Genomic DNA, 113,165 nt, shown 5'->3' with positions numbered 1-113,165 from the left:
GGAGAAGCCCTGCTCCATGAAGCTCGCGGCCGCCGCCTCGAGGATGTCGGCATTGCCGGTGCCGTCGCTCCGGATCTCCAGCGTGCTCCCGCCCGCCATCACTTCGCCCGCCGTGCCGGCGCCCGTCTTGCCCGTGGCCGGCTTAGTCGTGGCCGTCTTAGTCGTGGCCGTCTTGCCCGAGACCGTCGTGCCCGAGACCGTCTTGGCTTTGCCAGCGTTGCCTTTTCCTGCCATGTCCTGCCCAGACCCTTGCTAAGTGCGCCTGCACGCTAGGCTGCCGCGCGCCCGCAGCCTAGCGAACGATTGCAAATCCTTCACCCGGATGAGGTGGCTGGACAAAGCCCCTCTCAAATGCATACTACCGAGTATGTTGTAAGCCAACGTCCCGCCCGTGCGCGATGCCGCCGCAGGACAAGCCGGAACAGGTCCCGATGTCCCTTCCCATCCCCTCCCCCGGCGCTCCGCCTCTCGTGAGCGGCTGGCTCGACGTGACCCAACCTCTCGTCGATCTGTTTGCGGACGCCATTTCCGACCATCAGTTCATCCATGTGGACCCCGAGCGCGCAGCGCGGGAGAGCGCCTTTGGCGGCACCATCGCCCACGGCTTCCTGGTGCTGTCCCTGCTGTCGAAGCTCGGCGCCGAGGTGATGGAGCTGCCCGGACCGGGCGAGGTGGGCATCAACTACGGCTTCGACAAGGTGCGCTTCCTCATGCCGGTGCCGGTGGGCCAGCGCATCCGCGGCGTGTTCCGCGTCGCGGCGCAGGAGCCCAAGGGCGGCGGCATCCTCAATCGCTTCGACGTGACCGTCGAGCTCGAACACGCCGCCAAGCCGGCCCTCGCGGCGGAATGGCTGGTTCTGATTCTCAAGGGAGACAAGGCATGAGCATCTCGTTCGAGGGGCGGGTGGCCATCGTCACGGGCGCCGGCGGCGGGCTCGGCCGCGCGCATGCGCTGGAGCTCGCCCGCCGCGGCGCCAAGGTGGTGGTGAACGATTTCGGCGGCGCCCGCGACGGCACCGGCGGCTCTACCGCCGCGGCGCAGGCAGTGGTGGACGAGATCCGCTCCGGCGGCGGCGAGGCACTTGCGGACGGCGGCAACGTCACCTCCGCTTCGGACATGGAAGCGATGGCAGCGGCGGCCCTGCAGGCGTTCGGCCGCATCGACATCCTCATCAACAACGCCGGCATCCTGCGCGACCGCACCTTCGCCAAGATGGATATGGCGGATTTCGCGGCCGTGGTCGCGGTGCATCTGCTGGGCTCGGCCAACGCCACCAAGGCGGTGTGGGAGACCATGCGCGCGCAGAAATACGGCCGCGTGCTGATGACCTCCTCCACCTCCGGCGTCTACGGCAATTTCGGCCAGTCCAACTACGGCGCCGCCAAGGCCGGGCTCATCGGCCTGATGAACGTGCTGCATTTCGAGGGCGAAAAGTACGGCATACGCGTCAACGCCGTTCTGCCCACGGCCGCCACCCGCATGACCGGCGACATGATGGACGAGCAAACCCTCGCCCATCTCGCCCCCGAGAATGTCACGCCCGCCGCCCTCTACCTCGTGAGCGAGGAGGCGCCGAGCCGCACCGCTTTGCTCGCCGGCGCGGGCACCGTGTCACGCATGGCGATCGTGGAGACGGAAGGCGTGTTCCTGCCGCAGAGCCAGCGCACCCCCGAAGCGGTGGCGGCCGCCTTTGCCGATCTCGCCCGGCTGGACAATGCGATCGAGACCGAGGCCGGCCTTGCCCATGTGGAGCGCATCATCGCGCGCGCCAAGGCCGCAGCCATCGCGGCGGCCTGAAGGGAGCTTCCATGAGCGAGCCTCGCCCCGCCCCCGAAGGGCGGACGGCGTTCCCGCGCCTCTATGCCATGCAGACGCGCTGGAACGACGTGGACCGCTACGGCCACATGAACAACGTGGTCTATCTCGAATATTTCGACAGCGCCCTCAACCGGGCGCTGATCGGGGCGGGTGCGCTCGACTTCGCCGGCACCGGGCCCATCGGCATCGTCGCCAAGGTCGGCTGCGACTACTTCTCCGAGGTGAGCTACCCGGACGAAGTGGAGGTTGGCGTGCGCATCGAGCGCATCGGCAGCTCCAGCCTCACCTGGGGCTTCGGCCTGTTCCGGTCCGGCGCTCCCCTCACAGCCGCGGTGGGGCGCACCATCCATGTCTATGTGGACCGCGCCAGCCGCCGCCCGCAGCCGCTCAGCCCGGAGCTGAGGGCCCTCGCAGCAACGCTCCACGTTCCCCGGAAGGATCCCGCATCATGAGGGAAGCCGTCGTCGTCTCCACCGCCCGCACGCCCATCGCCAAGGCCTATCGCGGTGCCTTCAACGACACCAGCGCCCCTCAGCTCGCCGGCCACGCCATTGCGAGCGCGATCGCCCGCGCCGGCATCGACGGCGGCGAGGTGGAGGATGTCATCATGGGTGCCGCCCTGCAGCAGGGCACGACGCACATGAACATCGGCCGTACCGCCGCGCTGCGCGCCGGCCTGCCCGTCCATGTGCCCGGCCAGAGCGTCGACCGCCAGTGCGCCTCGGGTCTCATGGCCATCTCCATCGCTGCCCGGCAGATTGTCGGCGAGGGCATGGAGATCGCGGTCGGCGGCGGTGTCGAGCAGGTCTCGCTGGTGCAGAACGAGCGCATGAACGTCTTTGGCTGGCACGACACCTGGCTGGATGCTCACGTGCCCTCGACCTACATGAGCATGATCGAGACCGCCGAGATCGTGGCCGCGCGCTACGGCGTCTCCCGCGCGGCGCAGGATGCCTATGCCCTCCAGTCCCAGCAGCGCACGGCGCAGGCGCAGGCCCGCGGCGCTTTCGACGACGAGATCGTGCCCCTCGACACCGTAAAGGTCGTCACCGACAAGGCCACGGGCGAGATCCGCCGCGAGGCGGTGCGCCTCACGCGGGACGAGGGGAACCGCGCCGACACGACCGCGGAAGGCCTCGCGGCGCTGAAGCCGGTGTTCAAGGGCGGCATCGAGGTGGCGGAAGGCCGATGCGTGACCGCGGGCAACGCCTCTCAGCTCTCTGACGGTGCCTCCGCCTGCGTGCTGATGGAGGCCAGGGCGGCCGAGCGGCGCGGACTTTCTCCGCTGGGCATCTACCGCGGCATGGCGGTGGCGGGCTGCGCGCCGGAAGAAATGGGGATCGGCCCGGTCTTCGCCGTGCCGAAGCTGCTGGCCCGTCACGGCCTGACGGTGGATGACATCGGCCTGTGGGAGCTGAACGAGGCCTTCGCTGCCCAGCTCCTCTATTGCCGCGACCGGCTCGGCATTCCCGACGAACGGCTGAATGTGAACGGCGGCGCCATCTCCATCGGCCATCCCTACGGCATGTCCGGCGCCCGCATGACAGGCCATGCCCTCATCGAGGGCCGCCGTCGGGGCGCACGCTACGTGGTGGTCACCATGTGCGTGGGCGGCGGCATGGGCGCGGCCGGCCTGTTCGAGGTGGCGTGAGTTTCTCCCGAGCAGCCTGAAGGCCCCGGAGCAATCCGGGGCCGGTTTTTGGCGTCCCAGGATCAGCCCCGTGCCGAAAGGCCGATGCGCCTGTCGAGCCAGGCCGGGCGCGGGAGGGGGGCGTGGGCCGCCGCATCGGCATCAAGGCGCATCTGCACGTGGGCAGGAAAGGGCGCGGCCCGTGGCGCGCCCGCGGCACGGGAGACATGCATCAGCACCTGTTCGCACAAGGCGAGCGCCACGCCCTCGGCATCGATGAGCCGCATGAGGATGTGCATGCGCTTGGCATCCGCCGCCAGCACCACCAGCTCGACCGAAAGTGCCGTGCCCTCATGGCATTCGTGAAGGTATCCGATCCGGCTGTCGAGCGTGTAGAGAGTTGCGGCCTGCGTGGTGCGATAGTCGGCGTCCAGCCCCAGGCGCTCCATGTAGGCCGTGGCGGCGTCGGAAAAGACGATGCCATAGGCGAAATCGCCCATATGGCCGTTGTAATCCACCCATTCCGGGCGGACGCGGTCAGCCAGAATGACGATGCCGGAAACGGCAGCCTTCTGCTGCGAATGGTCCACGACAGCTCCCTCCCTCACTGAAGACGGGGAGGCCGCGACGGCCTCCCCGGTCCTGCACGAAGCCCATTTCTCCTGCGCCGGCATCCAGGGGCTGCGGGCGCCCGACCCGTTCCGTCCGGAGAGCCCCTCAGCCCTTCACCAGCGGGCAGGCGCTCTCCTCGATGGGGCGGAACGCTTCCTTTCCGGGGATGGTGCGCAGAACCTTGTAATAGTCCCACGGCCCCTTGGAGTCCTTCGGAGCCTTCACCTCCACGAGGTACATGTCGTGCACGAGGCGACCGTCCTTGCGCAGATAGGCGTTGCGGGCGAAGAAATCGTTGATGGGGGCCTCGCGCAGCTTGGCCATCACCTGCGATCCGGAGACGGTGCCGGCCCCCTCGGCGGCCTTCAGGAAATTCGTCACCGCCGAATAGACGCCCGCATGCACCATGGTCGGCATCCGGCCGTTCATGCGCTGCGCATACCGCTTCGACCAGGCACGCGTCGCGTCGTCATAGTCCCAGTAGAAGCCGGTGGTCAGCGTCAGGCCCTTGGCGATGTCGAGCCCGACCGCATGCACGTCAGTGAGGAACAGCAGCATCCCGGCGATGCGCTGGCCACCCTGGGTGATGCCGAATTCCTGCGCCTGCTTCAGCGCCGTCATGGTGTCGCCGGAGGAGTTGGCCAGCGCCACCACCTTGGCGCCGGAGGCCTGCGCCTTCAGCAGGTAGGAGGAAAAATCCGAGGTCTCGCGCGGGTGCCGCACGCTGCCCACCACGGTGCCGCCCGCCGCCTTCACGGCCTCGCTCGTGTCCTTCTCCAGCGCGTGGCCGAAGGTGTAGTCCACGGTGATGAAGAACCAGCTCTTGCCGCCGTCCTGCGTCATGGCGCGGCCGGTGCCGTTGGCGAGGGCATAGGTGTCCCACGTCCAGTGGGCGGTGGAGGGCGAGCACGCCTTGCCCGTGAGTTCAGAGGAACCCGCGGTGGAGACGAGGAATGCGGTGTCGGTGTTGCGCGTCACCTCCTGCACCGCCATGGCGACCGAAGACGTCGGCACATCGATGATGGCCTTCACGTTCTGCTGGTCGATCCAGCCGCGCGCCAGGCTGGCGCCCACGTCCGGCTTGTTCTGGTGGTCGCCGACGATGACCTCTACGTCACGGCCGAGCAGCTTGCCGCCGAAATCCTCCACCGCCATCTTTGCCGCAGCGACGGAACCGGGACCGGCGAGGTCCGCGTTCATGCCGGACATGTCCGTGAGCACGCCGAGACGCCAGGTCTCCGCAGCCGCCGGACCGCCGGACAGGACGAGCGCCGCCAGAGCGGCGCGGCCGAAAAATCCGCGCGTCATCAGATATCCTCCCTTGGGTGCTTTTGGGGACGCGGCGGTTTGAGCCCGCCGTCGTTGCTTGACGGGACGACCCGTTAGCGGGTCGCCTCCGAAACCAGCCTGGACAGCAGGAACTGGTCGGCCTCGTAGGCCGCGGCCCAGTTGCCACCCGCCGAGCCATCAAGCGCGCGCTTGGTCATGGCGAGGGCGAGGGGTGGGCAGGCCGCGATCTCGCCGGCCCACGCCCGCGCGGCGTCGAGTGCGCCGCCCTGCGGTGCGCTCCTGTCGGCAAGTCCCATCGCCACCGCCTCGGCGGCGGAGACGGTCTCGTCGCAGAAGAGGAGCCGCTTGGCGCGGGCCGGCCCCACCAGAGCGGAGAGCAGCGGCAGGCCGCCCCAGCCGAGCGTCATGCCGAGGCGCACCTCCGGAAAACGGAAGAAGGCGCCGTCCGCCAGAACCCGGAAGTCGGCCGCCAGCGCCAGGATCGCGCCGCCGCCGATGGCCGGCCCCTCCACCGCGGCGATCACCGCCTGCGGCAGGCGGCGCCAGCGCTCGGACATGCGTCCGCCTGCGGCCATGGCATGATGGCGCGCTGAGATGTCGTCATCCGGCCGCCAAAGGGCCTCGTCCTTGAGGTCCACCCCGGCGGAGAACCGGGTGGACGTGCCGGCAAGCACCACGACCCGCACCGTGGTGTCCGCCTCCAGCTCCGCCGCGGCGGCCGTGAGCGCCTCGATGGCGGCAAGGCTCAGCGCATTGGCCTTGCCGCCGCGGTCGTAGCGCACGACGGCGATGGTGCCGGCCCGCTCGATCTCCACGATTTTCATGGCGCCGCAGGCCCTCCGAACAGCCCATCCTTTACATACTACTGAGTATGTTGCATAAGGAATGAGCCTTTGCAACAGGCTCCAAGGGCGTCACGAATACGCCGGCCAAGGGAGAGAACGAGGATGAGCGAGCGGGAAGCAGCGCTGTCGCGCGACCATGCGGTGCTGCGCGCCATGCTTGAGCGCCGCGCGGCGGAGCGGCCGCAGGCGCCCTTCGTGCAATTCTGGCCGGGGCCTGCCGAAACCTGCACCTGGAGCTATGCGGAGACGCTCGCCCGCGTGCGTCGGCGCGCGGCCACGCTCGTCCGCCATGGCGTCCGGCGGGGCGACCATGTGCTCTGCTTCATGGGCAACGGGCCCGAGCTGCTGGCCACCTGGTTCGCCATCAACTACCTCGGCGCCGTCTATGTGCCCCTCAATACTGCGAGCCGCGGCCGGCCACTGGAGCATATCCTGAACGATGCCGACGCCCCGCTGATGATCGCGGAGGCAAGTCTTCTGCCCCGCCTGCGGGAGGTGGCGCCGGGCAAGCTCTCCGTCGTCCTCACGGTGGCGGGCGCGCCTGAGCCGGTGCCGGGCCTCGATGTCGTGGCGCTGGAGGACCGGGACGATTTCGCGCCCGCCGATCTCGACCTCGACCGCCCCATCGAGCCGTGGGACACCCAGGCCATCATGTACACCTCGGGCACGACGGGGAGCCCCAAGGGCGTGATCTCGTCCTACACCCAGCTCTACACCATGGGCCCCGACGCGTTCGCCGTCGCGGACGACGAGCGCTGCCTGATCTGCGGCCCCATCTTCCACTGCGGATCGACGCTCTACGTCTACGCCCAGCTCGCGCGCGGCCTTTCGATCGGCATGATGCGGGAGTTCCGCACCCAGGACTTCTGGCCCGCCGTACGCGAGACCGGATCCACCTACGTGCTGCTGCTTGGCGTGATGGCGAGCTTCCTCCTGAAGGCGCCGCCGGCCGCGACCGACCGTGACCATCCCCTGCGCCGCGCCTTCATCACGCCCTTCGGCGAGGATGGTCCTGCCTTCGCCGAACGCTTCGGCGTCGAGGCCTGGACCATCTACAACATGACCGAGATCGCGAGCCCCCTTCACGCCGGCCCCGGCATCACCGAAAAGGGCATCGCCGGCCAGCCCCGCCCCTGGTTCGAACTGCGCATCGTCGACGAGCACGACCTTGAAGTGCCGGAGGGGGCGACCGGCGAGCTCGTCATCAGGGCCCACCGGCCGTGGGCCCTGATGAAGGGCTACTACAACAATCCCACGGCCACCGCCGAGGCGATGCGCAACGGCTGGTTCCACACCGGCGACGGCTTCCGCCGAACCGCCGACGGCAACTTCTTCTTCGTCGACCGGCTGAAGGACGTCATCCGCCGCCGCGGCGAGAACATCTCCTCCTTCGCGCTGGAAGCCGAGGTGCGCACCCATCCAGCCGTGAAGGAATGCGCCGCAGTGGCCGTGCCCAGCGCCCTCAGCGAGGACGAGGTTCTGGTGGTGGTGACGCCGGTGGACGGTGCGACTCTCGACGCCGAGGACCTCATCCGCTTCCTGGCCGCCGGCATCCCGCACTACATGGTGCCGCGCTATGTCAGGCAGGTGGAAGCGCTGCCCAAGACCGCAAGCGGCAAGGTGCAGAAGCACGAGTTGCGCGCCGCCGGCGTCACCTCCGACACCTTCGACCGGGAAGCCGCGGGCATCCGCATCGGTCGCGGCTCCTGACGGCGGAAAGGCAGACCATGGCAGGTTTCGTCTTCAACACCACGCGCTCCATCGTGCTCGAGCCCGGCGCCGCGCGCCGGATCGCAGATCTGGCCGGCCCGCTGCTCGGCCCGCGCGTCGTTCTCGTCACCGACAAGAGCCTGCGCACGGCCGGGCTTGTCGCTCCCGCCCTCGCCTCCCTCGCTGCCGCCGGGATCGCGGTCGCCATTTTCGACGACGTGGTGGCGGACCCGCCGGAGGCGATCGTCGCCGCCCTGACCAACCTCGTCGCAGCGCACCGGGCGAGCGGCCTCCTTGCCATCGGCGGCGGATCGCCGATGGACGTGGCGAAGGTGGCGGCACTGATCGCCGGCAGCGGCGAAGCGCTCGCGGACATCTATGGCGTCAACCGCGCCCGCGGGCCGCGCTTGCCGCTGGTGCTGGTGCCCACCACCGCCGGAACCGGCTCGGAAGTCACGCCCATTTCCATCATCACCACGGGCGCCGCCACGAAGATGGGCGTCGTGACGCCGCATCTGCTGCCCGACATGGCGATCCTCGACGCCGAGTTGACCCTGAGCCTGCCTCCGGCGGTGACGGCCGCCACCGGCATCGACGCCATGGTTCACGCCATCGAGGCCTACACTTCCGCCTCACCGAACAACAATCCGCTGTCGCGCACACTCGCCCGGCAGGCCTTGGGGCTGCTTGGCGGCGCCATCCGCACCGCCACCTTCGACGGCGCGAATATCGCGGCGCGCAGCGACATGCTGCTCGGCTCGCTTCTCGCCGGGCAGGCGTTCGCCAATTCCCCGGTCGCCGCGGTGCATGCGCTCGCCTATCCCATCGGCGGGCATTTCCATGTGCCGCATGGATTGTCCAATGCGCTGGTGCTGGCCCCGGTGCTGCGCTTCAACATGCCCGCCGCCGCCACGCTCTACGGCGAGATCGCCGCGGACGCCTTCCCCGAGCTGGCCGACGTGCCTGCGACGGAACGGGCCGCCGCGTTTGCCACGGCATTGGCAGAGCTGAGCCACGCCCTCGGCCTGCCCCCGGGGCTCGGCGCCGTCGGCATCACCCGCAACGACCTGCCGCTTCTGGCTGCGGAGGCGATGAAGCAGACGCGCTTGCTGGTCAACAACCCGCGCCCCGTCACCGAGGCGGACGCTCTCGCCATTTACGAAGCCGCCCTGTAGACGCGCGGACGGCGCGTTCGGCCCGCCCGACGAGATTAACGGCGCCTTCGATGTCGCTGTGGCCGTCGAGACGCCGCGCGAGCGCGCGACCGTGATCCGCGAAGCTCTCGACCGCGCCCCTTTAGACGCCGACCTCCTCAGTCTCGCACGGCATGAAGCGCTGCAATCGGGCGACACAGACCGCGTGCGCGGTGCTGCGTCAAAGCTCATGCGCCTGTGCCCTGACGACAAAGACCTCGCCCGCATTCAGAAACTCTGACGTGAGCCCGTTTTCTCCTCCGATTCAGGAGCGAGACCGCCGGTTGTTTTGTGGCCCGGGCGGGCACCCGCCCGGGCCAGCGTCGCGTCCTCGTCCCGTCAGGTTCACATCATGCATCCCATGCCGGTGAGCAGGTCGTTGGCCTTCTTCTTCTGGTCATCGCTGAGTGCGGCGTAGAGGTTGCTTAGCGGCTGCTTCATATCCTTGAGAGCAGCGGCGCGGGCTTCCATCACCGAAATGCGGGATTCAAGACGATCCATCGGCGTGTCCGCGTCAAAGCTGGCGCGCATGGCCTGGCGCAGGCCCTGCATGCTGATGAAATTGTTCTTCATCGCCGCCACATAGGCGTCCCACACCTTGGCCTGCGCATCGGTGACGCCGAGCTCGGCCTTCAGGAAGGCGACACGCCCCTCGATGAAGGCGGGCAACTGGCCGTCGGCATCACCCGTCATCCAGCCTCCGCAGCCACCCATCATGCTCCGAGCCGAGCGATGGAATCCGGGGCCCCACCCTCCCTGGCCGGGCCCCATATAGCCCTCACCCTGCCCCATCATGCCCGGACCATAGCCGGGCCCACCGCCCATCTGGGCGCTCGCCGGCACAGCAGACAATGCCGCGGCCAGCGCGAGCGCTGCGAACCGCGCAACGGAAACGGATTTGATCTTCATGACGCTCTCCCTGCCTTTGGGCGGACAGGTCCGCCCCTCCGGACTGCGCCGGGGGCGAGCCCGAACATCTTAGGCCGCGCCTGCGCCTTCCTGCCGGGTCGATCAGGCGTGGCACCACGCTCGCGATGCACGGCGAATGGCTTCCCCGTCCTCCCGCGCGAACCAGAGCGGCGAGCCGTCAGACCCGAAACGGTCGTCCTCGATGGCCGAAACCTCCGCGCCACCGACAATGATATTGTTTATGCGCTTGCGCGCATATGCGCATGAGCGTAAATTGAAGCCATGGACTCCACGCTCACCCTTCTGTCGGCCCTGGCCGAACCCACCCGCCTCGCGGCGGTCCGCCTCCTGTGGGACGGGCGCGAGCATTGCGTCTGCGAGCTTGTGCGCGTCCTGGGCGTCACCCAATCCCGCATGTCGCGCCATATGGCGGTGCTCAAGCAGGCCGGCATGGTGATCGACCGGCGGGATGCCCAATGGGTGCGCTACCGTCGCAACCCTGAACTACCGGCCGAGCAGGCCGCCATCGTCGATGCTGTTCTCAACAGCCTGAATGCTTCGTCCGATAGGAGAGCCGCATGAGCGCTGACCTGTCATTGACCGAGCGCAAGCCGCCGCGGGAGGCATCGCCTTTGGCCTGGGCGGCGGCAACGGTCGCGGCGATCGCCCTGTGGTTCGTGGTCTATGCCCAGCTCGCGCCGTTCTCCCAATGGCTGGTGGCCCGTCTGCCGGTTGAAACCGGCAGCCATCTGGCCGAAGCGGTCGCGTTCTTCATCTACGATACGCCCAAGGTGCTGATGCTGCTGACGCTGGTGGTGTTCGCCATGGGCGTGGTGCGCAGCTTCTTCTCCGCCGAGCGCACGCGTGCGCTGCTCGCCGGACGGCGCGAGGGGCTCGGCAATGTCGCCGCCGCCGGTCTCGGCATCGTCACGCCCTTCTGCTCCTGCTCGGCGGTGCCCCTCTTCGTCGGCTTCGTCTCCGCCGGCGTCCCCCTCGGTGTCACCTTTTCCTTCCTTATCGCCGCGCCCATGGTCAACGAAGTGGCACTCGGCCTGCTGTTCGCGCTCGTGGGCTGGAAGGTGGCGCTCACTTACCTGGCCTTCGGCCTTGGGGTGGCCATCGTTGCCGGCTGGGTCATCGGCCGGCTGCATCTGGAGGGTTGGCTGGAAGACTGGGTCCGCAACGTGCGCGCCGCTCCCGTCGATCTGCCGCCGAACGGCATGACGCTGGTGGATCGCATCAGGGCCGGCCTTGAGGCGGTGCGCGACATCGTCGGCAAGGTGTGGATGTGGATCATCGCCGGCATCGCGGCGGGCGCCTTCATCCACGGCTATGTCCCGGCGGACCTGCTCGCCTCCATCATGGGGCGGGATGCGTGGTGGTCGGTGCCGGCCGCGGTCCTGCTGGGCATTCCCATGTATTCCAATGCCGCGGGCATCATCCCGGTGGTGGAGGCCCTGCTGGCCAAGGGCGCTGCGCTGGGCACCGTGCTCGCCTTCATGATGGCGGTGATCGCCTTGTCCCTGCCGGAGATGATCATCCTGCGCAAAGTCCTGAGCCTGAAGCTGATCGCCGTGTTCATCGGCGTGGTCGCCACCGGCATCCTCGCCGTGGGTTTCCTGTTCAACGCGCTGTTTTCCTGAAACCGGAAAGGCTGAAGTCATGAAAGACGTGAAAGTGCTCGGCCCCGGCTGCTCCCGCTGTGAGGCGACGGCGCAGATGGTGCGGGACGCGGCGGCCAAACTCGGGCTCGATGTCACGGTGGAAAAGGTCACCGACTATGCGGCGATCGCCGGTTACGGCATCGCTTCGACCCCCGGCATCGTCATCGACGGCAAGGTGGTGCATGCCGGTGGCCTGCCGAAGCCGGACGACGTCGCCCGATGGCTCGCGACTTGAGCGCCCCATGCCGAAACACAAGATCCGCGCGACGCGGATCGACACACACGGCAGGCGCTCGATCTCCGCGAGGGCAGGCGCTGACTCGCGTGCATTCCAAGTCTGCCAGCGGACCGGACCAGGCCTCGGTCGGCACGCCTCCGGCGCACCCAAACAGTCTCAGGCGTCATGCCGAGGCTGACGCGTGCTCTTCCCAAAGAACAGGGCAGCCCGTCATGCGTCTTGTGGAAGTACCGTGCTGAGTGCTTCGGCCAGGTCCAGCAGCTGCATATCGCTGCCTGCGGGCCCCAGGATTGAAAGGCCGATGGGGCAGCCCGCGATCTTGGCAACGGGGAGCGAGACTTGTGGAAGGCCGGCATGGCCGGCGGGGCACAGCATTTCTAACGCCTTGCCCCGAAAAGCGTTCAATTCCGCCTCGGGCGTATTGAGAAGCGGCGCGGGGCCGGGCGCGCTCGGCAGTAGCAGGACCGAACCCGGAGCAACCAGCTCCCGCATCCGCACCCGTATCGCCTGCCGCCGCTCCTGCGCCGCTGCGCGATCCCGGGGATCCACGTGCGGCGCCGCGGCAAAGCGCTCGCGGATTCCGGGGCCGAAGGCCGGCTTTGTCCGCGATACCCAATCGCCATGTACGCTCCAGATTTCCGAGGCCTGGACCAGCTGGAAGACGCGCAGCCAATCGGCGCCCGCACCCTGCGTCACATCGACGTCCTCACAGGCCCCGAAATGGCGGGCGATAGCCGCGACCGCTGGCGCGAGCGCAGCCGCAACCTCGCTTCCAGCTTTGTCGAACAGGTCGCGCGCCAGCAGAAGGCGGTCCGGCCGCTTGCGCGGCCCGGCATCGATCAGCACCTCGCCCACCTTGCGGAAGATTGCCGGATCGCGCGCGAGCCATCCCAACGTGTCGTAGCTGGGCGCCAGCGGCACGGCCCCTTCGAGCGGGATCAGACCGTGGGTGGTGCGGATGCCATAGACGCCACAATAGGACGCGGGCAGGCGCACGGAGCCGCCGGTATCGGAACCGATGCCGAAATCCACCAGTCCGGCCGCAGCCGCGGCGGCGGAGCCGGAGGAGGAGCCGCCGGGAATGCGGCCCGGCGCGGCGACGTTGCGCGGTGTGCCATAATGGGCATTCTCGCCGTTCAAGCTCCAGGCCAGTTCGTCCGTGTGCGTCTTGCCCACGCACCGCGCGCCTGCGTCGAGGAGGCGTTCGATGGCCGGTGCCGTGCGCGTCGGAACCGGATGAGTCGCCAGCCACTCCGGCGAGCCCGCGCCGGTCGGTACACCGGCCAGATCGAAAAAATCCTTGAGGCCGAAGCTGAGACCGGCGAGCGGACCTTCCTCGCGTGTCTGACGCACGACGCGCCCGTGGGCGCAGAAGGCGCCGACCGTATCAACGATGCTCATGCGAAACTTCCCCTCACGGCGACGGATACGACGCGGCGTCCCGTCAGGTTCCGGTCTCTTGCGCGGCCCAGTATCCGGGCACGGGCGCATGGGACTCGTCGAGGCCGGAGAGTAGATCCTCCAGCCCGGCATTGTGGTGCAGCCGGATGATCGCCTCGGCGGCCGCCACATCCTGGCGTCGCATGGCGTCGATCAGGATCCTGCTTTCCTTGATCACCATCGGCAGCCGACCGCTTCGGTATCCGACCCACCGCCTAAGGCCGTCGATCAGATCCCATCCCCGCTGGAAGATCCGCATCGCCTCCGCATTGCCGCCGAATTCCATGATGGCGAGGTGGAAGCGGCGCGTCTGCACGAAGATCTGGTCCCGCTCATCCTCTGCGATGGCGCGTTCGAGGGACCCGATCAGCGCCTCGAGATGCTCGAGCTTCGCGAGCGTGAGCGTGCGGATGCAGCGTCGCACGGCCAGGAGCTGCAATTCGGACCGGACCTCATAGAGATCCGTCACGAACTTGCGGTCGATCTTGATCACCGTGGCGCCGCGGTTGGGCTCGATCTCCACCAGCCCTTCGCCTTCGAGTTTGCGGAGGGCTTCCCGGATGGGCATTGAGCCTAGGTCGAAGCGCTCGGCCACGTCGGCGACCTTGATGCGCTGTCCGGGGCCGAACTGGCCGGTCAGGATGGCCTGGCGGATGACCGAAGCCGCGTGCTCGACGGAATTGGTCCCGGTCCGGGACGCCGCATACGCCGCGACATCGACACCGTCCCGCACAATGCTCTCGCCCACTTGCCCCATCGTCCACTCCCAAACGGGCCGCATCGGCGGCCCCGGATCATCGCGCGTGCAGTTCAAGGGCTGCGCCTCGCAAAGCTCGAACCCTCAGCGCGTGTCAGGCCGCCGCTGGCCGCTTGATGACGAGTGTGGCGTGCTCGCCCTCGGTGACCACGACGCCATCCTGATTGATCAATTCGAGCAGTTCGATTGCTATACCATGTGGTCCGCTCTTGCTCTCGCGTTTCGACAGGAACTTCACCCGGGCATGGACCTTGTCCCCGGCGAAGACCGGAGCCCGAAACCGGACCTTGTCCCATCCCAGCGATGCGACGGACGTATTCTGGTAAAGCTCCAGCTCAGCCTTGAGGCCCTCCATCAGCGAAAGGCTGAACAGGCCATGGGCGATGATCCGGCCGAAGGGCGTCTTACGGCAATAGTCCTCGTCCGTATGCAGCGGGTGGCGGTCGCGCGTCACCTCGCCGAAGGCCCGGATATCCGCGATCGTCACCACGTGGGAGTCGGAGCGGATCTCGTCGCCGACGCGGACATCCTCGTAATAGAGATCCGTCTGGTACTCGGAACGCCTGTCTTCCATGACCTCTGCCTCTCAGGACTTGGGATGGCGGGGGAAGGCTTCGCCGGAGGCCTGCGCCGCGGCCGTCACCCGGCCAGTGATCTCGGGGGAGACCGACAGCAGGGGCGCCCGGGGCACCGCGCATGCGATGATGCCCAATTGATGGAGCGCCGCCTTGATCCGCGTGTGCATGTCGATGAGCGGCGGCGCCCCGTATATGGTTCGCACCACGGGATAGATGGTGTCGTTGAGCGCCCTCAGCGCCGGCAGGTCATCGCGCGCCTGCCACATGTCCGACAGCAGCCCCGGCACGAGGCTCGCCAGCCCGGACAGGATGCCGTCCGCGCCGGTCGCCAGCTGTGCCAGGAGCCAGTGGTAGTTCGAGGCGAGGATCTGCACGTGAGGGGCGTGTGCGCGGACCATGCGCACATTGTCCTCATACAGAGCCAGATCGCCGCTCCCCTCCTTGATGGCCACAAGACGGGGCCGTTGCGCCAGCTCCCGCAGAACCGGCGTGGTGAATCCCACACCCGCAGCGACGGACTGCTGGAAGAGCGAGATGGGCAAGCCCTGGCTCGCAAGCATGCTGTCAACGAAGTCGATCACATAGCGGCCGTCCGCCGAGGCGCCGCCCGCATACTGGGGGAACGGGAACAGCACGATAGCATCGGCCCCGGCCTGCTCAGCCTCCTGGGCCTGCCGGATCGCGTCGGCGGTGCCGTAGGCGATGATGCCGGAAACAAGTGGAACATCCTTGCCGATGAGGCGCCGGGTATGCTGGATGACCTGCGTCCGCTCCTCCGGCGAAAGCGTTGCGCCCTCGCCCGCGTGGCCATTCACGAAGACCGCGCGGATGTTCTTCGGAGCCGTACAGAATGCGACCAGGCGATCGTAGCTGTGCCAGTCGATGGAGAAATCGTCCCGGAACGGCAGGACGGTGGCGACGGTAACGCCCGAGAGGTCAATCACGCGAATTCTCCGATACGCTGGCCGCTGGCATGCTCCAGATCGGCGCCGATCCGCATGGGCCCGACGCGGAAGATGCGCTCGTCCATCAGCTTGAGATCTGGTGAAACCTGGAACGCGAAGTCGATCTGCGCCTTGATGTCATCATCGAGGGACACGCCGGGTGCGATCTCGGTGAGCACGAGCCCCTCTCGGCTGAGCTTGAACACCGCGCGCTCGGAAATGTAGCTGACGTCCTGTCCGCGCTGGCTGGCCAGATGGCCGTTGAAGCTGATCTGGCCCACCGCGGGGACGAACTTCCGGAACTGGCCCTCTTGGTGGATCGAGAGGCGACCGGCGCCGACCTCGGTCCGCAGTCCCCCGCCGGTCAGGGTGCCGTTGAAGACGAGCCGCTTCGCATTCTGGCTGATGTCGATAAAGCCGCCCGAGCCGTCGAAGCGGTCGCCGAAGCGGGTCACGTTGACGTTGCCGTGCCGGTCCACCTCGGCGAAGGACAGGAAGGCGCAGGTCAGGCCGCCGCCATCGTAGAAGTCAAACTGATAGGGCTGATCGACGATGGCGCGAGGATTGTAGGCCGTGCCGAACTCGCGCGCATAGCCGGGCACCCCGCCGATCACCCCGGACTCGACGGTGAGGGTCATGAGATCCTCGATGCCCTCCTCGGCGGCAACGTTGGGAATCATCGCCGAAATGCCGACGCCAAGATTGACCACGTCACCGCGGCGCAACTCCATCGCGGCCCGGCGGGCGATGACCCGCCGATCGGTCAGCGGATCGGGGCGCAGCGTCGAGATCGGAATACGGGTTTCGCCGCTCCGGCTCGGGTCATAGGCCGTGCTGTAGGTCTGCATCTGATCCGGCTGAAGCACGATGTGGTCGATGAGGAAGCCGGGAATCTTGACCATGTGCGGATTGAGGGAGCCGCGCTTGACGAGCCGCTTCACCTGGCAGATCACGATGCCGCCGGCATTGTGGACCGCCTGGGCGATGGACAGGTCCTCGCGCGTCGTCGCCTCGTGCTCCATGGACACGAAGCCGTCCTCGTCGGCGCTGGTGCCGCGCAGGAAGGCGATGGTGGGGACGGGCGCCTTGTAGAAGAGCCACTCGCGACCGCTCAGTTCCACCACCTCCACCATCTGCTCGGTGGTGCGGGCATTCATCCTGCCGCCTTCCAGGCGCGGATCCATGTAGGTCTCGAGCCCCACATGGGTGACAACACCGGGATGTTTCGCCGCCATCGCCCGGCACATCTGCGCCATGACGCCCTGGGGGAAATTGTAGGCCTCGATCCGGTTCTCCCGGATGAGCCGCATGAAGGGCAGCTGCAGGCCGAAATTGCCGCCGATGACACGCCCGATGAGCCCTTCGTGAGCCAGGTGGCACAGACCATGCTCGGTCACTGCGCCGATCCCCGTGGTGTGGAACAGGGTGAGGCCGCGGGGTGCCCCGGCCGTGACGAAGCGGTGCTCCAGCGCCTCGATGACCGGCTCGGCCACGCCCGTTCCGCCGTTCCCGCCGACGATGAGGCAATCGCCGTCGCGCACCAGCGCCGCAGCCGCCTCGGCCGTGATGAGACTGATCATGCGTTCACCGCCCTGGCTTCCTTCTCGATCTGGCGCGCGATGATCAGCCGCTGGATCTGGTTGGTGCCCTCGTAGATCTGCGACAGACGCACGTCGCGGTAGATGCGCTCCACCCGGTAGTGCTTCGAATAGCCGTTGCCGCCATGGATCTGCACCGCGCTCGATGCGGCACGATTGGCCATGTCGGTGGTGAACAGCTTGGCCTGCGCCGCTTCCTTCGCGATGGAATGGCCGGCGTCGAACAGCCGTCCGGCGTGGTGGATGAGGAGGCGGGCAGCGGAGATGTCGGTGGACATGTCCGCCAGCATGAACTGCACCGCCTGGAAGGAGTTGATGGGCGCACCGAACTGCTTGCGGGCTCCTGCGTAGGCCACCGCGTCGTCGAATGCCGCCTGGGCCATGCCGAGCGCCATGGAGGACACCATCAGGCGGGAGAAGTTGAAATTCCCCATCGCCATCTTGAAGGCCTCGTGCTCCGGCCCGATGCGGTTCGTGACCGGAACCCGCACCTCGTCGAACGCGAGCGCGCAATCCTCGAGGCCGTGCATGCCCATCAGGTCTTCATGCTTGCCGCGGTGCAGGCCGGGGCGATCTCCCTCCACCAGGATGCAACTGATGCCGCGATGGCCACCCTCGGGGCGCGTGCGGGCGAAGACCACGAAGACGTCGGCCACAGCGCCGAACGTGACCCAGGCCTTGGTGCCCGAGATCACATATTCGTCGCCGTCCCGCACGGCCATGGTGCGTAGGCCTGCCACGTCGGAGCCGTAGTCCGCTTCGGTGGCGGCGGTGGCGGAAACGATCTTTCCCGAGAGGATGTCGGGGATCAGCCGGCGGTGCACCTCGCCGCCGTGCTCCTGAAGGAAGGTGACCGCTTCCATAGGGATCGCATAGGCATTGCCCATGCTGCCCGAGGCGCGCGCGATCTCCTCCATCACCAGGCAGGCCGTGGGCGTATCGAGGCCGCTCCCACCCGCCTCCGGGGCCAGGCAGATGCCGAACAGGCCGAGCTCGGCGAGCTGGGTGTAAAGCGCGCGCGGGAAACGGTCGGAGCGATCGATCTCGGCCGCGCGGGGCTCGATCTCCGATCGTGCGAAGCGACGCACGACGTCAAGCAGCTCGCGCTGCTCCGCTGTCAGGAAGGAATCCATCTTATCTATCCGGCAGGAGGGAGGCTCTATTTTTGATCAAATTACGCACCGCCCTGAAGGGTGCCCCCATGGGAGACTTCATTCGGGTTTCGATCAAAAAAGTAGATGGCGACCTTGGATGCGGGCACCCCATAAAGGACTGAGACCTCCGTGGTCAGGCGCTGAGCCAGCTCTTTCCTGAGATCCCACCCGCGCGGGTAGGCATGAAGCTTTATGAAAATGCGCATTTTATCGGCATCTGCGGGAAATTTCCCCGCATGTCCGTATGAATTTTGATCAAATCCGATGAAGTAGACGGACACGATCTCCTCTGAAACGGCATATACGTCGCATACGGCCGCAGTTGCTTTCGCAACCACCCTGCTTCGTACGGATAGATCTTTGCTGAAGTCGTTGATTTCCAAGAACGGCATGTCGATCGCCTATGTCGTGTCTACTTTTTAATCAGAAACCAATCTCAGCTCAGTTGACCGTATATTTGATCATATGTCAATGTAAGTGGCGACGTTGTGATCTGATCTAAATCGACAGCTGCGGCCAGACAGAGCGTGCAAAGCGCCCTCCAGATCCGAGCACCATTCGGGGGACCGATGACCAAATCCCTTCAGTTGGCCGCACCGACCGTGCAGGCCTTCGTCGCCGAGATATTTGCCGCCGCGGGATCGTCTCCCCGCGAGGCCTCCCTGCTGGCGTCGCACCTCGTCGAGGCAAGTCTGGCCGGTCACGATTCCCACGGCATTGGCATGCTCCCCACCTATGTGGACAGCGCGCAGAACGGGGAGCTGAAGCTCAATCAGTCCCTCCGCACCGTCAGTGACCTGGGGGCCATCCTGATGACGGATGGCCAACGCGGTGTCGGACAGGTCATGGCCCACGACGCCATGTGCCTTGGCATCGAGCGGGCGAGGGTGGCAGGACTGGCCCTGGTGGGCCTGAGCGACGCCTTCCATATCGGGCGGATCGGGGCCTATGCCGAGCAGGCCGTCGCAGCCGGCCTGGTCTCGCTGCACTTCGTCAACGTGCTGAGCGAGCCACAGGTGGCCCCGTTCGGCGGCAAGGTCGCCCGTCTCGGCACCAATCCCATCGCAATCGGCATTCCCCGTGCCGGCGCCGAGCCCATCATCATCGACATGGCGACCAGCCGATGGGCCATCGGCAAGGTACGCGTGGCCCACAACAAGGGCGAAAAGCTCCCCCCCGGCATCCTGCTCGACAGCCAGGGCGAGACCAGCCTCGATCCCGGCGACATCTTCGGCGTACCGAAGGGCGCGCTGACCACCTTTGGCGAACACAAGGGGTGGTGCTTTGCCCTCGCGGCCGAGCTTCTGGGCGCGGCGCTGGTGGGCGGCATCACGCAGTCCCGCCCGAAGACGCGGCCGGAACTGATCAACTCGATGCTGACCATCCTGATCTCCCCCGAGCGCCTGGGCACCGTGGAGCATTTCGCGCGCGAGACCGACGCGCTGGTCGCCTGGGTGCAGTCGGACGAGAATGGCCAACCTTCGCGGGTGAAGCTGCCGGGCGACCCGGAGCGGAAATACCGGGAGGACCGCCGCGTTGCCGGCCTGCCCATCGATCGCGTCACATGGAACCAGATTCTTGCTGCGGCGCGGTCGGTCGGCCTGGAGCACGACCCCGCCCGTTGAGTCCATGACTGCTCGTCCCACAGGAGAAACGATAATGGACCTTCATCTTTCCAGACGCGGCGCCGCCTTGTTCGCACTGACGCTGCTGGCCATGCCAGTCTCCACGGGCATCGCGGCCCACGCCGCCGAGGCGCCCATCACTCTGCGCCTGTCTCACGGTGCCGCTCCGAGCGAGCCCTATCAGATCGGCTTGGAGAAGTTCCGCGACGAAATCGAGAAGAGCACCGACGGCGCCATCAAGGTGCAGATCTTCCCGAGCGGGCAGTTGGGTGATGAGGCCAGTTCGGTCAAGGGCGTGCAGGCCGGCACCATCTCGATGGCGGTCGTCGCCGGCGCGACCATTGCCGACTACGCCCCGGTGATCCGCATCTTCGACCTGCCGTTTCTCTTCGCGAGCCGCGAGCAGGCCTACAAGGTCGCCGATGGCCCCATCGGCAAGAGCGCGGACGAAAAGCTGGCCGAGAAGGGGTTGGTGCTCCTCGGCTATTTTGAGGCCGGCGTGCGCAACGTGCTCAACAATCAGCGCCCCATCACCACCCTGGCCGACTTCAAGGGCATGAAGGTCCGCGTCGTGCCGAGCCCGATGAACATCGACACCTTCCGCGCGCTGGGCGCCAATCCGGTGCCGCTGCCCTATGGCCAGCTCTACACCTCCCTGCAGACCCATGTGGTGGACGGCGCCGAGGCCGCGAACACCAACTATCTCGCATCCAAATTCTACGAAGTGGCGCCCTACTACGCGCTCGTCCGCTGGCAGGTGCTGATGTCGCCGGTGGTGATCTCGAAGAAGGTCTTCGACCGGCTGACGCCGGAGCAGCAGGCCAAGGTCCGCGCGGCCGCTGCGGCCGCCGTCACCGCCGAACGCAATGCCTACCAGGCCACGGACAATGCCGCTTTCTCGGACCTGACGTCGCGCGGCGTCAAGGTGACCGAGCCGCCTCTGGAGCCCTGGATCGCGGCCGTCAAGCCGGTCTGGGACAAGTGGGCGCCCGTGGTCGGCGAAGACAATCTCAAGGCGGCGCTCGCCGACAAGTAGCAGGCCGCGCGCCGGCCTGTCCCGCGCCGGCCGATCCAGCGGGCAGCGGCCATCGAAGCGAAGGATGAGACGCCATGACCGAAAATATCGCCTCGAATGCCGCTGCGGTCCCTGTTCCTGCGCACGCCATCGGCGCCTTGCTGGATCGGGGATGCTGCCTGCTGGGCCGGCTGTGCGACGCGGCCCTGGTGGCCGCGCTCGTCCTGCTGGGCGGCTGCATGGCGACCGGCGTCTTCTCACGCTATGCCATGGACGCCGCGCTGCCATGGACCGACGAGATCGCAAGCTATCTCTTCGCGGCGCTCACCTTCCTCGGCGCCGCCTCCGGCATCTGGCATGACAACCACGCGCGCATTGAGATGCTGCTGGACCGCGTCGGTCCGACGATGCGCTGGCGGCTGGGCGCCATCGGGCTCGGTGGCCTGCTGAGCATCTTTTTCATATTGCTGATCTATGGCTGGACCGCTGCGCAGAATTCTGCGGCGCTCGACATGACCTCCCTGCCGATCTCCCAGGGGTGGGCATATGCGACGATCCCGCTTTCCGCCGGCCTCATGATCATCTTCGCCCTGCGCAACTTCCTGGTCCGGCGGCCGCGGCTGCTGGATCTCGCCCTCGTCCTGCTCACCTGCGCGGTCTTCTACGGGCTGGCCTACCTGACGATGGATGGGCCGTTTGTGTACCTGGTGCTTGTCGTCGCCATGCTCGCCGCCATGGCCATCGGCGTGCCGATCGCCTTCTCGCTCGTCTTCACCTCGGTGCTCGTCCTCAATTCGACGGGGATCCCGCTGGATATCGTGCCTCAGCGCATCTTCGACGGCACCTCCAGCGTCGTCCTGGTGGCGATCCCCATGTTCATGCTGACCGGCGCCATCATGGTCTGGGGCGGCATGGCCGCGCGGCTGGCGACATTCGTGACGGCGATCTTCGGCCAGATGCGAGGCGGCCTCGGCATTGCCGATGTCGGCGCCAGCGTGATCTTCGCCGACATCTCCGGGTCGGCGGTGGCCGACAGCGCCGCCTTGGGCTCGATCATGATCCCGCAGATGACACGGCGCGGCTATTCGCTGGAGTTCGCATCGGCCCTGCAGGCCGCGGCCGGTTCGCTCGGCCTCATGTTCCCGCCCAGCTCCACCATGATCGTCTATGCGTGGGTCACCGGCATCTCGGTGGGAAGCCTGTTCCTGCACAGCTTCCTGCCAGGCCTGCTGGTGGCGGCCTCGTTCAGCCTCATCATCTACGTCACGGCGGTTCGGCGGGGCTATCCCAAGGAGGACTGGGTCGGCCGGCGCGCCTTCCTCGCTTCGCTCTGGGAGAGCCTGCCGGCCCTCGTCATTCCGGTCCTCATCCTCTCGACCATTCTCGGCGGCATCACGACGCCTTCGGAATCCGGCGTGATCGCCGTCATGTACACGCTGATCGTGTCTCTCTTTATCTATCGCAGCCTGCGCCCACGCGACGTTTACAAGGTGCTGCTGGAGGCCGCCCTAAGCGCCTCGCGGGTGACGCTGATCATTGCCGCCGCCACGCTCCTGAGCTGGGTCATCGCCATGTTCCAGGGGCCACAGCAGATCAGCGCGATCATCCTCGAATGGTCCCGCAACCCCTACGTCGTCCTGATCCTGATGAACATATTGATGACGGTGCTGCACATCATGCTCGAGGGCATCTCGACCATCCTCGTGGTGGTCCCCGTATTCCTGCCTGTGATGCAGCAGCTCCACATCGATCCGATCGTCTTCGGCATCATCCTGGCCCAGAATTCCGCGCTCGGCCTGCTGTTCCCTCCGCTGGGGTTCAACCTCTACGTGATCTCGTCCATCAGCGGCGTGTCCGTCGAGCGGGTGGCCATCGCCATCCTGCCGTTCATCGCCGTGCTCGTTTTCGATATCCTGCTGCTGATCTTCTTTCCCCAGATCGCGACGCTTCTGCCGTGGCTGTTGTCATAGGCCGCGATGCGGGGAGCATTGCACTCGGAAGGGTCCGCAGGCAGCCGAACCCGAAAAGCTTCAGGGGCCACGATCATCAAGCGCGCCGCGTCCTCTTCGCGTTGGTGGCCTTCGCCACTTTGATGTCTATGCCCCGCCAGCTCAGATTGATCCCATTGACCCCAATGTCCTGAACGCCAGGATCGTGGCCGGCCTGGAGCCGATCAGCCTCGGGGGAAAGCTGGGAAGACTGCACCGTGGCACGGGAACCACGGCGCCGGTCCGATCCGACCTGCGGGCAGGCCATGCGGGGGCGCTACGAGAACGTCGGCGCGTGGCGCTGGTTGGTTGTGCGATTAGAGATGGGCGCCTTGTTTCCAGGTCATCCGCTTGCGCGGCCCATCACCTCGGCTGCCAGGTCCCGCTCAAAGTCATACGCCGTCCACAGGTCGGCAGCATCCTCCCGGTTCAGGCAGTCCTTGATCCCGGCGCGAAGGCGGCCCTTCAGCAGCGCCGCCATTTCCCGGCCGAGTTCGACAGCAAGTGACAGAGCTGCCTCGGGGGTATCCGCGAGTTCCTGGACGAGGCCGATCTGATGGGCCCGCGCCCCGGTGAGCGGCCGCCCAGTATAGGTCAACAGGCGCGCCTCGCCCTGCGCCAGAACCTCACGCACGATCCTGTAGCCGCCGAATGCGCCTACCTTCACCTCTGGAAGCGCGAGGCGCGCATCCGCGGTTGCGATGCGGATGTCGCATCCGCAGGCGAGCATCAGCCCTGAGCCCATCGCCGCCCCATGGATGGCGGCGATGGCGGGAATCGACGATTCGCGCACCGCGCGAATGGCGTCGCGCACGGCTCCTGTACCTGAGAGCGTCTCCTCCGGCGTCAAGGTCGAGAATTCGCGGAAATCGTTGCCGCCACAGAAGTGGCGGCCTGGCAGGCCGGTGAAGACCATCGCGGCCACTTCCGCACGCTCCAACCCTCCCACAAGGCCCGGCAGTTCGCGCCACGCGGCAAAGCTCACGGCATTCACCGGCGGGTTCGCGAAACGGACAATGGCGACGTCGCCATCACGCTCGATCTCGAACATGTCGCTCAGCCCCTCATCGCATAGGACGGGGTCCGCTTCTCGAGAAAGGCAACTGCGCCTTCCTTGGCCTCGGGCGTGCGGCGCACTGCCGCCGTGAGGGTGCATTCGAATTCATAGCCTTCCTTCAGGGTCATGAACTCAGTGCGGTTGAGTCCCAGCTTGGCGAGGCGGATTGCCGGCGGGCTCTTGCTGGCGATCTCTTCGGCGAGCGCCATGGCGGTCGACATCAGGTCCTCGGGGGGCACCACTTGATCGACGATATGCGCTTGAAGCGCCTCGTCGGCCGAAACGCGCCGGCCAGTATACATCATCATACGCGTCATGCCCTGCCCGGCGAGGCGCATCACGTGGCGCGAACCGCCGAGGACGCCGACGTCGATCTCAGGCAATGCGAACTTCGCCTTCTCGGAGGCGATGCGCACGTCGCACAGCGAGGCGAGGACGATGCCCGTGCCGACGGCGCCGCCGTTGATGGCCCCGATGATCGGGACGGGGCAGTCGTACATGGCGTTGAAGGTCAAACGGACATGGGCGAGATACTCGGAGGCCTGGTCGAAGTCGAGGTCCACGAAGTCGTTCACGTCATTGCCGCCACAGAAGACCTTGCCGGCGCCGGTGAAGACGGCGACCCGCATGGTCGGATCTTCGCCGAGGCGGTGGAAGGTTCGGCGCAGTTCGTCATAGACCTCAAGGCTGACCGCGTTTGCCGAGGGGCGGTCGAGCGTCACGCGCGCCAGACCACGATCGACCTCCACTTTCACGAACTTGTTCTCGTATGGCATGGCTCAGTTTCCCCTTCTGCCCAGATAGCTGTCCTGGATCGCGCTGGACGACATGATTTGGTCGGCCGGGCCCTCGGCGACGCACCGTCCGTTCTCCAGCACAACGGCATGGCGGGCGATCATCTGCGCGAGGGCGAGATTCTGTTCGACAAGAAGGATGGCGACGCCCGTGCGCGCGATGGCATTGACCGCAAGTCCCACCTGCTCCACTGCCTTCGGGGCGAGGCCCTGGCTCGGCTCGTCGAGCAGCAGCATGCGCGGGCGCGACATCAGCGCGCGCGCCAACGCCAGCATCTGCTGTTCGCCACCGGACATCAGGCCCGCGCGCTGGTTCTCCCGCTCCTGCAGGATGGGGAACAGGCCAAACACCGTTTCGTAGTCCGCAGGGCGGGGCTCGCCATGGATGTAGGCGCCCAGTCGAAGATTTTCCCGCACCGTCATCTCGCCGAACACCTGCCGGCCCTCGGGCACCAGAGCGACGCCCCGGCGCACGCGCTCGGCGCAGCCGAGGCGGGTGATGTCCTCGCCATCGAAGCCGACGACGCCGCCGCGCGCGGGGATGAGGCCGGTGATCGTGCGGCATAAGGTGGTCTTGCCGGCCGCATTGGCCCCCATGACCACCGTGGGGATACCGAGAGGCACGGCGAGGCTCACGTCGTGTAGCACCTCGAGACGGCCATAGCCGGCGGTGAGGCCTTCAATCCTCAGCATGGCCGCTCCTGCGTCCGAGATAGACGTCGATCACCCGGCTTTCTCGCTGGCACGCCTCCGGCGAGCCCTCGAACAGCACGCGGCCGCGGTCGAGCACTGCGACGTGATCAGACACGTCCATGAGGAAGCGCACGTTGTGCTCGACCAGCAGGATGGTGATCCCCGCCGCGTTCCAGCGCCGGACCAGCTCGCCAAGGCGGTCCACCTCCCCGGGCGTGAGGCCGACCGCCGGCTCGTCGAGCAGAAGCAGGCGCGGCCTCAGCGACAGCGCGAGCGCGATGCCGAGATGGCGCAGCGTGGCGTACGGAAGGTCTCGCGCGGTACGGTCCAGCACGTCGCCGAGGCCGCATGCCTCAACCAGTTCGTCGATATGCATCGTGTCCGGGGCGTGGACGCTGGAGATGCGCAGATTCTCACGGACTGTCAGGCCCAGAAAAGCCCGTGTCTGCTGGAACGTCCGCACGATGCCGCGTCGCACGGCCTGGGCGATTGGCCAGGGTCCGTGCGCGCCGTCGAAGACGATGTCGCCGCTCGTGGGGGCGATGAGGCCGGATACCATGTTGATGAGCGTGGTCTTGCCGGCGCCGTTCGGGCCAATCAGGCCGTAGACGAGGCCTTGCGGTACGTCGAGCGTTACCCCGCCCAGGGCGACCACACCGCCGAAGCGGGCTTCGATGTTGCGGATCTGAAGCAGGCTCATGGCGTGCTCCCCGGGCGGCGCATGGCGGCCACGAGGCGGGTCGCGATACTGGCGATGCCCTTCGGGGCGAAGATGATGAAGCCGAGCAGCAGCAGCCCGTAGGCGAGCAAGCTCATGGTGGCGGCGACGCGCAGGGCCTCGGGCAGCGCGGTTAACAGAACCGCCCCGAGGATCGGCCCCCACAGCGTGCCCATTCCGCCCACCACCACCAGCGCGACAAGCTGGAAGCCGGTGCCCAGAACCGTGAAGCTCTCCGGCGCGACGAACGAGGAGATGGCGGCGAAAAGTGCGCCTGCGAACCCCGCAAACACCGCGCTGAAGGTGAAGGCTGCAAGCCGCGCCGCGCCGACGCGGATGCCCAGCGCCTGGGCCAGGGTGAGATCCTCGCGGACCGCCAGGCACTCTGCCCCGAGACGCGAGCGCACGAAAAACTGGGCGCACACGAAGGTGACCAGCAGCAGCAGGAGGGCCAGCAGCGCAAAATAGCTGGTGCTGCGCACCGCCAGCCATGCCGGCTGCTCCGGTCCGGGAATGCCCACGAAGCCGCCGATGCCTCCCGTCCAGGGGGACAGCACCAGAAACAGCTGATGACCGATGAGGCCGATGCCCAGCGTGAGGACCGCGAAGTACAGTCCCTTGGTGCGGAAGGCGACGAGAGCGATGAGGGCGCCGGCCGCCCCGGCGACGATTCCGCAGAGCGGCAGCGCCACCCAGAACGGCAGTCCGTAGCGGGCGGTCAACAGCGCGCAGGTATAGGCCCCGAGCCCATAAAGTGCACCGTGCGCAAGGGACAGATAGCCGGTGAAGCCGAGCAGCACATCGAAGGCAACGGCGAGCGACGCGAATATCGCGCCGATGGTGACGACATACAGCAGGTAGTCATCGAGGACGAGGCAGGCGGCAGCCGCGGCGGCGAAGACGATGGAAGCGACGGCGAGCACGAGAGGAAGTTTGTGTCCGGTCATATCAGCGCTCCATCTGCGCGCGGCCGAACAGGCCCTGCGGGCGCAGCATCAACACCAGGACCAGGATCGCGAAGGCACCGATGTCCTGCAGCTCGCTCGACACGTAGCCCGCCACCAAAACTTCGGCGACGCCGAGGAAGAGCCCGCCCGCGACCGCTCCCCAAAGGCTGCCGATGCCGCCGATGACGAGCACCACGAAGGCCTTGAGAACCGGATTGACCCCCATGGTGGGATAGATCGGGAACGTGGCGCCGAGCAGTGCACCGGCGATCGCGCCGAGCGCGGCACCCATCGCAAATGTGGCGTATCGAACCTGCCACATGCTTATACCCATAAGCAGCGCCGCATCCCGGTTCTGAGCGGTGGCACGGATCGCCAGGCCGAGGCGCGAGCGATGCAGCACCAGCCAGACCGCGGCGAAGGCTGATGCGACGCCACCCAGCACGACGAGCTGCATGTGGGTGATGGAAAACAGAGGGGTGCGGACGACGCCGGCGAGCGGAGCGGGAATGGTGCGGGCTTCGGTGCCCCACACCAGCGTCGCGATCTGCTGGAGGATGATGGAGGCGGCGAGCGCAGAAATCATCAAGGACAGCGCCGGCGCATCCTCGATCGGCCGGAACACCAGCCGATCGACCAGGCAGCCGAGCGCCATGACGCAGATCACCGACGTCGCCATGGCGAGCCAGAAATTGAAGCCCGCCGCAACGAGAGAATAGGTGATGAAGGCGCCCAGCATATAGAATTCGCCGTGGGCAAAGTTCGGGATCAAAAGCACCCCGAAGATCAGCGTCAGCCCGAGCGCGACCAACGCGTAGGTCGAGCCTAGCGCGATTCCGTTCACGAGCTGCTGCGGCAGCAGTTCAAGCATGACAGGCGCCTCCGTTGAATCAGCCGGTCACTGCGAGGCCTTGAGGAGTGGCTGCCACCCGTTGCCCTTCCAAACGCTGACCACGCCGCGCAGGTCGACCTGTCCCTTGTCGTCGAACAGGCGCCCGTCAGGCTGGGGGGTGTAGCGGGTCACGAGAGCGGGAATGTCCGCCACCTTGAGCTTGCGCAGGGCGGCGTTGACAGCGGCATTGTCTATCGAACCGGCCTTCTCGAACGCCGCCTTCAGGATGTGAACGGCGTCATAGCTGAGGATGGTGAGTTCGCCCGGTGCGTCGCCAAACTTGGCCTTGTAGGCTGCAGCGAGCGCGATTGCCTTGGGGTCTTCAAGCTTGATGTAGTCTTCCGTGGTAGGTGGGATGGCATTGAACACGCCTTCCATCTCCGCAGCCGGAATGTTCTTCAGCACCGTCGATGGTGGCGAGACCATCTCCCAGATGATCTGGCCGCTGAAGCCCAGCTGGCGGGCCTGCTTGGTGATGAGCGCACCTTCCGCAGGGTAGCCGCGGATCAGCAGCACCGCCGGGTTCTTGCCCTTGAGGTTGGTGAGCGCGGCCGAGAAGTCGGTGTCGCCGAGCTTGTAAAACTCTTCGCCCAGCACGTTGGCGCCCAGCGCCTTGAGGTCAGCCGTGAGCTTGGGCTGCGAACCCATGAAGCCGGCGTGGAAGCGGTCGGTCATCACCGCCAGGGAGGGAAACTTCCGATCCTTGAACAACTCGGTGACGGCAAAATTGTAGCCGCTCACCGTGGCCTGGTTCCGGAAGATATTCTTGCCGTTGGTCAAATCGTCGGCAATCGAGCCGTCGATGAGCTGCGTGACATTCTCATTGCGCTCAATGATGGGCTTGAGCGCAGGAGCGACGCCGCTCGCGAGCGGACCGATGATGTAGCGGACATCGGCGGAGATCAGCTTGCGCAGCGCGGCAACGCCGACGGTCGGGCTGGCCTGATCGTCTTCCGTGACGACCTTCAGCTTGTAGGCCTTGTCGCCGACCTTCACGCCGCCGGCGGCGTTAATCTGTTCCGCGGCGAGCTGGATGGCACGGCTTTCCGGAAGGCCGTAGAAGGTGGCCGGCCCGGTGATCGGGTGGAGATCGCCAATGGCGATTTCCTGTGCGAAGGCAGGGGCGGACGCCAAGGCGCACAACGATAGCGTGGCGATTATCTTTCGCATGATTTCCTCCCGGTTATTATGGAAAGCTCTTTCGGGTAGCGGTCAGGCCGCGACTTCCGAGAGCTTCTTCTTGATTTCGTGCTTCTTTATTTTTCCAGCTGGCGTCTTCGGCAGCTCCGCCATGAACACAACCTGCCGGGGCGCCTTGAAGCCCGCGATGCGGGCCCGCACAAAGTCGATAAGCTCCTGCGCGGTCAGCTCCTCACCCGCATCGGCCACGATGGCGGCAACGACGCGCTCGCCATAATCGTCGTCCGGAAGACCGAATACGGCGCAGTCCCGGACCCGCGGATGGGAGATGAGAGTCAGTTCCACTTCCTTGGCGAAGACGTTCTCGCCGCCCGAACGGATCATGTCCTTCTTGCGATCCACGAGATGGATGAGCCCTTCAGCATCCGCCCGCCCCAGGTCGCCGGTGTGAAGCCATCCGCCGGCGAAGGCCTCCGCTGTCGCTTCGGGGCGATTGAGATAGCCGCTCATGAGCGCGGGCGAGCGGATGCAGATTTCACCCAACTCCCCCGAAGGCACCTCGTTCATCGCCTCATCGAGCAACGCGACCTGCGCGCCCGGAACGGGGCGGCCGATGGAAAGGGGCTGCCGCAGCGCCTCTTCCGGACGGTTGATGCAAATGTAGGGGCCGCCCTCCGTCAGGCCATACGCGTTCGCAATGCCGATGTTCTCGGCCCCACGCGCACGGAAGGCGTCCACGATCTTCAGGATGAGTGTCGACGGATCGTAGTTGGCATAGGCGATCAGCCGCATGGAGCTCATGTCGCTGGTCGCCCATGCCTTGGCTTCCGTCATCTGGCGAAGCACCAGAGGCACCCCAAACATGCCGTTGCAGCGGTGGGTCTCGATCTGCTTGACCGCGCTCTCGGGTTCGAACCGTTCCGCGATTACGGCGGCCCCGCGCTGCATGAAGTAGAGCTTGAGATAATCCCATGCACCCGTGTGGAAGAGCGGCATGTAGCAGAAAAACCGCTCGCTCTGCCGGATGCCGAAGACTGGAAGCGCATTGAGCGCATCCAGGATCGTGCGGCGGTGAGAGATGATGGCGCCCTTGGGCCGGCCGGTCGTACCGGACGTGTAGAGCACGAGATGGGGATCGTCCCAGGTGCGGGCGCGCGACACCGGACCATCCGGAATCATGGTGCACATCTGCGCAAAGGTCACTACCCCCGAGCGCTCCGCACCCCGCAAGACCATCCGCGGCTTGTCGAACAACGGCTCGATCGCTTCCAGCGCGAGGTCGGCGAACTCCTCGCTGGTCACGACCAGGACGGGCTGGGCGTTGTTGAGGATGTAGGAGACTTCCTGCGCCCGCAGCCACATGTTGACGGGGACGAGGACCGCTCCCATGCCCGCAAGGGCATAGCCGAGCAGGACGTAGTCGTCACTGTTGCGGTCGAGCACGGCGACGCGGCTGCCGTGCTTGACACCGAGGGACGCAAGGCCGTTCTGGATCGCAGCCATGTCTCGGGCGAAGTCGCGCCAGGTCCGCGTCCGGCCGTTGAAGATCAGCGCTGGCTCGTCGGGAACCCAGCGCACGTTGTCCGCGACCACGTCGGACAAGAGATATGGCAAGCCGCCATGCTCATGCTGCACTGAAGCCTCCGTCGACCATCACCGTGGACGCGGTCGTGAAAGAGGACCAGTCCGAGCAAAGGAACGCCGCCGTGCGCGCGATGTCCTCCGGACGTCCGAGCCGGCCGATCGGCAGCACAGTGGGCTTGGAATGGGCCAAGGTCTTTTCGGTCATCGGGGTCTCGATCACCCCCGGACAGATGCAGTTCACGCGGATATTCTTGGGCCCGCATTCGATGGCGAGCGCACGAGAGAGGGCCAGCACGCCGCCCTTGGACGCGGAATATGCGTTGAGCTTGTCCCAACCGGTAACGGCTACGACCGAGGCGATGGTCACGATGCTGCCGGAGCCATTTGGCTCCATGGCTCCTACCGCTGCCCGGCACACATAGAAGGTGCCGGTGAGATTGACCGCGATGATCCGATCCCAGGTCTCGTCGGATACGCGGGTGATCGGGCCGTCGGACGCGGGGCGCCAAATGCCGGCGCAATTGACGACGCCATCGATGCCGCCGAACGCCTCCGTCACCCTAGAGAACGCCTTCTCCACCGAGCGAGCGACGGACACGTCGCAGGCAAGCCCGGCATGGCCCGCGCCCGCAAGCGTGGCGGCCACCGCTTCGGCCTTCGCAGGGTCGATATCGAGAACAGCGACCCTCGCACCGGCCTCGGCGCAAACGGCCGCCACGCTCGCCCCGATCCCGCTTCCACCACCCGTGACGAGTATCCGCTTAGCTTCCAACATCCTGGTTGCCACCGTGGTCGTCCTCCGCAATGTTTTTTGTTGTGCGTCTCCGCCGTGTCGGCGCGCGCGATGTCGTTTTTTCGTGTTGCGCTGCCGCCCGCCCGGCAGCATCCGGCACCGCGGCCAGTCCATCGAGAACAAGGCGACCGAGTTCGTCGGCGATGGCCGCCGGTGCGGCGCCGGCGTGAGGCGCCCAGCGATGAACGGTGGAGAGCAGGCCGAGGATGCCCATCATTGCGATCTTTGGGTCTTGCCGACGGAACTCGCCGGCTGCCTGCCCTTCCTCGATCACATGCTGGACCCACGCCTCGAACTCGCGCTCTCGCGCCGCCAGTGACCTGCGGGATGCGGGATCGAACTCGTGGCGCTCGCGCCAGAAAATGATGAGGAAGCGTCGATTTTCGATGTTGTAGAGTGTCTGTAGCTCGATCAACCGGTAAAGACGCGTCGCTGCGTCATCCGGTGAACGGGCAAGTTTTTCCATGGTCATGAAGAATTCGGCGGTGACATCCTCGTAGAGGGTCTCCAGCAAATGCGATTTATTGCGATAGTAATGGTAGATCGCGGGTTTGCTGACGCCGCACGCCTCGGCAATGTCGTTCATGGACGTGGCGCGAAATCCCTTGCTGTCGAAGAGATGGAGCGCGCGCTCATAAACGATGCGCCGCACATTCTCCGCACGGCGCTCGCCGTCGCTGGCCCGCGGCAGTTGCTTGATCGGAATGGAACGGCTCATGGCGCTTCCTGAGGGCACGGTCTGCCGCCCTGCAGACGCAACTTAATTACTTACCGGTCGGTAAGGAGTCAAGGGCGATCTGCTCTCAAGACTCTGCCCCGATCTGCATGGCGCGTCCGGAGGCCATCATGAACGAGCCTTTGCCTTACCGGCCTGCACTCGCTTCGATGGGTTGCTTTGAAGGCAAGATCTATCAGGCTGGAACCCAACTCATCGCCGCGATGTCGAGCGATGACGTGCTGGTGGAAGACGAAATCCGCCATCAGCGTGAACATGCGCGCCGGCTCGGCATTCTTCAGCCGCGACCAGCGCAGCTCGTCATAGGTGACGTCGGACCCGTCGCGGTCCTTGCGATAGACCCCCGCCGGGAAAATGACGCGGCCCATGGGCTTGCGCGTCATGGCGGCCTTGTTCTCCTCGCGGGTCTGGAGCTCGTCCAGGCCGCGGATGAACAGGAGATAGGTGATCTGCTCGATCACCTCGATCGGATTCGCGATGCCCCCCGCCCAGAATGCGTTCCAGATGGCGTCGATCTTGCTTCTTAATTCGCCTGTCAGCACGCGGCACGCCCCTGCGGATTCAATATTTCGGCCGGTGACATTAACGAGCGGAACCGCAGCGGCAAAGCCGTTCGCGGCGCCGCACGTCTTGTCGTGCCCGAATGCCGCCGCCTAACATGGCGCGGTGGTTGGTATCAGGTGATTTGATGAAGCAGGCTTGGGTGGTGCGCGCCGAGCGCGGGGGCCGTCTCTACGACGCGTTTAAGGAAAAGTCCGCGATCGCCATCGGCTGGGGCGAGATCGGTTCGCTCGCGGACCTCAAGACACGCGACAAGATCGCCACCCGCGTGGCTGCAACCTGGCCTGAGTGGAAGCCGCAGGCCATCGCCATGGCGACCGGACAGCTCCATCGCTTTCGCAGCGAAATGAAGGTGGGGGATCGGGTGGTCACCTATGATCCCGGTCGGCGGGTCTACCTCGTCGGGGAGGTCGCAGGGGACTATCGCTGGGATCCAAGCGTCGATGTCGATGATCCGAATGTGCGATCGGTGAAGTGGCAGGGCGAGGTTTCCCGCGACCTTCTCTCCGCGCGCAGCCGCAACAGCCTGGGAGCGATCTCGACGCTGTTCCAATTGTCGGTCGAGGTAATCGAAGACCTTCTGCGGGCACTGCAATCGCAAAAGCCCGCAATCAAGGACGCAGCGGCAGAGATTGCCGAAGATGATGTTTTCAAGAACATTCTGGAAAAAGCGATCGAGTTCACCAAGGACCGCGTCCACGCGCTGGACTGGTCGGACCTTCAGGAACTCGTAGCCGGCCTGCTGCGCGCCATGGGTTACAAGACGCGAGTGTCGCCGGCCGGAGCTGATCGGGGCAAGGATATCGTCGCCTCGCCAGACGGGTTCGGCTTCGAAGCACCGCGCATCGTCGTAGAAGTGAAGCATCGTCAGGGCGCAATAGGAGCACAGGCCATCCGCAGCTTCCTTGGCGGCCGCCATCCGCAAGACAAGGGACTCTATGTCTCGACCGGGGGCTTCTCCAAGGACGCTCTCTACGAAGCCGAGCGCGCGAGCATCCCCCTCTCATTGATGACGATTGATGACTTGGTCGAAGCGGTGATCCAAAATTTCGATCGCCTGGACATCGAGACACAACAACTGTTGCCGTTGAAGCGGATTTATTGGCCAGCGTAGCCTTCGCCGTGCACCAAGCAAGAAAGAAAGTCCGAGCGTCGAAACGGCGTCAACTCGCCTTCACCAAATGTGGTCCATTCCTCACGGAGACGCTGCGGGTCATCATCGTGGCAGGCAAGCCACGCCCGATAGAACGAGCGCAGCAGGGTGAGCCGGGGAAGGAGGACATCGAATTCCCGTGTCGATGCGCTCGGCCAGCGCCTGACAATGCAGAAGCGAACGAACTCCAGGTCTGGATATTCCAAATGTTCGCGCTCTTTCAGGTGATCGCCGGGGAGCACCAGGAACTCTCTCCAAGAGCGCTCCTTCGCGAAGGTGATGCTGGGATAGGCGGCACGCCCTCTCACAAGATGGGGAAGCTTGTAGTTGGCCACCGTGCTGTACCGTCTTGCTGTACCAAAGACGGGCTGCGCGAACGTGCTGGCCGATTGGCGCCAGGAAAATCAGGCACCTAAGGGGAAACTGGCGGAGAGAGAGGGACTGTGACCCAGATCGCCGATTTCCTTTTATTTCAAGACCTTTAGTGTCGCCTGCTCCACGCCGATGTAGTCATTTTGTGTAGCAGATTGCAGCTGCGTTGAGAATGGCTGCGCATGACACTCTATGCAGTTCGCACCCACGGAAATGCCTCAGACCTCCCTCACCAACAGAGGGCTAAAACCGCAATCTGAGCCATGAGCCTCGACAAACATGGGGGCGACCGGTTGAGGCAGGGGCGCTCCCCTTCCGTCAACAAATTGCAACCAGTTGCACCGGCAATCGAGCAGCGTCAGGCGAGCATCGCCAGCGTCGCCTCCACGCGGGACAGCTCCGCGGCTGGGACACTCCAGCCCGCATCGCGCCGCGCGGAGAGGAGAACGGATTCGTAGACGGTGAGGCCCGCAGGTGACGGGAGGTCTTGGGGCAGGTAGCCGATATCGGCGCGGCCCGCGCCGGAAATTTCCACCCGCTCGGGGCCTTCGAGAAGGCCGGCCATCCGCTTGAGCAGCTTCGACTTGCCCGATCCGTTGAGGCCGAGCACCGCGACGAGATCGCCACTGGTGAAACGCGGCGTGGTGATGCCATCGATGCGCAGGAATTCTGCTGTCGCGCCCATCGTCATCGTATCCTGTCCAACTCTCCGGGCGCTTCCGGGATGCCGGGAACGTGTGCCATAGTCTAGCTATAGCTGGTCTGCCGATTCACAAGCGAACGCTCATGACCTGGGGGAAGCCATGTCGACGGTGAAGGATGTCACATTCGATCTCCTGCGCAGGTTGGGTCTGACCACGATCGTTGGAAATCCCGGCTCCACCGAGGAACCGTTCCTCAAGGACTTTCCCAAGGATTTCGACTACGTGATGGCCCTGCAGGAGGCGAGCGTTGTCAGCCTCGCTGACGGCCTGTCGCAGGGGCTGCGCAAGCCAGTGATCGTGAATCTTCACACCGGCGCCGGCACGGGCAATGCCATGTGCGCGATCCTCACCGCCTATCTGAACAAGACCCCGCTCATCATCACGGCGGGGCAGCAGACCCGCGACATGCTGCTGATCGAGCCGATGCTGACCAATATCGACGCCACGAGCCTTCCACGCCCTTGGGTGAAATGGGCCTATGAGCCGGCCCGTGCCCAGGACATTCCGGCAGCCTTCATGCGGGCCTACGCCACCGCCGTCCAGCAGCCAGCCGGCCCGGTCTACCTCTCCCTACCTCTCGACGACTGGGACCAGCCCATGGACGCGACCGACGTCCTGCGCACGGTCTCGACCCGCGTCGGTCCTGATCCCGCACGTGTCACCGAATTCGGCGCACGCATCAACGCGGCCATGGCACCGGTCCTCGTCTACGGCGCCGACATGGCCCGTGGCGGTGCCGATGTCTGGGCGGACGGCATCGCGCTTGCCGAGCGACTCGGCGTTCCGGTCTGGGCCTCCCCCTTCTGCGAACGACCGCCCTTCCCGGAGACACATCCGCAGTTTGCCGGTCCGCTGCCGCCGGCCATCGCTCCCCTTAGCGCCCTGCTGAAAGGGCATGACCTGATCGTCGTGATCGGCGCTCCCGTATTCCGTTATTACCCTTATGTCCCCGGTTCATACCTTCCGGAAGGGGCGGAACTTCTCCAGGTGACGGACGACCCCGATGCCGCATCCAAGGCGGCGATCGGCGACAGTCTGGTCAGCGACGCCGGCCTGTTCCTGAAGGCGCTGCTGCCGCAGGTGAATGCTCGCGTGGCCTTCGCGGGCGGGCCTTTGCGCAAGCCGCCGCAGACTCCAACCGGGGAACTGCCGCTCACACCAGCCGCCGTCTATGCGACGCTGAATGCGCTGCTGCCGGATGATTTCGTGCTGACCCAAGAATCGCCTTCGAACATCCCTCAACTGCAGGACCAGATTCGCGTCCGCAAGCCCGACGTCTCCTACGCCTTCGCGTCCGGCGCCCTGGGCTGGACCACGCCGGCCGCCGTCGGCCTTGCCCTGGCCGAGCGCCAGAGCGGCCGCAACCGTCCGGTGCTCTGTGTCATGGGCGATGGGTCGTTCCAGTATTCGATCCAGGGCGTCTACACCGGTGTCCAGCAGAAGGCGCATCTGATCTACGTCGTTCTCCAGAATGAAGAGTACGGGATCCTGAAGGAGTTCGCCGAGCTCGAGAACACGCCGAACGTGCCCGGCCTCGACCTCCCCGGCCTCGACATCGTCTCGCTCGGCAAGGCCTATGGCGCCAACACCAGCAAGGCCGAGACCACCGAAGAGCTTGCCGGCGCCTTCAAAGGAGCCCTGGACCACCATGGCACCAGCGTCATCGTCGTGCCGATCACACGCGCTTTGCGAGGGCTTCTCGGCTAGGGCACGCGCCGGTCACGCCGGTCGGCAGGCCCGGCCGAGATCAGCCCGTCCGGAGCCTTTCGACAGACCCGAAAGGCGAAGCCATATCCGGCTTCAGAAGAAATGGGCGCGCATCCGCGCCAGCAAAAGGGTCGAGGCAGATCATGTGCCGCTTCTGTGTCGGAACACTCTTTACCAACAAGAGCCTCTTCACGGGCTGGGCCCAATCTGGAGCCGGCACGGACGGACGCGACGGCCCCTCACGCCGGGCGTTCATGGCCTTCGCCGGAGCGGTAGCCGGCACGGCGGGGTTCGGCGTATCGGCCGGGGGCGCCCATGCCGAAGCACCAGCCGGCGCGGACATGATCTTTCAGGGCGGCACGATCATTCCCATGGCATCCACCGGCCCCAAGCGCGCCGAGGCGATCGCCATCCGGGCCGGACGCATCGTCGCACTCGGTTCGCAGTCCGATATTGCGGGTCTCAAGACGTCCGCCACCAGGATCATTGACCTCGATGGGCGTACCCTTTTGCCGGGATTCATCGATCCGCACCAGCACACATGCTTTGCGGCGCTGTTTGCCGAACTGCTCGTCGATGTGGGCTATGACATCTATCCGACGCGGGCTGACCTGATCGCCGGCCTCAAGGCGCTCGACGCCAAGCTGCCGCCCGGCAAGTGGCTGATGGCCTACAATTTCGACAACCTGCTGCAGGGCGGCGGCCTGTCCATGACAGAACTGGACGGCGTCTCGAAGGATCGGCCGATCCTGGTCTGGTACATCAACATGCATGACGCGGCCGCCAACTCGGCCGCTTTCAGGATCGCGCAGATCCCCGAGGATATCGGCCCCCTGCCGGGGGGCGGAAGCTTCGGCCGAGGGCCGGACGGCAAATTGAATGGGCTCATCTACGAAGAGAGCGCCCTGATGAAGTTCGTGCCCCATGGCCTGCCGACGGTCACGCCGGCGCTCTTCGCCAAGGCCATGACGGATTATTTCAAGGCGAGCGCAGCGCTCGGCAACACCACGACCCATGAGCCGGGCACCGTGCAGCCCCATTGGATCGAAGGGCTCGTCAAGCTGACGGGGAGCGGAACCGGCCGGCTGAGCGCCAGCCTGATGATCAACGACCTTGATGCCGCCAATACCTATCGGAACCTCGGCCACGGCGCCGCCGCGACGTTGTTTCCCAACTCGCGCTTCTCGCTCTTCGGCATCAAGATCATCGGCGACGGCTCCAACCAGACCAAGACCGGGGCCCAGACAATCCCCTATCTCGGCGGCGACTGGAAAGGTGCGCCCAACTACACGCCACAAGAGCTGAAATCCATGGTCGCCTCGGCCAAGGCGTCCGGCTGGCCGATCCAGATTCACTGCAACGGCGACGCCATCGTCGATTATTCTCTCGACGCGATCGAGGCGGCCTATGGCGCCAACCCGCCGAGCGGCCTCAATCGCATCGAACACTCAACCCTCGCCCGGCCGGACCAGCTGAGGCGCATGAAAGCGCTCGGGGTCGAGCCGACCTTCCTCATGAACCATGTCTTCCTCTACGGCGCGGCCTATCGCGACCTGCTCGTCGGGCCGGAGCGGACCGCGTTCATGGATCCCGCTGGGGCCTGCCTGAGAGAGGGGCTGCGCTTCACGCTGCACACCGACCATCCATGCTCGCCGGCCGGCCCGCTGCGGCTCATCCAGACCGCGGTGACGCGGCGCTGCGAGGTGGACAATTCGGTCATCGGTCCGGATCAGGCGATCAGTGTCGAGGAGGCGATCCGCGCGGTCACCGCCTCGGCCGCCGCGCAGATCGGCCAAGGCGACCGCATCGGGAGTTTGGAGGCCGGAAAGGAAGCGGATCTGGTGGTGCTGGAGCAGGACCCGTTCAAGGTTTCGCCCGACGCAATCATGAAGATCAAGATTTCGCAGACCTGGGTGAGCGGAGAGCAGCTTTTCGGATCGGCCTAGGCAGCGGACTCATAATGCATTGATCCAGATGCGGACGGCGGCGAGCTTGAGTGCTGCGAGGAAGTTGTCGGGGCGCCGGTCGTAGCGGCTGGCGAGGCCTCGCATTTGCTTGATCCTGTTGAAGAAGCGCTCGACAAGGTTCCTTTGGCGGTAGAGCCACGGACTGAAGGCGAAGGTGCGCTTGCGGATCGTGCGGGGCGGCACATTGGCAAATCCGCCGCGCTCCGCCGTCTCAACTCGGATGGCATCGGTGTCGTAGGCCTTGTCGGCGAGAAGGATACCACCGGGTGCGAGACGGGCCAGCAACTCGCGCCCGACCGGTGCGTCGCCGGCCTGTCCGGCGGTCAGCATGAGATGGATCGGCCTCCCTTCGGCATCAACCAGAGCATGGATTTCGGTGGTCAGCCCGCCCCGGGAGCGTCCCATGCAACGATCATCAGCGCCCCCTTCTTGTAAGCAGAGCCCTGACCCCACCTTTCGCCGGCGAGGTTGAGGGGGTGATGTTCCGAGCCTGGAGGGCTTGGACATATGACGATTTCAGAGCTTACGCTTAAATCGAGTGCCGAGGATCCGTTCTCCGGCACGGTGTACGTGTTCCGGGCCAAGCGGGCGGACCGGGTGAAGCTGGTGTTCTGGGACGGCACCGGAGTCTCCGGACCTCGGGGTCGCCGCTCGATGGCTATTGCGCTCGCATGACCTTCAGCTTCCGAAAACTGAGATCCGGCCCGCCGCCTTTGGTTGCTCGGAAGTCGCATTGAACGGCCTGCCATTCGACGAACGCCGCGGACGAACCGAGCCGCGGCCTAGCCAGACCGCCCCATGAGGAAACACGTCAGTGAATACTCTGCTCGCAAGTGCGCGACCGGTCGGCGGCGACTCGCAGGGCCACTATCGGCGGTCCGCAGTTCCACCACCGGCAACGGCGGTCCAGAAGGCCTCGGCGGTGCTCGAAAGACGCGTGCGCGGTCGGAAGAGCTGGATCTCTATGGTGATGTCCCATGTGGTGTCGCCGGCGCGGACCAGCGTGCCCTGCGCCAGTTCCTCGCCGATGAGGCTCTTCGGGAGAAAAGCGAACCCTCGCCCCTCCACCGCCATGGTTACCAGCAGCTTGGCCACATGAGACTCGAAACAGGGCCGGAGGAAAGCCTTTTCCGGCGCAGCTTCGTGCACCGCTGCGATGATGCGACCCATGCCGGATTCCGGCCGGTAGGAGAGATAGGGCAGAGCGTGCTCCTCCGTGCCTGGCAAGGGGAAAGACGGGCCGTCGCCCGCTTCCGTGGGAGCCGAGACGGGGATGAGCACGTCAACACCCACGGGATGGGACAGGAACTGGCGCGGGGTCAGCAGCGTATCGGCGGCCGGGTGGTGGTGGGCGAGCAGGAACTGCGCCTGCCCCTGCAGCATCAGGCGCTCGCAGGCCACCATGTGATTGGCCACGAGATGAATGTTGGCGACGAATGGCAGCCGGTGCTCGACGGTGCGCAGCCAGCCGGGAAAGAAGGTCAGCGCCAGCGCATTGGTGGCGGCGAATTGCAACTGCTCGATGCTCCCGCTCGCCTGCTCTCGGGCGATGGAGCGGCCGACCGCGAGGCGCCGCAAGACATCTTCCGCCGACTGCCGGAAGCTGTCCCCGGCCGGCGTCAGTTCCACCTTGTGGGTGGTGCGGAAGAACAGCGGCGTGCCCACCCATTCCTCCAGCGCGCGGATCCGCCGGCTCAGCGCCGGCTGGGTGATGTGCCGCTCCTCCGCGGCGCGGGAGAAGCTGCCCGACCCCGACACGGCAAGGAAGTCCTCCAGCCACGCGATCTCCATGGGGCCACCTCCGGTTTTCGCCATCATCGCGGCGTTGCCGCCGTCATATCCCGGTTCGTGATGCGCGGGGCGCATAACGATATAGCCAGCCGGCATTGGATGTGACCCCGCCTCCTTCGCCATGCTCCACGCCACAACCGTCACAAAGGGAGCGAGCATGGCAGGGCCCCGCACGCTGTATGACAAGATCGTGGACGCCCACACGGTGCGGGCGCTCGACGACAAGGGGCGGGTGCTGCTCTATGTGGATCGCACCATCCTCAACGAATACACCAGCCCGCAGGCCTTCACCGGCCTGCGTGAGGCGGGCCGAAAGGTGTGGAACCCGGCCGCTGCGCTGATGGTGGTGGACCACGTCAACCCCACGACCCCGCATCGCACGGCGGTGATGCCCGATGCCGGCGCGGCGCGGCAGGCCGCCTATTTCGCGCAGAACGCCCGCGACTTCGGCATCGAGCTGATCGACGTGCTGGACCCTCGCCAGGGCATCGAGCACGTGGTAGCACCCGAGCAGGGGCTGGTGCTGCCGGGCATGGTGGTGGCGGCCGGCGACAGCCACACCACCTCCTATGCCGCGCTGGGCGCGCTCGGCTTCGGCATCGGCACCTCGGACATCGAGCACTATCTGGCGACGCAGACCCTGGTCTACCGCCGCCTGAAGACCATGCGCATCACCCTTCATGGCGCGGCAGGTCTCGGCGTCACCGCTAAGGACATGGTGATGGAGTTGATCCGCCGCATCGGCGCCGACGGAGCGGTGGGCCATGCGGTGGAATTCGACGGACCGGCGCTTGTCGCGCTCTCGGTGGAGGAGCGCATGACGCTCGCCAACATGATCGTTGAGGCCAGCGCGCGGGGCGCGGTCATGGCGCCCGACGACAAGGTGTTCCGCTACATGGATGGGCGCCCCCGCGCGCCCCGCGGGGCGCTGTGGCAGCGGGCGCTGGCCGCGTGGGCCGGCCTTGCCTCCGACCCCTGCGCGCGCTTCGACAAGAGCTTCACCCTCGATGTGGCGGAGGTCGCGCCCATGGTCACCTGGGGCACGAGCCCGGACCAGGCGGCGCCGGTGGCCGGGCGTGTCCCGGCGCCCGAGGCCGAGGGCGATCCCGCGCGGCGACGGGCGGCCGAGCGGGCGCTGGCCTACATGGACCTTCGGCCGGGTACGCCGCTCGATGCCATTCCCATCAGCCACGCCTTCATCGGCTCGTGCACCAATGCCCGCATCGAGGACCTGCGCGACGCCGCGCGGGTGCTCGCCGGCCGCACGGTGGCGCCGGGCGTGCGCGCTATCGTCGTGCCGGGCTCCACCGCCGTGCGGGTGCAGGCGGAGGCGGAGGGCGTGGCCGAAATCTTCCGGCAGGCGGGCTTCGAATGGCGGCAGTCCGGCTGCTCCATGTGCCTCGCCATGAACGACGACGTTCTGGCCCCCGGAGACCGCTGCGCCTCCTCCACCAACCGCAATTTCGAAGGTCGCCAGGGCGCGGGCGCGCGCACCCATCTCATGAGCCCCGCCATGGTGGCGGCGGCCGCAGTCACCGGCCGCATCACCGACGTCCGCAGCCTCGCGGCACCCGCCAGAAAGCCCGAGCCATGCTCCCTTTCGTGACCGTGGAAGGCGCCGCCGCGCCCTTCCTTCTGCCCAATGTGGACACGGACGTCATCATGCCGAAGACGTTCCTGAAGGGGATCGACCGCGCCGGGCTCGACCGGGGCGTTTTCAACCTGCTGCGCTTCAGGGCGGACGGCGCGCCGGAGCCCGAGTTCATCCTCAACCGGCCGGGTTACGAGGGGGCGCGCTTTCTTGTGGTCGGCCCCAATTTCGGCTGCGGCTCCAGCCGTGAACATGCGGTCTGGGGCCTTGCGCAGCTCGGCATTCGCGCGCTCATCGGCACTTCGTTTGCCGGTATCTTCGATGACAATTGCCGCAACAACGGCCTACTCACCATCAACCTCGATCCGGCCGTGGTGGCGCGCATTGCCGTGGTGGTGGCGCGGCCGGAGACCAGCCGCCTGCGCATCGATCTGCCCGCCGAACGCGTGACCATCGTGGCAACCGGCGAGGAGATCCCGTTCGAGATCGAGCCGCTGCGCAAGGAGGCGCTTCTGCGCGGCCTCGATGCGGTGGGAACGACGCTGGCGGAGGCCGACTCCATACGCGCGTTCGAGGCCCGCCATCGCGCCGAGAACCCCTGGCTCGCCTAAACCGTCCCATCCGTTGCCGCCTGCCCAACGGGCCACCCGCGTGGCCCGAACGAGAAAACACGCCGATCCCCGGAGGGAACCATGTCTGACGCTATTGCCGCCGCCGAAATCCGCGCCCCCGAGGGAGCTCCCCCCTTGCGGCGCGGCCTTTCCATCGGCCCACTACCTTGGCCGGTCTATGTGGGCGCCGCCGTCGTGACAGCATGCGCGGTGTGGAGCGGGCGCCTGCCCAATGACGTCATCGGTGGCCTTTCCGTCCTAATGCTGCTCGGCTTCCTGCTCGGCAAACTCGGCCAGACGATCCCGGTGCTGAAGCAGATCGGCGGAACCGCCATCCTGTGCCTGTTTGTGCCCTCGGCCATCGTCGGCTACGGGCTGATGCCCGAGGCGGCGATGAAGGCCATTGCCACCACCTTCAAAACCGCAAATTTCCAGTATTTCTTCATCGCCTGCCTGGTCGCCGGCTCCATCCTCGGCATGCCCCACAAGGTGCTGGTGCAAGGCTTCATACGCATGTTCGTGCCGCTTACGGTGGGCACACTTGCCGCGATCGCGACGGGCATCCTCGTCGGCCTCGCCTTCGGCCACAGCCCGAGGGAGACCTTCTTCTTCATCATCGTTCCCATCGTCGGCGGTGGTCTGGCCGAAGGGGTGCTGCCGCTCTCCATCGGCTATTCGGAAATGCTCGGCCGTGCCCAGGGCGAACTCGTCGCGCAGATGGTGCCGGCGGCGCTCATGGGCAATGTGGTGGCCATCGTCGGCGCCGGCCTTCTGGCGCGGCTGGGTGACGCGCGGCCGGGGCTTAGCGGTAACGGCATTCTGGTGCGCACGGGAGACGATGACCTCTTGCAGCAGGAGGGGCCCGCCGGCGCCATTGAGCTGCCGCTGCTCGGCTGCGGGATCGTCCTGTCCTGCGCGCTCTTCATCCTCGGCACGGTGCTCGCGCCGCACACCGGCATTCCCGGGCCGATCCTGATGATCCTCGCGGCCACCGCGCTCAAGCTGTCGCGGCTGCTTCCGGTGGAGATGGAGCGCGGCGCCTACCAGATCAACCGCTTCATGTCGACGAACCTCACCTTCGCCATTCTCGTCGCCATGGGCGCCATGCTGGTCTCCTGGCAGCAGCTGGTCGCCTCATTCACCCCCGGATACATCCTCATCTGCGCTGCCTCGGTGGTGGCGATGATCACCTCCGGCTTCGTCGTGGGCCGCTGGCTCAACATGTTCCCGGTGGAGGCGGCCATCGTCACGGCCTGCCACTCGGGCCTCGGCGGCACCGGCGATGTGGCCATTCTCGGCGCCTCCAACCGCATGGGACTGATGGCCTTCGCCCAGATCGCCACGCGGGTGGGCGGGGCCATCATGATCGTCGTCGCGACGCTGCTGATGAAGGTCTTCTACTGACCGCCGGTCCACAAAAAAATCAGGGAGCAAATGCCCATGACCCAACGCACCAACTTGCCTGAAACCCGGCCGGACAGCCTGTCGCGCCGAAATCTCCTCTCCACCGGCGCCTCGATTGCCGGCATGGTGGGCGCCGGCCTCCTGCCGCGGACAGCCTTCTCCACGGAGACCAGACCCATGGACGACACCGGCATTGCCAGGCTCCTTCCCGGCTTCCGCCAGCAGCGCATCAAGACCTCGGGCGCCGAGATCAACACCGTGGTCGGCGGCAGCGGACCGCCACTCCTGCTGCTGCACGGCCACCCGCAGACGATGGTCTGCTGGCACAAGGTGGCGCCGGCACTCGCGGGGAATTTCACCGTCGTCGTCACCGACCTGCGCGGCTACGGCGACAGCTCCAAGCCCGACGGAGGACCGGATCACATCGCCTATTCCAAGCGCGAGATGGCGAAGGACCAGGTGGAGGTGATGCAACAGCTCGGCTTTGCCCGCTTCGCCGCAGTGGGCCACGACCGCGGAGGGCGCGTGCTGCACCGCCTGCTGCTCGACCATCCCGATGCGGTGACGAAGGCGGCGGTGCTCGACATCGCCCCGACGGCCACCATGTACGCCAAGGTGACGAAGGATTTCGCCACCCGCTATATGTGGTGGTTCTTCCTCATCCAGCCGGCGCCACTGCCGGAGACGCTGATCGGCAACAATCTCGATTTCTATGTCGAGACCCACATCGCCAAGCAAAACAAGACGTCCGGCGCCATCGATCCCGCCGCCTTTGCCGAGTATCGGCGGTGCTACACGCGCGAGACGCTGCACGCCGTCTGCGAGGACTATCGCGCATCGGCCGGCATCGACCTTGTGCACGATGCGGCGGACGCCGACGCCAGGATTGCCGTTCCCCTCCTCGCGCTGTGGGGCGCCAAGGGGGTGGTGGGTTCCACCTACGACGTGCTTGCCACCTGGCGCGAGAAAGCTCGGGACGTGCGCGGCGGCAGCCTGCCCTGCGGCCATTACCTTCCGGAGGAAGCGCCGGCCGAACTGCTCGGCCAGCTTAGGGGTTTCCTGGGCTGACACCCCTCTCGGCGCACGTATAGGCTATGGAGGGCGGGGCCTCCATAGCGGACCCGCTGGATGTCCGCTTAGGCTCATTTTTGCACATTGGCGTCTACGACATGAAGGCTTCGCAAAAACACACTGCCATAAGCCGAAAGGGTCCCTTTCTTGAAATTGCCGCCGAATGCAGGCCAATAATCCAGCACCGGGGCGACGGTCAAAATCAATCAAGCCCTAAATCGCTTACTTAGATGTCATCTCAGAAACATGCGACTTCCGGATAGTCAGCTGATTCCCATTTTCTAAATTGAAAATTTTCAGCAGGGGTGCCAATATTCGCTTCTGGGTCGCGCTATGCGCTATCGCCCGGCGAGCTGCGCCCATTGCAACCGGTTGCAACAATGCGGGCTCGGCGGTCGGCGGCATCATCAAGCGCTAACCAGGCACTCGCTCGCCGGATTGGCAGTCGCGGGAGGGATCAACCCCTCAAACCAGCAGGCTTCTGCTGGGGAGCCTTGTCATGGCCCCGACCAATCGCGAGATCCTCTTCGTCCTGAAATTCAGGAACCTTGCCCGGCAGGCTATCCTGCAGTTCGGCGCCAGCATGCGAGCGGGGGCGACCGGCACCAATGCCGCCGCCTCCGCCGCTGCCAACCTCCAGCAGAACGCGCGCAACGCTGCGGCTGCGGTCAACAACGTCGTGCGCAACACACGCGCCGTGAACGGGGGCGGCTTCAGCAGCATGGCCCGTGCGCTCCGCCACGCCAACGACCAGGCCAACGGCCTCTCCCAGACCCTCATGCGCCTGGCTGGCGTCGCGGCCTCGGCCTTTGCCGGCGGCAAGGCTATCGAGCAGGCGGACGACTACAACACCCTCATCAGCCGGCTGCGCCTCGTGACGGACAGCCAGGAGCAGCTCAACGACACCTACGAGAAGCTCTTCCAGTCGGCGCAGAGCAACCGCGTGGCCGTCGGCTCCACCGTGGAGCTGTACGCGCGCCTCGCCAACTCCGCAGCGGACCTGAACCTCAACCAGGGCCAGCTCCTGCTGATCACGGACAGCGTCTCGAAGGCGCTGACGGTCGGTGGCGGCAACGCCCGGGCGAATGCGGCCACCCTCCTCCAGCTCGGCCAGGCCTTCGGCGCCGGCGCGCTCCGCGGCGACGAACTGAACTCGGTCCTCGAACAGACGCCGCGCCTCGCGCAGGCCATCGCCGACGGACTCAAGGTGCCGGTCGGCTCCCTGAAGAGCCTCGCCGAGCAGGGCAAGGTCACGTCCGAGCAGGTGGCGAAGGCCCTCCTCTCGCAGAAGGACGCCCTCGACCGCGAGTTCCTCGCCATGAACAAGACGGTGTCCAGCGCCTGGGCGGTGGTGGGCAATGCCGTGCTCGACTTCATCGGCAAAGCGGACAAGGCCACCGGCGCGTCCACCAACTTCGCCGAAAACATCATCAAGGTCTCGGACATGCTGCGCGATCAGGCCTTCATGAAGGCTGGCGCGGTGGCCGTTGACCTCTTCGGCCAAGGCCTCCTGGCACTCACCAAGATTGCCAAGGACGCCATCGGCGCCATCAGCTCGATCTCGACCTTCCTGAGATCTGGATCCACCTCGGCGGAGCTTGCGAGTGCGGCCTTAGATGGCGTCGGCATTTCTCTCGTCGCCATCGCGGCAGCCAGCGCCGTGGTAAACGCGGCCCTGTCGGTCAATCCCGTCGTGCTGCTCGCGGGAGCGGCCGTGGCGCTCGTCGCGACGCTCTATCAGCTCCGCAATGCGACCATTCAATGGGGCGACGACACCGTGCGCGTTGGGGACCTTGCCTCCGCGGCCTGGGAAAAGCTCGTCGGGTGGACCTCGACCTTCTCCGACGGCATCAAACAGGCATGGGAGTGGGTCAGCGACAAGAACTACTTCCCGCAGTCGACCTTCGACGCGGCGAACAAGTACGTCTCCCAGTCCAACCCTGTCGCCTACGACGAGCTGCTCAACAAGGTGCGCGAGGGCTCGAACATCTCCGGCTTCGCGACCGGCAACGCGTCGGGCACAGTGGGCTTCGCCGGCGGGCCGATGACCTTTGCCTCCGGCGGCGAGCGCTTCGGCATCGAGGGTCCGGACAAGGCGTGGGCGCAGCAGATGCAGGAGATGACCCGCGTCCAGCAGACGGGATCGGAGCAGCAGATCGCCCAGGCGCAGCAGGCCCAGCAGCAGCTCACGCAGATCAGCCAGACCGGCACCCAGCAGCAGGTGCAGCAGGCCCAGCAGGCGCAGCAGCAGATCACGACAAGCTACCAGCAGACGGCGCAGCAGGCCCAGACCATCACCCCCCAGTTCGGCCAGATGGGCCAGAACCTGGCGCAGCTCGTCGGCCCCCTCGCCAACGTGGTGCCTGGGCTCGGCCAGTTCTCCGGCGCCCTGCAGCAGGTCATGAGCTTCATCCTGAAGGGGCTCGGAAGCCTTGGCGGGGGCGGATCCATCGGCCTGTTCCACACCGGCGGCGTGGTGGGCGGCCCAGCCTCAGCCTATCGCAAGGTGCCGGCGGCCGCGTTCGCCTTCGCCCAGCGCTACCACAATGGCGGCTTCGCCGGCTTCAAGCCGAACGAGGTGCCGGCCATCCTGCAGCGACGCGAGCGCGTCCTGACCGAGGCGGAGAGCAAGCGCTATGACACCCTGCGCGCCCGGGCGGCGGACGGCATCGGCGCCCTCAGCTCCGCGTTGCAACCGGGTGCAGACCGCCTCAACGTGGCGCTCGGCGGCATCAGCGTGAAGGTCGAGGGCGGCAGCTCGGGCGACCGCAAGAAGGACGCGGAGTTCGCCAACCAGATCGCCGAGAAGGTGTCCCTGGCCACCGAGAAGCAGGTGCTCGGCATCCTCATGAACCAGCAGAGGCCCGGCGGCCTGCTCTACAAGGGGAGGACCAACAAGTGAGCCCCTCCCGTCGAGCGCAGAAAGCCAGGGCCGAACGCCGCAGCCTCGAATCACGAGCAGCCGCCTTCCGCGGGCAAAAAAGTCAACCCAATCAAGACTTTTTTCTTGAAAATCTGAAAGTAATAATGCACTATATAGTCAATGGAGAGCATGATGGAGCGCAAAATTACTGTCGGAATTTCATTCTCTCCTGACATGATCGACGACATCGACCAACTTATCGCCATAGAGAAGTCCAAGAACCCCCGCCAGCGCCTCAACCGATCATTGTTCGTACGCCTCGCAGTCGTTGCCGCGATCGAGAGCCGGCGTGCTGCAACCCGTTGCACCACCGCGTCCGCTCCTGCCCAGGACTGAAGCCAGAACCTAATACGTCCACAAACAACAGACGCCCACCAGCCGTTAAGCCCGCGTCCAGACGTCCCTCTCAGGGGCGGCTATCGAAAGAACTCACCCCCAACGATGGAGATCATGATGACCAAGACCTCAGACCGCATCGAGCGCGTGAACGACCTCTTGCACTTCGATCAAAGCCTTTCGCAGATCTTCGGCGGCCTGAAACTCAATCACCTTCTCGCAATTCCCAAAAGCCGCGAGCTTATTGACGAATTCCTCTCCGAATTCTCGATCTTTCACGACGGTCGGGCACGGCCGAAGCGCCGGGGAGACAAGGAGGCGGTGGATGACCCAGATTTTCTTCTGACCTATCGCGACGATGTGGCCTGCCTCCTGAGCCGCCTGGCCGGAATGCTCGACCATGTATCTCGCGAGGCGGGCAGAATGAGCCTGGAAGAGTTTGAGGATGTCAGTTCGCAGCTGAATACTCTGGCGGCGGCTGCATTTTTTGAACTTGCCAACCTCGGCTGTGCAGTTGCCCGGACGCCGATGCGCTTCGGGTCTTCGTCTACTGCTCGCCACGGCTGAAAACCTATCCGACCGTCGCCGGCAGCTGTATCGGCCGCTCGTTCCGGCAAAGCGACATCAACAACCCACACCCGCGGGGCACTGGGCGCCGCGGAAGACCGGAAGCGCTGCAACCGGTTGCACGGAGAGGCCAATGACACAGTTCAACATGAACCCGATCAACCCAGCCGTCACCAGCGGGCCGGACCTCGCCAACTACCTGCAGGGCGTTCGAGACGCGGCCTATTCGAGCCATCTCGGCACCAGTCGACCGGCCTATGTCCGCGATGGCATGGTCTGGATAAAGAGCGTGTCCGCCAGCACGTGGGAGCTGTACCTCGCAAACGGCTCGAACGACGCGCTGATCGGAACGCTCAATCCCGCGACCAACGCCTTCGCGGCGGCCAAGGTTGCCGGCGTATATACGTCGACGCAGATTGACGCGCTCGTCGCGATAATCAATGGGAACCTGGCTGCCCTCTTCAACGACCTCAACGAAAAGGCGGACGCGTCGGCCCTTGCCGCTGCCACGACCCCGGCCGGCACCATGGCGCCGTACTCCGGCGTGCGCCCCCCGTCGGGGTGGCTGCGCTGCAATGGCGCCTCCTATCTGGCCACAGCCCAGCCCGCCCTCTTCGCGGCTCTGGTGGTGAGCGCGACCGCGACCATCACCATCGGCACCAACGCGACCGTCAGTTGGGCGAACCACGGCCTCGGTGCCGACTTCCCGGTCAAGTTCACCACGACCGGCACCCTGCCCACGGGCATCACCGCCGGCACCACCTATTACGTCCTCGCGGACAGCCTCTCGACCAACTCCTTCCGCATCGCCACCGCGCCGGGAGGCACGCCGATCACCACCTCCGGCACCCAGTCCGGCACCCACAAGGCAATCTGCGCCCCCTTCGGCTGCGCGAACGACCTCCTCTCATTCAACGTCCCCGAAGGTCGTGGTGAGTTCTTCCGAGGCCACCACGGTGGCCGCGCCAGCGTTGACGACCTCCGCGTGTTCGGCTCCTGGCAGGCCGACGAGATCAGGTCCCACACTCATGCTTATTCCCGCGTGGCCTCTGGCACAGGCATTCAGCCCGCCGCGGCTCTCGGCTGGGGGTTGGTGTCCAGCGAGACCGAGGCGCGTGGGGGCGCGGAAACTCGCCCCCGCAACCTCTCCGGACACTGGATCATCAAGACCTGAAAGCAACGGTAGAGCAAAGCGATGTATCAGAACCTGCGCCTGTCCAAGCACTGGCTGATGATGGATTTCATGCACGACCCAGCCGTGTATGAAGCCTACAAGCCGTTGCCATTCGAGAAGGGGGTGACCGAAGAGGCCGTAGATCATGGCATTCAGCTCTGCACCGAACTGATCGAGCCCATGATGGCGACCTGGGGCGTTGCCTCAATAAGCGCCGGCTATCGCCCTCATTGCCTCGGTGCAGCGGGTCCGCACCGGTGGAACGAAGAGAATGGCGCGGCCGCCGACTTCATCTTCCGCGACTGGGTCAACCATGAGCGCTCACCGATCAAGCTCGCCGAGGAGTTAATGTTCAGCGATCTCGCATTCGAGCGGATCATTACCTATGCTGGCTCCGAAGTGGTTTGCCTAGCCGTCAAGCGGAACAACCCTCGCTTCGCGATCATCGAGAACCGCCGCCATCGTAACAGAACTCAGGAGAAGCCTAAGCGGATCGTGCACTGCACATGCAAAAGCGATCATAGCAAGCATCCTTTGGGCTTCCAGGACTTCGTCGATTGGCGCCGCGGCCCGAACGAGAACATGTACCACGCCAACGGTCAGATCAGGCCCCAGCACGTCCGCGTAGGCCGGTACTTCACCCTGCTGGACTTCTGCAGGGACGAGTTCGGCATCGAGCGCGGCCTTCCGCGGGTCGTCGTTCCGGAGGTCTCGAAGCGTCAGATCATCTACGCTCGCATGTTCGCTGACGTCCTTGACCCTCTGACCGCGGCCGTCGGGCGCCTTGCCGTCGTCGAAGGGCTGGTGCCCCCGGCGCTGGCCAAGATCTACGACAAGGAGACCGCCCTCCTCCGCCGCTGGACCGAAGGGCCGGCCCGGGTGAAGTTCGTCCTCCCCGAGGGCGTCGGCCACGAGGAGGCCCTACCCTACCTTCAGGACGCCGAGGGCGTGACCGGCATCGACATCGAGGACCACGGCTCCGGCGACGCGGTCGCCATCACGCTGCAGATCAAACCGTTCCGGCCCCGTACGCTCTATGCCTCTGACAAGCTCTTTGGCTACGCGGGCGGTGCAATCCCCGACCACCTGTACGACTACTCACCTCTTTTGATGCCTTGATTTTCATACGACCGATTTTGTCGTGTGATGGTTTCAGGATGACCGCCGTCGCTCTGGTGCAACCGGTTGCACCAGAGTGAACGACCACCAATGTCCCCCGGCCGAAGCTGAGCAGCATGATCCATCGACCAAGGGAGACCGAGGACAAACTCGCACCGCAAGCGTCCGTGGCTCGCCCACGATCATTGCCAGCTGACGAAGCCCAAACGGCTTTCCGTGCGGAAGATGATCTCGCTCAAGGTGCTTTGGAAAGGGATAGAACCCATGAACTACGACATCTTCATCACGCCGAGCACCGCCGATAACAACACGTCAGCTCTCTTCACGCCCTTCGAAGAGGTGGCAGACGCCGACATTGCGGCACCCAAGCACAACTCCGACAAGCCTCTTGCTGATGAAAGCCAATTGTCGACGATCGACACCTTGCTTCGCGGGGAGGACCCGCTCAAGGCTGCGGCGAGGTTGGTTGAGCGCCAGGACCGAGACGACTTCACGCTCGGCGGCGTTCTCTCGCACATACAGCGCTACAATCTGCATTGCACGCTTGGGTACTCTGGAACGAGCGACTTCCAGCAGTACATCGAGCAGGAGCTGGGCGTGAAATACCGCAAGGCGCGGTACCTGATCAGCATCTACGAGTGCTTCTCCAAGCTCGGCCTCGACGAGGCGCGCCTCTCCGCCATGGGCTGGTCCAAGGCCAAGGAGCTGGTCCGCGTCGTCAACAAGGACAACTTCGACGCCCTGGCCGACTTTGCGCAATCCCACTCGCGCCGGGAGCTTATCGAGCACCTCCGCGCGAACTATATGGAAAGCAATGACGACACCCGCAGCGCCTCGGCGAGGCCGAAAAAAACCAAGCTCGTCCTCTCCCTCCACAACGACCAGGCCACCACGGTCACCCGCGCCCTCGAAGCGGCCAAGCAGCAGGCCGGCACAGATGACCTGAACGTGGCCCTGACCTTCGCCTGCGCGGAATACTCGCTTATGTGCGAGAACCTATCGCTCACCCTGGAAGAGACCCTCGAGCTGATTCGGGTGCGCTTCGGTGTTCGCCTGACTGTAATCGAGGATAGGCAGGATGACGTCGAAGCTCTTGCCGACGACCTCGACGGCGCCAGCGAAGACGAGGCGAACTGATCCCCCTACCCTACAGAAAGTACCCAAAGGGCGGCCCGTGGGTCGCCCTTATTGCTGCCCGGTGCACCCGGTTGCAGCGATCGGCCCAAAATCAGTCCGCCGCCAGCTCGACCTGCCTCGGCCCCCGACCTGGATCACATTCACTCCGCCACTGTGGCGAACACTGCCGACGTGAGGAGCACCTCGAAAGGCCAGTGGCGACGTGGTCCATCGTCTTCCCACCGCTGCACCCGGTTGCACCAGATCGCTGGGCATCTCGAAATGCGCACCTATTCAAACCCACCGCGCCCCTTCTATGGCCACTCGCACGAAATGGCAGGCAGGTGGAGGTGATCAATGACATCCCCGCCCCTTCAGGGCCAAAAGCCGTGCACCCGGTTGCACCGCGCCCGGACCCCGTAGCGAAAATGCTCCGGCTCGTGCTTTGGGCGACCGCCGCCGCACCATGTCATCAAATGTCATACTGGTGCACGTGAGCAGTGACATGACATCCCAGCGGGTACGCTCTCGGTTGGCAGTTGCTAGCGCCCCATCGCCATAGACGGGGCGCATTTCCTCCGAACGCCCGGATTGGGCCAGCGCAGAACGGGTCCTTGAAAGCCGGCGCGCTACATCTTCTTCACCAGCGGACAATCACTCTCGACGAGGGGGCGGAAGGCCTGGTCTCCTGGCACGGTGGCGGCGAGTTTGTAATAGTCCCACGGCGCCTTGGACTCCGCCGGAGTCTTCACCTGGAACAGGTACATGTCGCGGATGACGCGGCCATCCTCGCGCACCTTGCCGTCCTTCGTCATGAAATCGTTGACGGGCGTGTCCTTCATCTTCGCCATCACCGGACCCGCGGAATCGGTCTTCGCCGCCTTCACCGCCTTCAGATAGTGCGTCACGGCGCCGTAAACCCCCGCCTGGTAGAAGGTGGGCATGGCCTTGCGCTTCTCGTAGAAGCGTTTGGCAAAGGCGCGGGTGCCGTCATTCATGTCCCAGTAGAATGGCGCGGTCAGGCGAATGCCCTGCGTCGCCTTCAGCCCGAGGGCGTTGACCTCGGTTTCGGCGAGCAGCAGCGCCGCGATGGTCTTGCCGGATTCAGCCAGCCCGAATTCGGCTGCCTGCTTGATGGCGTTCTGCGTGTCGAGGCCGGCCGTGGCGAGGGCGACGACCTCGGCCTTCGAGCTTTGGGCCTGGAGCAGGAAGGATGAGAAATCCGGCGCATTGGCCGGCATCCGCACCGAACCGAAGACCTTGCCGCCGGCCGTCTGGACCACCGCGCTGGTGTCGCGCTCCAGCGCGTGGCCGAAGGCATAGTCGGAGGTCAGGAAAAACCAGTTCTTCAGGCCGGAGGCCACCACCGCATCCCCGGTCACATGGGCCAGCGCGTAGGTGTCGTAGGTCCAGTGGATGCCATTCGGTGAGCAGGCCTTGCCGGTCAGGTCCGAGGAGGCGGGAGAAGAGAAGATCGCGATGCGATCCTTCTCCCGCGTGATCTGCTGCACCGCCAGCGCCACCGCGGAATTGGGCACGTCCATGATGGCGTCGACGCCATCCACCTCGTACCATTTGCGGGCCGTTGCGGCGCCGATGTCGGCCTTGTTCTGGTGATCGGCGGAGATGATCTCCACCTTCGCGCCCTCGATGGGGCCAAAGTCCGCCACCGCCATTTCCGCCGCGAGTATGGAGCCGGCGCCGGTGGAATCGGACAGCTGGCCGGACAAGTCCGTCAGGATGCCGATTTTCACCACCCCGTCCGAATAGGACTGGGCCCGGGCGCCGGCGAGCGGCAGAGCGATGGCCACCGCGCATGCGGCCGCCAGCATCGTCTTTTTCATTGTTGTCCTCCCTCTTGTATCTGGTTCAGAGCGCCGTCTTCAGGCGTGGTGCGAGGCGGGCCGCGGCATCGAGGCCGGCGAGACGGCCGAACACGGCGCCGCGCAGCACGGAGGTCGAGCCCGTATAGACCTGGTGATACAGACCGACCGTCTCCCCCGCGGCGTAGAGGCCGGGGATGACCTTGCCATCGCCATCCAGTACCTGGGCCGAGGCATTCACTTTCACGCCGCCGAAGGTGAAGCAGGCGGTGGAGATGATGGGATAGGCGCGGAACGGCGCCGTCTCGATCCGCCGGCACCAGTGCGACTTGCGGGGCTCAAGCCCCGTGGTCGCCCGGTGGTCGATGGCGAAGGGCGTGAAGTCGCCGCCCTCGTCGGGACAAGCGCCATTGAAGGCGGCGATGGTGTCGAGGGTCTCGGCTGGCAGCCCGAGCTTTTCCACCAGTGCTTCCAGCGTCGGTGCCTCCACCGCCGCGACATCCGAGCGGATGGAGGTGCGCCAGCGCGGGATGTCCTCCACCTTGGCGTCGAAGATGACCCAGGAGATGCCGCCCGGCTGGTCGGCGATGGCCCGGCCGATATTGTCGTAGTGGGCATCCACCGTGCCGGGCGCCTCATCGAGGAAGCGCCGTCCGTCGCGGTTCACGAGCACGCCATAGGGATAGATGAACACCACCGCCTCGGCCTGGAGCGAGCGGGGATCCACCGGCTCGGCGTGGTAGGAGCCGAACTCGCCGGCAGCCGCGGCCCCGGCCTCCAGCATCATGCTAATGCCTTCGCCACGATTGTAGTAGCCGCCCCGGGCCACGGGGCGGATGTTGGTCGCCTTCTGGCCGATGTAGCGCGTCATCATCTCCGGGTTGCCCTGGAAGCCGCCCGAGGCGAATACGGTGGCGCCCGAGCGAATCTCCTCGCGCCGCCCGTCCGGACCGGTGACGGCGACGCCCGCCACGCGCCCGTCCGCATCGCGCAGCAAAGCGGTGGCGGTGGTGCGGAAGCGCACCTCGGCGCCGAGGCGCTTCGCCTCGGCCATCAATCGCTCGATGAGCGCGAGGCCGCCGCCCTGCGCGGCGATGCGCGTGGTGTTCTGGGTGAGGAGATAGATGGGCTGGGGGCCGAACTTCAGGCCGAAGCCCTTCAGCCAGGCGATGGTTGGCGGGACCTCGGCAGCGAAGGTGGAGATGACCTCGGGGTCCGGGAAGGGATGGGCCTTCACCACCGCCGGCCAGTCCGCATAGGGGCGCGCCACCTCGGTCAGGACATTGGGATCGAGATTGGGGCCGGCATTGGCGGCGAAATGCTCCTCGAAGTCGTCGGATATCTCGCTGTCGTTCTTCATGCGCATGTAGGCTTCGGTCCAGCGCGTGTTGCCGCCGAATTCCTCTTCCGGCGCACGCTCGAGCAGCGTCACCGAAAGCCCGCCCTCGAGGGCGGACACTGCCGCGCTGAGCCCGGCGATGCCGCAGCCCACCACGAGCAGGTCCGGGCCTTTTGCTGTCATTGGCATGGTCTCCTCCCGGAGTTTGATTGTCTTTGTTCGGCTTCAGCGGGACGCGGCGGTGCCCGTGGCCACCACGCCTTCCCGTGCCAGCGCGGCGATGGCGTCAGGCGCATAGCCGAGGGCCTCGAGGACATCGGCCGTATCGGCTCCCACCTCCGGCGGGTCGCTGCGCAGCGAGAGGTCCGCCTCGCCCATGTGGATGGGCAGGCGTGGCAGGCGCGTTTCCACGCCGTTGGGCAGGCGCGTCGGCATCAGGCCGCCGGTGGCGGTGAGGTGGGGATCGTGGAACAGGTCCTCCGGCCGGGCGATGGGCGCGAAGGGAATGCGGGCCTTCTCGCAGAGCGCCACGGCCTCGTCCTGAGACAGCGAGCCGAACAGGCAGGTGAAGCAGGGCAGGATGCGTCCGCGCGCAGCGACACGACCGTTATTGGTGGCGAGGCTGGCGTCGGCGAGCATGTCCTGCCAGCCGACCAGCGCGCAGAAGCGCTGCCAGTGCCCGTCGGTGGTGATGCCGACGAAGATCTGTCGCCCGTCCCTGAGAGCAAATGGCTCGTAGACCGCCCAGGCCGAGACGCGCTCGGGCATGGGCGGGATGGGCTCATTGGTCTGCGCGGCGTAGGCGAGGTGCTGGCCCATGAGGAAGACGGTGGTCTCGAACAGCGCCGCCTCCACCACCTGTCCCTCACCGGTCGCCTCGCGCTCGCGCAGCGCGGCGAGGATGGCGATGACGGCGAACATGCCGCCCGCAATGTCCACCACCGATGTCCCGGCACGCAGAGGCCGGCCGCTCGGCCCGGTCATGTAGGCGAGGCCGGACATCATCTGCACCACCTCGTCGAGGGCGAGGCGATGGGCATAGGGGCCATCCAGGAACCCCTTCAGGCTGGCATAGACGAGCCGGGGATTGAGGGCAGTGGCGGTATCCGCATCGAGCCCGAGGCGACCCATGGTGCCGGGGGCGAAGTTCTCCACCAGCACGTCGGCGCCCTTGATCAGGCGGCGGGCGATCTCGCGGCCCGCATCGCTCTTCAGATCCACCGCCAGGGAGCGCTTGTTGCGATTGAAATAACCGAAATAACCCATGCCGAAGCCCTGGAGCTGGCGGGTGGGGTCACCGCCCGGAGCCGGCTCGATCTTCAGCACGTCTGCGCCGAGATCGGCGAGGATCATGGCGCAGGACGGGCCCATGACCGTATGCCCGAAGTCGAGCACGCGAATGCCGGCAAGGGGCAGGTGCTTGTCATGGATCATGGCATGGTCCCTCCCGCCTTGGTGGTGGTGCGGGGGAGGGCGCGCGGCCCCGCGCCGTCGTAGGCGTAAGGCACCGCGGGCGGCATCGGCCCCTTGATGCGGCCGCCCTGCGCCTTCTGCTCCATGGCGTGGGCGAGGATGCCCACCGAGCGGGAGAGGATGAACAGCCCGCGGCCCTCCTCTGGCGCGAAGCCGAGCTCGGACAGGACCACGGCGGTCGCACCATCGATGTTCATGGGCAGGCGCTTGCCCTTGGCCGTCGCGAGCGCATCCTCCACCGCGCGGCCGATGGCGGCGAAACGGCCCGTGATAGCGCCCCGCGCCACCGCGTCGTCCACCAGCGAGAGCAGCCGCCCCGCCCGCGGGTCTACCGGATGGAAGCGGTGGCCGAAGCCCGGCACATGCTCTCGCCGCAACAGGCGGGTACCGATCTCGGCACCGGCGGCGGCATCGAGGGTGATGCCGTGTCCGGCCCGGTCATCGACGGCGGCGTAAAGCTCCATGCATTGCTGGCCGGCGCCGCCATGGATATCGCCGAGCGCGTTCACGGCCGATGCCATGGCGTTGTTCACCCCGACGCCGCAGGTCATGGCCATGCGGGCGATGGCGATGGAGGGCGCCTGCGGGCCATGGTCCACCGCCGCCACCAGCACCGCGCCGAGCAGCGCCGCTTGATCGGCATTCGGCAGGTCGCCGCGCAGCATCAGCCAGATCATCTGCGGAAAAGAGATGGCGCCGATGAGGTCCTCAATGGCATAGCCACGCACGCGGATGGCGCCGGGCGCGATGTCGATGATGGCGGTGCGCCACCACTGGCCGGGATCGGGAGAGGGGGTCACGGCGCGCCCTCAGCCCAGGATGAAGGGATTGGAGCGGTTGGGCTTGGTGGTGATCCACACGCTCTTGGTCTGCAGATATTCCTTGATCGCCTCCACGCCGCCCTCGCGGCCGAGGCCGGAGCGCTTGTAGCCGCCGAAGGGGGTGGCGAAGCTGGTGGAGCGTTAGTTGTTCACCCAGACCGTGCCTGCCTTCAGGCGGTCGACGCACCACAGGGCCCGGTGCAGGTCCTTCGTCCACACGCCGGCGGCGAGGCCGAAGGGCACGTCATTGGCGATGGCCAGCGCCTCGTCCTCGTCCTTGAACTTCAGCACGCAGACTACGGGCCCGAAGACCTCCTGCTGGGCGATGCGCATGTCGTTGCGCACGCCGGTGAAGATGGTGGGCGCTACGAACTGCCCCTGGCCGTAGCCCGGGCCGGACAGGACATGGCCGCCGAGCGCGAGGGTGGCGCCGTCCTCCTTGCCCATCTCGATCATGCGCAGGATCTTCTCGAACTGGGCGCGGGTGGCGATGGGGCCGACCTGCGTCTCCATGAGCGCGGGATCGCCGATCTTCGCGTCCTTCACCACCTCGATCAGGCGGGCGAGGAAAGCGTCGTGGATGCTCTCCTGCAGCAGCAGGCGGGAGCCTGCCATGCAGGTCTGGCCTGAGGCCCCGAACACGCCGGCCACCGCGCCCTTCACCGCCTGCTCCAGGTCGGCATCGTCGAACACGATGTTCGGGGACTTGCCGCCGAGTTCGAGCGTCACCTTCTTGAGGCCGGGGGCGGCCGCCTCGTTCACCTTCTGCCCGCCGATATCGCCGCCGGTGAAGGCGACCTTGGCGGTGAGCGGGTGGCGGACCAGAGGCTCGCCCACTTCGGGGCCGAAGCCTGTCACCACGTTCACGACGCCCTTCGGAAAGCCCGCCTGCTCAGCCAGCTTCGCCAGCTCCAGCAGCGAGGCGGAGGTGTATTCCGAGGGCTTGATGACGATGGTGTTTCCGGCCGCCAGCGCGGGTGCCATCTTCCAGGTCGTGAGCGCGAGGGGCGAGTTCCACGGGGTGATGGCCACCACCACGCCCAGCGGCTCAAGCTTCGTATAGTTGAAGACGTCCGCCTTGTTGATTGGCACCACGTCGCCGCCGACCTTGTCGGCGAGCCCCGCATAATAATGGAACCACTGCGCCACGTTGCGGACCTGCCCCGCGACCTCGGCCATGAGCTTGCCGTTGTCGCGCTGCTCGACCCTGCCGAGCAGGTCCACGTTCTCCTCGATCAGACCGGCGAGCTTGCGCAGCAGCGCGCCGCGCTGGGTGGCGGTGAGCGCGGACCATTCCGGCGAGAGGAAGGCGCGGTGGGCGGCCTCGACCGCGCGGTCGGCGTCGGCGGCTGTGCCGCGGGGGATCAGCGCCCAGGCCTCTCCCGAGAAGGGCTCGCTGGTCTCAAACCACGCGCCCGATGCCGGATCGCACCACGTGCCGTTGATAAAGAGCTGGTAGCGCTCCACTCTCGCCTCCCAAAATTCTGCTAGACAGAACTAATTTCTTTCTAGTAGAACTATCGCCATGAGCCGGGCGTGTCAACCGCGGCCCAGGCGTGCGTCGGCATGGACGGGGGCGGTATGTCTTTAGACGGGGAGAAGGACGTGAAGTCCGCGGGCGGAGTGGAGGCGGTGGACCGCGCCTTCCGCATCCTGGGGGCGTTCCGCGACGGCGACACCGCCCTCAGCCTGCACGAGCTCTCCGAGCGCACAGGCTTCTACAAGAGCACCCTCTTGCGCCTTGCCGTGTCGCTGGAGCGCGCCGGATGCCTGGTGCGGATGCCGGACAAGACCTACGCGCTGGGCTTTGAGGTGATGCGGCTCGGCAGCCTCTATCAGCGTAGCTTCAGGCTCGACCGGCACGTCCGCCCCATCCTGCGCGAGCTGGTGCGGGAGACCGGGGAGAGCGCCTCGTTCTTCCATCGCGACGGCCCGGTGCGGGTCTGCCTGTTCCGGGAAGATTCCAATCATCCCATCCGCGACCACATCCGCGAGGGCGATGTGCTTGCCCTCGACAAGGGCGCCGCCGGGCACGTGCTGACGGCCTTCTCACGCACCCGGGACGCGGCGGAGCGCCGGAAGCTGCTGGCCAATCTGCCCTGGGTGTCCCAGGGGGAGCGGGACACGGAAACAGCGGCCATCTCGGTGCCGGTCTTTTCCGGCGGTATCTCCTTGGCGGGCGCGCTGACCATCTCGGGCCCGCGCACACGTTTCACCCCCTCTCAGATCGCCATCATGTCCCCCGTGCTGCTGGCTGCGGGACAGGAGCTTACCACTATCCTCGGCGGCCAATGGCGATAGGCGTAGCACGAGCTTCGAGCCTCTCCCCGCAGCGCCATTCCCACCGCTGACTGCATTCCGAGCGGTGCACCCGGTTGCAATATTTCGCGCGGTGGCGCTGCCGTCGTCCGGTGCTTCTATCGAGCCGATATCTCAGCGGGGTAAATTCCGGTGTCGTCGATGGCGCAGCGCGCGTGCTGCGGAATGCTCCCACCGAGCGCATTCTTGGCCGTGAAATCGAAGTCGACGGAGATATTGCCGTATGGGCTGCGGTACACCTTGGTCGAGAGTACGTGGCGGTCGAACGAAAGGGGCAGTTTGAGCTGGTCTTTCACCTGCTCCACGCACGCTGTTATTGCCACTGCGTCGATGATGCCGGCCGTCTTCGCGTTCTTCGAAGCCGGCGCGGCGATGGACCCGAGTTCTGCCTCTGAGACGTAGAAGCGCTCGTGGTTGCGGCAATCGACGTAAAAGACCGCATTCTGCCGGACCGCGCTCCGGTTGGAGATCCCGATCACCTCGACGTAATCGCATTCCGGAGAGCGCGCGATCTTTTCGGCCACCTTCGGCAAGGCTGCGTTTATCCTCCGGATCCAATCGTCCCCCCAGGCCTGGATTGTCTTAGCCCACGACGGCCCCTGGATGGGCGCCGCCGCATCCGGGTGAATTTTGGTGCGGATATCGACGACCTCCGGCTTTTTCGCCGGCTGGGCGACCTGCTTTGGAGGGGGGGCCGGAGCAGGTTGCGCCTGTGATGCGACGTCCGTGGGTTTGCCCGAAGGGACCGAGGGTGTGGTTGCGACCACCTGGCCCTCGGTTTTCGTTGACGCCGGCGTCATGGCGGCACCAACGATGCAGAGTACGAAGCCTGCGGCCAGAGCGATCCATGGTCGCTCCAATGGCCTGAGGTATGTGCTCAGGCGTGCACCAATCGGCGGGAGCAAGATTGCTGTTGCGAGAACATACAACGCAGCGGCGGCCGCCGGCCATCCTTCGAACAGCGCTGCCCCCAAAAGCAACAGTACATTCAGCCCGAGGAACCAGCGCAGCCCCGCGACGATCATTTCACCGACCTCAGTTTCACGATTGCTGAAATGGGCACGGCATCCGCACGTGGGCGGTCGACCGCGTGCCCACGAGAAGGCACTGCAGTGCATCCGGTGCAACCGGTTGCAATAGATCGGGCAGGACCGATCTCAGTCCTCGGCGGAGGATTTCCGGCCTTCTGCCGCGACAGCGTTGAGCTGGATCAGGATCAGCTCCAGCGCATCCTCGGGGAGCGCCTCAACAGCAGCGTGCAGCCGCTCGCGATCGGCCCGCCTCCCCGGTCCCTCAGCAACAGGGAAGTCGAGAAGGTCGTTTGGCGTCACAGATAACGCCTCAGCAATTCGGCAGAACGTCGCCAAGTCCGGCTCCCTGATCCCGGCCAGGTAATTCCCAAACCGACGCTCGCTCAGGCCCGCACGCCTGGCAGCCTCTGCATAGGAAAGGCCCAGTTCCTCGGTTCGCTTCCGGAGCATGTTGGCGAATGACTGCATGCCCCAGAAAGAGCCGCAGCCGCCCAACCCGTCCATCAACGTTACGTGGAGTAATACCACGATATGTGGTTATGAGAAGCCCCTTTGGCCTGCCCGCCGCGAGTGCGTCAAGCTAGGAGAAGACCGTCCGCCCGCTCAACCGCGAGACGGCCAGTTGCCTCCAGACGTCACGGCTCCGAGGCGGGCCTCGCCATCTTTGGTGCACCCGGTTGCACCGGAGCAGAAGGGCAAATGAGCCCACCGCGACATCGTCAGCGCCGCATGTGCCCGGTCGTCGGGGAGTTGCCACGCCTTTGGTCAATTGCTCCCTCGGCCACCGGAGAAGATGCGACACACGTCGTGAGAGCGCAACGATCGTCGAAAGCGCAGATTTCAGCGACGATGCTGATCGGGGTAGCCTCAATCGGTCGGCGAACCAGTCGATTTCCAAAATCGGCCGCGAAGGGCGCTACCAAGAGCTGGAGTTCATCGCCTTTCACGCCGCCCACCAATCCCTCCCCCGATGCAGGGGATGATCGGCGTGCTGCAACCGGGTGCACCGGCCCGAGCACTCTGCGCTGAATGTGATGCGCGGCGCTGTCGACGGACATTGCTGCCGTTGTCTCCCTAGGCGGAGACGACCCACACACACTTCCCACTTTCCCGTGCAACTTGTTGCAACAGGCCCAGGTATTCGGCCTCTCCATTTTTGCAGCCGCCGGAGCATGGTCAGTTGAGGTCCGGCGGCGAACGAGAGCACAGGTCAGACTTGGTTTGCGCCGCCGCTGAGTTTGAGCAAACTGCGTGCCGCCCCGTCGCGCGGCAACTGTTGCACCAGTGAATTCCTATCCGATGCTCAAAAGGGGTCGGCGCACCTACTGTCGCTGACCGTCCACGTTCGCCGACCGCGCTACGACCAACCCGGACGACGTCGTTAGCGTAGCCGCACGGCAGATCGAAACGGCTAACAGGACGACAAGGAAGAGGAGTGCAAACATAATCCACTTCAGAATTTTAATGTCCCTGGCGATCTTCGCCAGCCTGTCCAGATCGCCCGACACACGCAACCTCCACAGAACATCACTGATCACTACATCAGCCCTCAAACATACACCAACTCGACACCATTCGGCCAGAGGATACCTTTTCAGGAAATTTTGGCTCCTCGCCGGACACTCTACTGTACGAGTGTTCGTCAAACTACTCCGTTTTGTATTTTATATTTGATTCTCTCCCCATCTCATGGCACCGTTTCGCGGTCGGGACTGATCCCCCGACCGGCGCAGCCTGACCCTGTTTTTCTAGCCTGGCAGTGGTCCGGCCGCGCCCCCTAAGGCGAGTCCCAAATGCTCATAGAACCGAGTTCATCACCGCGCAGCGCGCGCGAACCGCGATGGAGTCGCAGTCCGCTGCAAATTGCCTGCAGACCCCAATGGCTCGCCTGCCATTCACTGCTGCGCTGCAAGAAAAGGGTGAGTGTCTAGATGTGTAGCCAGATCATATGCCGGCCACCGGCCCCAGAAATAAACCTTGCGCCCGGCATGTCCCTGATGGAGAGGACCTCTATCCGCAATATCGTGGAAAGACAGTGGCGTGCGCACCTCGCTGCGGACGAGAGAGACCTTTTGTCATATCTGCTGTCCTGCACCGTTGAATGGGGCAGGCAGTTCGTCAGTGCGACCTATGAGCAGCTTGCGGAGGGCATCAAGTCCACCGAGGGCTCTGGCTACGAGTATCTCGTGCCCCCCATCCGCATCAAGCGGACCCAATTCTATGCTCTCCTCTCCTCTCTGAAGGAGCGAGGAATACTGATCGTCGAGGCCGTGAAGCGGAAATGCACGCGGATCGAGATCAACCTCAACTGGACCCCTGTGGAGGGAGTGATGTCGCCCACACTTGCCGTTGCGAAGGGCCGCCGGAAACTCAATCTCGAACCCGCGGCCGAGAAAGATGAGTTCGAGCAGGAGCTTGGTGGGTTGTCCGGAATGCGGACTACCGAAACCGCTCCGCCGCCCGAGCCGAATAAGTTCGGAAACCGGACTACCGACGGGGCTTTGGACCTTGCGGAGGATCCGAATAAGTCCGGAATGCGGACTGAGGTAGTTCAGAATACGGACTCCTATAAAAAGAAAGATCTTAAAAAAGAAAACAACCTCTCCCCGCTTCGCGGCTCGACGGGGGCGACCTTGGCTATTCCGAAGAGGAAGACAGAGGCGGGGAAGGTGAACCACTCACCCCGCAGAGAGGAAATCTCTGAATGCCTTTCGCCCGCCGCGCCGCCGGCCCGCGCCGTCGCGGTCGAGTCGCCGGCCGAGATCGTCCAGCGGGTCCGCACCGAGCACGCTGAGGCCCGCGCCCAGCGGACGGAGAAGGTCCGCCACGGCGACCACCCCCGCGACTACGAGATGACCTTCCGCGACGCCTGGCTGGAGACCTACCCCGGCCAGTCGGTGCCCGGGTGGACGCAGAAGGACTGCTACATCCTCAAGAACGTGCTCAAGGCGCGGTTCCGCGACAATGTCGTCCGGCGCCACGAGTTCCTGAGCTACGTGGTCAAGAACTGGTCCATGATTATGTCGAGCTATTTCGGCTGGATGCGCCAGTCGAGGCCGCCGGAGATGCCGGCCCTCAACTTCCTCGTCCGCGAACAGTTCATCAGCCACTTCCTCGATGCCTTCGCCGCGAGCGGCAGGGATCAGGCGTTGCAGCTCCTCCCCGCCGAGGAGCGCGAGCTGGCGACGCTGGAGGCCGGCGGTATGACCCGCGAGAAGGCCCTGCTGAAGATCGGCGAGCGGCGCGCGCTGTCCAAGGTCGCGGACAAGGAGAGGGAGGTCCGGCAGATCAACCGCGAGACCCTTCTGGCCGCAGGGGACGCCCGCAAGGCCCGCGAGGAGGCCCAGAGGGCGGAGATGCGCCGCCGGGCCGAGGCCGCCCGTCAGGCGCCCTCCCAGGCCGCGCCGGAGCCCTTCGAGGAGCTTCAGGGACTCCCCGAGCTGGAACTCATCGAGCTGCCGCCCCTCGACCTGAGCAAGTGGAACTGAGATGGCCCAGCCCGCATCACACGCGCAGCAGAAAGAGGCCGCGGTGATCCGCTCCCTTCAGGAGAGCGGGTTCCGCAAGCGCTACCACCACATGACCCTCGACGCCGTGGAGCACCCGGAGGCGTCGCGGATCAAGGAGTGGGTGTCCAGCCGGACGGCTTTGAGCCAGAGCCCCGGGCGAGGCTTCGTCTTTGTCGGCGGGACCGGCATGGAGGACTTCGCCATGGTGACGGCCCGGGCGCTCCATCTGCAGGGCCAGAAGACGCTCGCGCTGTCGCTCACCACGTTCCACCTCGCCATGAGCGGGGAGCGGGAGGAGCGCGAGAGGCTTGAGGTCGGATGGGTGCCGCCTCGGTGCTGCTCCTGACGAAGTGCGGACCCATCCGACAGGGCGACGACTTCCTGACCCCCCGCGAGGCGCGCCGGATCGACAACGTCCTCGACAACTGGATCTCCGACGGCCGGCGCCTGCTCTTGCACACCTCGGTGCCTCTGCGGAGCGTGACCTGGTTCTCGGGCGATTTGGTGAAACGGGTTGCACTGGTGACCGAAACGCTGGTGGAGCCGAAATGAGCACAGGCCTCTCCCTGATCAAGGTGCTCTGCCGGCAGGGTGCGCGCACTGCTTTCCAGCAGGTGGATCCCAACCACTTCATCGCCGAGGAGCGCCCGTCAGGCCCCCTCCCCGGCCGCTCCGGAGCCCCTCGTTCTGAGAAGTGGAACTGAGAGGCACGCCGTCGCACCAGAAGCGTAGACGGACCGAACGGCGAATGATTGTGGCTGCCGCCATCGGCTAATCATGGAAGTTGTCGCGGAAGCATCGCTCGCCTATCACCGCGGTGGGTCAGGCTGGACAGGCGATGCAAACGATCAAGGTCATCCTTTGGAATGTCCAATGGCAGCGCGCGGCCACCGCGGGGGGTAACGCAGTTGGCCAGCTGATTGCGGCTCATGACCCTGCTGATTTCGTCGACCACCTTCTGATGCCCGAGCAGGTCCAAGAGCATCGCAAACCGAAACTCATAGGCCGCGCGGGTTTTGGGAGACACCCCTGCCCGGTCAGGTTCCGCCTTGTACAGCTCGACCGCTCGCGCAAGAGTCAGGCGCGAAGCCGGTGGCGGCGACATGCGATCGACGTTGGCGAAAAGTGGGTCATACGACCGCTCCTGCACGAGGTCGGCCCGATCTATCTCACGCGAGTAGTGCTCGATCAGCGCCCTCTGCACGTACTCCGCCAGCTGCGGGATGATCGTCGCATCTCGTCCCACATCGACGCGAGCCTCCTCGGCCAACTGCGTTGCAACCAGTTGCAACGAAGCGTCCTCTGGCGACTGACCGACGAGCATGATTTTTTCGGACGCTTCGGAGGCTAGGTCGCCTCGGAGGGACGCATCCAAAGGCATCGGCTCGGCACCCGCCTCCAGTCTGTGGAGATAGGTCAACGCCAGATGCTGGAGATCCGCATCGGAGATTTGGCTGAGACCGAGCTTCGAAGCGGGCGAACGTGCCTCGGCGAACAAGGCATCCGCTTTAATGCTCTCGACGCGGGCGAGGCGGCGTGCCTCAGCGTGGGAGACGTCGCCGAGCGCCTTCCAAATTTCCTTCTTCCCGATTTTGCCTTGGACGTCCGCCGGAACCCGAACGCGAAACGTCCACTTTCCCGCCCGTTTGAAGAGCCTGCTTTCCCTTGCCATTTCGCCGCCTTGTGTAGCAGGCGTGTGTAGCAAGCGAGTACGTAAGCTCTTGATATTGCGCATCAAACAGGATTTTCAATGCGTTAGCGGAAACTGGCGGAGAGAGAGGGATTCGAACCCTCGATACGGTTTCCCGTATACACGCGTTCCAGGCGTGCGCCTTCAACCACTCGGCCACCTCTCCAGCCGCATGCGCCGGGCGCACGCAGAACTTCACTCAGGGATGGCCGCCGAAGGCGATCTGTGCGCCTTCAATCCCTCGGCCACCTCTTCAGCCACATGCACCGAGGCGCACGCGGAACACGGGGGTTACGATCTTGTGGCGGGCTGGTTGAAGGCCCGCAATCCTGTCGCCCCTGTTTCCAGCCATCGCCGCAGGGGCGGGGCCGGGTCTCGCCGGTCGTCTCCAAGATGGCTCGGGGAAGGGAGCGTGCCGCGAGGGCGTCGCATCCAGGCGAGGCGGCGGAATATAGCGGCTCGGCCTTGGTTGGCAAGCCGGAATCTCCGCCTTGCCAACAGGTCGCATTCCTCGCCCCGCGGCGCCGGTACGCCACCGGGGAAACCCCTCCGCAGCCCCTCCCCGGCCAGCCCCGCCTCAGTCGCGCAGGAGGTCGTTGATGGAGGTCTTGGAGCGGGTCTGCGCGTCCACCCGCTTCACGATCACCGCGCAATAAAGCGAGGGGCCGGGCGTGCCGTCGGGCAGCGGCTTGCCGGGGAGCGCGCCGGGCACCACCACCGAATAGGCCGGCACTTCGCCGATGAACACTTCGCCCGTCTGCCGGTCGATGATCTTGGTGGAGGCGGAGATGAACACACCCATGGAGAGCACGGAGCCGCGGCGCACCACCACGCCCTCCACCACTTCGGAGCGGGCACCGATGAAGCAGTCGTCCTCGATGATGACAGGGCCGGCCTGGAGCGGCTCCAGCACGCCGCCGATGCCGACGCCGCCGGAGAGATGCACGTTCCTGCCGATCTGCGCGCAGGAGCCGACGGTGGCCCAGGTGTCCACCATGGTGCCCTCGCCTACATGGGCGCCGAGATTCACGAAGGAGGGCATCAGCACCACGTTGGGGGCGATGAAGGCGGAGCGGCGCACGATGGCGCCGGGCACGGCGCGGAAGCCGGCGGCGCGGAACTCGGCCTCGCCCCAGCTGGCAAACTTGGAGGGCACCTTGTCCCACCAGTGGGCGCCGCCGGGACCGCCGGGGATGGCCTCCATGTCGTTGAGGCGGAAGGAGAGCAGCACCGCCTTCTTGAGCCACTGGTTCACCGTCCAGGCGCCGTTGGCGCCCTGCTCGGCCACGCGGGCGGCGCCGCTGTCGAGGAGGATCAGGGCCTCGTTCACCGCGTCGCGCACGGTGCCGGTGGTGGAAAAGCCGATCTCGGCGCGCTTCTCGAAGGCGTCGTCGATGATGGTGGAAAGCTCGGCAAGGCGGGCGGCGTCGGCCATCGGGTCCTCCAGTTGGGCGGCATCAGGGGCCGCGTCCAGCGCGCCCCGGCTCAGGTCAGGAAAAAGGGGTCAGGCGCGTTCCTTGACGGCCACGAACTTCAGCTTGGGGTATTCCTCGATGGCGCGGTCCAGCACCCACTGGCTGCGGGCGAGATAGACCGGCGCCTCGTCGCGGTCGCGCGCGGTGGAGGAGCGGTTGAGTTCCAGGAAACGCTCCACCTCGGCCCGCTCGCCGACGATCCAGCGGGCGGTGACGAACGAGGTGGTCTCGTAGCGGATGGGCACGCCGTATTCCTTCTCCAGCCGCGCGGCGAGCACGTCGAGCTGGAGGGTGCCCACCACGCCGACGATGGGCGCGGGATCGGAGACTGGCTTCAAGACCTGCACCACGCCCTCTTCCGCCATGTCCTGCAGCGCCTTCTGCAGCTGCTTGGCCTTCATGGGATCGGAGAGCAGCACACGGCGCAGGATTTCCGGGGCGAAGTCCGGCAGGCCCTCGAACTTGATGCTCTCGCCTTCGGAGAGGGTGTCGCCCACCCGCAGCATGCCGTGGTTGGGAATGCCGATGATGTCGCCGGCCACCGCCTCGTCCACCGTCTCGCGCTCCTGGGCGAAGAAGAAGATGGGGTTGGCGATGGCCATGTTGCGCTTCTCGCGCGGGTTGAACAGCTTCATGCCGCGCTTGAAGCGGCCGGAGCACAGGCGCACGAAGGCCACGCGGTCCCGATGGTTCGGGTCCATGTTGGCCTGCACCTTGAAGACGAAGCCGGAGACGAGATCCTCCGCCGGCTCCACGGTGCGGTCGCCGGCGGCGGAGCGCGGCAGCGGGCTGGGGCCAACGGAGCCGAGGCCGAACAGCAGTTCGGCGACGCCCGCCTCCTTCAGCGCGGAACCGAAATAGACCGGCGAGAGATGACCCTCGCGGAAGGCGGCGAGATCGAACGGCGGCAGCACGCCCAGCGCCAGCGTCAGGCTCTCCACCGCCTCGTTGAGGATGCGCTCCTCCACGCCGTCGAGGCCGATCAGATCCTCCGGCGTCTCGAACGGCACCTCGCGCACCAGCGGGCCGCCGCGCTCGGTGGCGAGCAGGGCGCGCTTGTTGGCGATGTCGATGAGGCCGCGGAAATCCACGCCCATGCCGATGGGCCAGGTGAGCGGGGTGAGATCGAGGGCGAGGGTGGAGGAGACCTCATCCATCAGCGCGATGGGGTCGAGGCTTTCCCGGTCCACCTTGTTGACGAAGGTGAAGATGGGAATGTCGCGCAGGCGGCAGACCTCGAACAGCTTGCGGGTCTGGCTCTCGATGCCCTTGGCGGCGTCGATCACCATCACCGCCGCGTCCACGGCCGAGAGGGTGCGGTATGTGTCTTCGGAGAAGTCCGAGTGGCCGGGCGTGTCGAGCAGGTTGAAGACGATGCCGTCGCGCTCGAACGTCATCACCGAGGAGGTGACGGAAATGCCGCGCTGCTGCTCGATCTCCATCCAGTCGGACCGGGTGCGGCGGCGCTCGCCGCGCGCCTTCACGTGGCCGGCCATGCGGATGGCGCCGGAGGCAAGCAGGAGCTTTTCCGTCAGCGTGGTCTTGCCGGCGTCCGGATGGGAGATGATGGCGAAGGTGCGCCGGCGGGCAAAATCGGGCAGGTCCGCGAGGGCGGCGTTGGGCGTCTGGTCGAGCATGGGCGCCTTATAAGGGCAAATCGCGCGCCATGAAATGCCGTGTTGAAACGGCATCGGGGCGCGGCGCCGCACACCGCACCCCGATCCCGCAAGGATGGCCCCGGCGGGGCCGGCACCTCAGAACTTGTAGACGATGCCGCCGTTCACATAGGCGCTGGACACCTGATCCTGGCCCAGCTGTTCACCCACGGTGAAATTGCACGACAGGCCGTTGGCCGCCTCCACCGTGAGGCCCGCCGCGAGGTTGGTCCACGCGCGGCCGGGCTGGTAGACCGGCATGGCGAAGGTGACGGGGGCGGTAAGCAGGCCGGCGGTGACGGAGCGGTCCTGGTTCAGGAAGTCGTAGTTCCAGCTCGCCTGCACATTGGGGCGGATGGTGACGCCGGACACCACGAAGGCATAGCTCGCCTGCCCGCCGAGGGTCACATAGAACAGTTCGCGCAGCTGGTTGCCGAACGACATGGCGCTGGAATTGCCGGCGGTCTCCGCATAGCCGTCCACCGTCGCCTGCTGGTAGGTGAGCTGCGCCAGCGGCGTGAGCGTCGCCTGGCCGAAGGTGAAATCGTAGCCGGTGGCGAGGCGGGCGCCGGAATAGATACCGCTGGTATTGCCCATGTCGGTGCGCAGCGCCGCGCCGAGCGCGAACTGGCGCTGGATCGAGTTGTAGTCGATGGAGCCCATGGTGCCGGAGAGCTGGGCGAAGGCGCCGCCGAAGCGGGCGTTGGCGTAGATCGTGCCGTTGAACATGTCGGCGTCGTAGCCGCCGCTCAGCGCGCTGAAGTTGTAGCTGCCGCTGGCATAGCTCAGCAGGGCGCCGACGCTGATGCCGTTGCCGAAGCCGTATTCCAGGCCCACATAGCCGGCCGTGGCGCTGCCGTCCGAGCCCGAATGGTCGCGGGTCGGGTCGAGACTGTAGGTGCTGTAATCGATGTTGGTATAGAGCTGGAAGCCCTTGGGTGTGCCCGTGCCGATGCGGGTGTCGAGGGTGCGGTAGATACCGCGGCCCACATAGATCGGGCTTTCCGCCAGCATGCCGATGAGGCCGGGCGCATCGATGATGGACTCGATGTACTCCGCCAGCAGGGCGTGGCCGGCCGGTGTCGGGTGCACGATGTCCGCGAAGAGGTAGTCGTTCTGGGCATTCGGCGCCACGAGGGTGTTGGCGGTGCAGGTGAGCGAGAACTCCTGCTGGCACGCCTTGTCGGTCACGTTGGTGAAGCCGTACATGTGCGGGTTCGCGATCACCTCGTTCACCAGCGCATAGTCATCCACGAAGATGATGTTCGAGCCGCCGAGATGGCGCAGGTCCTTGTAGAGGGTCGCGTTGTAGGCGGTGACAGCCGCGCTGAAGAACTGGCCCTCGGGCAGTACGCTGGTAACGGGCGCCTTGGAGATGTCCGGCAGGTTCGGCACGATGATGTACCGCGCGCCGGCCTTCGAGAGCGTGTGGATGTTGTCCACGTGCTGGTTGGCGGCCGCCACCACGTGCTCGATGGCCTTTTCCTCGCTGATGGCGCCGAGGTTGAGCAGAATGGCCTGGGTGAAGATGTCGTTGGCGCCGGCCCACATGGAGTAGAGCGCGTTCGGCCGGGCGACGCCGCCGGTGGAATCGAGATAGGTCTCAAGCTGCTGCGTCTCGCCCAAGGTATTGCTCGGGTAGACGAAGCACTTGGGAATATTGTAGCCCGAATCCACGCAGGCGCCGCCCTGGGCGTAATTGGTGCCGCCCACCACCGTGCTGGTGCCACTCACCGTGTCGATGGCGAGATAGGGGGAGACGTCGATCCCGTAATGCTCGCCCACCCGCATGTCCCAGACTTGGCCGGGGTTCACCGTGAACCGCACCGACTGGAGCTGGCCGTCGACGACCACGTAATAGGTTCCCGCGTCGCTCAGGCTGTCCCCGAACACATAGAAGTTCGAGAATTCGTGCGCCTGGGCGGTTTCCAGGGCACCGAACGAGACGGATGAAAGCAAAGCGGCAAGCGCAATCGACGAACGCGAAATCATGCTGTTTCCCCCCAAGGCAGCCCCTTGGAAGGGCGATGGTCCCCTGCCAGACTGTGAGAGGATACCGCCCGATCCCGCCGCAAAAGGACCACGGCCAAGATCGTGTTTCCACCGGGCAGAGCTTCCGCTTGTTCAATTTCGGCGATGTGATGCCGTACCGACACACCTCCCCCATCGGAAGGCCGTCGACGCGCGCGGACGCGCAGGCCCGGCCGGCGAAAGCCTGCGCCGCGCTCAGGGCGGGTAGAGCCGCCCCATCTTCTCCACCGTCTCCCGGATGCGCGCCCGCAGCTCCGGCGGCCCCAGCACCTCCGCCTCGGTGCCGAAGCGCATCAGCTCGCTGGATGCTTCCCACAGCGAGCCGACGCGCAGGGTGACCACCCGATGGCCGTCGGCGTCCGGCTCTCCCACCACCATGCCGGCCCGCGAGACGGCGGAGGTGACATGCTCCAGCAGGCGCAGGCCGAGGGGCGAGAGGCGCACCGTCGCCCGGTTCGGATACATCTCCTCTTCCAGCCGCCGCGTGCTCTCGCCCCACCAGGCGGCGAGGTCAAAGCCGGGCGGCGGCTCGAATCGCTCGGCCAGCGGCTCCAGCTCCCGGATGCGGCTGATGCGATAGGTCCGCACGCTGGCGTCCACCGCGCCGACGAGGTACCAGGCGCCGCTTTTCAGCACCATGCCCAAGGGCGCGACGCGCCGGCGCTTCTCGGCCCGCCACGACTGGTAGCGAATCTCGATGACATGCTGCTCCCACGCCGCCGCCGCGACGGCCTGGAGGAAGGGCGGTTCTTCCGCCGCATGGAACCAGCCGGGCGCATCGAGGTGGAAGCGCGTGCGCATCAGGGCGGCGGCGCTGCGCAGGTTGGCGGGCAGGCCCGCCGTCACCTTGGTCTGCGCCGCCGCGAGCACGGCGCCGAGGCCCAGCGCAGTGGCCGCCCCGCCAAGGCCGGAGAGGAACAGGGCCTGCGCCTCCTGCGCGGAAAGGCCGTTCAGCCGCGTGCGATAGCCTTCCAGCAGCCGGTAGCCGCCGCCCGCGCCGCGCTCGGCATAGACCGGCACGCCTGCCGCGCTCAAGGCGTCGATGTCGCGATAGATGGTGCGCAGCGACACCTCGCATTCCTCCGCGAGGGCCTGGGCGGTGACCGCCCCGCGGGCCTGGAGCACCATGAGGATCGACAGGAGGCGGCTGGCGCGCATGGAAAGAGTGCTAGCAAACCTGACAGAAGGTGTCAGCCTTGGCCGGTTAGAGGGGTGTCGTCACACGTGCTGACGACAGGAGCCTCCATGACCGCCGACGACCCCGTCACCCTGTTCTTCTCGCCCAACACACGCGCCTCCTGCGCGCTCACCCTGCTGGAGGAGCTGGGCGCGCCCTATCGCCTCCATGTGCTGAACATGAAGGCCGGCGAGCAGCGCCAGCCGCCCTATCTCGCCATCAACCCCATGGGGAAGGTGCCGGCCATCCTGCACCGGGGCGAGCTGGTCACCGAGCAGGTGGCGATCTTCATCCATCTCGCCGACGCCTTCCCCGAGGCCGGTTTCGCGCCGGCCTTGGGCGCGCCGGGTCGTGGGCCGTACCTGCGCTGGCTGGTCTATTACGCGGCCTGCTACGAACCCGCCCTCGCGGACCGCGCGCTGAAGCGCGACCCCGGCCCTGCCTCCATGTCGCCCTATGGCGACTTCGACACCATGCTCGACACCGTGTCGCGCGAGCTGGCCTCGAAGCCCTATCTGCTGGGCGACCGCTGCACGGCGGCCGACATTCTCTGGGGCAATGCCTTCCACTGGGGCGTGATGTTCAAGCTGGTGCCGGAGACGCCCGTGATCGCCGATTATGTCAGGCGCATCACCGGCCGGCCGGCGGCGCTGAAGGTGGCGGAGCTGGACGCACGGCTTGCCGCCGAGCATCAGGCGGCGGTGGACGCGGCAACGCCGGGCTGAGCGGCCGGCTCCCTCCCCTGCGAAAGGCGCCTTTGCAAAAGGGCGGAAATCGCTCCAGAACGGACTGCAAGAACAGCCGGGCATCGCATCGGACGGTGGCGGCGCGAGCGACAAGGGCGGGAGGAGCGCATGGATCACAGGATGGACCACAGACGCGGCGCGGGGTCCGCGCCGCAAGCGCTCCGCCGCCCCCTCCGCAAGGCCGCCCTCGCGGCGGTGCTGCTCCTGGCCGGAGCGGCGCCGGCGCTGGCGTTGATGTCGCCGCAGGTCTACGCGTCCGCCCGCGACGGGGCGAAGAGCGTCATCGTGCTGGAGGTAGAAGCGGTCACCATCACGCCGCGCGCGTTCGGCACCTGCGGGGTGACGGGAACGGTGAAGCTGGTGGAGCGCGGCGCGGCCTACTCGGTCGGGCAGAAGGTGACGCTCGACATTCCCTGCGCCCGCCCCAACGCTTTGCCGCCGCTGGGCGGCACCATCTACCAGGAGACCGACAGGCTGCAGGCCTCCAAATTCGGCCGCGCCTATCTCGACGCCGACGGCAAGCTGGTGCTCTCGCAATATGAGCGGCTGGAGGCGCTGCCCTGAGGGGGCTCAGCTCATTATGACCCTATAGAAGTGCCCTTCGATGGGCTCGACGGACAAGTCCATACTGGGGGCCTTGACGTGACCGCCCGGCGCGACAGGGCAATGGTCGCGATCAAGCACGGGGCAGGGGTCCGTGCGGACACCGTCGGTCTCGTCATAGACGACCGCTTCAATGAGCGTTGCCGTCACGAACAGGGACAGGTCGCGCCATTCCAGAACCAGCCGGACGGGCGATGCCGGGTTCCGGGCGCGCGCCTCGTCAATCATCCGCTCATAGCGGGGTAGGTGCGCGCGGAACCAGAAGGCCTGGGCGGACGCACCAACGGCGGGCAGGCTGAACAGGGTGGCGAGCACGGCCGAGACGCCAAGGATGCAGGCCAGCGCCTGACGGGGGCGTCGTCTCCACGAGAGGATCGGAACCGCGATCGTCGCAACGACCAGGAAGCCGAGGACGGGGAACGCTAGCAGGATCGCAGCGGCGTTCAGCTCGAAAAAGACAACGAGCACCATCGCAACGCAGAGCGCGCCCGCAATGGCCGATACTCGTGGCGACCACCGTGGTGGCCGCGGCCGGGTATCGCTCCCATTGTCTGTCGACCGGACAGGATCGGGACGCACTCTGGCCGTCCCGCCTCGCGCCCGCTCAGTCGCCCTGGCCGGGCTCCGGGGAGAACAGCTCTTCCTTGCCGGGCTTGCCGTCCCATTCCTTGGCGTCGGCGGGGGCGTCGCGCTTCAGGGTGATGTTGGGCCAGGTCTTGGCGTATTCGGCGTTGAGCGCGAGCCACTTCTCCAGCCCCGGCTCGGCATCGGGCTTGATGGCCTCGGCCGGGCATTCCGGCTCGCAGACGCCGCAGTCGATGCACTCGTCGGGGTGGATGACGAGCATGTTCTCGCCCTCGTAGAAACAGTCCACCGGGCACACGGACACGCAATCCATGTATTTGCAGCGGATGCAGTTCTCGGTGACGACATAGGTCATGGGCAATCCCTTTCGAGGGGCTCGGGTAGCGCAGGCGCACGCGCCACGCAAGCGGCGGCAGGACGCAGGCCGTTAAAACTGCGCGTGCCGCAGCCCCTAAATCCCGTCACGCTTCTGTTATTTCTTCGAAAAGCGCGAGGGCGGATGTAGCATCTCCCCGGCGTTCCGCAAAGGCGACCACGCGCAACACCCGCACCTGCCGGTCGAGGGCGATGGTGAGTACCTGCCCCGCCCGCACCATGTGGCCGGGGCTGGTCACCCGCGCGCCGTCGAGCCGCACATGGCCCGAGCGCACCAGATCGGCGGCGTCCTCGCGGGCGCGCACCACGCGGGCATGCCAGATCCAGCGGTCGAGCCTCTGCCGCTCCGCTGGATCCGCCACGGATCAGCTGCCCTTCTTCTCCGCCTCCAGCCGTGCCTTGAGCGCGGCGAGGGCGGCAAACGGGCTGTCGGGGTCCGCCGGCTTCTCGCGGCGGCGCTCCTGATGGGCGGGACGGTTGTCCGCCCGCTGCTCGGGACGCGGGCCGCGATGCTCGCGGTTGCCCTCGTTCTCGCGCGGGCCACGGAACGGCGGACGGTCGCCGCGCGGCGGACGCGGCGCGCGCTCGCCCTCGGGCGCACCGGCCTCGGCGGGGGCATGCTCGGGACGGCGGTGGGGCGGACGGCCATCGCGGCGCTCGCCGCGTCCGCCACCCTTCTCGCCACCGCGCTCGCCGCGATCCCCGCCGGGACGATCGCCGAAGCGGCGGCCTTCGCCGGCCGGACGCTCGCGACGCGGCGCGCCGGGCGGACGGCCGGGACGCCACACCTCGATCATCTCGGGCTCGGCGGGAGCGGCATCGGCAGCAGCAGCCTCGGCCACCTCGGCGGCACCTTCCACCGCCTCGGGACCACCGGGGGCGGCAGGCGCCTCCACCTCGGCCGCGACTTCGGCAGCGGTGGGATCGCCGGACACTTCGACCGCCTCGGCGGCAGCCTCAGCCTCGGCCGCATCGGCCAGAACCACGTCAGCGGGGGTTTCTTCGGCGGGCACATCCTCGGCGGGGGCCTCAATGAGCGCCTCGTCCGCCGATTCGGCCGGCGCATCGGCATCCTCGCCGACAGGCTCGTCCGCAGGCGCGGGCGCTTCCGCCGGGGCGTCGAACAGGAGATCCGCCTCGATGGCGCCTTCCGGCAGCGGGGCGAGTTCCGCGGGGGCCGCTTCCGGCGCAGCGGCGGGGGCCTCGGCCTCCGGCGGCGGCGGGGGGCGGCGCTCCATGCGATAGCCCAGCGACTTCAGGATGGAGGCGAAATCCTCCCCCGAGCAGCCGGCCAGCGAGGTCATGCCCACGGTGACGGTGAAGCCACGGCCGTCCACTGCCCCGGCCGGCTTGGGGCCGGGGGAGTTGGGCCGCCACGCCAGCGCCGGACGGATGAGGTCGGCGAGGCGCTCCAGAATGTCCACGCGCACGGCGCGCTCGCCGCACACGCGGAAGCCGACGGCGCGATAGAGCCCCTTCTGCACCTCGTGGTCCACGGGAATGGAGGTGCGACCGGAGGCGGCGAGGTGCGGCAGCTCGTCGAGGCCCTTCTGGGCGAGGCCGCCGTGCTTCAGCGCATAAAGCTCCGCCGCCAGCGCGCGCGGGGCGGGCTTCAGCAGGGCCGGCAGATAGATGTGATGGGCACCGAAGCGCACGCCATGGCCGCGCAGCGTGGCGCGGGCGGCCTGATCCAGCCCCTTCACCTCGTCGGCGACACGGGCGCGCTCCAGCACGCCGAGGCTCTCGACGATCTGGAAGGCGATGCCGCGGGCGATGCCGGTGATGTCCTCGGCGGTGCCGAGCTTGGTGAGCGCGCCGAGCAGCTTCTCGATATGGGCGGCCACCCACAGGGTGAGGCGCGCCTCCACCTGATCGCGGGCCGGGCCGGTGAGATGCTCGTCGGCGATGATCTTGAAGCGCGGCTTCAGCACCTCGTCGCCGGGGATGAGCTTGGCCACCGCCTCGCCCGTCCAGCGGATGGTGCCGTCGAAGGTGAGGACGAACGCCTCGTCCACCGCCTGCGACAGGCGCTGGGCGCGCTGCTCGATTTCGCCGGCCAGAGCCTGCTGGGCGGCGGCGCGCAATGCCTTCGCCTCCTCGCCACCGGCCGCGGCTGCGGGGTCGGGGGCGAACTGGAAGCCGTGGAGGTGGCCGATGACGTGGCCTTCGACGGTAACGTCACCGGTCTTGCTGATTTCAGTTTCGAGCATCGTGTTCTCTCGCAGGCGCCGCATGAGCACGCTGGTCCGCCGATCCACGAAACGCTGGGCTAGCCTTTCGTGCAACGCATCCGACAGCTTGTCCTCGACCCCTCTCGTGACGCCTTGCCAGTGCTCCGGATCCCTGAGCCAGTCGGGCCGGTTCGCAACGAAGGTGAGGGTCCTCACCTGCGCAATCCGGTTCGACAACGTGTCGATGTCGCCTTCTGCGCGATCGGTCAAGGCGATTTGACGCGCGAACCACTCATCGGGGATGCGACCACCCCCCTTTATGTGCCCGAAAAGGGTGCCCACCAGCTCCGCATGGGCCCCCGGGGAGACCTTGCGATAGTCCGGCACCTGGCAGGCATCCCACAGCCGTTCCACGTCGGCGGCGCCGTCGAGACGGCCCGTCACCTCCATGTCCCGGCTCATGATTTCAAGCACCGCAACGTCATCGGCGGTGGGCGCGCGGGCCAGCCCCTCCTCCTTCGGCAGGCGCGAAAGGGAGGTGAGGAGCGCGGTGGGCGACTGGAAATCCGCGACGGCGTTGCGCCATTGCAACACCTTCGCAGTGTCGAACACATGCTCCTCCAGCCGGGAGACCAGTTCCTCCTCAAGCGGTGGACAACGTCCCGTCGTGCCGAACGTGCCGTCCCGCGTCGCGCGGCCTGCGCGCCCGGCGATCTGCGCCATCTCGGAGGGGTTGAGCTTGCGATACTGCCAGCCGTCGAACTTGCGGTCCGAGGCGAAGGCCACATGGTCCACGTCGAGATTGAGGCCCATGCCGATGGCATCGGTGGCGACCAGATAGTCCACGTCGCCGGACTGGTAGAGCTCCACCTGGGCGTTGCGGGTGCGCGGCGAGAGCGCGCCCATCACCACCGCCGCCCCGCCCCGCTGGCGGCGGATGAATTCGGCGATGGAATAGACCTCGTCCGCCGAGAAGGCGACGATGGCCGAGCGGCGCGGCAGGCGGGAAATCTTGCGCTCACCGGCGAAGGTGAGGGTGGAGAGGCGCGGGCGCACCACCACGTTCACGCCGGGAATGAGCTTTTCCACAAGCGGGCGCATGGTGGCCGAGCCCAGCAGCAGCGTCTCGTGCCGGCCGCGCCGGTTCAGGATGCGGTCGGTGAAGACGTGGCCGCGATCGAGGTCGGTGGCGAGCTGGATCTCGTCGATGGCGACGAAGGCCACGTCGAGATCGCGCGGCATGGCCTCCACGGTGGAGACCCAGTAGCGCGGGCCCGTCCCGTGGCGGCCTTTCGGCTTGATCTTCTCCTCGCCGGTGATGAGGGCGACGTTCTCCGCGCCCACCCGATCGACGATGCGCTGGTAGACCTCGCGCGCGAGCAGGCGCAGCGGCAGGCCGATGATGCCGCTCTCATGGCCGAGCATCCGCTCGATGGCGAGGTGGGTCTTGCCCGTATTGGTCGGGCCAAGGACCGCGCTCACCCCCCGCGCCCTCAGATTGCGCGGCAGCACGGCCCATCGGGTGACGTCGTCCATCGGCTCAGGCGCAATCCACGTAAAGGAGGGGTGTCCTGTATCATATCGGGACGCGACGGCCATGGCGAAAGGGGGCCGGCGGACATTCGCGGAACGGGAGGGGGTCGAATCAGTGTCCAGGCGAGGTTCACGGGGTGTTCTCGGTGCCGCGAGCAGACGTCCTCCCCTCACCCGTCTCGAGGCGGAGCCGCGATCCACCCTCTCCCGCAAGGGGAGAGGGGAAGCCCCTGGGCCGAGGTATGTCCTGCGGACCCCAGACCCTTGACATCATGCGGCTTTTCCTTCCCATGGAGGTAGGGCGGCGCGGGCTGGCGCGCTAGGGGGCGGGAGGCGGACGGTGTTTCTGAAATGGGCTGAACTTTCCTCACCGGCACTCGCAGCGCTGGACAAGACCCGCATGGTCGCCGTCCTGCCCGTCGCCGCCGTGGAGCAGCATGGCCCGCATCTGCCGCTGGGCACCGACCTGTTTATCGCCGAGGGCTATGTGGAGCGCATCGCCTTCATGGTGCCGCGCGAGGTGGACGCGGTGTTCCTGCCGGTGCAGGCGGTGGGCAAGTCCGACGAGCACATCTCGTTCGCCGGCACGCTCACGCTTTCGCCCGCCACCGCCATCGCCGCCTGGGTGGAGCTGGGCCGCAGCCTCGCCCGCGCCGGCGTGCGCCGCCTCGTGCTCATGAACACCCATGGCGGCAACGTGCCGGTGATCGACCTCGTCGCCCGCACGCTGCGGGTGGACCACAAGATGCTGGCCGTCACCTGCTCCATGCACCGCTTCGGCTACCCCGTGGGCCTGTTCACCGACCACGAGCGGGCGCACGGCATCCATGGCGGGGAGATCGAGACCTCGCTGATGCTCGCCTTCCGCCCCGAGCTGGTGGACATGAGCCACGCCGGGCCGTTCCCGCCCTATTCCATCGCCATGGAAAGCGAGTTCCAGCGCCTGCGCGCCAACCACCCCGTCGGCTTCGGCTGGCTGGCGGAGGATTTGAGCCCCGACGGCGCCATGGGCGACGCCACCCACGCCACCGCGCTGAAGGGCGAAGCCGCCTTCGAATACGGCTCCCGCGCCTTCGTGGAGCTGCTGAGGGACGTGGCGGCGTTCGATCTGGCCCGGCTGGAGCCGCATGCGTGAGGGTGGGATAGGTCGGCAGTCGGCGCGCTTGCTTCGCCGTCATGCCCGGCCTTGTGACGGGCATCCACGTCAGGCCGAATTTACATCGCTGTGAGACGGGTCCCCGGCCCAACCACGTGGATGGCCGGGACAAGCCCGGCCATGACGGCGGTGAGGGACGGCAACGGGGGTGCGGGTCTCAGCGCCCCCCTACCCCCGCTCCGCCGCCGCGATCAGCTCCGGCAGCCGCGCGCGGTTGAGCGCGAGCCATTGGAGGGCGAGGATCAGCACGCCATTGAGGCAGCGCCCCTCGGCAATGGCGGCGAGGGCCTCGTCCACTGGTAGCGCGAAGGGCTGCGTCATCTCCGTCTCCTCCCGCGACCCCGCCCGCTCCGGCAGGCGGGAGGCATCGAGGACGCCGAGAAAGATGGAGGCCAGCTCGTCCGTGATGCCGGGGCTGGGCGTAAAGGTCAGGATGGGGAGCAGAGCGCGGGGTGCGACGCCCGCCTCCTCCACGCACTCGCGCCGGGCCGCGTCCTCCAGCGCCTCGCCCGGCTCCACCATGCCGGCGACGATCTCCACCAGATCGCCCCGGTTGCTGGAGAGGTGCGCGGACAGGCGGAATTGGCGGATCATCACCACGAGGTCGCGCTCGGGATCGTAACCCAGCACGGCAATCACCTGCCCACCGCGCACGATGTCGCGCACCTGATGGTCGCTGGTGCCGTCCGCATGGTGCAGCACGAGGCGGTAGCGCTCATAGGGGCGGAAGCCCTTGGCCAGCAGCTCCGGGCCTTCCACGTCCACGCGCGCGGGTCGATCTTCCATCACCGTCACTGGCGCACCACGCCGTGGCCGGTGGCGTCGAGATTGAAGGCGGCCGCGAACAAGGCGCGGGTGTAGTCCTCCTTCGGGTGTTCGAACACGTCGTGCGCCGGCCCCTCCTCCACCATCTTGCCGTTGCGCATGACGAGGATGCGGCTCGCCAGCGCCGAGACCACGCGCAGATCGTGGGAGATGAACATGAAGGTGAGGTCGCGCTTCTTCTGGAGCGCGCGCAGCAGATCGACGATCTGCGCCTGCACGATCATGTCGAGCGCGCTGGTCGGCTCGTCCAGCACCACGAAGGAGGGCTCCAGCGCCATGGCGCGGGCGATGGAGATGCGCTGGCGCTGGCCGCCGGAGAATTCGTGGGGATAGCGGTGCCGCGTCTCGGGATCGAGCCCCACGTCGGCGAGCGCCGCCACCACCCGCGCCTCGCGCTGATCGGCTGAGAGCTGGCGCTGGTGCACCAGCAGCCCCTCCTCCACGATTTCCGCCACCGACATGCGCGGCGAGAGCGCGCCGAAGGGGTCCTGGAACACGATCTGGAGGTCCGAGCGCAGCGGCCGCATGGCCTTGAAGCTGAGCCCATCGATGGGCTTGCCGAGGAAGGCGATGGGTCCGGTGCTGGAGATGAGCCGCAGCAGCGCGAGGCCGAGCGTGGTCTTGCCCGAGCCGCTCTCCCCCACCACGCCCAAAGTCTCGCCCCGGCGGATGGCGACGGACACCCCGTCCACCGCCTTCACATGCCCCACCGTCTTGCGCATGATGCCGCGCTTGATGGGGAAATAGACCTTGAGGTCGCTCGCCTCCACCACCAAGGGGGCATCGGGGGCGATGGGGGCCGGGTCCGGCTTCGGCTCGGCCTTCAGCAGTGCCTGGGTGTAGGCGTGCTTCGGGTGGAGGAAGGTCTCCTCCGCCCCGCCCTGTTCCACGATCTCGCCTTTCTGCATCACGCACACCCGGCCGGCGATCTTGCGCACGATGCCGAGGTCATGGGTGATGAACAGCATGGCCATGCCGAGCCGCGCCTGAAGCTCCTTGAGCAGCTTCAGGATCTGCGCCTGCACGGTCACGTCGAGCGCCGTGGTGGGCTCGTCGGCAATCAGCAGGTCCGGCTCGTTGGCGAGCGCCATGGCGATCATCACGCGCTGGCGCTGGCCGCCGGACAATTGGTGCGGATAGGCGGAAAGCCGCTCCTCGGGCTGGGGGATGCCCACCTCGGCGAGCAGTTCCAGCGTGCGGGCGCGGGCGGCATGGGCGGACATGCCGCGATGGAGGATCAGCATCTCCCCCACCTGCCGCTCGATGCTGTGGAGCGGGTTCAGCGAGCTCATGGGCTCCTGGAACACCATGGTGATGTTGTTGCCGCGGATGCCGCGCAATTCCCGCTCCGACACCGTGAGCAGGTCGCGCCCTTTGAACAGGATCTCGCCCGAGGGGTGGCTCGCCGTGGGATAGGGCAGCAGCTTCAGCACCGACAGCGCCGTGACCGACTTGCCGGAGCCGGATTCGCCGACCAGCGCCAGCGTCTCGCCCTTGGCGAGATCGAACGACACAGTCTTCACCGCCAGCGCCGGCGGCGCGCCATCGCCACGGCGGAAGGCGACGGAGAGGTCGCGGACGGAAAGGAGGGGTTCAGCGGTCATGGTTTCCCCCTCACCCGAACGTCTTGCGCGGATCGAAGGCGTCGCGCACCGCCTCGCCGATGAAGATGAGGAGGCTCAGCATCACCGCCACGGTGAAGAAGCCGGTGAGGCCGAGCCAGGGCGCCTGGATGTTGTTCTTGCCCTGGGAGAGCAGTTCGCCCAGCGAGGGCGAGCCGGGGGGCAGGCCGAAGCCGAGGAAGTCCAGCGCCGTCAGCGTCATCACCGAAGACGACAGGATGAAGGGCAGCATGGTCAGCGTCGCCACCATGGCGTTGGGCAGCATATGCCGCGTCATGATGGTGAGGTTGCCGACCCCGAGAGCCCGCGCCGCCTGCACATATTCGAAATTGCGTGCGCGCAGGAATTCGGCGCGCACCAGCCCCACCAGCGACACCCATGAGAAGAGCAAGAGGATGCCGAGCAGCACCCAGAAGCCCGGCACCAGCACCGAGGAGATGATGAGCAGCAGGTAGAGCGAGGGAATGGCCGTCCAGATCTCGATGAAGCGCTGGAACAGGAGGTCCACCCAGCCGCCGAAATAGCCCTGCACCGCGCCCGCCCCCACGCCCACCACAGACGAGACGATGGTCAGCGCGAGGCCGAACAGCACGGAGATTCGGAAGCCGTAGATGAGGCGGGCCACCACGTCGCGGCCCTGATCGTCCGTGCCGAGCCAGTTCATCTCGAGGCCGGCGCAGCCGGACACGCCCTTCTTCTCGGCTGCCGCCTTGCACTGGGCCTCGGTGAGCATCCAGGTGGGCGGCGAGGGCGCGGGGGTGGGCAGGTCCAGATTGTGGGTGGAGTAGGAGAAGCGGATGAAGGGCCACACCATCCAGCCGCCCTTCTCGGCGATCAGCTTCTGCAGGAAGGGATCGCGATAGTCCGCATCCGTCTCGAAGTCGCCGCCGAACGCGGTCTCGGGATAGGCCTTCACGACGGGGAAGTAATAGCCGCCGTCATAGGAGACGAGGATGGGCTTGTCGTTGGCGATGAACTCGGCGCCGAGGCTGAGCACGAACAGCACCATGAAGACCACGAACGACCAGTAGCCGCGCCCGTTGCCGCGGAAGTTCGCCAGCCGCCGCCGGTTCAGCGGCGAGAGGGCGAAACGGCTCTTGGGCTTGGTCTCGCCCGGGGGCGGCAGCGGGCCGTGGGCGGTGTCGCGGGCGGCGGGCACATCGGTGGGCGCGCCGGGCTGGAGCACGGGAACGGCATCCATGGCTCAGACCTCCCGTGTCTCGAAGTCGATCCGGGGATCGACCAGCATGTAGGTGAGGTCCGAGATGAGGCCGACGATGAGCCCCGCCAGCGAGAAGATGTAGAGGGTGGCGAATACGACGGGATAATCGCGGTTGAGCACGCTCTCGAAGCCCAGCAGGCCGAGACCGTCCAACGAGAAGATGGTCTCGATCAAGAGCGAGCCGGAGAAGAAGGCGGCGATGAAGGCGCTGGGGAAGCCGGCGATGACGATCAGCATGGCATTCCTGAACACATGGCCGTAGAGCACCCGGCTCTCGGACAGCCCCTTCATGCGCGCCGTGGTCACGTACTGCTTGCGGATCTCTTCCAGGAACGAGTTCTTGGTGAGCAGCGTCATGGTTGCGAAGGCGCCGAGCACCATGGAGGTGAGCGGCAGCACCAGGTGCCAGGCGTAGTCGGCGATGCGCTCGGGCCAGCTCATCTGCCAGAAATTCTCGGAGGTGAGGCCGCGCAGCGGGAACAGATCGAGGAAGGAGCCGCCCGCGAACAGGATGATGAGCAGGATGGCGAACAAGAAGGACGGGATGGCATAGCCGACGATGATGACCGCCGAGGTCCACACGTCGAAGCGCGAGCCGTCGCGCATGGCCTTGCCGATGCCGAGCGGGATGGAGATGAGGTAGGTGATGAGCGTCATCCACAGGCCGAGCGAGATGGAGACGGGCATCTTCTCGCCGATCAGCTCCAGCACCGAGATGTCGCGGAAGTAGGACTTGCCGAAGTTGAAGGTGGCATAGTCCGTGATCATCTTCAGGAAGCGCTCGTGGGGCGGCTTATCGAAGCCGAACTGCTTTTCCAGCTCCTTGATGAAGGCCGGGTCGAGGCCCTGCGCGCCGCGATACTTGGACGACATCTCCGCCGCCGCCCCGGCCTGCGCCGCCGCGCCCGCCCCGCTGAAGTCGCTGCCGCCGCCGGAGACGCGCGAGGTGGCGGAGACGTCCTCGCCGGTCAATTGCGCGATCACGCGCTCCACCGGCCCGCCGGGGGCGAACTGGATGACCACGAACGACACCAGCATGATGCCGAGAATGGTCGGCACCATGAGGGCGATGCGGCGGACGATGTAAGCGAGCATCAGGTGTCCCGTTGCGGCACTTCGGTTCAGGCTAGACCATATTGGCGGGAAAAGGTTGCCGCTTCACATGAAGATTCATCCATATGGCGCCGCCCCTCAGCCGCCCCGGGCGGGATCAAGGCCGGTGCTCCACCAAGTGTCGAGCACGCCCAACTCGTAGCGCGGCTTCACCGCCGGGCGGGCGAACTGGTTCCAGTAGGCGATGCGGTTCTGGCCGGAATACCACTGGGGAATCCAGTAGCGGCCGGACCGGAGCACCCGGTCCAGCGCCCGGCAGGCGGTGACGAGGGCGGCCGCGTCGGGGGCGGCCAGCGCCGCGTTGATGAGGCCGTCCACCGCCGGGTCGGCGATACCAGCCACATTGTAGGAGCCGCGCGTGCGCGCCGCCTCGGTGGAGAAATAGGCGCGCAGCTCGTCGCCGGGATAGGGCGCGAAACTGTAGCGGCGCACCACGAGGTCGAAGTCGAAATTCTGCAGCCGCTGCTGGAACTGGGCCGGGTCCACGATGCGGAAGGTGGCCTCGATGCCCACCTTCTTCAGATGGCCGATGAAGCGGGCGGTGTGGCGCTCCAGGCCGCCGTCATCGTCCAGGAACTCCATGGTGAAGGCCTCGCCCTTGGCATCCACCAGTTTGCCCTGCTGCACGGTATAGCCCGCCTCCTTGAGGAGGTTGAGGGCCTGCCGGCGCAGGTTGCGGTCCTCGCCGGAGCCGTCGGACTGGGGCGGCACGTAGGGTTCGCCGAACACTTCCTCGGGCAGGCGGTCGCGGTAGGGGTCGAGCAGCTTCAGCTCCGCCGGCGAGGGCAGGCCCTGCGCCATCATCTCCGAATTCTGGAAGAAGGAGACGGTGCGGGTGTAGCTGTCGTACATCAGGTTCTTGCGGGTCCAGTCGAAATCGAACAGGAGCCCGACGGCCTCGCGCACGCGGCGGTCGAAGAATTTCGGACGGCGGGTGTTGAGAAACCAGCCCTGCACGCCGGAGAAGCTCTCGTCCGGCAGCGTCTCCACCTTCACCCGTCCCTCGCGCACGGCGGGGAAATCGTAGCCGGTGGCCCATTCGCGCGCGGTGAACTCCTCGCGGAAGAGATAGACCTTGGCCTTGAAGCCTTCGAGGCCGGCCACCCGGTCGCGGAAATATTCGTAGCGCACCTGATCGAAGTTGAAGCGCCCCTTCATGACAGGCAGGTCGCGGCCCCAATAGGTGGGCACGCGATTGTACTCGATGTAGCGCCCCTGCTCGAAGCGGCCGATGCGGTACGGCCCCGAGCCCATGGGCACCTCCAGCGACGACTGGCCGAACGGGTGCTTGGCCAGAAACGCCTTGGAGAAGATGGGCAGGCCCGCCACCGTCAGCGGCACGTCGCGCGCGCGGCCCGGCTTGAAGCGGAACACCACCTCGTTCGGCCCGTCCGCCTCGATGGCGGTGACGTCGCGCAGGGCCATGCGGATGGTCTCGTAGCCCTCCGCCTTGAAGGCCTCGAAGGTGGCCACCACGTCCGCCGAAGTGAGCGGCGTGCCGTCGTGGAAACGCGCCTCGCGCCTGAGCTTGAAGCGGTAGGTGAGCCCCTCGTCCGAAATCACCACGGACGAGGCCAGTCGCCCATACATGGCGCTCTTCTCGTCGCCGGCGGCGGCCATCAGGGTGTCGTAGATCAGCTCGATGCCCTGTGCGCCGTTGCCCCGCTGGTTGTAGGGGTTCAGCGTGTCGAAGGTGGTGAGCGACTGGTTGTAATACGTCGCGCGGCCGAGCTGGGAGAAGGGCCCGCCCTTGGGCGCGTCCGGGTTCACATAGTCGAAATGGGTGAAGGTCGCCGGATACCTGAGGTCGCCGAAGAAGGAGAGGCCGTGCCGCTCCACCGCGGCGGCGGACGTGCCGCCCTCCCCTGCCGCGGACTCCGCCGCCGAGGGGGCGGGCGAAGCGCCTTGCGCCCTCGCCAGAGCGGGCACAAGGAGCGCGCAGGACGACGCCAGCAGCGCGCGGCGCGTGAGGCTCATTTGCCGGCTCCCGCGCCGGTCTTCGACGCCTTGGCCGGGTCGAACCACCAGATGTCGGGGAAGGCGAAGGAATAGGCGGGCAGCTGCGCCGGATGGGCGAAGCGGTCCCAGCGCGCGGTGCGGGTATAGTTCAGCCCCCAGGCGGGGATGACATATTCGTTCCACAGCAGCACGCGGTCCAGCGCGTGGGTGGCGGCGACGAGGTCGGCGCGGTCGGTGGCGTAGATGACCTTCTCGATGAGCGCATCCACCGCCGGGTCCTTGATGCCGGCGAGGTTGCGCGAGCCTTCCCGGTCGGCGGCCTCCGAGCCCCAGAACTCGCGCTGCTCGTTGCCCGGCGACAGCGACTGGCCCCAGCCGGAGACGATGATGTCGTAATCGCGCGAGCGCACGCGGTTGATGTATTGCGAGGTGTCCACCATGCGGATCGACACCTCGATGCCGAGGCGTTCCAGCGCCGGGCGGTAGAACACCGCCACCCGCTCCATGGCGGGGCTGGAGAGCAGGAACTCGATGGTGAAGGGCTCGCCCTTGGCGTTCACCAGCTTGCGGTTCTTCACCTCGTAGCCGGCCTCCTTGAACAGGCGTGCCGCCTCGCGCAGGTTCGCCCGCCGCGCCTCCTCCGATCCGCTTTCGGGATTGGTGTAGGCGGTGGTGAACACCTGCGGCGGCACCTTGTCCTTCAACGAGTTGAGGATCTCCAGCTCGCGGCCCTGCGGCAGGCCGGAGGAGGCAAGCTCGGTGCCGGAGAAGAAGGAACTGGTGCGCTTGTACTGGCCGAAGAACAGGGTGTGGTTCATGCCCTCGAAATCGAGCGCGTAATTCAGCGCGCGGCGCACGCGCGGGTCCTTGAACTTGTCGCGGCGCAGGTTGGGAATGAAGGCCTGCATGACGCCGGACGAGCGGTTCTCGAACATCTCCAGCACCACGCGGCCATCGGCGCGGGCGGGAAAATCATAGGCGGTCGCCCAGTTCTTGGCCGAGGATTCCACGCGGAAATCATACTGGTCGGCCTTGAAGGCTTCGAGCATCACCGTGTCGTCGCGGAAATACTCGTAGCGCATCTCGTCGAAATTATCCTTTCCGACGTTCACATTGAGGTCCTTCGCCCAATAGTCCTTCACCCGCTCGTAGGTGATGGAGCGGCCGGCGATGAAGCTCTTGATGCGATAGGCGCCCGAGCCCAGCGGCACCTCCAGCGTGCCCTGCGCGATGTCGCGCGGCTTGCCGTTGGCGTCCGTGCCGGTCCACCAGTGCTTCGGCAGGATGGTGAGCTGGCCGACGATCTGCGGCAGCTCGCGGTTGCCGGCCTGGTCGAAGGTGAAGGTCACATCCCGGTCGCCGGTCTTCTCGGCCTTGGTGACGTGGCTGTAATAGAAGCGCTGGTTGGGGTTGTTCTTCGTCAGCGCCTCGAAGGAGAACACCACGTCCTCGGGGGTGATCGGCTTGCCGTCATACCAGCGCGCGTCGGCGCGGATGCGATAGGTGACGGAGGAGAAGTCCGCCGGGTAGCTCACCCCTTCCGCGATCAGCCCGTACTCGCTCGCCACCTCGTCGGAGGCGGCGACCATGAGCGTGTCGTAGATCAGATTGATGCCCGCCGCGGGCGTGCCGCGCGGCACCACGAAATTGAAGGTGTCGAATGTGCCGTCCTCGGCGAGGCGCAGCAGGCCGCCCTTGGGTGCGGCGGGATTCACATATTTGAAATGGGGAAAGCCGGCGGGATAGGCGGGCTCGCCCATCAGCGACAGACCGTGCCTGAACACGGGTGCTGCGGGCGTGGCCGCCGGCGCGGCGGCGGTGGAGGAAGAGGGTGCGGCCGGGTCCGGCGCCGGTTTCGCGTCCTCCGCGCTGCGGCCGGGCGCCGCGAAGGCAAGGCTCAGCGCGGCGGCGAGGGCAAGGCGGCGGGCGAGGGACGCAAGCATCGGCAACTCCGGTTGGATCGCGCTTCGATCCGGGAATAGCCGATTATGGCACCCGCCGCGACGGCAGAAACATGGCGGCGACAAGGGGGAGAGGCAGGCGCGAGGACGGGGCGACCTGCGCATCGAACGCTGGGGAAGCCTTGTGGGCAGCCGGAAAGCGGCTCCTTGGAGCGCTCCCCATGCGGAAGGCTTCCGGCCCGGGCGAAAGCGCCGGGGATGACAATGGCGTGAAATGGCGGGCCTCCCTCCGCCGAGGTCACTGCCAAGTCCACCCTCTCGCCTCCGTCATGGCCGGGCTCGTCCCGGCCATCCACGTGGCCCGGCCGGGAAGACTTTCCGAGCGCCGTCCCATCGGCACGACGTGGATGCCCGGGACAAGCCCGGGCATGACGGTGCGATAACGGAAGGCGCCGCAACGGAAAGCGGAAGGCGGGCATGCACCTGTCCGCGTTCGGCCGGCGCAGCTATCCCCCCTCCGTCATGGCCGGGCTTGTCCCGGCATGACGGCGACAACTCAGGACGCGATCTCGTCGTACAGGTCTCGCCATTCCGGGTTCATCTCCAGCACGAGGCCGACCTTCCAGGCGCGCGGCCAATGCTTCATCGTCTTCTCGCGCTGGATGGCCCGCGCAATCTCGTCGTGGCGCTCGAAGTAGATCAGCTGGGTCAGGCGGTGACGCTTGGTGAAGCCGTCGATCTCCCCCTCACGATGTTCGAAAATGCGACGCACCAGGTCGTTCGTCACGCCGACATAGAGCGTGCCGTTCGGACGGTTGGTGAGGATATAGACCCAGCCCCCGCGCATCGGCAGAAGTTGGATCGGACCTTAAGCTTCGGCAAGCCCTGCTGCCGTCACCGCCGTCATGGCCGGGCGACGGCGCGATAGCGGACGGTAGCGCGCCGAATGGGCCATGCGGGGGACGCCTGTCGGCCGCTCGTCTGACCCACCCACCCCTCACCGCCGTCATGGCCGGGCTTGTCCCGGCCATCCACGTGGCTCGGCCGGGAACACCTTTCGGGCATCGTCCCAGCGGCCCGACGTGGATGCCCGGCACAAGGCCGGGCATGACGGGGTAACAGCAGGAGGGAGAGCGTCACGCCCCAAAAGAAAAAGCCCTCCCCCGCAGGCGGGAGAGGGCTTCATTCGTCAGAGCAGGATCAGGCCGGAGCGGACGCCCCGAGCACCGCCCTCAGATCACTTGTGCCCGGCGGGCGCCGCAGCGGGGGCGGCGGCAGGAGCCGCTGCCGGGGCCGCAGCCGCTGCGGTGGGCAGGGGCTTGGGATCGTGGGACAGCGAGTTCAGGTACGCGATCAGGTCGGCGCGCTCGGCTTCCTTGCCGATGCCGGCGAAGGCCATGGCAGTGCCGGGCACGGCGGCCTTGGGATTGGTGAGGAAGGTGTTGAGCGCCAGCGGGGTCCAGTCGCCGCCCTTGGCCTTCATGGCCGCGGAATAGGCGAAGCCCGAGGCGGAAGCCACCGGACGACCGACGATGCCGTAGAGGTCGGGGCCGACCTTGGCGCCGGCGCCTTCCTGGAAGTTATGGCAGGCGGCGCACTTCTTGGCCGCGGCCGCACCCTTCTCGATGGACGCGGTGGCGAAGAGCTGCTCGATCGGAACCTCGGCCGCCGCCTTGGGCGCGCCGGCAGCGGCTGCGCCTTCCTGCACCGCGATCTCGAAGCCGGGCTTGGCCGGCGCCTCGGGGGTGAACAGGATTTCGGACACGATCCCGAGGCCGAGGGTCAGCGTGAGCGTGCCCAGAACTGCACCCGCGATCTTGTTCAATTCAAAACTGTCCATCGGCGCTACGCCCCTCGGAGGTCCTGTGTCCCACCGGGCGCTGCACCGAAACGGCGCGCTGCCCGGCCCCAAGCATGTCGATGAATGGCGCGCGGGGGAGCCCCACGAACCGTCGGCGACACTAAGCACTTTGAACCGGTCGAAGCAACCCGTATAAGGCGCGCCCCAATGCCACTCCCCGCGTCTGTCCCGGAGCGGCCTTCCGGACCCCGCCGAGGACCCCCGCCCATGCCGGCCGACACCCCTTCCCCCGCCCCAGCCCCCACCGGGCATCCGGCCGGGCGCGTGCTCGTGCTCATCCCCGCCCGCATGGCCGCGACGCGCCTGCCCGGCAAGCCGCTCGCCGACGTGGGCGGCCGCCCCATGATCGTCGAGGTGGCGCGGCGCGCGGTCGCAGCCGGCATCGGCCGGGTGGCGGTCGCCACCGACGCCCCCGAGATCGCCGCCGCCGTGACTGCCGCCGGCCTCGAGGCGGTGATGACGCGGGCGGACCACCCCTCCGGCTCGGATCGCATTTTCGAGGCGCTCACCGCCCTCGATCCGGCGGGCGAGGTGGAGATCGTGGTCAATGTGCAGGGCGACCTGCCGACGATTCTACCGAACACCATCCGAACGGCACTGATTCCCCTACTGGCAACCTCGGCTGACATCGCGACATTGGCCGCCGAAATCACCCTTGCCGAGGAGCGTACCGACCCGAACGTGGTGAAGGTGGTGGGCTCGCCGCTGGCGCCGGGACTGCTGCGCGCGCTCTATTTCACCCGCGCCACCGCCCCCTATGGAGAGGGGCCATTATACCACCACATCGGCCTCTACGCCTATCGCCGGGCGGCTCTGGAGCGCTTCGTCTCCCTGCCGCCTTCTCCCCTGGAGAAACGGGAAAAACTCGAACAATTGCGGGCACTTGAGGCCGGCATGCGGATCGACGTGGCGGTGGTTGACGCGGTGCCGCTGGGGGTCGATACCCCGTCCCATCTGGAAAGGGCACGGGCCCTTCTCGCGCAGGAAAAATGAGCATGCCCATGAGCCGACGTATCACGTTCCAGGGCGAGCCCGGCGCCAACTCCCACATCGCCTGCCGCGAGGTCTTCCCCGACTTCGAAGCCGTGCCCTGCCCCACCTTCGAGGACGCGTTCGCCGCCGTGGAGAATGGGGCGGCGGCTTACGCCATGATTCCCATAGAGAATTCGGTGGCGGGGCGGGTCGCGGACATCCATCATCTGATGCCGCAGTCGAGCCTTTCCATCGTCGGCGAGTACTTCCTGCCGCTCTCCCACCAGCTCATGGCGGTGAAGGGCGCGACCCTCTCCACGCTGAAGACCGTGCAGAGCCACGTGATGGCGCTGGGCCAGTGCCGCAAGGCCATCCGCACCCTTTCCCTCACGCCGATTATCGGTGCAGATACAGCAGGTTCCGCCCGCGAGATCGCCGAGGCGAACGACGCGACCCGCGCCGCCATCGCCTCCCGCCTAGCGGCGGACATCTACGGCCTCGACATCCTCGCCGAGAACATCGAGGACGAGGCCCACAACACCACCCGCTTCATCATCCTCACCCGTGGCGCCGACTGGGCTCCGGCGGGGCGCGGGCCGGTCATCACCACCTTCGTCTTTCGCGTGCGGAACGTCCCGGCGGCGCTCTACAAGGCCATGGGCGGCTTCGCCACCAACGGGGTGAACATGACCAAGCTGGAGTCCTACCAGCTCGACGGCCAGTTCACCGCCACCCAGTTCTATGCCGACGTGGAAGGCCATCCGGACGACCGGTCCGTGAAGCTGGCGCTGGAAGAATTGGCCTTTTTCTCCAGAGAGATGCGCATCCTGGGCGTCTATCCCGCGCATCCCTACCGGGCGCGATTCGGGGACTCAGATCCGGCGATCTGAGTCCCGCCCGTAAGCCCGCACGACGCCTGAGCGAACGCAGCATCCCAGCCCGCGCGGCGCTTGAGCGAAAGCAACGCCTAATGATCGAACCGCACCATGATGCGGGCGCGACCGGCGGTGCGGCCGAAGCTCACGTGGTCGGACAGATGGGTGAGCATATAGGCCGCGAAGGAAGCCTGCTCCTGGGCGTCGCCCAGAAGCGCTTCTGGTGAGGGTCGCTCCTTCGGGGCCTCCATGACGATACCGTCATAGACGACCGAGACATCGAGGTGGCTTTCGTCGAACCGCGCGCGCAGCTCGATGGGACCTTCGGCGATGCCGCTGTCGGCCACCAATTCCAGCGCCTGGGCCACCGTGGGGATGGCGGCGGCGATCACATCGCGCCGGGCGCCCCAGTTATCGCCCTGATTTTCAAGGAAATCCCGCACGAAGGGGAAGGCGTGCGCGCCCTCCGGCACTTGCTCCACCGCCTCCTGCGCGATGCCGATGCGGAACAGCAGGTTGAGCATGATGGCGCTGAGCGCGCCGACCGTCAGCGGCGTCGAGAACAAGGGCTGCAGCATCAGCGGAAGCTGGCGGGTGATGGGCAAAAGCGCCACCGAAAGCCCGGCCAGAACCGAGAGCCCGACCACGAACACCCGCCGCTCGCTGAGGCGGCGCGAGGTCACGAGGTCCATGCCCGCCACCACCAGATAGGCGGAGGTGTAGAGCAGGATTCCGCCGATCACCGGCGAGGGAATGAGGGTGAGCGCCACGATCGCCTTGGGCACGAAGGCGATGGCGAAGATCATGATGCCGGCGGTGAAGCCGATGACGCGCGCCGTGGACTGGGTGGCGAATGCGAGACCCACCGAGGAAGACGAGAGCCCCGACTGGAAGCCCGAGGTGAGCCCGTTCAGGATGTTGCCGATGCCGCAGGCCGTCACCGCCCGTTGCGCCGCCGGCATGTGGGCGCGGCGCCAGTCGGCATCGTTCATCTTTTCCAGCGACACGGTGACGGAGAGCACGTCCACGAGGTTCATCACCACCAGCAACGCCATCAGCGGAAACAGCGCCGGGGCGAACTGGAAGGACGGCAACGTCAGGGTCGGCAAGGCGAGGAGCGGCGCCGCGGCAATGGCTTCAGGTGCTTCAGGGCGTCCGGCCCCGAGCGAGAGGGCGACGATCCAGCCGATGCTTGCCCCCGCGAACACCGCGAAAAGCTTCAGCCGCCGCGGCGCGAACACGGTGATGGCGACGATGATGCCCACCGTCGCGAGGCTGGAGAGAACGGCATTCTCCTCCACCATGGGGCCATGGTCGAGCCCGAGCGCCCGCCTGAGCGCCGGGCTTGCGAGCGACACGCCGAGCATGCTCACCGCGACGCCGCAGACTTCCGGCGGCAGCAGCACGCGCAGCGGTCGCACCAGCCGGGCGATGAACAATTGCGCGATGCCGACGAGGAGCGTCGTCGTCGCCATCAGCCCCAGCCCGCCCAGCGCCAGCGCCTGCACCGCCAGCGGGATCGCTCCGGGCGCGGGGATGTGCACGGCGAGATAGCCCGAGCCGAAGCGGGTGCGCATGCACTGGATGATGGTGGCGACCCCGATGCTCATGGCGCAGGCCGAGACCATGGCCGAGATCTGGTCGGCGGGCAGCTTGGCCTCGGTGGCGGCGAGCACCGGGTAGATCAGGAAGGTCACGGCCAGCATGGCGTGCTGGGCGGCGAGCGGGATCAGCGCAGCAGGCGGCACATGGTCATCCAGCCCGTAGACGAGGGAGGGCGGCCGGCGCCCGGTCCGCGTGCCGCGGCGGGAATCAGGAAAGAAACGGTCGAGCAGATGCGTCAGACGGGCAAGGCGCGCCGGGCGTGGAGCACCATCGGGCGCCGCCGGTTCAAGCATGCCCGCCCTCGATGAAACTGCGGATCAGATGGTGCGCGATGGCGATGGGCGGCGGCACGAACAGCCCGTCGGGATGGGTGCGGGTGAGCATCAGCATCACCTCGTCCCGGCCGAACCAGCGGGCATCCTCCAGTTCGTTGCGGTCGATGACGAGGTCCTCGCTCGTCGCCTGCGCGATACAGCCGATCATCAGCGACATGGGAAAGGGCCACGGCTGGGTCGCGAAGTAGCGAACCTCCCCCGTCCGGACGCCCGCCTCCTCCAAAGTCTCGCGGCGCACGGCGTCCTCGATGGTCTCGCCGGGTTCCACGAAGCCGGCGAGGGTTGACCACATGCCGGGGGCGAAATGGGGTTGCCGGCCGAGCAGGCAGCGGTCCCCGCGGGCGGTGAGCATGATGACGACAGGATCGGTGCGCGGGAAATGCTGGGCGCCGCAGGAGGGGCAATCCCGCCGCCAGCCAGCGTCCACGATGCGCGAGGCGGCGCCGCAATTGGCGCAGAAACCGTGCCGTGTATGCCATGCGCGCAACGCCTTGCCGCAGGCGACGGGCCCGAGGTGATGCGGTGCGATCAGGCCGCTGACGGCGATGGTGCGCAGGTCGGGGACCGTAAGCCCATCGCCCTCCAGCGCCTCCCTCAGGGCAGGATCGAACCCCTTGGCGAAGCGCGGCGCGCCGTCGCTCTCGATGCCCAGAAACAGGGGCTCGCCGCGCCCGCGCGCCTCGGCTTCCGCCCGGTCGAACAGGGGATCGAAGACCGGCCCCGCGCCCTTCAGCGCGACCAGTTCCCCGCCGAGCAGGTAGAAGCGGGCGGCCGGATGATCCAGGAGATCGGCGGCGCCGGCACGCAGGTGGCAGGCGCGGTCAAGCGGGCTGTCCACATAACCAAGGGTCGGCCAGACGCCGAGATCGGGGCGGGAAATGAAGGACATGGACCAGACGACCCCGGCAGGCGGCAGGCTGCGAATTGATGGCGACCGTCGCACGCAGCCGGAGCCGAGGCAAGGCTATCCCACCGGCAAGGCTGGGCTGTGCACACTGAGCCGCCCGCGCAGGGCATCGAGGCGGGATTGGCGCTCCAGATCGCCCATCGGCTCGCGGGCGCCGGCACCGAACACCACGCCCGGCCAGGCCGCGTCGCCGGGATTGCGGGCGATGATATGCACATGGAGTTGCGGTACCATATTGCCCAGCGCCGCGATGTTCAGCTTGGCGCAGCCCGTAATGTCCTTCAGCGCCCGCGAGACGAGGGCGACCTCCTCCATGAGCGTCAGGCGGTCGTCGGCATCGAGGTCGAAAACCTCAGACATGGCCGCCCGGCGTGGCGTGAGGGAAACCCAGAAGAAGCGCCGGTCCTCCACCAGCCGCACATGACACAACGGCAGGTCCCCCACGGCCGGTCCGTCCGCGGCGAGGCGGGGGTCGAGCGCGAAGGCATCTTCGGTCATGGGCGGGGCTCCGGTGGGACAGACGGTTGATGCCTGTGCGCTCCCCGCGCCGCAAGCAGGTTTTCCGGCTTTGCGCAGAGCGGTTGCCCCGGCCCGCCGTTGCCGCTATGGAGGCGCCCCAACAGCTGCGCGACCTCGAAAACCCCGCGCGCAAGGACTTAAGGGATGTTCCGCTCGGCCACCTCCGCACCCCAGGCATCGCGTGCCCGGCTCAGCCGGCGAAAATGATGCGGAGCTGAAGCCGGCCGCCGTGATCGGCGCCGCACGCGTGCAACCCCAAGGATATCTGGCGAAGAAAGGCACGAGCGATGGCTCGGCTTGTCATGAAGTTCGGCGGCACATCGGTCGCCAATATCGAGCGCATCCGCAACGTGGCGCGCCACGTCAAGCGCGAGGTGGAGGCCGGCTACAAGGTGGCCGTCGTGGTCTCCGCCATGTCCGGCAAGACCAACGAACTGGTCGCCTGGTGCAAGGATGCCTCCTCGCTCTACGACGCGCGTGAATATGACGCGGTGGTCGCCTCCGGCGAGCAGGTGACGAGCGGGCTGCTCGCCATCGCGCTGCAGGAAATGGGCGTTTCCGCCCGGTCCTGGCAGGGGTGGCAGATCCCGATCTCCACCGACGATGCGCACGGCTCCGCCCGCATCATGGACATCGACGCCGACCGTCTGGCCACCTCCATCGAGGGCGACGAGGTGGCGGTGATCGCCGGCTTCCAGGGCATCCACCTGCCCACGGGGCGGATCACGACGCTCGGCCGCGGCGGCTCGGACACCTCGGCGGTGGCGGTGGCCGCGGCATTGAAGGCCGAGCGGTGCGACATCTATACCGACGTGGACGGCGTCTACACGACCGACCCGCGCGTGGTGCCCAAGGCCCGCCGCCTCGACCGCATTGCCTTCGAGGAAATGCTGGAAATGGCCTCGCTCGGCGCGAAGGTGCTGCAGGTGCGCTCGGTGGAGCTCGCCATGGTGCATAATGTGCGCACCTTTGTGCGCTCGAGCCTTGTGGACCCCGACGCGCCGGAGATGCGCGAGGTCGAGAAGGCCGGAACGCTCATCTGCGACGAGGAGGAAATCGTGGCAAGCCAGATGGAATCGCAGGTGGTCACGGGCATCGCCTTCTCCAAGGACGAGGCCCAGGTCTCCATCCGTCGCGTCGCCGACAAGCCCGGCATCGCCGCCGCCGTGTTCGGTCCGCTGGCGGACGCGCACATCAATGTGGACATGATCGTCCAGAACGTGTCCGCGGACGGCTATACCGACATCACCTTCACCGTCCCCACGGCCGATTTCGAGCGCGCCAAGGCGGTGATCGAGCGGGCCCGCGATTCCATCGCCTTCCAGGCGATCGAAGGCGCCGGGGACGTGACGAAGGTGTCGGTCATCGGCATCGGCATGCGCTCCCACGCCGGCGTCGCCGCCAAGGCGTTCGAGGCGCTGGCGGGCCGTGGTATCAACATCCGCGCCATCACCACGTCGGAGATCAAGATCTCCTTCCTGATAGATGCGGCCTATACCGAACTTGCGGTCCGGACTCTCCATTCGCTATACGGGCTGGACAGCTGAGGGCGGAACCGTTGACGGTAGCCCTGCGGGGGCGCGCCATCCGTTGGATAGCCTCGCGGGGTTACTGAACCCGCTCATTTTTAAGGATGCGGCCGATGCGTGGCGCGCTCGGCGGTCCGCGCGTGCTGCTCCGGCGTCTCCGTGAGGTGATGGCGGAGCCGGTCAGCGCGCAGGACCGCCTCGACAAGATCGTTGTGCTGATCGCCGCCAACATGGTGGCGGAAGTCTGCTCGGTCTACGTGCTGCGCGTCGATCAGACCCTTGAGCTGTACGCTACGGAAGGCCTGAACCGGGATGCGGTTCATCTGACCGTCATGAGCGTGGATGAGGGCCTCGTCGGCCACGTGGCGCGCGAGGCCGAATCGCTCGCCTTGCTGGACGCCCAGTCCCATCCCGAATTCTCGTACCGTCCGGAGACGGGCGAAGAGATTTACAACTCCTTCCTCGGCGTGCCTATCCTGCGCGGCGGCAACACGCTGGGCGTTCTGGTGGTGCAGAACCGCGCCCGCCGCACCTATACGGAAGAGGAGATCGAGGCCCTTCAGACCACCGCCATGGTGCTGGCGGAGATGATCGCCTCGGGCGAACTGACGGCGCTGGCCAAGCCGGGCGCCGAACCCGCCGTGCGCCGGCCGCTGCATCTCAAGGGCGTCGCCCTCGCCGACGGGCTTGGCCTTGGCCATGTGGTGCTGCACGAGCCGCGCATCCGGGTGACCAACGTCATCGCCGACGACGTGGTGAAGGAAACCGCCAGGCTCGATGCCGCCATCGGCAAGCTGCGCCACTCCATCGACCTGATGCTGGAGGACGACGGCCTCTCCAAGGCCGGCGAGCATCGCGACATCCTCGAAGCCTACCGCATGTTCGCCCACGACCGGGGCTGGATGCACAAGATGCGCGAGGCCGTCCTCTCCGGCCTCACCGCCGAGGGCGCAGTGGAGCGGGTGCAGTCGGATACCCGCGCCCGCATGATGCGCGCCTCCGACCCCTATCTGCGCGAGCGCCTGCACGACCTCGACGACCTCGCCAACCGGCTCCTGCGCGAGCTGACCGGACGGTCCCGCGGCATGGAGCGGGAGGCGCTGCCCGAGAACGCCATCCTCGTCGCCCGCAACATGAGCCCGGCGGCGCTGCTGGATTACGATCGCACCAGCATTCGCGGCCTCGTGCTGGAGGAAGGCGGAACCACCAGCCACGTCACCATCGTCGCCCGCGCCCTCGGCATCGCCGCCGTGGGACAGGTGGAGAATGCCGCCGGCCTCGCCGACCAGGGCGATCCGGTCATCGTCGACGGCCAGAACGGCGAGGTCCATCTGCGCCCGCCCGGCGACGTCGAGGAGGCCTATGCCGAGAAGGTGCGCTTCCGCGCCCGCCGGCAGGCCCAGTATGCCGCGCTGCGCACCCGGCCCTCCGTGACGAAGGACGGCGTGCATGTGGACCTGAACCTCAATGCCGGCCTGCTGGTGGACCTGCCCCACATCGCCGAGACCGGCGCGGCGGGCATCGGCCTGTTCCGCACCGAGCTACAGTTCATGATCGCGTCGGCCTTCCCGCGCATCTCCGAACAGCTGAAGCTCTACCGCGCCGTGCTGGACGCCGCAGGCGACCGCCCGGTCACCTTCCGCACCCTCGATATCGGCGGCGACAAGGTGCTGCCCTACATGCGCACGGTGGAGGAGGAGAATCCGGCCCTCGGCTGGCGTGCCATCCGCCTCGGGCTGGATCGGCCGGGCCTGCTGCGCAGCCAGATGCGTGCCCTGCTGCGCGCCGGCGCGGGGCGGGAGCTGCGCGTGATGTTCCCCATGGTCGCCGCGGTGGATGAATTCGACCGGGCCCGGGCCATGGTGGAGCGGGAGCTGACTCACCTGCGCCGTCACGGCCACGCCCTGCCGGATCGGGTCCAGGTGGGCGCCATGGTGGAAGTGCCGTCCCTGCTCTTCCAGCTGGACGAGATCCTGTCGCGCGCCGATTTCCTCTCGGTGGGCTCCAACGACCTCGTGCAGTTCCTCTATGCGGCCGACCGCGCCAACGTGCGGGTCGCCGACCGCTTCGATCCGCTCTCCCCCCCGGCCCTGCGGGCCTTCCGGCTGGTGGCGGAGGCGGGCCTCCGCCACGGCAAGCCCGTGACGTTGTGCGGCGAACTGGCCTCCCGGCCGCTGGAGGCGGTGGCCCTCGCCGCCTTGGGCTACCGCTCTCTGTCGGTCTCCCCGGCGGCCATGGGGCCGGTCAAGGCGATGCTCCTTGAGACCGACGTCTCCGCCGCCCGCAAGGTGCTGCTGCCCTTGCTCGAGGACCGTACCGGCACTGCCGATCCGCGTGCCATGCTGACCAAGTTCGCGCGGGACTGCGGCCTGCCGCTCTAGCGGGCGCGCTGCCGCGCCTCTGCTCTTGCCCTTTTCTCTTGCCCCTTTTCCCCAAACCGTCCGGATCCGTCAGCCCCTTATGAACACCCTGCCCCTCGCCAAACTCGACCAGCTGGTCGCCCGGCATGCCGAGATCGAGGCCGCCCTGTCGCATGGGGCGGAGGGGGAGGAGTTTGTCCGCCTCGGCCGTGAGTTCTCGGATCTCTCGCCCGTGGTGGAGCAGGTGCTGGCCCTGCGTGGCGCGGAACGCGACCTGGAGGGCGCCCGGGAGCTGCTTGCCGATTCGGCCGGCGACCCGGAGATGCGCACCTTGGCCGAGGCCGAGGTGGAGCGGCTGGATACGCGGATTACCGAGCTGACCACCGCCGTGCGCCTCGCGCTCCTGCCCAAGGACGCCATGGACGAGCGCGGCATCATTCTGGAGGTGCGCGCCGGCACCGGTGGCGACGAGGCGGCGCTGTTCGCAGGCGACCTTTACCGCATGTATACGCGCTACGCCGCCGACAAAGGCTGGAGCGTGGAGGTGCTGTCCGAGAGCGAGGGCACCATGGGCGGCTACAAGGAAATCGTCGCCGCCGTCCACGGCAAGGGCGCCTATGCCCGGCTGAAGTTCGAGAGCGGCGTCCACCGGGTCCAAAGGGTGCCGGCCACCGAGGCGGGCGGGCGCATCCATACCTCCGCCGCCACCGTCGCCGTCCTGCCGGAGGCGGAGGATGTGGACGTGGACATCAATGAATCCGACCTCCGGATCGACGTGTTCCGGGCCCAGGGCGCCGGCGGCCAGCATGTGAACAAGACCGAATCGGCGGTGCGCATCACCCACATCCCCACCAACACGGTGGTGGCGGTGCAGGACGAGCGCTCCCAGCATCGCAACAAGGCCCGCGCCATGGCGCTGCTGCGGTCCCGCCTGCTGGACGAGGAGCGCCAGCGCAAGGAGGCCGGCCGCGCCGCTGACCGCAAGGGGCAGGTCGGCTCCGGCGACCGTTCCGAGCGGATCCGCACCTACAATTTCCCGCAGGGGCGCGTGACCGACCATCGCATCAACCTCACCCTCTACAAGCTGGAGGAGGTGATCGCCGGCACCGCGCTCGACGACATCATCGAACCACTGCTGACCGAGCACCAGGCCGCCCTCCTCGCAGCCGCCGAGGAGGCCTGAGCCGTGCCTGGCCCCGGCGACACGCCCGCGGCCGACCTGACCATCGCCCAGTTGCGCCGGCTGATGACCGCGCGCCTCGCCGCCGGTGGCATGGAGACGCCGGAGCTGGATGCACGGCTGCTGCTGGCCCATGCCCTCGGATGCCCGCCGGGCGAGCTTCTCAGCCACGGCGCCGCCCCCGCCGCGCCCGATATCCTCGCCGCCACCGAGGCGCTCCTCGCCCGGCGGCTCGCGGGGGAGCCTGTGGCCCGCATCTTCGGCCACAAGGAGTTCTGGAGCCTCACCTTCCGCCTTTCCCCGGACACGCTGGTGCCGCGACCGGACACGGAAACTTTGGTGGAGGCGGCGCTGTCCCTCTTTCCCGACCGTGCCGCGCCGCTGCGCATCCTCGACCTCGGCACGGGCACGGGCGCCATCCTCGCGGCCCTGCTTTCGGAGCGGCCGGCCGCAACGGGCATCGCCGTGGACCGCTCGGAGAACGCGGCCCGGACGGCCCGGGACAACCTCGAAGCGAACGGCCTCGCCGGCCGCGCGTCTGTTCTTGTCGCCGACTGGGGCACCGCACTTGCCGGCGGCTTCGACCTCGTCGTCTCCAACCCGCCCTACATCACCGAGGATGAGATGGCGGGACTTGCCGTCGACGTACGCCTCCACGATCCCCGGCTGGCGCTGGTTGCGGGGGCCGACGGGCTGGCGGCCTATCGCATCATCGCCGCCGATCTGCCGCGCCTGCTGAAGCCCGGCGGCGCGGCTGTTCTCGAACTCGGCGCGGGGCAGGAACCCGCCGTCGCCGCCCTCGTTCAAGCGGCAGGGCTGGGGCTTCTCGGCCCGGCGCGCGCCGACCTCGGAGGCATCCCGCGCGCCCTTTGCGCCCGGTGGCCCGGCGCCGCACACCCACCGGCCGATGAAAAAAGGCTTGGAACCTTTGAGGGAAATGGCTAGTGTCAGTCGCAGGAATCGAACCGGAGCATTGGTCCAGAGGGCTGATGCGGGCTTCCGAAATCTCAAACGGATGTTTCGGTCGCTGGGGATGCGAGAGCGTGGAGCGCGCGATGGCGCTGCTCATGCGAGCGTCCTGCGGTTGGATCGTTTCACGGTGCTGAATACGCGCGGCCCACGGAATGTCGGTGACATCTTAGGCGGTGGCATCTTGGGTGATGTCGTCTTCGGCGATGTCGTCTTGGGGTTGCGGCATCTCGTGTATTGGCGCCCGTGCTGGGGGGCACGGAACGGGGCTCGATGATCGGACTGATCCTGACTTCTTGACGACTTTCGCTTTGGTCCAGCGCGGACGCCGGCGCAGGCGGCTTCCGCGGATCTGACGGTCTTGTCCTGCGGACGGAGCAGCGTTCCACGGCACCCATTCCAATGGGGTGGAGTTCCGAAGGTTCGTTTCATGAGACGCGCGCCGCCGGAGCGGGAAGCCCGGCGGGATATGCGGATTGTACCGGCGCGATGCGGCCGGGCGCAGACGGCGGCGTGAACGCCGGGCGAGTAGAGATCGATCCATATGAGAAATGGTCAGCAGAAGCGCATGCGCGGCCGCAACAACAACCGGCGCAGCTCAAACCCTTTGACGCGGGTGTATGAGTCGAACGGCCCGGATGTGAAGGTGCGCGGGACAGCCCACCACATTGCGGAAAAGTATCAGCAGCTCGCCCGCGACGCCCAGTCCTCCGGCGACCACGTGGCGGCTGAGAACTATTTCCAGCATGCGGAACACTATCTTCGCCTCATCGCCTCGCTGCAGGGCCAGTTTGCCCCGGTGAACGGCTTCGGCCGCGACGAGGAAGGCGACGACGAGGACATGGACGACATGTCCTCCCTCGACGCGCCCCAGCCCTACGGCCGCAACGAGCAGCCCTATGGCCGCGGCGAGCAACCCTACCAGTCGCGCGAAAATCGGGATGATCGGGGTCAGCGCGAAGATCGCGGCCAACGTGAAGATCGGGGCTACCGGGATGACCGGGGTCAGCGGGATGATCGTGGTCAGCGGGATGACCGTGGCCAGCGCGACAATCGGCAGGGCAATTTCCGTCGCAATCGGGATGACGACGAGAGCTACCAGCCGCGCGAGGCCCGCGACAACCGCGAGAATCGGGACCCCCGCGAACAGCGCGAGCCCCGGGAGCAGCGCGAGCCCCGCGACCAGCGGGAACAACGGGACCCGCGGGAACAGCGCGAGCCGAGAGAACAGCGCGAGCCGCGCGAGTTCCGCCGCCGCAACCGCGACGACAATGGCGAAGGCTTCGTGCCCCGCGCGGCCCGCGCGCCCCGCAGCGACGATGGCGATCAGCCGCGTCCGCATCGCGCGCCGCGCAATGAGGAGGTCGAGCAGCCCCGTCCGCCCCGCGCCCCCCGCGTCGAGGAGCAGGATCTCGGCCTGCCGTCCTTCATCACCGGCGCACCGGCCGTTCCCAAGGAGCGCCCCGAGCCCAAGGCCGAGGTGAAGAGCGAGCCGAAGGCGGAGCCCCGCGAACCCAAGGCGGAGCCGAAGGCCGAACCGAAGGTCGTGGCCAAGGCGGAGAAGGCTGAGCCCAAGGCGGCTGCGGAAACGCCCCGCGAGGAGGGTGCAGAGGTCGCCGAGGGCGCAGACGCCCCGCGTCCGCGTCGCCGCCGCTTCCGCACCCGGGCCGGCGAGGGAGCCGAGGCTGCCGCAGAGGCCCCTGCGCCCGAGCAGCCGGCACTGTTCAACGAATAGGCCTGCATTCCTCGACCGAAACAAAAACCCCGCCGGTCACCCGGCGGGGTTTTTGTTTGGCCGCGCGGCGGAAGGCCGGCTCAGCTTTCCTTGAAACCGTAGTCGGGGATGCCCTGCTCGTTGCCGTAATATTTGTAGGGCAGGAATTTGCCGGACATGGTGATCTGCACCCGGTCGCCCTTGGGGTTCGGCTCGCGCACCATCTCCATGTTGAAGTCGATGGCGGACATGATGCCGTCGCCGAACTCCTCCTCGATCAGCGCCTTCCAGGCCGGGCCGTTGACCATCACCAGCTCGTAGAAGCGGTAGATCAGCGGATCGGTGGGCGGCATGGGCGTGCCAGCGCCGCGCATGGGCACCTCGTTCAGCATCCGCTCTTCCACCTCGGAAAGACCGAACAGCTCGGCGGCCTTCTTCGCCAGCGGCTTCACCAGCTTCATCTGGCCCAGCAGCGCGCCGACGACGAGCACCGGCGACATGCCGCCGATCTCGTCGCAGATGTATTTCCAGGTCCACCCCTTCTCGCGCTTGATGTCGAGAAGCTTCTCGGTCAGTTGCTCGCGCTTCATCTTCTTATGGTCTCCGCTTGAGTTCGGTCGAAGGTCCGTCAGTCCCGCGCATGGGCGACGGCGGGGAAGGGAATGGTATTGGCCGGCGCCGGCTCGGGCTTCGGCTGGCGGCCGAGACGCACCACGGGCGGGTGGCGGCGGTCGTAGCCAGCCGGCATCTCCGTCTTGAAGGTCCGGCTGCGGGAGACGAGGAAGTCCACCAGATGGTTGCGCACCGCGTAGTAATCCTCTTCGCGATGGATGCTGTCGCGGGCGCGCTCCATGGGCAGCGGGTTCTCGACCACCTCGGCGATCATCGCCTCCGGACCATTGGTCATCAGCACGATCTTGTCGGCGAGGTAGATGGCCTCGTCCACGTCGTGGGTAATCATGACGACGGTCTGGCCGGTGGACTTGCAGATGCGCCGCACCTCGTCCTGCAACGTGCCGCGGGTGAGCGCGTCGAGCGCGGAGAAGGGCTCGTCCATGAGCAGGATCTTCGGCTCGATGGAGAGCGCGCGGGCGATGCCCACGCGCTGGCGCATGCCGCCGGAGAGTTCGGCCGGTCGCTTCAGCTCGTTGCCCTTGAGGCCGACGAGATCGATGAAGCGGCGCGCCCGCGCCTCCACCTCCGCCCGACCCGCCTTGCGCCAGCGGGAAGAGACGGCATAGCCCACATTGCCGATGACGCTCTTCCAGGGGAGCAGCGCATGGCCCTGGAAGATCACCGCGCGGTCGAGGCTCGGGCCGGAAATGGCCTGCCCGTCCACCACCACCACGCCGTCCGAAGGCTCCTCAAGCCCGGCGAGGATATTGAGCACGCTCGTCTTGCCGCAGCCGGAATGGCCGATGATGCAGACGAACTCGCCCTGCGCCACGGGAAGCCAGAGATCCTCGAAGATGGTGGTGGAGCCGCCACCCGCCGCCGGATAGCGCCGGGCGATGCCCTCGATGGAGATGAATTTGGGATCGCTCTCGGTCCTGGGGTTCGCCATGGCCCTCACTCCGGAAACGTCACGCGCTTCTGCAGGCGCGCGAGAATGAGGTCGAGCGCCATGCCGACGACGCCGATGAGCAGGATCCCCACGATCACATTGGCGATGGAGAGGTTGTTCCACTCGTTCCAGACGAAGTAGCCGATGCCGGTTCCGCCCACGAGCATCTCCGCCGCCACGATAACCAGCCAGGCGATGCCGATGGAGATGCGCATGCCGGTGAGAATGGTGGGCGCTGCCGCCGGCAGGATCACGGTGAAGGCGCGCCGCCACGGCCCCACCTCCAGCGTGCGCGCCACGTTCAGCCACTCCTTGCGCACCGCCCCGACACCGAAGGCGGTGTTGATGAGCATGGGCCAGACCGAGCAGATGAAGATGACGAAGATGGCCGAGAGGGAGGAATCCTTGATGGTGTAGAGGGCGAGCGGCATCCAGGCCAAAGGCGAGATGGGCTTGAGCACCTGGATGAAGGGATCGAGCGCCCGGTAGGCCAGCGGCGACATGCCGATGAGGAAGCCGATGGGCACCGCCACCAGCACCGCCAGCCCGTAGCCGATGAACACGCGGCCGATGGAATAGAGGAGTTGGAGGCCGAGGCCCTTATCGTTGGGGCCGTTGTCGTAGAACGGCCGTTTCAGGTTGTCCCAGAGCTTGCCCGCCACATCGAGCGGCCCCGGCATGGCGGACTTGGCGCCCTCCGTGGCGATGCCCATCAGCTTGGCATATTCGGGATCGAGCGCCGGCCCAGAGCTCGCGCTCGGGGTGACGGCGATCTGCCATAGCGCGCAGAAGGCGACGAACATCAGCACCGAGAGGAGGCCGGCGCGCACGCCGAGGCTCTTCATCCCCTCAGCTCCGCTTGATGGCGAAGGAATTGACGTATTCGGCGGGCTTTGCCGGATCGAACACCTTCCCCATCACCGAGAACGACTTCATCGTGGTGGCGGGCGGGGTGAGGCCCATCTCCTTCATCACCTTCGCGGCGTCGGTGGCGAGGAAGACCTCGTTGGCGACCTTGGTGTAGTCCACGTCACCCTTCACCTGCCCCCAGCGCTTCATCTGGGTCAGCATCCACACCGCGAAGGAATCCCACGGGAAGGGATCGAAATCGACGCGCTTGGGGTCGTCCTTGATGTTGCCGAGCCCGTCGGCGTACTTGCCCACCAGCACCTGCTCCAGCACGATCGGCGGCGCGTTGAGATAGGCGGCCGGCGCGATGGCCTCGGCGATGGCCTTGCGGTTCTCGGCCTTGGAGGCATAGCCGGTGGCATCCACGATGGCCCGCAGCAGTGCCGCGTAAGTATTCGGCATGGTGGAGATGAATTCCTTGCTGGCCGCGAAGGAACAGCAGGGGTGCCCGTCCCACATGGTCTTGGACAAGGAGTGGATGAAGCCGACGCCGTCGAACACCGCGCGCTGGGCCACGTTGTCCGGGGCGAGGAAGCCGTCGATGTTCTCGGCCCTGAGGTTCGCCACCATCTCCGGCGGCGGCACCACCCGCAGCTGAACGTCGGTATCCGGATCGATGCCGTTCTCGGCCAGCAGGTAGCGCAGCAGATAGTTGTGCATGGAGAAGTCGTAGGGAATGGCAAGCTTCATCCCCTTCCACGACTTCACATCCATCTTGTCCTTGTGCTTGATGCCGAGCGTGAAGGACTGGCCGTTGATGTTCTCGATGGCCGCCGCGACGAACGGGATCGGGTTCGAGCCCAGCCCCTGCGAGATGGCGAGCGGCATGGGCGCCAGCATGTGCGCGGCGTCGTATTCCTTGTTGATGGTCTTGTCGCGCACCACCGCCCAGCCGGCCGTCTTCACCACCTCCACGTTGAGGCCGTGCTTGGTATAGAAGCCCATGGGATGGGCCATGATGATGGGCGTGGCGCAGGTGATGGGGATGAAGCCGACCTTGAGGTCGGTCTTCTCCGGCTTGCCGGTCTGGGCGAAGGCTTCGGTGGCGACATCCAGCGGGAAGAAGGTGGCGAGGGCCGCCGCCGCGGTGGAGGTGCCCACGGCCTTGAGGAACGCGCGGCGCTTCAGGTCGTTGGGAAACAGCGCCCGCATGAGGCCGGAGGCGACCACCTCCTTGTAGCGCGCCTCATCGGAGAGCGTCGCCGCCCGCTCCGCCGCCGCATGTTCCTGCGCGCTCGCGTGCCGCCCGCACAGGCAGCGGCGCAGCGTGGACTTCAGCGAGAACGGGTTGGAAAACATCGACATCAGGGCTCTCCGTGAGGGCTTGCGATGGACCGGACAAACGTGACGCTGGGATAGGGCAATGCCCGTGCCACGCTCACCCAGGAACGGGGATGGGCGGCGGGGTGGCGAGCGCCTTGCGCGCCAGCATGTGGCTTTTCGGATCGTTGACGGAGGCGACCGCGACGAGGCGATCCCCCGCGAAGTACCTGACGCAGAAGCGTCCGGCGGCGACGTCGCCCTCGCATTCGGTGCGGGCGTGCCCGTCGAGAAGGCCGGCGATCTGCAGCTTCACATCATACTGATCGGACCAGAACCAGGGGACCGGATCGTATGCAACTGCCCCGCCGCTGATTGCTTTTGCGGCAGCCTTGGCCTGATCGATCGCATTCTGCACGGATTCGAGGCGAACCCGCCGGCCGTAGAGCTTGCTCGGGAAGTTGGCCACATCTCCGGCAGCATAGATGTCGGGCACGCTGGTGCGGGTCGCCTCATCCACCCGGATGCCGTTCTCCATGACGAGGCCGGCATCGGCGCCGACTTCGCCATTGGGCACAGCGCCCACGGCGGAGAGCACGAGATCGGCCGGCAGCACCCGTCCGTCGGCGAGTTCCACGCCCGTCACGCCATCCGTGCCCAGAATGCGGGCGACGCCGGTGCCGGTGAGGATGGTGACGCCATGCCCCTCGTGCAGCACGCGGGCGAAATCGGAGATGGTGGTGCAGGCGACGCGGGCGAGAAGACGCGGGGCGCCTTCCACCACGGTGACATCGAGCCCCAGCGTCTTCGCCTTGGCCGCCGTCTCCAGCCCGATATAGCCGCCCCCGATGATGACCAGCCGCGCGCCAGCAAGCGCAGCAGAGCGGAAGTGCTTCACATCGTCGATGCTGCGGATGGAAAACACGCCCGGCAGTTCCGCCCCCGGCACGGGCAGCGTGCGGGCGCGGGTGCCGGTGGCGATCAGCAGCGCGCCGTAGGTGAGGCGAGTGCCGTCGGAAAGCTCCACCTCCTTGCCCACGGGCAAGATGCGGGCGACGCGGGTGGAGAGGCGCATGTCGGCGCCAGCCTCGGCATAGAAGGCGGGCGCCTTCAGCTCCAGCCGGTCCTCGGTCATCTCGCCGCCGAGATAGGCCTTCGAGAGCGGCGGCCGCTGATAGGGCAGATAGGGCTCGTCGCCGATGACGATGATGGGCTTGCCATAGCCCTCCGCCTTGAGGGAGGTGACGGCCTGTGCCGCCGCCTGCCCGGCCCCGATGATGACCAGCGGCGCGCTCACGACAGATGCTCCTGCGCCACCGGCTCCTGCGCCACACCCAGCGCGGCGGCGACGAACAGCAGCCGGTCCTGGCCGAAATACATCTCGCCGTTCACGAAATAGGTGGGCGAACCGAACACGCCGGCCTCGATGGCGGCCGCGGTGTTGCGCGCGATCTTGTCGGCCGCCTCCACGCTGTCGGAGAGGGTGGCAAGCTTCTCGCCATCCAGCCCCACCCCATTGGCGAGGCGGACGAGGTTGTCCCGCTCGGAAATCTGGATGTCCCGCGCCCATACGGCGGAAAGGCAGGCGCCGATGAGGTCGGCGGGGTCGATGCCCTCAAGCTGCGCCGCCGCGATGAGACGACACGCGGGAAGCGTATCCGTGGGCCAGAACTTCGGCTCGGCATTGATGGAGATGCCGCGCACCTTGGCCCAGCGCACGATGTCCTGCTTGCGATAGGCGTTGCGCTGGGGCGACTGCTTCGCCGGGGCGGTGGACCCGCCCTCGGCGAAGACCTTCAGGATGTCGACGGGACGCCAGAGGATGTCGGCGCCCGCCGCACGCGCGATCTCGCGCAGGCGGCCGTGCCCCAGATAGGCATAGCCGGACTGGGGGCTGAAATAGCAGATGATCTCGGGCACGGCGGGGCTCCTTTGGCTCGGTCAGCCGAGGGCCGCAGCCGGGTGCCCCTCCTCGATGGGCAGGGACGGATCGCGCGACCACTCGTTCCAGGAGCCAAAATACATCTTCACGTCCTTCACCCCCGCCTCTTTCAGCGCGAGGAAGGTGTTGGAGGCCCGCGCCCCTTTGAAGCAGTAGAGATAGACGGGGGTCTCGGGCGAAATGCCCACGGTGGCGCACTCGGCGAGGATCTCGGCGGAGGACTTGAAGCGCGGCCCCTCGGCGGTCGGCTTCATCATGCGGTACCACTCGATCCACTTGGCGCCGGGGATCCGCCCCTTGCGGGGGCAGAAGTCCTTGCCATAGGGCGACGAGCTTTCGCCGATCCACTCATCCACGTCGCGCACGTCGAGCTTGGCGACGGCCGGGTCTTCCACCGCCTTCAGCATGGCCGCAGCATCGATGATCAGCTCGCCGGCCGCCGGGTCCACCGGGAAAGTGGTGGCCTTGGGCTCGGGCACGTCGGTGGAGACAGGAAGGCCCGCGGCCGTCCAGGCGGCAAACCCGCCATGCAGCACCTTCACCTTGGGATAGCCGAGGAAGGTGAGCAGGAAATAGCCGCGGCAGGACTGGCCGAAGCCGGAATTCATGGACTGCTCGTAGATCACCGCCGTCTCGGTGCCGGAGAGGCCGGCCTTGCCGAAGGCGTCGGCGAATTTTTCCGTCAGCTCGGCATAGCCTTCGGGGGTCGAGGTGGCGAGGAAGGTGAAGATCTCATGCAGGTTCACCGCACCGGGAATGTGCCCGGCGGCGTAGCTCGCGGGGTCACGGGTGTCGATGACGACGGTGGGTTCAGACAGGATGAGGGTCGAAAGATCGGACGGCGAAATCAGGATTGCGCTCATGGTGATCCCCTCTTGCGGGTCGGGAGGACACTCTTTCGGAAGGCACCGGGGGCTTTTGCCCCTCATGTTTTGAAACGGGCGGCCGGCCTCAGGCCGGCATCTGGTCCAGCATCAGCTTCAGCTGCTTGGTGGCGGGCGTGACGATGGCGACGAAATAGGCCTCGCGCAGGCGCCGCTGGCAGCGGGAGGCGCGCACATAGCCGCGGGCGCCGCAATGGAGCATGGCGTTGTGGGCGGCTTCGACGCTCTTCTCGCCGGCGAGCAGGCGGGCGGAGACGACGCGGCGCCAGTAGTCCGGGCTCTCGTCGAACGGCGTTTCGGCGAGGGTGTTCACCTCCGCTTCCATGGCCGCCAGCGTCTCGCAAAGCTGGTCGGGCTGGACGTCGAGATAGTGGTTCACGTGACCGAGGGGCTCCTCCACCTCGCGCATCATGGCGATGCAGTCACGGATAAGGCCGAAGGCCATGCCGGCCTGGAGCAGGATGAACCCGGCCCGCATCTTCTTCACGAACGACATGGCGTCGTGGGCCAGCACCATCTCGTCGGGAATGAACAGGTCGCGCACCTGCACGGCGTAGGTGCCGGTGCCGTCCATGCCGAGGAACGGCTCGCAGGGCTTCAGCGTCACGGCCGGCTCGGCGCAGTCGATGATGGCCATGACAGGCGCGGCGCCGTCCACGGCGAAGATGCAGCCGAAGAAATGGTCGGGGCCGAGGTTGGAGACCCAGGGCAGGATGCCCTTCACCTTGTAGCCGCCCTCCACCCGCGTGCCCTTCAGCTTCAGGGCCTCGATGCCGAAGAAGGACTTCATGGGGTTGGACAAAGCGGTACCGCCGAGCACATGTCCGGTGGCGACGGCGGCGAGATATTTGGCGCGGGGCGCCTCGTTCTCGGAATTGATGAGGTACCAGACCAGCGTGTTCTGACACCAGGCCATGAAGCCCGTGGCGGCGCAGACCTCGGACATGCGCGACATGCCCTCGATGGCATTGCCCAGCCGGTGGCCTTGAAACAGATGCAGGCGGAAGGCTCCGGCGTCGGCGAAGCGATGCAGCAGCGTTGCGGGATAGGTGCCCTCGTCGATGGCCCGCGCCCAGGCGGACAGATCGGTCCGCGCGATCTTGCCGATCTCGTCGAGGGCGATGCCGGCATCGAGATCGACCGCAGCAGGGTCATGCGGCGACAAGGCAGTGACGGCGACATGCGACACAGGCAGCGACATGGCGATCCTCAACGGGAAGAGGGCGGGAGCCTGCCCGGCCGTTGCCGGGCAGGGATGCGTCCGAAGGCGGCCGGCTGGTCGGCGCCGGTCAGCCCAGCGCCACCTCCAGGTTCACCGGACGCACGAAGGTGTTGGCCACGGGCGACCACTTGGTGACGTGGGAGATGAGCGCCTCGACCTCCTCCTTCGGCACGCCGTCGCACTCCATGTCGACCTTCACGCGCACGTCGGTGAAGCCGACCGGCTTCTCGCTGACGTCGCCCGTACCCCACACGGCGGTGATGTTGAGGTCGCCTTCCAGCTGGAGTTCCAGCTTGCGGACGGTCCAGCCGCGATGCACCGCATTGGCGTGGAGGCCGACGGCGAGGCAGGAGCCGAGCGCGGCAAGCGACGCTTCGGAAGGGTTCGGCGCCGTGTCGTCGCCGAGCAGGCCCGGGGGCTCGTCGACGATGTAGGGCTCGAGATTGCGGATGTAGTTCGCGTGACGGAAGCGGCCTTCGGCGACGGTCTTGCACTTCAGGGTTTTGATGACCTTGGGGTCCGCCTTGCCGGCCGCGATCAGCTTGGCGAGGCCTTCCTTGTCGATGGGCGCAAGGCAGCCCGTGGTCGCTTCTGGCGCGAGGCAGCCGGTCAGTGCGGTCTGGGGCGCAGTCATCAGGATCTCCTTGGGTCGTGTAGACAGACCGGTCTGTCTTATGCACGCGCCATGCCAGATCCGCCAAAGGCAGCGACGGACTGAAGGATACCTGCGTTTCCTTATGAGAAATAAGGAACTGTGGGAAAAGTGGACGCGGCTTGTCCGGCACGGTTCGTGCCTGTAGAAAACAGACAGGTCTGTCTGAGTGCACGCGAAAGCAGCACACTGGTGAGAAGCGATGCAGCAAACGAAGGCAAGCCGCCCCAAGGCTAATCCCCACGCCGCCCCGGACGCGGGCGAGGCGGAGCCGAAGGCTCGCGAGCGCATCCTTCAGGCCGCGACGCGCCTGTTCTGCCAGCACGGCATCAATGCGGTGGGCGTGGACGCCGTGGTTGCCGAGGCGGCAACGGCTAAGGCGACCCTCTACAAGTCGTTCGGCTCCAAGGAACGGCTGGTGGAGGCGGTGCTGGAGCGCGAGGGCGCGGCATGGCGCGACTGGTTTCTCGGCGAACTGCTGAAAGGCGAGGCAACCGCACAGGTGCGCCTGCGCCGCATCTTCCCCGTGCTGCGCGAATGGTTCGGCGACGCCCGCTTCTTCGGCTGCCCCTTCATCAATGCGGTGGCCGAGCACGACAAGGCGGACGACCGCATGCGCCAGATCGCCCTCGCCCACAAGAAGGTGGTGCTGGAAACCATCACCCGCCTCGCCGCCGAGGCCGGAGCGCGCGATCCCAACGGGGCGGCCCACCAGTTGGGTGTCCTGATCGACGGCGCCATCGTCGCCGCCATGATCACCAAGGACGCCAACGTCGCCCTGCTGGCGGGTCAAACCGCCGATCTGCTGCTGTCCGGCATGGCGGCCGAAGCGGCCTGACGGACGCCCCTCCGCCTTCCCGCTCACGCTCCATGCGTCCAGAGCGGGAGACGGCTCGCTCCCCCTGCGAAATGCGCAGTCTCCCGCGCTTGACGCTCCGCCCCGCGGCGTCCGAAAACGCGGTAACAGCATCGGGAGGAAAAGATGCAGATCCGCGCCGCCGTCCTGCGCACGTCTCCGGTCAACAAGCCCTATGCGGACACGCGCCCGCTCTCCATTGAAACGGTTCAGCTCGCGCCGCCCCAGGCCGGCGAGGTGCTCATCAAGGTGGCGGCGGCGGGGCTGTGCCATTCCGATCTGTCCGTCATCAACGGCGACCGGCCGCGTCAGCTTCCCATGGTGCTCGGCCACGAGGCGGCGGGCGTGGTGGTGGAGACCGGTCCG

Annotated in this window: 105 protein-coding genes, 1 tRNA gene and 2 pseudogenes (2 of these 108 cut by a window edge); 44 read left to right on the top strand and 64 right to left on the bottom strand. The window is 66.7% G+C overall.

What is annotated here, in order from left to right:
* On the bottom strand, positions 1–234 hold the 5' portion of the coding sequence (locus A37E_RS0113305) for a TetR/AcrR family transcriptional regulator (RefSeq protein ID WP_245279328.1). 543 nt of this gene lie to the left of the window's left edge; only the first 234 of its 777 coding nucleotides appear in the window; its start codon is at positions 232–234; its stop codon lies beyond the left edge, outside the window.
* A 197-nt stretch (positions 235–431) separates the two neighbouring features.
* On the opposite strand from A37E_RS0113305, the gene A37E_RS0113300 reads away from it, so the two are divergent.
* From A37E_RS0113300 to A37E_RS0113285, 4 genes are read left to right on the top strand one after another with little or no spacing between them, the layout of a single operon-like run.
* Positions 432–884: a MaoC family dehydratase gene (locus A37E_RS0113300; protein ID WP_051679428.1), complete on the top strand. Its 453-nt coding sequence runs from the start codon at positions 432–434 to the stop codon at positions 882–884.
* Positions 881–1,798 (top strand): SDR family NAD(P)-dependent oxidoreductase, encoded by a 918-nt coding sequence (locus tag A37E_RS0113295; RefSeq protein ID WP_029557035.1) that lies wholly within the window; start codon positions 881–883, stop codon positions 1,796–1,798. The genes A37E_RS0113300 and A37E_RS0113295 overlap by 4 nt, the downstream gene beginning before the upstream one ends.
* Before the next feature lie 11 nt (positions 1,799–1,809).
* Positions 1,810–2,271 carry a thioesterase family protein gene (locus A37E_RS0113290; protein WP_024277402.1) on the top strand — a complete coding sequence of 154 codons (462 nt, stop codon included), beginning with the start codon at positions 1,810–1,812 and terminating at the stop codon, positions 2,269–2,271.
* Positions 2,268–3,470, top strand: coding sequence for an acetyl-CoA C-acyltransferase (locus A37E_RS0113285; RefSeq protein ID WP_029557034.1), 1,203 nt, complete (start codon positions 2,268–2,270; stop codon positions 3,468–3,470). Before A37E_RS0113290 ends, A37E_RS0113285 begins: the two co-directional genes overlap by 4 nt.
* 62 nt (positions 3,471–3,532) lie before the next feature.
* Here A37E_RS0113285 and A37E_RS0113280 read toward each other — a convergent pair whose 3' ends face one another.
* The 3 genes from A37E_RS0113280 to A37E_RS0113270 all read right to left on the bottom strand — a co-directional run bounded on the left by A37E_RS0113280 (position 3,533) and on the right by A37E_RS0113270 (position 6,175).
* Positions 3,533–4,039 (bottom strand): thioesterase family protein, encoded by a 507-nt coding sequence (locus A37E_RS0113280; protein WP_051460544.1) that lies wholly within the window; start codon positions 4,037–4,039, stop codon positions 3,533–3,535.
* A gap of 127 nt (positions 4,040–4,166) precedes the next feature.
* A complete protein-coding gene (locus A37E_RS0113275; protein WP_029557033.1) occupies positions 4,167–5,369 on the bottom strand; it encodes an ABC transporter substrate-binding protein in 1,203 nt (400 codons plus the stop codon).
* 74 nt (positions 5,370–5,443) lie between these two features.
* Positions 5,444–6,175 (bottom strand): enoyl-CoA hydratase/isomerase family protein, encoded by a 732-nt coding sequence (locus A37E_RS0113270; RefSeq protein ID WP_029557032.1) that lies wholly within the window; start codon positions 6,173–6,175, stop codon positions 5,444–5,446.
* A gap of 123 nt (positions 6,176–6,298) precedes the next feature.
* Between A37E_RS0113270 and A37E_RS0113265 the strand changes: the two genes are divergently transcribed.
* From A37E_RS0113265 to A37E_RS0113255, 3 genes are read left to right on the top strand one after another with little or no spacing between them, the layout of a single operon-like run.
* Positions 6,299–7,906: an AMP-binding protein gene (locus A37E_RS0113265; protein WP_029557031.1), complete on the top strand. Its 1,608-nt coding sequence runs from the start codon at positions 6,299–6,301 to the stop codon at positions 7,904–7,906.
* 17 nt (positions 7,907–7,923) lie between these two features.
* Positions 7,924–9,081, top strand: coding sequence for an iron-containing alcohol dehydrogenase (locus tag A37E_RS0113260; protein ID WP_029557030.1), 1,158 nt, complete (start codon positions 7,924–7,926; stop codon positions 9,079–9,081).
* A gap of 58 nt (positions 9,082–9,139) precedes the next feature.
* Positions 9,140–9,340: a hypothetical protein gene (locus tag A37E_RS0113255; protein WP_029557029.1), complete on the top strand. Its 201-nt coding sequence runs from the start codon at positions 9,140–9,142 to the stop codon at positions 9,338–9,340.
* A gap of 104 nt (positions 9,341–9,444) precedes the next feature.
* On the opposite strand, the gene A37E_RS26445 is transcribed toward A37E_RS0113255, so the two are convergent.
* The gene (locus A37E_RS26445; RefSeq protein WP_081837579.1) at positions 9,445–10,008 is read right to left on the bottom strand and encodes a Spy/CpxP family protein refolding chaperone; all 564 of its coding nucleotides are present in this window, start codon (positions 10,006–10,008) and stop codon (positions 9,445–9,447) included.
* A gap of 282 nt (positions 10,009–10,290) precedes the next feature.
* Between A37E_RS26445 and A37E_RS0113245 the strand changes: the two genes are divergently transcribed.
* From A37E_RS0113245 to A37E_RS0113235, 3 genes are read left to right on the top strand one after another with little or no spacing between them, the layout of a single operon-like run.
* The gene (locus tag A37E_RS0113245; protein ID WP_029557027.1) at positions 10,291–10,590 is read left to right on the top strand and encodes a metalloregulator ArsR/SmtB family transcription factor; all 300 of its coding nucleotides are present in this window, start codon (positions 10,291–10,293) and stop codon (positions 10,588–10,590) included.
* Complete coding sequence (locus tag A37E_RS0113240; protein ID WP_029557026.1) at positions 10,587–11,651, top strand: permease; 1,065 nt, start codon at positions 10,587–10,589, stop codon at positions 11,649–11,651. Before A37E_RS0113245 ends, A37E_RS0113240 begins: the two co-directional genes overlap by 4 nt.
* A gap of 19 nt (positions 11,652–11,670) precedes the next feature.
* Positions 11,671–11,907, top strand: a complete 237-nt coding sequence (locus A37E_RS0113235; protein ID WP_029557025.1) for a thioredoxin family protein — start codon at positions 11,671–11,673, stop codon at positions 11,905–11,907.
* A gap of 213 nt (positions 11,908–12,120) precedes the next feature.
* On the opposite strand, the gene A37E_RS0113230 is transcribed toward A37E_RS0113235, so the two are convergent.
* The 7 genes from A37E_RS0113230 to A37E_RS26905 form a co-directional block, all read right to left on the bottom strand.
* Positions 12,121–13,311: an amidase gene (locus A37E_RS0113230; RefSeq protein ID WP_029557024.1), complete on the bottom strand. Its 1,191-nt coding sequence runs from the start codon at positions 13,309–13,311 to the stop codon at positions 12,121–12,123.
* 43 nt (positions 13,312–13,354) lie between these two features.
* Positions 13,355–14,107, bottom strand: a complete 753-nt coding sequence (locus A37E_RS0113225) for a GntR family transcriptional regulator (protein WP_197022972.1) — start codon at positions 14,105–14,107, stop codon at positions 13,355–13,357.
* Between the two features lie 94 nt (positions 14,108–14,201).
* Entirely contained in the window at positions 14,202–14,681 is a 480-nt protein-coding gene (locus A37E_RS0113220; RefSeq protein WP_029557022.1) for a MaoC family dehydratase, read from the bottom strand.
* A 12-nt stretch (positions 14,682–14,693) separates the two neighbouring features.
* Entirely contained in the window at positions 14,694–15,629 is a 936-nt protein-coding gene (locus A37E_RS0113215) for a dihydrodipicolinate synthase family protein (RefSeq protein ID WP_245279327.1), read from the bottom strand.
* Entirely contained in the window at positions 15,626–17,209 is a 1,584-nt protein-coding gene (locus A37E_RS0113210; protein ID WP_051679003.1) for a CoA-transferase, read from the bottom strand. The genes A37E_RS0113215 and A37E_RS0113210 overlap by 4 nt, the downstream gene beginning before the upstream one ends.
* Entirely contained in the window at positions 17,206–18,360 is a 1,155-nt protein-coding gene (locus A37E_RS0113205; protein WP_029557019.1) for an acyl-CoA dehydrogenase family protein, read from the bottom strand. The genes A37E_RS0113210 and A37E_RS0113205 overlap by 4 nt, the downstream gene beginning before the upstream one ends.
* Positions 18,361–18,401: 41 nt before the next feature.
* On the bottom strand, positions 18,402–18,773 hold the full coding sequence (locus tag A37E_RS26905; protein ID WP_029557018.1) for a hypothetical protein: 372 nt from the start codon (positions 18,771–18,773) through the stop codon (positions 18,402–18,404).
* A gap of 177 nt (positions 18,774–18,950) precedes the next feature.
* On the opposite strand from A37E_RS26905, the gene A37E_RS0113195 reads away from it, so the two are divergent.
* From A37E_RS0113195 to A37E_RS0113185, 3 genes are all read left to right on the top strand, one after another.
* Complete coding sequence (locus A37E_RS0113195; protein ID WP_051679002.1) at positions 18,951–20,006, top strand: malate/lactate/ureidoglycolate dehydrogenase; 1,056 nt, start codon at positions 18,951–18,953, stop codon at positions 20,004–20,006.
* Between the two features lie 34 nt (positions 20,007–20,040).
* Positions 20,041–21,042: a TRAP transporter substrate-binding protein gene (locus A37E_RS0113190; protein WP_051679001.1), complete on the top strand. Its 1,002-nt coding sequence runs from the start codon at positions 20,041–20,043 to the stop codon at positions 21,040–21,042.
* Between the two features lie 74 nt (positions 21,043–21,116).
* On the top strand, positions 21,117–22,991 hold the full coding sequence (locus tag A37E_RS0113185) for a TRAP transporter large permease subunit (RefSeq protein ID WP_051679000.1): 1,875 nt from the start codon (positions 21,117–21,119) through the stop codon (positions 22,989–22,991).
* Between the two features lie 361 nt (positions 22,992–23,352).
* Here A37E_RS0113185 and A37E_RS0113180 read toward each other — a convergent pair whose 3' ends face one another.
* The 11 genes from A37E_RS0113180 to A37E_RS27705 form a co-directional block, all read right to left on the bottom strand.
* Complete coding sequence (locus A37E_RS0113180) at positions 23,353–24,060, bottom strand: enoyl-CoA hydratase/isomerase family protein (protein WP_029557014.1); 708 nt, start codon at positions 24,058–24,060, stop codon at positions 23,353–23,355.
* 5 nt (positions 24,061–24,065) lie between these two features.
* Complete coding sequence (locus A37E_RS0113175) at positions 24,066–24,842, bottom strand: enoyl-CoA hydratase-related protein (protein ID WP_029557013.1); 777 nt, start codon at positions 24,840–24,842, stop codon at positions 24,066–24,068.
* 3 nt (positions 24,843–24,845) lie between these two features.
* Positions 24,846–25,553 carry an ABC transporter ATP-binding protein gene (locus A37E_RS0113170; RefSeq protein ID WP_029557012.1) on the bottom strand — a complete coding sequence of 236 codons (708 nt, stop codon included), beginning with the start codon at positions 25,551–25,553 and terminating at the stop codon, positions 24,846–24,848.
* A complete protein-coding gene (locus A37E_RS0113165) occupies positions 25,540–26,253 on the bottom strand; it encodes an ATP-binding cassette domain-containing protein (protein ID WP_029557011.1) in 714 nt (237 codons plus the stop codon). Before A37E_RS0113165 ends, A37E_RS0113170 begins: the two co-directional genes overlap by 14 nt.
* On the bottom strand, positions 26,250–27,218 hold the full coding sequence (locus A37E_RS0113160) for a branched-chain amino acid ABC transporter permease (protein ID WP_029557010.1): 969 nt from the start codon (positions 27,216–27,218) through the stop codon (positions 26,250–26,252). The genes A37E_RS0113165 and A37E_RS0113160 overlap by 4 nt, the downstream gene beginning before the upstream one ends.
* Position 27,219: 1 nt before the next feature.
* The gene (locus A37E_RS0113155; protein WP_029557009.1) at positions 27,220–28,089 is read right to left on the bottom strand and encodes a branched-chain amino acid ABC transporter permease; all 870 of its coding nucleotides are present in this window, start codon (positions 28,087–28,089) and stop codon (positions 27,220–27,222) included.
* Positions 28,090–28,116: 27 nt separating this feature from the next.
* A complete protein-coding gene (locus A37E_RS0113150; protein ID WP_029557008.1) occupies positions 28,117–29,280 on the bottom strand; it encodes an ABC transporter substrate-binding protein in 1,164 nt (387 codons plus the stop codon).
* Between the two features lie 42 nt (positions 29,281–29,322).
* Positions 29,323–30,885, bottom strand: coding sequence for an AMP-binding protein (locus tag A37E_RS0113145; RefSeq protein ID WP_029557007.1), 1,563 nt, complete (start codon positions 30,883–30,885; stop codon positions 29,323–29,325).
* A complete protein-coding gene (locus tag A37E_RS0113140; protein WP_029557006.1) occupies positions 30,875–31,609 on the bottom strand; it encodes an SDR family NAD(P)-dependent oxidoreductase in 735 nt (244 codons plus the stop codon). Before A37E_RS0113140 ends, A37E_RS0113145 begins: the two co-directional genes overlap by 11 nt.
* Positions 31,596–32,345: a TetR/AcrR family transcriptional regulator gene (locus A37E_RS0113135; protein ID WP_081837576.1), complete on the bottom strand. Its 750-nt coding sequence runs from the start codon at positions 32,343–32,345 to the stop codon at positions 31,596–31,598. The genes A37E_RS0113140 and A37E_RS0113135 overlap by 14 nt, the downstream gene beginning before the upstream one ends.
* 68 nt (positions 32,346–32,413) lie before the next feature.
* Entirely contained in the window at positions 32,414–32,905 is a 492-nt protein-coding gene (locus A37E_RS27705; RefSeq protein WP_029557004.1) for a type I restriction-modification system subunit M N-terminal domain-containing protein, read from the bottom strand.
* A gap of 146 nt (positions 32,906–33,051) precedes the next feature.
* On the opposite strand from A37E_RS27705, the gene A37E_RS0113125 reads away from it, so the two are divergent.
* A complete protein-coding gene (locus A37E_RS0113125; RefSeq protein ID WP_029557003.1) occupies positions 33,052–34,038 on the top strand; it encodes a restriction endonuclease in 987 nt (328 codons plus the stop codon).
* On the opposite strand, the gene A37E_RS26900 is transcribed toward A37E_RS0113125, so the two are convergent.
* A complete protein-coding gene (locus A37E_RS26900) occupies positions 34,023–34,412 on the bottom strand; it encodes a hypothetical protein (RefSeq protein ID WP_156026311.1) in 390 nt (129 codons plus the stop codon). The genes A37E_RS0113125 and A37E_RS26900 overlap by 16 nt on opposite strands.
* A 395-nt stretch (positions 34,413–34,807) precedes the next feature.
* On the bottom strand, positions 34,808–35,134 hold the full coding sequence (locus tag A37E_RS0113120) for an ABC transporter ATP-binding protein (RefSeq protein WP_051678998.1): 327 nt from the start codon (positions 35,132–35,134) through the stop codon (positions 34,808–34,810).
* Positions 35,135–35,252: 118 nt separating this feature from the next.
* On the opposite strand from A37E_RS0113120, the gene mdlC reads away from it, so the two are divergent.
* Positions 35,253–36,860, top strand: a complete 1,608-nt coding sequence (gene mdlC, locus A37E_RS0113115; RefSeq protein WP_029557001.1) for a benzoylformate decarboxylase — start codon at positions 35,253–35,255, stop codon at positions 36,858–36,860.
* Between the two features lie 254 nt (positions 36,861–37,114).
* Positions 37,115–38,806: an amidohydrolase gene (locus A37E_RS0113110; protein ID WP_038193064.1), complete on the top strand. Its 1,692-nt coding sequence runs from the start codon at positions 37,115–37,117 to the stop codon at positions 38,804–38,806.
* 9 nt (positions 38,807–38,815) lie between these two features.
* On the opposite strand, the pseudogene A37E_RS0113105 reads toward A37E_RS0113110, so the two are convergent.
* A pseudogene (locus A37E_RS0113105) lies at positions 38,816–39,259 on the bottom strand (IS5 family transposase); the annotation flags it as partial.
* A 75-nt stretch (positions 39,260–39,334) separates the two neighbouring features.
* On the opposite strand from A37E_RS0113105, the gene tnpB reads away from it, so the two are divergent.
* Positions 39,335–39,502, top strand: coding sequence for an IS66 family insertion sequence element accessory protein TnpB (gene tnpB, locus A37E_RS26440; protein ID WP_081837572.1), 168 nt, complete (start codon positions 39,335–39,337; stop codon positions 39,500–39,502).
* Between the two features lie 192 nt (positions 39,503–39,694).
* Here tnpB and A37E_RS0113095 read toward each other — a convergent pair whose 3' ends face one another.
* The gene (locus A37E_RS0113095) at positions 39,695–40,618 is read right to left on the bottom strand and encodes a LysR family transcriptional regulator (RefSeq protein ID WP_029556998.1); all 924 of its coding nucleotides are present in this window, start codon (positions 40,616–40,618) and stop codon (positions 39,695–39,697) included.
* Between the two features lie 157 nt (positions 40,619–40,775).
* Between A37E_RS0113095 and leuC the strand changes: the two genes are divergently transcribed.
* From leuC to A37E_RS0113045, 10 genes are all read left to right on the top strand, one after another.
* Positions 40,776–42,224: a 3-isopropylmalate dehydratase large subunit gene (gene leuC / locus A37E_RS0113090; protein WP_051678997.1), complete on the top strand. Its 1,449-nt coding sequence runs from the start codon at positions 40,776–40,778 to the stop codon at positions 42,222–42,224.
* Positions 42,209–42,820 (top strand): 3-isopropylmalate dehydratase small subunit, encoded by a 612-nt coding sequence (gene leuD, locus A37E_RS0113085; protein WP_029556996.1) that lies wholly within the window; start codon positions 42,209–42,211, stop codon positions 42,818–42,820. The genes leuC and leuD overlap by 16 nt, the downstream gene beginning before the upstream one ends.
* Before the next feature lie 81 nt (positions 42,821–42,901).
* Positions 42,902–44,224 (top strand): 2-hydroxycarboxylate transporter family protein, encoded by a 1,323-nt coding sequence (locus A37E_RS0113080; protein ID WP_081837571.1) that lies wholly within the window; start codon positions 42,902–42,904, stop codon positions 44,222–44,224.
* A 177-nt stretch (positions 44,225–44,401) separates the two neighbouring features.
* Positions 44,402–45,292, top strand: a complete 891-nt coding sequence (locus tag A37E_RS0113075) for an alpha/beta hydrolase (RefSeq protein ID WP_029556994.1) — start codon at positions 44,402–44,404, stop codon at positions 45,290–45,292.
* A 502-nt stretch (positions 45,293–45,794) separates the two neighbouring features.
* Positions 45,795–48,197 (top strand): tape measure protein, encoded by a 2,403-nt coding sequence (locus A37E_RS25975; protein ID WP_051678996.1) that lies wholly within the window; start codon positions 45,795–45,797, stop codon positions 48,195–48,197.
* Positions 48,198–48,347: 150 nt separating this feature from the next.
* On the top strand, positions 48,348–48,554 hold the full coding sequence (locus tag A37E_RS0113065; protein ID WP_197022971.1) for a hypothetical protein: 207 nt from the start codon (positions 48,348–48,350) through the stop codon (positions 48,552–48,554).
* Positions 48,555–48,668: 114 nt separating this feature from the next.
* Complete coding sequence (locus A37E_RS0113060; RefSeq protein WP_197022970.1) at positions 48,669–49,121, top strand: hypothetical protein; 453 nt, start codon at positions 48,669–48,671, stop codon at positions 49,119–49,121.
* Between the two features lie 133 nt (positions 49,122–49,254).
* Complete coding sequence (locus tag A37E_RS25970; RefSeq protein ID WP_029556990.1) at positions 49,255–50,295, top strand: phage tail protein; 1,041 nt, start codon at positions 49,255–49,257, stop codon at positions 50,293–50,295.
* Positions 50,296–50,316: 21 nt separating this feature from the next.
* Positions 50,317–51,414: a hypothetical protein gene (locus tag A37E_RS0113050; RefSeq protein WP_029556989.1), complete on the top strand. Its 1,098-nt coding sequence runs from the start codon at positions 50,317–50,319 to the stop codon at positions 51,412–51,414.
* A 264-nt stretch (positions 51,415–51,678) separates the two neighbouring features.
* Positions 51,679–52,551 carry a hypothetical protein gene (locus A37E_RS0113045; RefSeq protein WP_156026309.1) on the top strand — a complete coding sequence of 291 codons (873 nt, stop codon included), beginning with the start codon at positions 51,679–51,681 and terminating at the stop codon, positions 52,549–52,551.
* 608 nt (positions 52,552–53,159) lie between these two features.
* On the opposite strand, the gene A37E_RS0113040 is transcribed toward A37E_RS0113045, so the two are convergent.
* The 5 genes and pseudogenes from A37E_RS0113040 to A37E_RS25345 all read right to left on the bottom strand — a co-directional run bounded on the left by A37E_RS0113040 (position 53,160) and on the right by A37E_RS25345 (position 59,453).
* On the bottom strand, positions 53,160–54,374 hold the full coding sequence (locus tag A37E_RS0113040; RefSeq protein ID WP_029556987.1) for an ABC transporter substrate-binding protein: 1,215 nt from the start codon (positions 54,372–54,374) through the stop codon (positions 53,160–53,162).
* Between the two features lie 25 nt (positions 54,375–54,399).
* Entirely contained in the window at positions 54,400–55,875 is a 1,476-nt protein-coding gene (locus A37E_RS0113035) for an FAD-dependent oxidoreductase (RefSeq protein ID WP_038193054.1), read from the bottom strand.
* 42 nt (positions 55,876–55,917) lie between these two features.
* Entirely contained in the window at positions 55,918–57,126 is a 1,209-nt protein-coding gene (locus tag A37E_RS0113030) for a CoA transferase (protein ID WP_029556985.1), read from the bottom strand.
* Positions 57,123–57,965, bottom strand: coding sequence for a citryl-CoA lyase (locus tag A37E_RS0113025; RefSeq protein WP_029556984.1), 843 nt, complete (start codon positions 57,963–57,965; stop codon positions 57,123–57,125). Before A37E_RS0113025 ends, A37E_RS0113030 begins: the two co-directional genes overlap by 4 nt.
* Positions 57,966–57,974: 9 nt before the next feature.
* Positions 57,975–59,453, bottom strand: a pseudogene (locus A37E_RS25345) (aldehyde dehydrogenase).
* Positions 59,454–59,591: 138 nt separating this feature from the next.
* Between A37E_RS25345 and A37E_RS0113015 the strand changes: the two are divergent.
* Positions 59,592–60,287 (top strand): IclR family transcriptional regulator, encoded by a 696-nt coding sequence (locus A37E_RS0113015; RefSeq protein WP_051678995.1) that lies wholly within the window; start codon positions 59,592–59,594, stop codon positions 60,285–60,287.
* A 116-nt stretch (positions 60,288–60,403) separates the two neighbouring features.
* On the opposite strand, the gene A37E_RS25965 is transcribed toward A37E_RS0113015, so the two are convergent.
* Together A37E_RS25965 and A37E_RS0113005 are read right to left on the bottom strand one after the other, a co-directional pair.
* Positions 60,404–61,330, bottom strand: coding sequence for a hypothetical protein (locus A37E_RS25965; RefSeq protein WP_051678994.1), 927 nt, complete (start codon positions 61,328–61,330; stop codon positions 60,404–60,406).
* Positions 61,331–61,462: 132 nt separating this feature from the next.
* Entirely contained in the window at positions 61,463–61,840 is a 378-nt protein-coding gene (locus A37E_RS0113005) for a helix-turn-helix transcriptional regulator (RefSeq protein WP_245279326.1), read from the bottom strand.
* Positions 61,841–63,324: 1,484 nt separating this feature from the next.
* Here A37E_RS0113005 and A37E_RS0112995 point away from each other — a divergent pair.
* From A37E_RS0112995 to A37E_RS26895, 4 genes are read left to right on the top strand one after another with little or no spacing between them, the layout of a single operon-like run.
* A complete protein-coding gene (locus tag A37E_RS0112995; protein ID WP_029556979.1) occupies positions 63,325–64,824 on the top strand; it encodes a hypothetical protein in 1,500 nt (499 codons plus the stop codon).
* A gap of 1 nt (position 64,825) precedes the next feature.
* A complete protein-coding gene (locus A37E_RS0112990; protein ID WP_029556978.1) occupies positions 64,826–65,191 on the top strand; it encodes a hypothetical protein in 366 nt (121 codons plus the stop codon).
* Positions 65,164–65,397: a hypothetical protein gene (locus A37E_RS0112985; protein ID WP_029556977.1), complete on the top strand. Its 234-nt coding sequence runs from the start codon at positions 65,164–65,166 to the stop codon at positions 65,395–65,397. The genes A37E_RS0112990 and A37E_RS0112985 overlap by 28 nt, the downstream gene beginning before the upstream one ends.
* Positions 65,394–65,549, top strand: coding sequence for a hypothetical protein (locus tag A37E_RS26895; RefSeq protein ID WP_156026307.1), 156 nt, complete (start codon positions 65,394–65,396; stop codon positions 65,547–65,549). Before A37E_RS0112985 ends, A37E_RS26895 begins: the two co-directional genes overlap by 4 nt.
* A 71-nt stretch (positions 65,550–65,620) precedes the next feature.
* Here the strand turns inward: A37E_RS26895 and A37E_RS0112980 are convergent, their stop codons facing one another.
* From A37E_RS0112980 to A37E_RS0112955, 6 genes are all read right to left on the bottom strand, one after another.
* Entirely contained in the window at positions 65,621–66,580 is a 960-nt protein-coding gene (locus A37E_RS0112980) for a DUF6538 domain-containing protein (protein WP_156026306.1), read from the bottom strand.
* A gap of 31 nt (positions 66,581–66,611) precedes the next feature.
* Positions 66,612–66,701 (bottom strand) — tRNA-Ser (locus A37E_RS0112975).
* 411 nt (positions 66,702–67,112) lie between these two features.
* On the bottom strand, positions 67,113–67,970 hold the full coding sequence (dapD, locus tag A37E_RS0112970; RefSeq protein WP_029556975.1) for a 2,3,4,5-tetrahydropyridine-2,6-dicarboxylate N-succinyltransferase: 858 nt from the start codon (positions 67,968–67,970) through the stop codon (positions 67,113–67,115).
* A 69-nt stretch (positions 67,971–68,039) separates the two neighbouring features.
* Positions 68,040–69,647 carry a peptide chain release factor 3 gene (locus A37E_RS0112965; RefSeq protein WP_029556974.1) on the bottom strand — a complete coding sequence of 536 codons (1,608 nt, stop codon included), beginning with the start codon at positions 69,645–69,647 and terminating at the stop codon, positions 68,040–68,042.
* A gap of 117 nt (positions 69,648–69,764) precedes the next feature.
* On the bottom strand, positions 69,765–71,657 hold the full coding sequence (locus A37E_RS0112960) for an autotransporter domain-containing protein (RefSeq protein ID WP_029556973.1): 1,893 nt from the start codon (positions 71,655–71,657) through the stop codon (positions 69,765–69,767).
* A gap of 234 nt (positions 71,658–71,891) precedes the next feature.
* Positions 71,892–72,854 (bottom strand): YafY family protein, encoded by a 963-nt coding sequence (locus A37E_RS0112955; RefSeq protein ID WP_029556972.1) that lies wholly within the window; start codon positions 72,852–72,854, stop codon positions 71,892–71,894.
* Between the two features lie 87 nt (positions 72,855–72,941).
* On the opposite strand from A37E_RS0112955, the gene A37E_RS0112950 reads away from it, so the two are divergent.
* Positions 72,942–73,598, top strand: coding sequence for a glutathione S-transferase family protein (locus tag A37E_RS0112950; protein WP_029556971.1), 657 nt, complete (start codon positions 72,942–72,944; stop codon positions 73,596–73,598).
* A gap of 129 nt (positions 73,599–73,727) precedes the next feature.
* Positions 73,728–74,183 carry a hypothetical protein gene (locus A37E_RS0112945; protein ID WP_156026305.1) on the top strand — a complete coding sequence of 152 codons (456 nt, stop codon included), beginning with the start codon at positions 73,728–73,730 and terminating at the stop codon, positions 74,181–74,183.
* A gap of 6 nt (positions 74,184–74,189) precedes the next feature.
* Here the strand turns inward: A37E_RS0112945 and A37E_RS25340 are convergent, their stop codons facing one another.
* The 4 genes from A37E_RS25340 to A37E_RS0112925 all read right to left on the bottom strand — a co-directional run bounded on the left by A37E_RS25340 (position 74,190) and on the right by A37E_RS0112925 (position 78,889).
* Complete coding sequence (locus A37E_RS25340; protein ID WP_038193040.1) at positions 74,190–74,693, bottom strand: hypothetical protein; 504 nt, start codon at positions 74,691–74,693, stop codon at positions 74,190–74,192.
* A 133-nt stretch (positions 74,694–74,826) separates the two neighbouring features.
* Positions 74,827–75,162, bottom strand: a complete 336-nt coding sequence (fdxA, locus tag A37E_RS0112935) for a ferredoxin FdxA (RefSeq protein ID WP_024277374.1) — start codon at positions 75,160–75,162, stop codon at positions 74,827–74,829.
* 106 nt (positions 75,163–75,268) lie between these two features.
* Entirely contained in the window at positions 75,269–75,544 is a 276-nt protein-coding gene (locus tag A37E_RS0112930) for a S4 domain-containing protein (RefSeq protein WP_029556969.1), read from the bottom strand.
* Positions 75,545–75,547: 3 nt separating this feature from the next.
* The gene (locus tag A37E_RS0112925) at positions 75,548–78,889 is read right to left on the bottom strand and encodes a helicase-related protein (RefSeq protein ID WP_029556968.1); all 3,342 of its coding nucleotides are present in this window, start codon (positions 78,887–78,889) and stop codon (positions 75,548–75,550) included.
* 343 nt (positions 78,890–79,232) lie between these two features.
* Between A37E_RS0112925 and A37E_RS0112920 the strand changes: the two genes are divergently transcribed.
* Entirely contained in the window at positions 79,233–80,021 is a 789-nt protein-coding gene (locus A37E_RS0112920) for a creatininase family protein (protein WP_280938458.1), read from the top strand.
* Between the two features lie 189 nt (positions 80,022–80,210).
* On the opposite strand, the gene A37E_RS0112915 is transcribed toward A37E_RS0112920, so the two are convergent.
* The 8 genes from A37E_RS0112915 to A37E_RS0112880 form a co-directional block, all read right to left on the bottom strand.
* Positions 80,211–80,828: an NUDIX domain-containing protein gene (locus tag A37E_RS0112915; RefSeq protein ID WP_029556966.1), complete on the bottom strand. Its 618-nt coding sequence runs from the start codon at positions 80,826–80,828 to the stop codon at positions 80,211–80,213.
* Between the two features lie 5 nt (positions 80,829–80,833).
* Entirely contained in the window at positions 80,834–82,471 is a 1,638-nt protein-coding gene (locus A37E_RS0112910) for an ABC transporter ATP-binding protein (RefSeq protein ID WP_029556965.1), read from the bottom strand.
* A 10-nt stretch (positions 82,472–82,481) separates the two neighbouring features.
* Positions 82,482–83,690, bottom strand: coding sequence for an ABC transporter permease (locus A37E_RS0112905; RefSeq protein ID WP_029556964.1), 1,209 nt, complete (start codon positions 83,688–83,690; stop codon positions 82,482–82,484).
* A 3-nt stretch (positions 83,691–83,693) separates the two neighbouring features.
* Positions 83,694–84,806: a microcin C ABC transporter permease YejB gene (locus A37E_RS0112900; protein WP_024277367.1), complete on the bottom strand. Its 1,113-nt coding sequence runs from the start codon at positions 84,804–84,806 to the stop codon at positions 83,694–83,696.
* A gap of 96 nt (positions 84,807–84,902) precedes the next feature.
* Positions 84,903–86,801, bottom strand: coding sequence for an extracellular solute-binding protein (locus tag A37E_RS0112895; protein WP_029556963.1), 1,899 nt, complete (start codon positions 86,799–86,801; stop codon positions 84,903–84,905).
* Positions 86,798–88,543 (bottom strand): extracellular solute-binding protein, encoded by a 1,746-nt coding sequence (locus tag A37E_RS0112890; protein WP_245279451.1) that lies wholly within the window; start codon positions 88,541–88,543, stop codon positions 86,798–86,800. The genes A37E_RS0112895 and A37E_RS0112890 overlap by 4 nt, the downstream gene beginning before the upstream one ends.
* Before the next feature lie 697 nt (positions 88,544–89,240).
* A complete protein-coding gene (locus A37E_RS0112885) occupies positions 89,241–89,531 on the bottom strand; it encodes a GIY-YIG nuclease family protein (RefSeq protein WP_029556961.1) in 291 nt (96 codons plus the stop codon).
* A 390-nt stretch (positions 89,532–89,921) separates the two neighbouring features.
* The gene (locus tag A37E_RS0112880) at positions 89,922–90,524 is read right to left on the bottom strand and encodes a c-type cytochrome (RefSeq protein WP_051678992.1); all 603 of its coding nucleotides are present in this window, start codon (positions 90,522–90,524) and stop codon (positions 89,922–89,924) included.
* Between the two features lie 228 nt (positions 90,525–90,752).
* Here A37E_RS0112880 and A37E_RS0112875 point away from each other — a divergent pair, with 228 nt between their 5' ends.
* On the top strand, positions 90,753–91,538 hold the full coding sequence (locus A37E_RS0112875; protein ID WP_051678991.1) for a 3-deoxy-manno-octulosonate cytidylyltransferase: 786 nt from the start codon (positions 90,753–90,755) through the stop codon (positions 91,536–91,538).
* Positions 91,539–91,546: 8 nt separating this feature from the next.
* Entirely contained in the window at positions 91,547–92,407 is an 861-nt protein-coding gene (locus tag A37E_RS0112870; RefSeq protein WP_029556958.1) for a prephenate dehydratase, read from the top strand.
* Positions 92,408–92,484: 77 nt separating this feature from the next.
* On the opposite strand, the gene A37E_RS0112865 is transcribed toward A37E_RS0112870, so the two are convergent.
* From A37E_RS0112865 to A37E_RS0112855, 3 genes are all read right to left on the bottom strand, one after another.
* A complete protein-coding gene (locus A37E_RS0112865) occupies positions 92,485–94,290 on the bottom strand; it encodes a solute carrier family 23 protein (RefSeq protein ID WP_051678990.1) in 1,806 nt (601 codons plus the stop codon).
* Positions 94,283–95,221, bottom strand: a complete 939-nt coding sequence (gene nudC, locus A37E_RS0112860) for an NAD(+) diphosphatase (RefSeq protein WP_029556956.1) — start codon at positions 95,219–95,221, stop codon at positions 94,283–94,285. Before nudC ends, A37E_RS0112865 begins: the two co-directional genes overlap by 8 nt.
* A 75-nt stretch (positions 95,222–95,296) precedes the next feature.
* On the bottom strand, positions 95,297–95,737 hold the full coding sequence (locus A37E_RS0112855; RefSeq protein WP_029556955.1) for an HIT family protein: 441 nt from the start codon (positions 95,735–95,737) through the stop codon (positions 95,297–95,299).
* A gap of 308 nt (positions 95,738–96,045) precedes the next feature.
* On the opposite strand from A37E_RS0112855, the gene A37E_RS0112850 reads away from it, so the two are divergent.
* From A37E_RS0112850 to A37E_RS0112830, 5 genes are all read left to right on the top strand, one after another.
* Positions 96,046–97,305: an aspartate kinase gene (locus A37E_RS0112850; protein ID WP_029556954.1), complete on the top strand. Its 1,260-nt coding sequence runs from the start codon at positions 96,046–96,048 to the stop codon at positions 97,303–97,305.
* 95 nt (positions 97,306–97,400) lie between these two features.
* Positions 97,401–99,668, top strand: a complete 2,268-nt coding sequence (ptsP, locus tag A37E_RS0112845; RefSeq protein WP_024277358.1) for a phosphoenolpyruvate--protein phosphotransferase — start codon at positions 97,401–97,403, stop codon at positions 99,666–99,668.
* A 79-nt stretch (positions 99,669–99,747) separates the two neighbouring features.
* Positions 99,748–100,830 carry a peptide chain release factor 1 gene (gene prfA / locus A37E_RS0112840; RefSeq protein WP_024277357.1) on the top strand — a complete coding sequence of 361 codons (1,083 nt, stop codon included), beginning with the start codon at positions 99,748–99,750 and terminating at the stop codon, positions 100,828–100,830.
* 3 nt (positions 100,831–100,833) lie between these two features.
* Positions 100,834–101,772 carry a peptide chain release factor N(5)-glutamine methyltransferase gene (prmC, locus tag A37E_RS0112835; protein ID WP_245279325.1) on the top strand — a complete coding sequence of 313 codons (939 nt, stop codon included), beginning with the start codon at positions 100,834–100,836 and terminating at the stop codon, positions 101,770–101,772.
* Between the two features lie 568 nt (positions 101,773–102,340).
* The gene (locus A37E_RS0112830; RefSeq protein WP_029556952.1) at positions 102,341–103,531 is read left to right on the top strand and encodes a DUF4167 domain-containing protein; all 1,191 of its coding nucleotides are present in this window, start codon (positions 102,341–102,343) and stop codon (positions 103,529–103,531) included.
* 80 nt (positions 103,532–103,611) lie between these two features.
* On the opposite strand, the gene cynS is transcribed toward A37E_RS0112830, so the two are convergent.
* The 9 genes from cynS to A37E_RS0112785 form a co-directional block, all read right to left on the bottom strand.
* Positions 103,612–104,100, bottom strand: coding sequence for a cyanase (gene cynS, locus A37E_RS0112825; RefSeq protein WP_051678988.1), 489 nt, complete (start codon positions 104,098–104,100; stop codon positions 103,612–103,614).
* A 38-nt stretch (positions 104,101–104,138) separates the two neighbouring features.
* Positions 104,139–105,074 carry an ABC transporter ATP-binding protein gene (locus A37E_RS0112820; protein ID WP_038193013.1) on the bottom strand — a complete coding sequence of 312 codons (936 nt, stop codon included), beginning with the start codon at positions 105,072–105,074 and terminating at the stop codon, positions 104,139–104,141.
* Between the two features lie 5 nt (positions 105,075–105,079).
* Complete coding sequence (ntrB, locus tag A37E_RS0112815; protein WP_024277352.1) at positions 105,080–105,919, bottom strand: nitrate ABC transporter permease; 840 nt, start codon at positions 105,917–105,919, stop codon at positions 105,080–105,082.
* Between the two features lie 4 nt (positions 105,920–105,923).
* Complete coding sequence (locus tag A37E_RS0112810) at positions 105,924–107,288, bottom strand: CmpA/NrtA family ABC transporter substrate-binding protein (RefSeq protein WP_029556949.1); 1,365 nt, start codon at positions 107,286–107,288, stop codon at positions 105,924–105,926.
* Positions 107,289–107,361: 73 nt separating this feature from the next.
* Entirely contained in the window at positions 107,362–108,540 is a 1,179-nt protein-coding gene (locus tag A37E_RS0112805) for an FAD-dependent oxidoreductase (RefSeq protein WP_029556948.1), read from the bottom strand.
* Positions 108,537–109,163 carry a 2-hydroxychromene-2-carboxylate isomerase gene (locus A37E_RS0112800; protein WP_029556947.1) on the bottom strand — a complete coding sequence of 209 codons (627 nt, stop codon included), beginning with the start codon at positions 109,161–109,163 and terminating at the stop codon, positions 108,537–108,539. Before A37E_RS0112800 ends, A37E_RS0112805 begins: the two co-directional genes overlap by 4 nt.
* Before the next feature lie 21 nt (positions 109,164–109,184).
* Positions 109,185–110,048: a sulfurtransferase gene (locus A37E_RS0112795; RefSeq protein WP_029556946.1), complete on the bottom strand. Its 864-nt coding sequence runs from the start codon at positions 110,046–110,048 to the stop codon at positions 109,185–109,187.
* 88 nt (positions 110,049–110,136) lie between these two features.
* The gene (locus A37E_RS0112790; RefSeq protein ID WP_029556945.1) at positions 110,137–111,270 is read right to left on the bottom strand and encodes an acyl-CoA dehydrogenase family protein; all 1,134 of its coding nucleotides are present in this window, start codon (positions 111,268–111,270) and stop codon (positions 110,137–110,139) included.
* 88 nt (positions 111,271–111,358) lie between these two features.
* On the bottom strand, positions 111,359–111,925 hold the full coding sequence (locus tag A37E_RS0112785) for an OsmC family protein (RefSeq protein WP_051678987.1): 567 nt from the start codon (positions 111,923–111,925) through the stop codon (positions 111,359–111,361).
* Positions 111,926–112,145: 220 nt separating this feature from the next.
* On the opposite strand from A37E_RS0112785, the gene A37E_RS0112780 reads away from it, so the two are divergent.
* Both A37E_RS0112780 and A37E_RS0112775 read left to right on the top strand, forming a co-directional pair.
* On the top strand, positions 112,146–112,781 hold the full coding sequence (locus A37E_RS0112780) for a TetR/AcrR family transcriptional regulator (RefSeq protein WP_029556943.1): 636 nt from the start codon (positions 112,146–112,148) through the stop codon (positions 112,779–112,781).
* 144 nt (positions 112,782–112,925) lie between these two features.
* Positions 112,926–113,165, top strand: the beginning of a protein-coding gene (locus tag A37E_RS0112775; protein WP_029556942.1) for a zinc-dependent alcohol dehydrogenase family protein. Its footprint extends 888 nt past the window's final position; only the first 240 of its 1,128 coding nucleotides appear in the window; it begins with the start codon at positions 112,926–112,928; the stop codon falls past the right edge of the window.

Source organism: Xanthobacter sp. 91 (genome assembly GCF_000702385.1).
In the GTDB taxonomy this organism is placed as follows: Bacteria; Pseudomonadota; Alphaproteobacteria; order Rhizobiales; family Xanthobacteraceae; genus Xanthobacter; species Xanthobacter aminoxidans.
Note: the sequence above shows the minus strand (reverse complement) of the source record. Positions and strands in the feature narration are given on the sequence as shown.

Excerpts from the sequence above, each read along its gene's own strand:
- A37E_RS0113300 (WP_051679428.1), top strand. The coding sequence starts at position 432 with ATGTCCCTTCCCATCCCCTCCCCCGGCGCTCCGCCTCTCGTGAGCGGC.
- A37E_RS0113295 (WP_029557035.1), top strand. The coding sequence starts at position 881 with ATGAGCATCTCGTTCGAGGGGCGGGTGGCCATCGTCACGGGCGCCGGC.
- A37E_RS0113290 (WP_024277402.1), top strand. The coding sequence starts at position 1,810 with ATGAGCGAGCCTCGCCCCGCCCCCGAAGGGCGGACGGCGTTCCCGCGC.
- A37E_RS0113285 (WP_029557034.1), top strand. The coding sequence starts at position 2,268 with ATGAGGGAAGCCGTCGTCGTCTCCACCGCCCGCACGCCCATCGCCAAG.
- A37E_RS0113275 (WP_029557033.1), bottom strand. The coding sequence starts at position 5,369 with ATGACGCGCGGATTTTTCGGCCGCGCCGCTCTGGCGGCGCTCGTCCTG.
- A37E_RS0113270 (WP_029557032.1), bottom strand. The coding sequence starts at position 6,175 with ATGAAAATCGTGGAGATCGAGCGGGCCGGCACCATCGCCGTCGTGCGC.
- A37E_RS0113265 (WP_029557031.1), top strand. The coding sequence starts at position 6,299 with ATGAGCGAGCGGGAAGCAGCGCTGTCGCGCGACCATGCGGTGCTGCGC.
- A37E_RS0113260 (WP_029557030.1), top strand. The coding sequence starts at position 7,924 with ATGGCAGGTTTCGTCTTCAACACCACGCGCTCCATCGTGCTCGAGCCC.
- A37E_RS26445 (WP_081837579.1), bottom strand. The coding sequence starts at position 10,008 with ATGAAGATCAAATCCGTTTCCGTTGCGCGGTTCGCAGCGCTCGCGCTG.
- A37E_RS0113245 (WP_029557027.1), top strand. The coding sequence starts at position 10,291 with ATGGACTCCACGCTCACCCTTCTGTCGGCCCTGGCCGAACCCACCCGC.
- A37E_RS0113240 (WP_029557026.1), top strand. The coding sequence starts at position 10,587 with ATGAGCGCTGACCTGTCATTGACCGAGCGCAAGCCGCCGCGGGAGGCA.
- A37E_RS0113235 (WP_029557025.1), top strand. The coding sequence starts at position 11,671 with ATGAAAGACGTGAAAGTGCTCGGCCCCGGCTGCTCCCGCTGTGAGGCG.
- A37E_RS0113230 (WP_029557024.1), bottom strand. The coding sequence starts at position 13,311 with ATGAGCATCGTTGATACGGTCGGCGCCTTCTGCGCCCACGGGCGCGTC.
- A37E_RS0113225 (WP_197022972.1), bottom strand. The coding sequence starts at position 14,107 with ATGGGGCAAGTGGGCGAGAGCATTGTGCGGGACGGTGTCGATGTCGCG.
- A37E_RS0113220 (WP_029557022.1), bottom strand. The coding sequence starts at position 14,681 with ATGGAAGACAGGCGTTCCGAGTACCAGACGGATCTCTATTACGAGGAT.
- A37E_RS0113210 (WP_051679003.1), bottom strand. The coding sequence starts at position 17,209 with ATGATCAGTCTCATCACGGCCGAGGCGGCTGCGGCGCTGGTGCGCGAC.
- A37E_RS0113205 (WP_029557019.1), bottom strand. The coding sequence starts at position 18,360 with ATGGATTCCTTCCTGACAGCGGAGCAGCGCGAGCTGCTTGACGTCGTG.
- A37E_RS26905 (WP_029557018.1), bottom strand. The coding sequence starts at position 18,773 with ATGCCGTTCTTGGAAATCAACGACTTCAGCAAAGATCTATCCGTACGA.
- A37E_RS0113195 (WP_051679002.1), top strand. The coding sequence starts at position 18,951 with ATGACCAAATCCCTTCAGTTGGCCGCACCGACCGTGCAGGCCTTCGTC.
- A37E_RS0113190 (WP_051679001.1), top strand. The coding sequence starts at position 20,041 with ATGGACCTTCATCTTTCCAGACGCGGCGCCGCCTTGTTCGCACTGACG.
- A37E_RS0113185 (WP_051679000.1), top strand. The coding sequence starts at position 21,117 with ATGACCGAAAATATCGCCTCGAATGCCGCTGCGGTCCCTGTTCCTGCG.
- A37E_RS0113180 (WP_029557014.1), bottom strand. The coding sequence starts at position 24,060 with ATGTTCGAGATCGAGCGTGATGGCGACGTCGCCATTGTCCGTTTCGCG.
- A37E_RS0113175 (WP_029557013.1), bottom strand. The coding sequence starts at position 24,842 with ATGCCATACGAGAACAAGTTCGTGAAAGTGGAGGTCGATCGTGGTCTG.
- A37E_RS0113170 (WP_029557012.1), bottom strand. The coding sequence starts at position 25,553 with ATGCTGAGGATTGAAGGCCTCACCGCCGGCTATGGCCGTCTCGAGGTG.
- A37E_RS0113165 (WP_029557011.1), bottom strand. The coding sequence starts at position 26,253 with ATGAGCCTGCTTCAGATCCGCAACATCGAAGCCCGCTTCGGCGGTGTG.
- A37E_RS0113160 (WP_029557010.1), bottom strand. The coding sequence starts at position 27,218 with ATGACCGGACACAAACTTCCTCTCGTGCTCGCCGTCGCTTCCATCGTC.
- A37E_RS0113155 (WP_029557009.1), bottom strand. The coding sequence starts at position 28,089 with ATGCTTGAACTGCTGCCGCAGCAGCTCGTGAACGGAATCGCGCTAGGC.
- A37E_RS0113150 (WP_029557008.1), bottom strand. The coding sequence starts at position 29,280 with ATGCGAAAGATAATCGCCACGCTATCGTTGTGCGCCTTGGCGTCCGCC.
- A37E_RS0113140 (WP_029557006.1), bottom strand. The coding sequence starts at position 31,609 with ATGTTGGAAGCTAAGCGGATACTCGTCACGGGTGGTGGAAGCGGGATC.
- A37E_RS0113135 (WP_081837576.1), bottom strand. The coding sequence starts at position 32,345 with ATGAGCCGTTCCATTCCGATCAAGCAACTGCCGCGGGCCAGCGACGGC.
- A37E_RS0113125 (WP_029557003.1), top strand. The coding sequence starts at position 33,052 with ATGAAGCAGGCTTGGGTGGTGCGCGCCGAGCGCGGGGGCCGTCTCTAC.
- A37E_RS0113120 (WP_051678998.1), bottom strand. The coding sequence starts at position 35,134 with ATGGGCGCGACAGCAGAATTCCTGCGCATCGATGGCATCACCACGCCG.
- mdlC (WP_029557001.1), top strand. The coding sequence starts at position 35,253 with ATGTCGACGGTGAAGGATGTCACATTCGATCTCCTGCGCAGGTTGGGT.
- A37E_RS0113110 (WP_038193064.1), top strand. The coding sequence starts at position 37,115 with ATGGCCTTCGCCGGAGCGGTAGCCGGCACGGCGGGGTTCGGCGTATCG.
- tnpB (WP_081837572.1), top strand. The coding sequence starts at position 39,335 with ATGACGATTTCAGAGCTTACGCTTAAATCGAGTGCCGAGGATCCGTTC.
- A37E_RS0113095 (WP_029556998.1), bottom strand. The coding sequence starts at position 40,618 with ATGGAGATCGCGTGGCTGGAGGACTTCCTTGCCGTGTCGGGGTCGGGC.
- leuC (WP_051678997.1), top strand. The coding sequence starts at position 40,776 with ATGGCAGGGCCCCGCACGCTGTATGACAAGATCGTGGACGCCCACACG.
- leuD (WP_029556996.1), top strand. The coding sequence starts at position 42,209 with ATGCTCCCTTTCGTGACCGTGGAAGGCGCCGCCGCGCCCTTCCTTCTG.
- A37E_RS0113080 (WP_081837571.1), top strand. The coding sequence starts at position 42,902 with ATGTCTGACGCTATTGCCGCCGCCGAAATCCGCGCCCCCGAGGGAGCT.
- A37E_RS0113075 (WP_029556994.1), top strand. The coding sequence starts at position 44,402 with ATGGACGACACCGGCATTGCCAGGCTCCTTCCCGGCTTCCGCCAGCAG.
- A37E_RS25975 (WP_051678996.1), top strand. The coding sequence starts at position 45,795 with ATGGCCCCGACCAATCGCGAGATCCTCTTCGTCCTGAAATTCAGGAAC.
- A37E_RS0113065 (WP_197022971.1), top strand. The coding sequence starts at position 48,348 with ATGATGGAGCGCAAAATTACTGTCGGAATTTCATTCTCTCCTGACATG.
- A37E_RS0113060 (WP_197022970.1), top strand. The coding sequence starts at position 48,669 with ATGATGACCAAGACCTCAGACCGCATCGAGCGCGTGAACGACCTCTTG.
- A37E_RS25970 (WP_029556990.1), top strand. The coding sequence starts at position 49,255 with ATGACACAGTTCAACATGAACCCGATCAACCCAGCCGTCACCAGCGGG.
- A37E_RS0113050 (WP_029556989.1), top strand. The coding sequence starts at position 50,317 with ATGTATCAGAACCTGCGCCTGTCCAAGCACTGGCTGATGATGGATTTC.
- A37E_RS0113045 (WP_156026309.1), top strand. The coding sequence starts at position 51,679 with ATGAACTACGACATCTTCATCACGCCGAGCACCGCCGATAACAACACG.
- A37E_RS0113040 (WP_029556987.1), bottom strand. The coding sequence starts at position 54,374 with ATGAAAAAGACGATGCTGGCGGCCGCATGCGCGGTGGCCATCGCTCTG.
- A37E_RS0113035 (WP_038193054.1), bottom strand. The coding sequence starts at position 55,875 with ATGACAGCAAAAGGCCCGGACCTGCTCGTGGTGGGCTGCGGCATCGCC.
- A37E_RS0113030 (WP_029556985.1), bottom strand. The coding sequence starts at position 57,126 with ATGATCCATGACAAGCACCTGCCCCTTGCCGGCATTCGCGTGCTCGAC.
- A37E_RS25965 (WP_051678994.1), bottom strand. The coding sequence starts at position 61,330 with ATGATCGTCGCGGGGCTGCGCTGGTTCCTCGGGCTGAATGTACTGTTG.
- A37E_RS0113005 (WP_245279326.1), bottom strand. The coding sequence starts at position 61,840 with ATGGACGGGTTGGGCGGCTGCGGCTCTTTCTGGGGCATGCAGTCATTC.
- A37E_RS0112995 (WP_029556979.1), top strand. The coding sequence starts at position 63,325 with ATGTCCCTGATGGAGAGGACCTCTATCCGCAATATCGTGGAAAGACAG.
- A37E_RS0112990 (WP_029556978.1), top strand. The coding sequence starts at position 64,826 with ATGGCCCAGCCCGCATCACACGCGCAGCAGAAAGAGGCCGCGGTGATC.
- A37E_RS0112985 (WP_029556977.1), top strand. The coding sequence starts at position 65,164 with ATGGGTGCCGCCTCGGTGCTGCTCCTGACGAAGTGCGGACCCATCCGA.
- A37E_RS26895 (WP_156026307.1), top strand. The coding sequence starts at position 65,394 with ATGAGCACAGGCCTCTCCCTGATCAAGGTGCTCTGCCGGCAGGGTGCG.
- A37E_RS0112980 (WP_156026306.1), bottom strand. The coding sequence starts at position 66,580 with ATGCGCAATATCAAGAGCTTACGTACTCGCTTGCTACACACGCCTGCT.
- dapD (WP_029556975.1), bottom strand. The coding sequence starts at position 67,970 with ATGGCCGACGCCGCCCGCCTTGCCGAGCTTTCCACCATCATCGACGAC.
- A37E_RS0112965 (WP_029556974.1), bottom strand. The coding sequence starts at position 69,647 with ATGCTCGACCAGACGCCCAACGCCGCCCTCGCGGACCTGCCCGATTTT.
- A37E_RS0112960 (WP_029556973.1), bottom strand. The coding sequence starts at position 71,657 with ATGATTTCGCGTTCGTCGATTGCGCTTGCCGCTTTGCTTTCATCCGTC.
- A37E_RS0112955 (WP_029556972.1), bottom strand. The coding sequence starts at position 72,854 with ATGCGCGCCAGCCGCCTCCTGTCGATCCTCATGGTGCTCCAGGCCCGC.
- A37E_RS0112950 (WP_029556971.1), top strand. The coding sequence starts at position 72,942 with ATGACCGCCGACGACCCCGTCACCCTGTTCTTCTCGCCCAACACACGC.
- A37E_RS0112945 (WP_156026305.1), top strand. The coding sequence starts at position 73,728 with ATGGATCACAGGATGGACCACAGACGCGGCGCGGGGTCCGCGCCGCAA.
- A37E_RS25340 (WP_038193040.1), bottom strand. The coding sequence starts at position 74,693 with ATGGTGCTCGTTGTCTTTTTCGAGCTGAACGCCGCTGCGATCCTGCTA.
- fdxA (WP_024277374.1), bottom strand. The coding sequence starts at position 75,162 with ATGACCTATGTCGTCACCGAGAACTGCATCCGCTGCAAATACATGGAT.
- A37E_RS0112925 (WP_029556968.1), bottom strand. The coding sequence starts at position 78,889 with ATGGACGACGTCACCCGATGGGCCGTGCTGCCGCGCAATCTGAGGGCG.
- A37E_RS0112915 (WP_029556966.1), bottom strand. The coding sequence starts at position 80,828 with ATGGAAGATCGACCCGCGCGCGTGGACGTGGAAGGCCCGGAGCTGCTG.
- A37E_RS0112910 (WP_029556965.1), bottom strand. The coding sequence starts at position 82,471 with ATGACCGCTGAACCCCTCCTTTCCGTCCGCGACCTCTCCGTCGCCTTC.
- A37E_RS0112905 (WP_029556964.1), bottom strand. The coding sequence starts at position 83,690 with ATGGATGCCGTTCCCGTGCTCCAGCCCGGCGCGCCCACCGATGTGCCC.
- A37E_RS0112900 (WP_024277367.1), bottom strand. The coding sequence starts at position 84,806 with ATGCTCGCTTACATCGTCCGCCGCATCGCCCTCATGGTGCCGACCATT.
- A37E_RS0112895 (WP_029556963.1), bottom strand. The coding sequence starts at position 86,801 with ATGAGCCTCACGCGCCGCGCGCTGCTGGCGTCGTCCTGCGCGCTCCTT.
- A37E_RS0112890 (WP_245279451.1), bottom strand. The coding sequence starts at position 88,543 with ATGGGCGAGCCCGCCTATCCCGCCGGCTTTCCCCATTTCAAATATGTG.
- A37E_RS0112885 (WP_029556961.1), bottom strand. The coding sequence starts at position 89,531 with ATGCGCGGGGGCTGGGTCTATATCCTCACCAACCGTCCGAACGGCACG.
- A37E_RS0112880 (WP_051678992.1), bottom strand. The coding sequence starts at position 90,524 with ATGGACAGTTTTGAATTGAACAAGATCGCGGGTGCAGTTCTGGGCACG.
- A37E_RS0112875 (WP_051678991.1), top strand. The coding sequence starts at position 90,753 with ATGCCGGCCGACACCCCTTCCCCCGCCCCAGCCCCCACCGGGCATCCG.
- A37E_RS0112870 (WP_029556958.1), top strand. The coding sequence starts at position 91,547 with ATGAGCCGACGTATCACGTTCCAGGGCGAGCCCGGCGCCAACTCCCAC.
- A37E_RS0112865 (WP_051678990.1), bottom strand. The coding sequence starts at position 94,290 with ATGCTTGAACCGGCGGCGCCCGATGGTGCTCCACGCCCGGCGCGCCTT.
- nudC (WP_029556956.1), bottom strand. The coding sequence starts at position 95,221 with ATGTCCTTCATTTCCCGCCCCGATCTCGGCGTCTGGCCGACCCTTGGT.
- A37E_RS0112855 (WP_029556955.1), bottom strand. The coding sequence starts at position 95,737 with ATGACCGAAGATGCCTTCGCGCTCGACCCCCGCCTCGCCGCGGACGGA.
- A37E_RS0112850 (WP_029556954.1), top strand. The coding sequence starts at position 96,046 with ATGGCTCGGCTTGTCATGAAGTTCGGCGGCACATCGGTCGCCAATATC.
- ptsP (WP_024277358.1), top strand. The coding sequence starts at position 97,401 with ATGCGTGGCGCGCTCGGCGGTCCGCGCGTGCTGCTCCGGCGTCTCCGT.
- prfA (WP_024277357.1), top strand. The coding sequence starts at position 99,748 with ATGAACACCCTGCCCCTCGCCAAACTCGACCAGCTGGTCGCCCGGCAT.
- A37E_RS0112830 (WP_029556952.1), top strand. The coding sequence starts at position 102,341 with ATGAGAAATGGTCAGCAGAAGCGCATGCGCGGCCGCAACAACAACCGG.
- cynS (WP_051678988.1), bottom strand. The coding sequence starts at position 104,100 with ATGAAGCGCGAGCAACTGACCGAGAAGCTTCTCGACATCAAGCGCGAG.
- A37E_RS0112820 (WP_038193013.1), bottom strand. The coding sequence starts at position 105,074 with ATGGCGAACCCCAGGACCGAGAGCGATCCCAAATTCATCTCCATCGAG.
- ntrB (WP_024277352.1), bottom strand. The coding sequence starts at position 105,919 with ATGAAGAGCCTCGGCGTGCGCGCCGGCCTCCTCTCGGTGCTGATGTTC.
- A37E_RS0112810 (WP_029556949.1), bottom strand. The coding sequence starts at position 107,288 with ATGTCGATGTTTTCCAACCCGTTCTCGCTGAAGTCCACGCTGCGCCGC.
- A37E_RS0112795 (WP_029556946.1), bottom strand. The coding sequence starts at position 110,048 with ATGAGCGCAATCCTGATTTCGCCGTCCGATCTTTCGACCCTCATCCTG.
- A37E_RS0112790 (WP_029556945.1), bottom strand. The coding sequence starts at position 111,270 with ATGTCGCTGCCTGTGTCGCATGTCGCCGTCACTGCCTTGTCGCCGCAT.
- A37E_RS0112785 (WP_051678987.1), bottom strand. The coding sequence starts at position 111,925 with ATGACTGCGCCCCAGACCGCACTGACCGGCTGCCTCGCGCCAGAAGCG.
- A37E_RS0112780 (WP_029556943.1), top strand. The coding sequence starts at position 112,146 with ATGCAGCAAACGAAGGCAAGCCGCCCCAAGGCTAATCCCCACGCCGCC.